At 55.1% G+C, this 97,241-nt stretch carries 101 protein-coding genes, 1 tRNA gene and 1 other RNA gene (1 of these 103 cut by a window edge); 73 read left to right on the top strand and 30 right to left on the bottom strand.

Annotated elements, in window-relative coordinates; genetic code table 11:
• The first annotated feature begins 51 nt into the window (after positions 1 to 51).
• The 7 genes from CDO73_RS23950 (at position 52) to CDO73_RS23920 (ending at position 4,547) form a co-directional block, all read left to right on the top strand.
• Positions 52 to 690 (top strand): LPXTG cell wall anchor domain-containing protein, encoded by a 639-nt coding sequence (locus CDO73_RS23950; protein ID WP_088491030.1) that lies wholly within the window; start codon positions 52 to 54, stop codon positions 688 to 690.
• Between the two features lie 230 nt (positions 691 to 920).
• Positions 921 to 1,208, top strand: coding sequence for a Dabb family protein (locus CDO73_RS23945; RefSeq protein WP_088491029.1), 288 nt, complete (start codon positions 921 to 923; stop codon positions 1,206 to 1,208).
• 137 nt (positions 1,209 to 1,345) lie between these two features.
• Complete coding sequence (locus CDO73_RS23940) at positions 1,346 to 1,783, top strand: DUF86 domain-containing protein (protein WP_088491028.1); 438 nt, start codon at positions 1,346 to 1,348, stop codon at positions 1,781 to 1,783.
• A gap of 36 nt (positions 1,784 to 1,819) precedes the next feature.
• Positions 1,820 to 2,944, top strand: a complete 1,125-nt coding sequence (locus CDO73_RS23935; RefSeq protein ID WP_088491027.1) for a DUF4261 domain-containing protein — start codon at positions 1,820 to 1,822, stop codon at positions 2,942 to 2,944.
• Positions 2,945 to 3,094: 150 nt separating this feature from the next.
• Entirely contained in the window at positions 3,095 to 3,901 is an 807-nt protein-coding gene (racE, locus tag CDO73_RS23930; RefSeq protein ID WP_088491026.1) for a glutamate racemase, read from the top strand.
• Positions 3,902 to 3,985: 84 nt separating this feature from the next.
• Entirely contained in the window at positions 3,986 to 4,291 is a 306-nt protein-coding gene (locus CDO73_RS23925; RefSeq protein WP_088491025.1) for a HesB/IscA family protein, read from the top strand.
• 28 nt (positions 4,292 to 4,319) lie between these two features.
• Entirely contained in the window at positions 4,320 to 4,547 is a 228-nt protein-coding gene (locus CDO73_RS23920; RefSeq protein ID WP_088491024.1) for a YuzB family protein, read from the top strand.
• A gap of 632 nt (positions 4,548 to 5,179) precedes the next feature.
• Here the strand turns inward: CDO73_RS23920 and CDO73_RS23915 are convergent.
• Together CDO73_RS23915 and CDO73_RS23910 are read right to left on the bottom strand one after the other, a co-directional pair.
• Positions 5,180 to 7,180, bottom strand: a complete 2,001-nt coding sequence (locus CDO73_RS23915; protein WP_256972832.1) for an LTA synthase family protein — start codon at positions 7,178 to 7,180, stop codon at positions 5,180 to 5,182.
• 6 nt (positions 7,181 to 7,186) lie between these two features.
• On the bottom strand, positions 7,187 to 8,338 hold the full coding sequence (locus CDO73_RS23910; RefSeq protein ID WP_088491023.1) for a THUMP domain-containing class I SAM-dependent RNA methyltransferase: 1,152 nt from the start codon (positions 8,336 to 8,338) through the stop codon (positions 7,187 to 7,189).
• A 357-nt stretch (positions 8,339 to 8,695) separates the two neighbouring features.
• Between CDO73_RS23910 and CDO73_RS23905 the strand changes: the two genes are divergently transcribed.
• The 14 genes from CDO73_RS23905 (at position 8,696) to CDO73_RS23840 (ending at position 23,849) form a co-directional block, all read left to right on the top strand.
• Positions 8,696 to 9,310: an O-methyltransferase gene (locus CDO73_RS23905; protein ID WP_088491047.1), complete on the top strand. Its 615-nt coding sequence runs from the start codon at positions 8,696 to 8,698 to the stop codon at positions 9,308 to 9,310.
• Positions 9,311 to 9,493: 183 nt separating this feature from the next.
• Positions 9,494 to 10,564: a uroporphyrinogen decarboxylase gene (gene hemE / locus CDO73_RS23900; RefSeq protein WP_088491022.1), complete on the top strand. Its 1,071-nt coding sequence runs from the start codon at positions 9,494 to 9,496 to the stop codon at positions 10,562 to 10,564.
• Positions 10,565 to 10,653: 89 nt separating this feature from the next.
• On the top strand, positions 10,654 to 11,607 hold the full coding sequence (gene hemH / locus CDO73_RS23895) for a ferrochelatase (RefSeq protein WP_088491021.1): 954 nt from the start codon (positions 10,654 to 10,656) through the stop codon (positions 11,605 to 11,607).
• Positions 11,600 to 13,033, top strand: coding sequence for a protoporphyrinogen oxidase (gene hemG, locus CDO73_RS23890; protein WP_088491020.1), 1,434 nt, complete (start codon positions 11,600 to 11,602; stop codon positions 13,031 to 13,033). Before hemH ends, hemG begins: the two co-directional genes overlap by 8 nt.
• 247 nt (positions 13,034 to 13,280) lie before the next feature.
• Complete coding sequence (locus CDO73_RS23885) at positions 13,281 to 14,849, top strand: CapA family protein (protein ID WP_256972831.1); 1,569 nt, start codon at positions 13,281 to 13,283, stop codon at positions 14,847 to 14,849.
• 46 nt (positions 14,850 to 14,895) lie between these two features.
• Entirely contained in the window at positions 14,896 to 15,672 is a 777-nt protein-coding gene (locus CDO73_RS23880) for a glycerophosphodiester phosphodiesterase (RefSeq protein WP_088491019.1), read from the top strand.
• A 67-nt stretch (positions 15,673 to 15,739) separates the two neighbouring features.
• Positions 15,740 to 16,360 carry a fumarylacetoacetate hydrolase family protein gene (locus CDO73_RS23875; protein ID WP_088491018.1) on the top strand — a complete coding sequence of 207 codons (621 nt, stop codon included), beginning with the start codon at positions 15,740 to 15,742 and terminating at the stop codon, positions 16,358 to 16,360.
• Positions 16,361 to 16,397: 37 nt separating this feature from the next.
• Positions 16,398 to 17,219, top strand: coding sequence for a DUF92 domain-containing protein (locus CDO73_RS23870; protein WP_088491017.1), 822 nt, complete (start codon positions 16,398 to 16,400; stop codon positions 17,217 to 17,219).
• On the top strand, positions 17,216 to 17,791 hold the full coding sequence (locus CDO73_RS23865; RefSeq protein ID WP_088491016.1) for a TetR/AcrR family transcriptional regulator: 576 nt from the start codon (positions 17,216 to 17,218) through the stop codon (positions 17,789 to 17,791). The genes CDO73_RS23870 and CDO73_RS23865 overlap by 4 nt, the downstream gene beginning before the upstream one ends.
• Positions 17,792 to 17,889: 98 nt before the next feature.
• Positions 17,890 to 19,848 (top strand): ABC-F family ATP-binding cassette domain-containing protein, encoded by a 1,959-nt coding sequence (locus tag CDO73_RS23860; RefSeq protein WP_088491015.1) that lies wholly within the window; start codon positions 17,890 to 17,892, stop codon positions 19,846 to 19,848.
• Positions 19,849 to 20,049: 201 nt separating this feature from the next.
• On the top strand, positions 20,050 to 20,673 hold the full coding sequence (locus tag CDO73_RS23855) for a GyrI-like domain-containing protein (RefSeq protein WP_088491014.1): 624 nt from the start codon (positions 20,050 to 20,052) through the stop codon (positions 20,671 to 20,673).
• Positions 20,674 to 20,976: 303 nt separating this feature from the next.
• Complete coding sequence (locus tag CDO73_RS26905; RefSeq protein ID WP_179218823.1) at positions 20,977 to 21,795, top strand: HNH endonuclease signature motif containing protein; 819 nt, start codon at positions 20,977 to 20,979, stop codon at positions 21,793 to 21,795.
• 196 nt (positions 21,796 to 21,991) lie between these two features.
• Positions 21,992 to 22,627: a hypothetical protein gene (locus CDO73_RS23845; protein ID WP_088491012.1), complete on the top strand. Its 636-nt coding sequence runs from the start codon at positions 21,992 to 21,994 to the stop codon at positions 22,625 to 22,627.
• A 10-nt stretch (positions 22,628 to 22,637) separates the two neighbouring features.
• Positions 22,638 to 23,849: a DUF6932 family protein gene (locus CDO73_RS23840; RefSeq protein ID WP_088491011.1), complete on the top strand. Its 1,212-nt coding sequence runs from the start codon at positions 22,638 to 22,640 to the stop codon at positions 23,847 to 23,849.
• 495 nt (positions 23,850 to 24,344) lie between these two features.
• Here CDO73_RS23840 and CDO73_RS23835 read toward each other — a convergent pair whose 3' ends face one another.
• Positions 24,345 to 25,349 carry a type II TA system antitoxin MqsA family protein gene (locus CDO73_RS23835; protein WP_088491010.1) on the bottom strand — a complete coding sequence of 335 codons (1,005 nt, stop codon included), beginning with the start codon at positions 25,347 to 25,349 and terminating at the stop codon, positions 24,345 to 24,347.
• A gap of 78 nt (positions 25,350 to 25,427) precedes the next feature.
• On the bottom strand, positions 25,428 to 25,757 hold the full coding sequence (locus tag CDO73_RS23830) for a type II toxin-antitoxin system MqsR family toxin (protein WP_088491009.1): 330 nt from the start codon (positions 25,755 to 25,757) through the stop codon (positions 25,428 to 25,430).
• 391 nt (positions 25,758 to 26,148) lie between these two features.
• On the opposite strand from CDO73_RS23830, the gene CDO73_RS23825 reads away from it, so the two are divergent.
• The 8 genes from CDO73_RS23825 (at position 26,149) to CDO73_RS23785 (ending at position 32,515) form a co-directional block, all read left to right on the top strand.
• Positions 26,149 to 26,565, top strand: a complete 417-nt coding sequence (locus CDO73_RS23825) for an HIT family protein (protein WP_088491008.1) — start codon at positions 26,149 to 26,151, stop codon at positions 26,563 to 26,565.
• A gap of 645 nt (positions 26,566 to 27,210) precedes the next feature.
• Positions 27,211 to 27,879, top strand: a complete 669-nt coding sequence (locus tag CDO73_RS23820; RefSeq protein ID WP_088491007.1) for a DUF4145 domain-containing protein — start codon at positions 27,211 to 27,213, stop codon at positions 27,877 to 27,879.
• Between the two features lie 765 nt (positions 27,880 to 28,644).
• A complete protein-coding gene (locus CDO73_RS23815) occupies positions 28,645 to 29,250 on the top strand; it encodes a hypothetical protein (protein WP_088491006.1) in 606 nt (201 codons plus the stop codon).
• A 115-nt stretch (positions 29,251 to 29,365) separates the two neighbouring features.
• The gene (locus CDO73_RS23810) at positions 29,366 to 29,902 is read left to right on the top strand and encodes a GNAT family N-acetyltransferase (protein WP_088491005.1); all 537 of its coding nucleotides are present in this window, start codon (positions 29,366 to 29,368) and stop codon (positions 29,900 to 29,902) included.
• A gap of 549 nt (positions 29,903 to 30,451) precedes the next feature.
• A complete protein-coding gene (locus CDO73_RS23805) occupies positions 30,452 to 30,919 on the top strand; it encodes a DinB family protein (RefSeq protein ID WP_088491004.1) in 468 nt (155 codons plus the stop codon).
• Between the two features lie 300 nt (positions 30,920 to 31,219).
• Complete coding sequence (locus tag CDO73_RS23795) at positions 31,220 to 31,567, top strand: ASCH domain-containing protein (RefSeq protein WP_088491002.1); 348 nt, start codon at positions 31,220 to 31,222, stop codon at positions 31,565 to 31,567.
• Positions 31,568 to 31,613: 46 nt separating this feature from the next.
• Positions 31,614 to 32,042: a metallothiol transferase FosB gene (gene fosB / locus CDO73_RS23790; protein ID WP_088491001.1), complete on the top strand. Its 429-nt coding sequence runs from the start codon at positions 31,614 to 31,616 to the stop codon at positions 32,040 to 32,042.
• Positions 32,043 to 32,089: 47 nt separating this feature from the next.
• Positions 32,090 to 32,515, top strand: a complete 426-nt coding sequence (locus tag CDO73_RS23785; RefSeq protein ID WP_088491000.1) for an SRPBCC family protein — start codon at positions 32,090 to 32,092, stop codon at positions 32,513 to 32,515.
• Positions 32,516 to 32,589: 74 nt separating this feature from the next.
• Here the strand turns inward: CDO73_RS23785 and CDO73_RS23780 are convergent, their stop codons facing one another.
• Positions 32,590 to 33,009, bottom strand: a complete 420-nt coding sequence (locus tag CDO73_RS23780; protein ID WP_088490999.1) for a VOC family protein — start codon at positions 33,007 to 33,009, stop codon at positions 32,590 to 32,592.
• Between the two features lie 131 nt (positions 33,010 to 33,140).
• On the opposite strand from CDO73_RS23780, the gene CDO73_RS23775 reads away from it, so the two are divergent.
• The gene (locus tag CDO73_RS23775) at positions 33,141 to 33,575 is read left to right on the top strand and encodes a GNAT family N-acetyltransferase (RefSeq protein ID WP_088490998.1); all 435 of its coding nucleotides are present in this window, start codon (positions 33,141 to 33,143) and stop codon (positions 33,573 to 33,575) included.
• Positions 33,576 to 33,642: 67 nt separating this feature from the next.
• On the opposite strand, the gene CDO73_RS23770 is transcribed toward CDO73_RS23775, so the two are convergent.
• Complete coding sequence (locus CDO73_RS23770) at positions 33,643 to 35,166, bottom strand: alpha/beta hydrolase family protein (RefSeq protein WP_088490997.1); 1,524 nt, start codon at positions 35,164 to 35,166, stop codon at positions 33,643 to 33,645.
• Positions 35,167 to 35,309: 143 nt separating this feature from the next.
• On the opposite strand from CDO73_RS23770, the gene CDO73_RS23765 reads away from it, so the two are divergent.
• Positions 35,310 to 35,753: a GNAT family N-acetyltransferase gene (locus CDO73_RS23765; protein WP_088490996.1), complete on the top strand. Its 444-nt coding sequence runs from the start codon at positions 35,310 to 35,312 to the stop codon at positions 35,751 to 35,753.
• An 89-nt stretch (positions 35,754 to 35,842) separates the two neighbouring features.
• Entirely contained in the window at positions 35,843 to 36,355 is a 513-nt protein-coding gene (locus CDO73_RS23760) for a helicase (protein ID WP_088490995.1), read from the top strand.
• A 58-nt stretch (positions 36,356 to 36,413) separates the two neighbouring features.
• Here the strand turns inward: CDO73_RS23760 and CDO73_RS23755 are convergent, their stop codons facing one another.
• The 6 genes from CDO73_RS23755 to CDO73_RS23730 form a co-directional block, all read right to left on the bottom strand.
• The gene (locus CDO73_RS23755; protein ID WP_256972830.1) at positions 36,414 to 37,298 is read right to left on the bottom strand and encodes a hypothetical protein; all 885 of its coding nucleotides are present in this window, start codon (positions 37,296 to 37,298) and stop codon (positions 36,414 to 36,416) included.
• On the bottom strand, positions 37,285 to 38,322 hold the full coding sequence (locus CDO73_RS23750; protein WP_088490994.1) for a M42 family metallopeptidase: 1,038 nt from the start codon (positions 38,320 to 38,322) through the stop codon (positions 37,285 to 37,287). The genes CDO73_RS23755 and CDO73_RS23750 overlap by 14 nt, the downstream gene beginning before the upstream one ends.
• Positions 38,323 to 38,491: 169 nt before the next feature.
• On the bottom strand, positions 38,492 to 38,896 hold the full coding sequence (locus CDO73_RS23745) for a LapA family protein (RefSeq protein WP_088490993.1): 405 nt from the start codon (positions 38,894 to 38,896) through the stop codon (positions 38,492 to 38,494).
• Positions 38,897 to 38,978: 82 nt separating this feature from the next.
• Positions 38,979 to 40,781, bottom strand: coding sequence for an oligoendopeptidase F (pepF, locus tag CDO73_RS23740; protein ID WP_088490992.1), 1,803 nt, complete (start codon positions 40,779 to 40,781; stop codon positions 38,979 to 38,981).
• Positions 40,782 to 40,842: 61 nt separating this feature from the next.
• Positions 40,843 to 41,022 carry a hypothetical protein gene (locus CDO73_RS23735; RefSeq protein WP_088490991.1) on the bottom strand — a complete coding sequence of 60 codons (180 nt, stop codon included), beginning with the start codon at positions 41,020 to 41,022 and terminating at the stop codon, positions 40,843 to 40,845.
• A 6-nt stretch (positions 41,023 to 41,028) separates the two neighbouring features.
• Positions 41,029 to 41,262 (bottom strand): hypothetical protein, encoded by a 234-nt coding sequence (locus CDO73_RS23730; protein WP_088490990.1) that lies wholly within the window; start codon positions 41,260 to 41,262, stop codon positions 41,029 to 41,031.
• A gap of 169 nt (positions 41,263 to 41,431) precedes the next feature.
• On the opposite strand from CDO73_RS23730, the gene CDO73_RS23725 reads away from it, so the two are divergent.
• Positions 41,432 to 41,629, top strand: a complete 198-nt coding sequence (locus CDO73_RS23725; protein WP_018975236.1) for a cold shock domain-containing protein — start codon at positions 41,432 to 41,434, stop codon at positions 41,627 to 41,629.
• A 118-nt stretch (positions 41,630 to 41,747) separates the two neighbouring features.
• Here the strand turns inward: CDO73_RS23725 and CDO73_RS23720 are convergent, their stop codons facing one another.
• The gene (locus tag CDO73_RS23720) at positions 41,748 to 43,061 is read right to left on the bottom strand and encodes a multi antimicrobial extrusion protein MatE (RefSeq protein ID WP_088490989.1); all 1,314 of its coding nucleotides are present in this window, start codon (positions 43,059 to 43,061) and stop codon (positions 41,748 to 41,750) included.
• A 291-nt stretch (positions 43,062 to 43,352) separates the two neighbouring features.
• On the opposite strand from CDO73_RS23720, the gene CDO73_RS23715 reads away from it, so the two are divergent.
• The 3 genes from CDO73_RS23715 to CDO73_RS23705 all read left to right on the top strand — a co-directional run bounded on the left by CDO73_RS23715 (position 43,353) and on the right by CDO73_RS23705 (position 46,433).
• Positions 43,353 to 44,435 carry a tetraprenyl-beta-curcumene synthase family protein gene (locus tag CDO73_RS23715; RefSeq protein ID WP_373447013.1) on the top strand — a complete coding sequence of 361 codons (1,083 nt, stop codon included), beginning with the start codon at positions 43,353 to 43,355 and terminating at the stop codon, positions 44,433 to 44,435.
• 15 nt (positions 44,436 to 44,450) lie between these two features.
• Complete coding sequence (gene pfkA / locus CDO73_RS23710) at positions 44,451 to 45,422, top strand: 6-phosphofructokinase (RefSeq protein ID WP_087800685.1); 972 nt, start codon at positions 44,451 to 44,453, stop codon at positions 45,420 to 45,422.
• Between the two features lie 147 nt (positions 45,423 to 45,569).
• Positions 45,570 to 46,433 (top strand): DUF72 domain-containing protein, encoded by an 864-nt coding sequence (locus CDO73_RS23705; protein ID WP_088490988.1) that lies wholly within the window; start codon positions 45,570 to 45,572, stop codon positions 46,431 to 46,433.
• Positions 46,434 to 46,572: 139 nt separating this feature from the next.
• On the opposite strand, the gene CDO73_RS23700 is transcribed toward CDO73_RS23705, so the two are convergent.
• The 4 genes from CDO73_RS23700 to CDO73_RS23685 form a co-directional block, all read right to left on the bottom strand.
• Positions 46,573 to 47,949: an MATE family efflux transporter gene (locus tag CDO73_RS23700; RefSeq protein ID WP_088491043.1), complete on the bottom strand. Its 1,377-nt coding sequence runs from the start codon at positions 47,947 to 47,949 to the stop codon at positions 46,573 to 46,575.
• 147 nt (positions 47,950 to 48,096) lie between these two features.
• Positions 48,097 to 49,302: a putative glycoside hydrolase gene (locus CDO73_RS23695; protein WP_088490987.1), complete on the bottom strand. Its 1,206-nt coding sequence runs from the start codon at positions 49,300 to 49,302 to the stop codon at positions 48,097 to 48,099.
• A gap of 260 nt (positions 49,303 to 49,562) precedes the next feature.
• Positions 49,563 to 49,757 (bottom strand): hypothetical protein, encoded by a 195-nt coding sequence (locus CDO73_RS23690; RefSeq protein WP_087800689.1) that lies wholly within the window; start codon positions 49,755 to 49,757, stop codon positions 49,563 to 49,565.
• 198 nt (positions 49,758 to 49,955) lie between these two features.
• The gene (locus CDO73_RS23685; protein WP_088490986.1) at positions 49,956 to 50,783 is read right to left on the bottom strand and encodes a YitT family protein; all 828 of its coding nucleotides are present in this window, start codon (positions 50,781 to 50,783) and stop codon (positions 49,956 to 49,958) included.
• 394 nt (positions 50,784 to 51,177) lie between these two features.
• Between CDO73_RS23685 and cshA the strand changes: the two genes are divergently transcribed.
• The 4 genes from cshA (at position 51,178) to CDO73_RS23665 (ending at position 54,631) form a co-directional block, all read left to right on the top strand.
• The gene (gene cshA / locus CDO73_RS23680; RefSeq protein ID WP_256972829.1) at positions 51,178 to 52,773 is read left to right on the top strand and encodes a degradosome RNA helicase CshA; all 1,596 of its coding nucleotides are present in this window, start codon (positions 51,178 to 51,180) and stop codon (positions 52,771 to 52,773) included.
• Between the two features lie 216 nt (positions 52,774 to 52,989).
• The gene (locus CDO73_RS23675) at positions 52,990 to 53,763 is read left to right on the top strand and encodes a YesL family protein (RefSeq protein ID WP_088490984.1); all 774 of its coding nucleotides are present in this window, start codon (positions 52,990 to 52,992) and stop codon (positions 53,761 to 53,763) included.
• Positions 53,764 to 53,840: 77 nt separating this feature from the next.
• A non-coding RNA gene (gene ssrS / locus CDO73_RS23670) (6S RNA) lies at positions 53,841 to 54,030 on the top strand.
• Positions 54,031 to 54,238: 208 nt separating this feature from the next.
• Positions 54,239 to 54,631, top strand: coding sequence for a DUF1499 domain-containing protein (locus CDO73_RS23665; protein ID WP_088490983.1), 393 nt, complete (start codon positions 54,239 to 54,241; stop codon positions 54,629 to 54,631).
• Positions 54,632 to 54,888: 257 nt separating this feature from the next.
• On the opposite strand, the gene tpx is transcribed toward CDO73_RS23665, so the two are convergent.
• Positions 54,889 to 55,407 carry a thiol peroxidase gene (gene tpx / locus CDO73_RS23660; RefSeq protein WP_088490982.1) on the bottom strand — a complete coding sequence of 173 codons (519 nt, stop codon included), beginning with the start codon at positions 55,405 to 55,407 and terminating at the stop codon, positions 54,889 to 54,891.
• A 124-nt stretch (positions 55,408 to 55,531) separates the two neighbouring features.
• Between tpx and CDO73_RS23655 the strand changes: the two genes are divergently transcribed.
• Positions 55,532 to 56,179, top strand: a complete 648-nt coding sequence (locus tag CDO73_RS23655) for a rhomboid family intramembrane serine protease (RefSeq protein WP_088490981.1) — start codon at positions 55,532 to 55,534, stop codon at positions 56,177 to 56,179.
• 116 nt (positions 56,180 to 56,295) lie between these two features.
• Here CDO73_RS23655 and CDO73_RS23650 read toward each other — a convergent pair whose 3' ends face one another.
• The 3 genes from CDO73_RS23650 to CDO73_RS23640 form a co-directional block, all read right to left on the bottom strand.
• Complete coding sequence (locus CDO73_RS23650) at positions 56,296 to 58,008, bottom strand: histidine kinase N-terminal 7TM domain-containing diguanylate cyclase (RefSeq protein ID WP_256972828.1); 1,713 nt, start codon at positions 58,006 to 58,008, stop codon at positions 56,296 to 56,298.
• A gap of 201 nt (positions 58,009 to 58,209) precedes the next feature.
• The gene (locus CDO73_RS23645; protein WP_088490979.1) at positions 58,210 to 58,890 is read right to left on the bottom strand and encodes a zinc metallopeptidase; all 681 of its coding nucleotides are present in this window, start codon (positions 58,888 to 58,890) and stop codon (positions 58,210 to 58,212) included.
• A 99-nt stretch (positions 58,891 to 58,989) separates the two neighbouring features.
• A complete protein-coding gene (locus tag CDO73_RS23640) occupies positions 58,990 to 59,418 on the bottom strand; it encodes a MerR family transcriptional regulator (protein ID WP_088490978.1) in 429 nt (142 codons plus the stop codon).
• 297 nt (positions 59,419 to 59,715) lie between these two features.
• Between CDO73_RS23640 and CDO73_RS23635 the strand changes: the two genes are divergently transcribed.
• From CDO73_RS23635 to CDO73_RS23625, 3 genes are read left to right on the top strand one after another with little or no spacing between them, the layout of a single operon-like run.
• Complete coding sequence (locus CDO73_RS23635) at positions 59,716 to 61,143, top strand: ammonium transporter (RefSeq protein ID WP_088490977.1); 1,428 nt, start codon at positions 59,716 to 59,718, stop codon at positions 61,141 to 61,143.
• A gap of 29 nt (positions 61,144 to 61,172) precedes the next feature.
• Positions 61,173 to 62,261, top strand: coding sequence for a DUF294 nucleotidyltransferase-like domain-containing protein (locus CDO73_RS23630; protein WP_256972827.1), 1,089 nt, complete (start codon positions 61,173 to 61,175; stop codon positions 62,259 to 62,261).
• The gene (locus tag CDO73_RS23625; protein ID WP_088490975.1) at positions 62,258 to 62,995 is read left to right on the top strand and encodes an exonuclease domain-containing protein; all 738 of its coding nucleotides are present in this window, start codon (positions 62,258 to 62,260) and stop codon (positions 62,993 to 62,995) included. The genes CDO73_RS23630 and CDO73_RS23625 overlap by 4 nt, the downstream gene beginning before the upstream one ends.
• 325 nt (positions 62,996 to 63,320) lie before the next feature.
• Here the strand turns inward: CDO73_RS23625 and cimA are convergent, their stop codons facing one another.
• Both cimA and CDO73_RS23615 read right to left on the bottom strand, forming a co-directional pair.
• Positions 63,321 to 64,946 carry a citramalate synthase gene (gene cimA / locus CDO73_RS23620; RefSeq protein WP_088490974.1) on the bottom strand — a complete coding sequence of 542 codons (1,626 nt, stop codon included), beginning with the start codon at positions 64,944 to 64,946 and terminating at the stop codon, positions 63,321 to 63,323.
• Between the two features lie 142 nt (positions 64,947 to 65,088).
• Positions 65,089 to 66,081, bottom strand: a complete 993-nt coding sequence (locus tag CDO73_RS23615) for a zinc-binding dehydrogenase (protein ID WP_088490973.1) — start codon at positions 66,079 to 66,081, stop codon at positions 65,089 to 65,091.
• A gap of 161 nt (positions 66,082 to 66,242) precedes the next feature.
• Between CDO73_RS23615 and CDO73_RS23610 the strand changes: the two genes are divergently transcribed.
• From CDO73_RS23610 to CDO73_RS23595, 4 genes are all read left to right on the top strand, one after another.
• A complete protein-coding gene (locus tag CDO73_RS23610) occupies positions 66,243 to 66,599 on the top strand; it encodes a winged helix-turn-helix transcriptional regulator (RefSeq protein ID WP_088490972.1) in 357 nt (118 codons plus the stop codon).
• Positions 66,600 to 66,645: 46 nt separating this feature from the next.
• The gene (locus CDO73_RS23605; RefSeq protein WP_088490971.1) at positions 66,646 to 67,929 is read left to right on the top strand and encodes a DNA polymerase IV; all 1,284 of its coding nucleotides are present in this window, start codon (positions 66,646 to 66,648) and stop codon (positions 67,927 to 67,929) included.
• 111 nt (positions 67,930 to 68,040) lie between these two features.
• Positions 68,041 to 68,283, top strand: coding sequence for a ferredoxin (locus CDO73_RS23600; protein ID WP_088490970.1), 243 nt, complete (start codon positions 68,041 to 68,043; stop codon positions 68,281 to 68,283).
• 129 nt (positions 68,284 to 68,412) lie between these two features.
• Entirely contained in the window at positions 68,413 to 69,759 is a 1,347-nt protein-coding gene (locus CDO73_RS23595; RefSeq protein WP_256972826.1) for a L,D-transpeptidase, read from the top strand.
• Positions 69,760 to 69,861: 102 nt separating this feature from the next.
• Here the strand turns inward: CDO73_RS23595 and CDO73_RS26900 are convergent, their stop codons facing one another.
• Positions 69,862 to 69,999: a hypothetical protein gene (locus CDO73_RS26900; RefSeq protein WP_179218822.1), complete on the bottom strand. Its 138-nt coding sequence runs from the start codon at positions 69,997 to 69,999 to the stop codon at positions 69,862 to 69,864.
• Between the two features lie 184 nt (positions 70,000 to 70,183).
• Between CDO73_RS26900 and CDO73_RS23590 the strand changes: the two genes are divergently transcribed.
• The 9 genes from CDO73_RS23590 to CDO73_RS23550 all read left to right on the top strand — a co-directional run bounded on the left by CDO73_RS23590 (position 70,184) and on the right by CDO73_RS23550 (position 78,090).
• Positions 70,184 to 71,275: a quinone-dependent dihydroorotate dehydrogenase gene (locus CDO73_RS23590; protein WP_088490969.1), complete on the top strand. Its 1,092-nt coding sequence runs from the start codon at positions 70,184 to 70,186 to the stop codon at positions 71,273 to 71,275.
• A 31-nt stretch (positions 71,276 to 71,306) separates the two neighbouring features.
• Positions 71,307 to 72,119, top strand: coding sequence for a GTP diphosphokinase (gene yjbM, locus CDO73_RS23585; RefSeq protein ID WP_088490968.1), 813 nt, complete (start codon positions 71,307 to 71,309; stop codon positions 72,117 to 72,119).
• The gene (locus CDO73_RS23580) at positions 72,109 to 72,597 is read left to right on the top strand and encodes a DUF309 domain-containing protein (RefSeq protein WP_088490967.1); all 489 of its coding nucleotides are present in this window, start codon (positions 72,109 to 72,111) and stop codon (positions 72,595 to 72,597) included. Before yjbM ends, CDO73_RS23580 begins: the two co-directional genes overlap by 11 nt.
• A 152-nt stretch (positions 72,598 to 72,749) precedes the next feature.
• On the top strand, positions 72,750 to 74,417 hold the full coding sequence (locus CDO73_RS23575; protein WP_088490966.1) for an RsmB/NOP family class I SAM-dependent RNA methyltransferase: 1,668 nt from the start codon (positions 72,750 to 72,752) through the stop codon (positions 74,415 to 74,417).
• Positions 74,414 to 75,175 (top strand): pseudouridine synthase, encoded by a 762-nt coding sequence (locus CDO73_RS23570; protein ID WP_088490965.1) that lies wholly within the window; start codon positions 74,414 to 74,416, stop codon positions 75,173 to 75,175. Before CDO73_RS23575 ends, CDO73_RS23570 begins: the two co-directional genes overlap by 4 nt.
• Positions 75,176 to 75,449: 274 nt before the next feature.
• Positions 75,450 to 76,592, top strand: a complete 1,143-nt coding sequence (locus CDO73_RS23565; RefSeq protein ID WP_088490964.1) for a glycosyltransferase family 4 protein — start codon at positions 75,450 to 75,452, stop codon at positions 76,590 to 76,592.
• 116 nt (positions 76,593 to 76,708) lie between these two features.
• Complete coding sequence (locus CDO73_RS23560; RefSeq protein ID WP_088490963.1) at positions 76,709 to 77,281, top strand: xanthine phosphoribosyltransferase; 573 nt, start codon at positions 76,709 to 76,711, stop codon at positions 77,279 to 77,281.
• Positions 77,282 to 77,405: 124 nt separating this feature from the next.
• A complete protein-coding gene (locus tag CDO73_RS23555; protein WP_088490962.1) occupies positions 77,406 to 77,735 on the top strand; it encodes a hypothetical protein in 330 nt (109 codons plus the stop codon).
• 136 nt (positions 77,736 to 77,871) lie between these two features.
• A complete protein-coding gene (locus CDO73_RS23550; RefSeq protein ID WP_088490961.1) occupies positions 77,872 to 78,090 on the top strand; it encodes a hypothetical protein in 219 nt (72 codons plus the stop codon).
• 172 nt (positions 78,091 to 78,262) lie between these two features.
• Here CDO73_RS23550 and CDO73_RS23545 read toward each other — a convergent pair whose 3' ends face one another.
• Entirely contained in the window at positions 78,263 to 78,739 is a 477-nt protein-coding gene (locus CDO73_RS23545) for a YhjD family protein (protein WP_088490960.1), read from the bottom strand.
• A gap of 162 nt (positions 78,740 to 78,901) precedes the next feature.
• Between CDO73_RS23545 and CDO73_RS23540 the strand changes: the two genes are divergently transcribed.
• From CDO73_RS23540 to msrA, 6 genes are all read left to right on the top strand, one after another.
• A tRNA-Leu gene (locus CDO73_RS23540) sits at positions 78,902 to 78,985 on the top strand.
• A gap of 117 nt (positions 78,986 to 79,102) precedes the next feature.
• The gene (locus tag CDO73_RS23535) at positions 79,103 to 79,855 is read left to right on the top strand and encodes a hypothetical protein (RefSeq protein WP_088490959.1); all 753 of its coding nucleotides are present in this window, start codon (positions 79,103 to 79,105) and stop codon (positions 79,853 to 79,855) included.
• Between the two features lie 175 nt (positions 79,856 to 80,030).
• Positions 80,031 to 82,604, top strand: a complete 2,574-nt coding sequence (locus CDO73_RS23530) for an ATP-binding protein (RefSeq protein ID WP_179218820.1) — start codon at positions 80,031 to 80,033, stop codon at positions 82,602 to 82,604.
• A 77-nt stretch (positions 82,605 to 82,681) separates the two neighbouring features.
• Positions 82,682 to 84,088 carry a dipeptidase PepV gene (gene pepV, locus CDO73_RS23525; protein WP_088490957.1) on the top strand — a complete coding sequence of 469 codons (1,407 nt, stop codon included), beginning with the start codon at positions 82,682 to 82,684 and terminating at the stop codon, positions 84,086 to 84,088.
• 32 nt (positions 84,089 to 84,120) lie between these two features.
• Positions 84,121 to 85,134 carry an asparaginase gene (locus tag CDO73_RS23520; RefSeq protein ID WP_088490956.1) on the top strand — a complete coding sequence of 338 codons (1,014 nt, stop codon included), beginning with the start codon at positions 84,121 to 84,123 and terminating at the stop codon, positions 85,132 to 85,134.
• Between the two features lie 81 nt (positions 85,135 to 85,215).
• Positions 85,216 to 85,728, top strand: a complete 513-nt coding sequence (gene msrA, locus CDO73_RS23515; RefSeq protein WP_088491041.1) for a peptide-methionine (S)-S-oxide reductase MsrA — start codon at positions 85,216 to 85,218, stop codon at positions 85,726 to 85,728.
• Between the two features lie 71 nt (positions 85,729 to 85,799).
• Here msrA and CDO73_RS23510 read toward each other — a convergent pair whose 3' ends face one another.
• On the bottom strand, positions 85,800 to 87,293 hold the full coding sequence (locus CDO73_RS23510) for a PTS transporter subunit EIIC (RefSeq protein ID WP_088490955.1): 1,494 nt from the start codon (positions 87,291 to 87,293) through the stop codon (positions 85,800 to 85,802).
• A gap of 34 nt (positions 87,294 to 87,327) precedes the next feature.
• A complete protein-coding gene (locus tag CDO73_RS23505; protein WP_088490954.1) occupies positions 87,328 to 88,185 on the bottom strand; it encodes a PRD domain-containing protein in 858 nt (285 codons plus the stop codon).
• Positions 88,186 to 88,572: 387 nt separating this feature from the next.
• Between CDO73_RS23505 and CDO73_RS23500 the strand changes: the two genes are divergently transcribed.
• A complete protein-coding gene (locus CDO73_RS23500; RefSeq protein ID WP_088490953.1) occupies positions 88,573 to 89,262 on the top strand; it encodes a hypothetical protein in 690 nt (229 codons plus the stop codon).
• Positions 89,263 to 89,352: 90 nt separating this feature from the next.
• Here CDO73_RS23500 and CDO73_RS23495 read toward each other — a convergent pair whose 3' ends face one another.
• Positions 89,353 to 89,955: a hypothetical protein gene (locus CDO73_RS23495; protein ID WP_088490952.1), complete on the bottom strand. Its 603-nt coding sequence runs from the start codon at positions 89,953 to 89,955 to the stop codon at positions 89,353 to 89,355.
• 163 nt (positions 89,956 to 90,118) lie between these two features.
• Between CDO73_RS23495 and CDO73_RS23490 the strand changes: the two genes are divergently transcribed.
• The 3 genes from CDO73_RS23490 to CDO73_RS23480 are packed head-to-tail and all read left to right on the top strand — an operon-like array spanning position 90,119 to position 91,653.
• On the top strand, positions 90,119 to 90,514 hold the full coding sequence (locus tag CDO73_RS23490; RefSeq protein ID WP_088490951.1) for a GNAT family N-acetyltransferase: 396 nt from the start codon (positions 90,119 to 90,121) through the stop codon (positions 90,512 to 90,514).
• Positions 90,515 to 90,567: 53 nt separating this feature from the next.
• Positions 90,568 to 90,819, top strand: coding sequence for a DUF2164 domain-containing protein (locus CDO73_RS23485; protein WP_088490950.1), 252 nt, complete (start codon positions 90,568 to 90,570; stop codon positions 90,817 to 90,819).
• 30 nt (positions 90,820 to 90,849) lie between these two features.
• On the top strand, positions 90,850 to 91,653 hold the full coding sequence (locus CDO73_RS23480) for a phosphotransferase (protein WP_088490949.1): 804 nt from the start codon (positions 90,850 to 90,852) through the stop codon (positions 91,651 to 91,653).
• 87 nt (positions 91,654 to 91,740) lie between these two features.
• Here CDO73_RS23480 and CDO73_RS23475 read toward each other — a convergent pair whose 3' ends face one another.
• Positions 91,741 to 92,928: an MFS transporter gene (locus CDO73_RS23475; protein WP_088490948.1), complete on the bottom strand. Its 1,188-nt coding sequence runs from the start codon at positions 92,926 to 92,928 to the stop codon at positions 91,741 to 91,743.
• A 176-nt stretch (positions 92,929 to 93,104) separates the two neighbouring features.
• On the opposite strand from CDO73_RS23475, the gene CDO73_RS23470 reads away from it, so the two are divergent.
• From CDO73_RS23470 to CDO73_RS23460, 3 genes are all read left to right on the top strand, one after another.
• A complete protein-coding gene (locus CDO73_RS23470; protein ID WP_256972825.1) occupies positions 93,105 to 93,695 on the top strand; it encodes a TetR/AcrR family transcriptional regulator in 591 nt (196 codons plus the stop codon).
• Entirely contained in the window at positions 93,692 to 94,600 is a 909-nt protein-coding gene (locus CDO73_RS23465; protein ID WP_088490946.1) for a PhzF family phenazine biosynthesis protein, read from the top strand. Before CDO73_RS23470 ends, CDO73_RS23465 begins: the two co-directional genes overlap by 4 nt.
• Positions 94,601 to 94,673: 73 nt before the next feature.
• Positions 94,674 to 95,156, top strand: a complete 483-nt coding sequence (locus CDO73_RS23460) for a hypothetical protein (protein ID WP_088490945.1) — start codon at positions 94,674 to 94,676, stop codon at positions 95,154 to 95,156.
• 40 nt (positions 95,157 to 95,196) lie between these two features.
• Here the strand turns inward: CDO73_RS23460 and CDO73_RS23455 are convergent, their stop codons facing one another.
• Positions 95,197 to 95,463 carry an excalibur calcium-binding domain-containing protein gene (locus CDO73_RS23455; protein WP_088490944.1) on the bottom strand — a complete coding sequence of 89 codons (267 nt, stop codon included), beginning with the start codon at positions 95,461 to 95,463 and terminating at the stop codon, positions 95,197 to 95,199.
• Positions 95,464 to 95,548: 85 nt separating this feature from the next.
• Here CDO73_RS23455 and CDO73_RS23450 point away from each other — a divergent pair, with 85 nt between their 5' ends.
• From CDO73_RS23450 to CDO73_RS23440, 3 genes are all read left to right on the top strand, one after another.
• Positions 95,549 to 96,229 carry a DUF2625 family protein gene (locus tag CDO73_RS23450; RefSeq protein ID WP_179218819.1) on the top strand — a complete coding sequence of 227 codons (681 nt, stop codon included), beginning with the start codon at positions 95,549 to 95,551 and terminating at the stop codon, positions 96,227 to 96,229.
• Between the two features lie 71 nt (positions 96,230 to 96,300).
• The gene (locus CDO73_RS23445) at positions 96,301 to 96,909 is read left to right on the top strand and encodes a short chain dehydrogenase (protein WP_088490942.1); all 609 of its coding nucleotides are present in this window, start codon (positions 96,301 to 96,303) and stop codon (positions 96,907 to 96,909) included.
• A gap of 79 nt (positions 96,910 to 96,988) precedes the next feature.
• A protein-coding gene (locus CDO73_RS23440) for an SRPBCC family protein (protein ID WP_256972824.1) crosses the window boundary here: on the top strand, positions 96,989 to 97,241 show its 5' end (the start). The gene runs 257 nt beyond the window's last position; only the first 253 of its 510 coding nucleotides appear in the window; the start codon lies at positions 96,989 to 96,991; its stop codon lies beyond the right edge, outside the window.

Raw genomic sequence — 97,241 nt, 5'->3', positions numbered from 1 at the left:
TGTTGACAAGGCGTATTCGATAAGTGCGTGCCATCGAACAGGATTGGAGTTGTGTTTATTTTTCAAGCAGAAGACAGCATACGAAGTAATCTTGGCGGCAACAACGGGGGAACGACGCCGGGAACCGACAACGGCGGCAACAACGGGGGAACGACGCCGGGAACGGACAACGGCGGCAATAACGTAGGAACGACGCCGGGAACCGGCAACGGTGGCAACAACGGCGGAACGACGCCGGGAACGGTGATCTCGTCTTCCGGCGAAGTGACGATCGAAGTTCCGGCCGTCGACGCTCAAGGTACGGATAACTCCGTCACGCCGGCGACCGTTGTCGAAAGCGACGAATTCGACGCGACGGCTCCGGCGGACGACGACTTCCGCGGCATTACCGACGGCGCGATCGCGATGGCCGGCGCTTCGGGCATTACGGGAGTTCCGGCAGTCACGACCGAAGCGTCGGGAGCCGGCGATTCGATGACCGAAGCTTCGAGCGCCGATACCGCGGTTCCTGCTGCCGCAGGAAATGCTTCCAATGAAGCAGGCATGACAGAGACCGCTTATGCCGCGAACTGGAACGGCGGTTCGATGCTGCCTCAGACGGGCGAGACGGGAAGTGAAGCCGGATTCCTGTTCGCGGGACTGCTGCTGATCGCTTCCGGCGCTTTGATCGGCATGCGCCGTTCGCGTTAAACCTCTCTTCGGTCTTGTCTGCCGAAAACCTTTTTCGCAAGGCCGCTTGCCGCAATCCGGCAGCGGTCTTTTTTTATGTTCCCGCCGACTTTCTTCGAAGCGGGCCGCGCGTTTTCGGCAAATTGCCGTCCGCAATTTTGGCTGTAACCGCTCTCCTTATGATATAGTTTCTTTGTGAGCTTTTTTGCAAAGCGTCAAGACTTCTATCTTGCATCGGGAGATGAGCCAATATGATCAAACATATCGTCTTTTTCAAATTGAAGAACCGTTCGGCGGAAAGCGTAGCCGAAGCGGCCGAAGTACTGCGCAGCATGGACGGCAAGATCGAGCAGTTGAGATCGCTGGAAGTCGGCACGGACATTCTGCGTTCGGAGCGCTCGTACGATATCGCTCTGACGGCGACCGTCGATACGCTCGACGATCTGCAAAGCTACCAGACGCATCCGGTGCACCAGAAGATCATCGAATACATCAACGGCGTCAAAGAAATCTCGCTTGCCGTAGACTACGAGATCTAAGCAGCGCCCGAAGCATGAACGAATCGTTCGAAACGTCCTGCCGCTTCCGGGCGGCGGGGCGAAAACGAACGCGACCATTGACGACGCGGATGCGCGGCCGAGCGGCGCGCGTCCTTCGAATACGGGAGGAACCGACATTGTATTACGTGAACCGGGAACAGATCGAGAAGCGGCTGCTGTCGCTGCCGCAGACGATCGAAGCGATGCGTCTGGTCGCGGCGGAGTGGGAAAGCACGCTGCTGCAAGGACTGGCGCAGGAACGCGCGCTGCATCTGGCGCTCGAGGCGGTTACCGACATCGGGAGCTACCTGATCGACGGTTTTATTATGCGCGACGCGGGAAGTTACGAAGACATCGTCGACATCATTCACGGAGAATCCGTGATCGACGACGAGCTGCACGGCACGCTGCTGCGTTTGGTCAGACTGCGCCGCCCTCTGGTGCAGGATTATTACGAGTGGGACCGGAAGACGCTGCATCCGTTGACGATGGAGCTGCCCGCGGCGCTCGAACGTTTTGCGGACCGGGTGAACCGGTATCTGCTCAGCGAACTAGGGGAAAGTCGGCCGCAGTAGCGGGCCGAAGCAGGACAAGAAGGAGGAAGCAGAGCAATGACCGATTCGGCAGGGCAGCAACCCAGAGACGGCAAAAGACTCAAACCGGGATTTCTCCCGGTCTACGCGGTGGAACTGTTGTTCCGGGAGGAACCGAAACTCGACCCGTCGCAGATCTTGCAGGGGATTCACCAGCGGATTCGCAAGACCGCGATCAATACCGGACCGTTCCGGGAAACGGAGCAAGTCGAGAACGAAGCGCTGCGCCGCAAAGAGACGACGGGCAGCGATCAGTTCGAGCTGGCGGCCGTCTTTTACCATGGCGATTATACGGTAACCTTTACGGATGCGGAAGTGCCGGCGCAGACCCGCCTGTTCGATCCGAGACCGATTCGCGAAGCATTGAATTGGGAAGGCGTGCTCCAGCAGAGCTGGAAATGGGAAGGCGGAGCGGAACGTCTGGAAGAATATCGGTATACCGTGACCTTGTGCGATTGGTATGCGGCGATGCTGCCGTTCGAACGGCGCATGGAGATGTTCCAATCGGTGCTGGCGAGCGTCGTCGAGACGACCGGCTGCGATGCCGTATATTGGCAGCCTAGCGGACAGTTGATCGATGCCCGCAGCTTCCTTGCCGCGCATGCGAACGAGCCGCTGTACGGCGCGCTGAACGTGCGCGTCTATCAGATGCAGCGGCAGGACGAGGTGTTAGTCGATACGCTGGGCTTGACGGCGCTGGGCATACCGGACATTCAATGCCGCGTGTCGGGCTTGACGCCGGACCGGGTCATTCCGATGATCTACGGAGCGGCCTATTATCTCTACGGGAACGGCGGCAGGGTCGAGGACGGTCAACTGCTCGGCGGAGCCGGCCTGAGATGGCGCTGCGAAGAACAGCCTTCCGTATTGGCCCCGGAGCGCGCGGTCATCGACCTGAATCCGGGCCATCCTTATTATTCCGGCACGCAGACGGAAGATCCGGTGGGTCTGGAGAAAGAAGAGTCGTTCGGCGACGAATGGCCGGAAGAATCCGAGTCCGGTTATCGCCTGCGCGAAGAAGACGGCACGGAATTCCGTTCCGAACGCGAATACCGGATACAGGAACGGCAGCGGGCAGCGGCGGCCGAAGCGGAAGCCTCCCGTTCTTCGCGCGCCGAAAGCGACGGCGACCGGGAACGATAACGAAGAATTCGTCCAAAATCGGCTTGCGGCGAAGAAGCCGCTTCGTTATGATAGGGGATGGACTTAAAATCAGCACCGGTCCGCGCCGGACGGCTTCATGTCCGTTCGATGCGGATATTCGGGAAAACGATATGAAGGAAGCGTGTACTCGTGCAGCAAGCTATTGCCATTATGGATTCGGGAGTCGGCGGTCTGACCGTAGCGAGAGAAGTGATGCGTCAACTGCCGAGAGAGCAGATCATTTATTTCGGGGATACGGCGCGCACGCCTTACGGGCCGCGCGATCTGATGGAAGTTCGTGCGTTTACGGAGCAGATCGTCGAGCATCTGATGACGTTCAATCCGAAGATGATCGTGATCGCCTGCAATACGGCGACCGCCGCGGCGCTCGACGTGATCGCCGCCAAAGTCGACGTGCCGGTCGTCGGCGTTATTCATCCGGGAGCGCGGGCGGCGATCAGCCGGGCGAATAACGGAATCATCGGCGTGATCGGTACCAAAGGAACGGTGGACAGCGAAGCTTACGCCAACGCGCTCAAGCAGTTGTCGCCTTACGTCAACGTGGTCAGCCGGGCTTGTCCGTCGTTCGTGCCGCTGGTCGAACAAGGGCATTTCAGCGGCCGGGCGACTTACGAGATCGTCAAGAACGAACTGCTGCCGCTGCGCGCGCTGCCGCTCGACTGCCTGATTCTGGGCTGCACGCATTATCCGTTTCTGGCGGACACGATTCAGCGGGTCATGGGACCGTCCGTCAGCTTGATCAGTTCGGCGGAAGAAACGGCCCGCGAAGTGAGCACCATCTTGTACGAACGCGGACAGCTCGAGACCGGAGACGCCGTGCCCGAGCATCGGTTCCTGCACAGCGGCGAATCGGACATGTTCGAGAAGATCGCGCAGAAGTGGCTGGCCGAGTATATCGCCAGAACCAAAGCAATCTGGCAGGTTGCGTCGATGTAACCTCGACCGCTTTCCGATTTTTTCGCGATGTTATCATTCTACGGAGAGTCCCGGCCCGAAGCCGGGAACGAAAGGAGCCTATTCATGAAAGTCAAAATCACGCGCAACGCCGCTAAGAAACTGTTGGAAGAACTGAACAAGGAAGAAAATCAAGACCGCAAACTCCGCGTGTTCGTCACGCATTCCCACGGCGACCACGCCCATTACGGCATGGACGTCGATGCTCAGAAAGACGGCGACGAAGTCGTATCCACGGACAAAGGAATCGACGTTCTGGTGGACGCAAGCGAGCCGATGCTCGACGGCATCAAGATCGATTACCTGTACAGCGCCCAAGAAGAAGGTTTCGTGATTACGAACCCGACCAAGGGCAACCACGGCGACCACTAAGAGCGGCCGACAGAAGAAGGGAAGAAACATGCCTAACGATATTCGCGTCTGCGATAAATGTCAGCACGTGCGCATGAAGACCATCGTGCCGAAGCTGCAAAAAATGGCCCCCGACGCCGAGATCAAGATCGGCTGCAAGTCGTACTGCGGCCCTTGCGGCAAACGGGCTTTCGTGTTCATCAACGGCCGTTACGTCAGCGCTCCGACGGAAGCCGAAGTGCTGGAGAAGGTCGCGCCTTTTATCAAAAAGTCTTAATCGGCCCTCGAAGCCGCTTCGAGCGGTTCGCCGATTCGTTTCATTTAGGCCCGTTTTTGGAAGGCCGTATACCTGAAAAGCCCCGAATTCCGTTTGAGCGGAACTCGGGGCTTTTTTGGATGCGAGCCGATTCGCTGCCGAAGCGGACTGGTGCCGCCGACAACGAGAGGTTAACGAGACTTGGTAGAGCGCTTCGTTGACTTAAAAGGCGAATGTTGACTTTTTGTCAGCATTTTAGCGACAAAACAGGCATAAAATCGAAAATGTTGACGTTTGGTTAGCATTTTCTTAGGAAAACGGCGATTTCGGCAATTTTCGAGCGAAAATGTGAGCATTTAGTCAACAATCGCCGTTTGATCGCATTTTTTTCGCCAGAATGTTGACGTTTCGTCAACACTCGATCTACCTATAACGATCAGCGGCATCGATGAAAGGCATCGTTCCTCGCCCGATTCGACTCGCGCAATCCAGCCCTGCGACTCGCCTTCGTAATCGTCTGCTGCAATACGCTCCGATTCGATCCTTGATTCGTTCGGGGCCGCTCGTCAGCTCCGTTCGGAAGCCGATGCCGGAGTTTCGTTTCGCGCAGAGTCCGTCTTTCCGTCTGTTCTGTTTCCGACCTCCGCACGCCGTCAAGGCTTCGCTTCGAGCTTCGGGATCAGATCGCGCGCGATGACGTCGTCGGAGATCGCCAGACGTTTGACCGCTTCTTCGTAGCCGGTTCTGGCCCGCTCGACGTCGGTTTTCTGTCGCGTCTTCAGATCGTAGCAGATCCCGTTCTCGAATACGCCGTCCGCGGAAGGTTCGTAGTAGATCTCGCCGTCGGTAAAAGCGCCGCTTCGCAGCACGACGAGCGGCTTGCCGGACGAATCGCCGCCCAGCAGGTTGCGTCCCATCAGCTTGTAATCGCCGGCGTCCGCGCCGAGCAGATCCAGCAGCGTCGGCATAATGTCGAGCTGTCCGGCCGGTTCTTCGCGCGTACCGGCCAATGCGCCGTCCGGCAGATGGATCAGCAGAGGGACTTGAGCCATGAGCTGGTCGTAATCGAAGTCGGACAGTTCGCGTCCCATGATTTTGCCGGCCGCTTCGCGTTCGTCGAGCGAATAGTCATGATCTCCGTAGAACACGAAGATCGTATTTTCCCACAGTCCGTCCTTCTTCATCCGTGCGACCATGTCGCCGAGCGCGGAATCGACATAATGCACGGCCTGCAAATAATCGCCGAAAGTCGTGCCGCCGAACTCTCCGACATCCAGCTTCTGATCGTCCGTCAGCGCCAGATTGTACGGATGATGACTCGACAGCGTGATCAGGAACGAATAGAACGGCTGCCGCGTTTTTTCCATAAACCCGAGCGACTGGTCGAGGAACGAACGATCGCCGATCGACCAGCCGAGCGGTTCGTCGATCTCGTAATCTTTTTCCGTGTAAAAACGGTCGTAACCCATCTGCTTGTACATCCGCGTCCGGTTCCAGAAACTGCCGTCGTAAGCATGATAGACGTTCGTCGCGTAACCCAGCTCTTTGAGCACGGAAGGCAGCGTGTCGAACGCATTGTCCGCATAACGGATAAACACGGAACCGGAAGGAAGCGGATGCAGCGAGACGTTGGCGCCAAGATCCGCGTCCGACGTCCGGCCTTGACCCGTCTGATGATAGAAGTTGCTGAAATACAAACTGTCTGCTCGAAGCGCGTCCAGATTCGGCGTGATCGGCTGACCGTTGACCTTCTTGCCGACGAAAAAGTTCATGAACGCTTCGCCTTGGATCATGACCACGTTGCTGCCTTTGTAACGTCCGAGAAGCTGCGCCGTGCCGGAACGGGAAGCGCGGGTCTCGTCGAACCAAGCGCGAATTTCGTCCAGCCGCTCGGGCGGCAGTTCTTGTCCTTTGCCGATCGCGGTCCGCGCATATTGATAAGCGTCGATCGCGTGGAACGCGAACAATCCGGTTACGTTGTACATCGACATATTCCACCAATTGTTCTCGAGCAGATTCTTGGCCCAAGTCTGGGAAGCGTGGCGAATCGGGAAAAAGGCGGCCGAGAACCCGATCGCGAGCGCCAGCAGACCGGCGGCGAAACGTACGATCAGACGTCGTCCGCGTCCGCTGTCCGAGAGCGCTCCCGTTCCCGCTTGCGAGTAACCCGCATTGGCCGCTTGCCGTCCGCGCCGCCGCGTTCGCAGCCAGAGCGCGAATCCGAGCAGCAGCAGCCAATCGGCGAACAACCACAGATCTTTCAGGCGCAGCAGTTCCGCGATGCTTCCGCCGAGCGATTCGACCTGACCGGCTTGCAGCAGCACGGGCACGGTCAGAAAATCGCCGAAGTAGCGGAAATAGACCAGATCCGCGAAGATCAAAACGGTCAGCAGCACGTCGAGCGCGGCCAACGCGGGAAAGCGCCCGCGAGGAGGCAGCCAGAACACCCAGAACGACAGCGCGAGCAGACTGCCCGCGGCGATCAAGGTATCCGTCGCGTCCATGTCGATATAAGGCAGCTGCAGATTGTCGTGCAGCAGCTTGAGCTTGATCAGCATCGACAGCGCGAACAGAATCAGAAGTCCCGAAGTAACAAGAAGACCCGGCCTAAAGCCGGGTCGGGTCGTATCGCGATGAAATTGAAATCTTCGCAAGCACGATCACCCCCTCGGGCGAGGCGGCAGAGGTCCCAAGAACTGAAGGAACTGGCACTCGATCCGTCCGTTAAACAGTTTGCGGCGTTTATCGGCTTTCTTGCCGAAGTTCTGTTCGAAATTCTCCGTCGGCGTGATCGCGAAGAACGACCAGTCCGGAAGATCCAGCGCGGCGCGCCCGAGCTGTCGGATCATTTTTTCGACTTCTTCTTCTTCGCTGAGACGCTCGCCGTAAGGCGGGTTGGTGATCACGCAGCCGAATTTGCCTTCCGCTTTGAAACGGGCGACCGGCTGCACCGCGAAGTTGATCTCGCCGCCGAGTCCCGCGCGCTTGGCGGAGGCTTTGGCGATCTCGATCGCTTCCGGGTCGATATCGCTGCCGCCGATGTTCAGCGGGATGTCGTCGCGCACGGCGTCGAACGCTTCTTCGCGCGCTTGGCTCCACAGTTCTTCCGGCACGAAGTCCCAACGTTCGGAAGGGAAGCTGCGGCGCAGTCCCGGCGCGATGTTCCAGGCGATCAGAGCCGCTTCGATCGGCAGCGTGCCGGAGCCGCAGAACGGATCGTAGAACGGACGGTGCGGGCCCCAGCGGCTGAGCAGGATCAGCGCGGCGGCCATCGTTTCTTTGAGCGGCGCTTCGACGGTCGTTTTGCGGTAACCGCGTTTATGCAGCGAAGGCCCGGTCGTGTCGAGCGTGATCGTGGCGATATCGTTCAGAAGAGCGACTTCCAGCGTATACAGCGGACCGTCTTCGTCGAACCATTCGGTGCCGTACGATTCTTTCATCTTCTCGACGACGGCTTTCTTGACGATCGATTGGCAGGCCGGCACGCTGGACAACTGCGATTTGTGCGAACGTCCGTTGACCGGGAATTCGCCGTATTCGGGAATGAAGCCCGCCCAATCGACGGCTTTGACGCCTTGGAACAATTCTTCGAAGGTGACGGCCGGGAATTCGGCCATCTTGATCAGCACCCGGTCGGCGGTCCGCAGCCACAGATTGGTGCGGCAGATATCGGCCGGCGTTCCGGTAAAGGTGACGCGTCCGTTCTCGGTGCGCGCGTCGGCGTAGCCGAGTTCTTTCAATTCGCGAGCGACGACCGCTTCGATGCCCATCGGGCAGGTCGCGATCAAGGTCAATTTTTCGGGGATTCTCATACATTCAGCTCCATTAATAAGGTCGATGACCGCATCGGCGATCAGGTCGGCAAGAAGACGTTCGGAAAACACGGGCGAATAAGTAGAAAAAAGCGCGCGAAGCGTCCGGCAAGCCGCGATACGATCGGCTTGTCCGCTTGTGAAGCCCGCGCGAAAATCGTACAATCGTTAGATGGGAATCCGGAGAACATCCGCCGGGTGCGCGCGCGAAGCTAAGCGCTTCGGCGGCTTAAACGCATCCAATGCACACTCTAGTATAGGTGAACGGTGTTCCGGTGACAATATCAGAGCTAACGAAAACGGAGAGTGAATAACGTGAAAGACCCACATACGGACGTCTCGGCGGCCGAAGCTTATATGGAAAGTCTGGCGGGAGAAGACGCGCTGCTGCTCGGAATCCGGGAAACGATCCGCGAAGCGGGCATGCCGGAAGTCTCGGTAGCGGCCGGTTACGGCAAGCTCCTGACGCTTCTGGCTTCGCTGTCCGGCGCTCGGCGGATCCTCGAGATCGGGGCGCTCGGCGGATACAGCGGCGTCTGCATGGCGCGCGGGATGGCCGAAGGCGGCCTGCTGACCTCGCTCGAGCTTCAGCCGGAATACGCGGAACTGGCGCAGCGGCATGTGGCGCAGGCGGGATTCGGCGGGCAGACGCGTTACTTGATCGGTCCGGCGCTGGATTCGCTGAACAAGCTCAAAGAAGACGGCGAACGGTTCGATTTCTTTTTTATCGATGCGGACAAAGGCAATTACCTCAATTATCTGGAACTCGCGCTGGAATTGGCGGAACCGGGAGCGGTGATCGCGGCCGACAACCTGCTGCTGCGCGGACGCACGCTCAATCCGGACAAGAACGGGCCTTCGGTGCTGGCGCTGCGCGAGTTCAACCGCCGATTGGCGGAAGATCCGCGGTTGATCAGTTCGCTGCTGCCCGCCTATGACGGATTGGCCGTCGCGATGGTGAAGAAAGCGTGAACGTTAAATGATAAAACGCCCGAAGCGGTTCTCAAACCGCCGCTCGGGGTGGATAATGGTATAGGCGGAAATCGTCAAGGAATAGACGCAATCTGACCTTGTGACGAACAATTTAAAAGCACATAATTAAAATTGAATGTATTGAAGGGATTACCACAACCAGGTATGGGAGGACCCTATCGAATGAGTGTTAACGATCGTTTTATCCGGGCCTGTTACGGTCGGGAAGTGGATCGGCTGCCTGTATGGTACATGCGTCAGGCCGGCAGATACGATCCGGAATACCGCAAGATCAAAGAAAAATATTCGCTGCTCGAAATTTGCCGCCGTCCCGAGCTTGCCGCGGAAGTGACGCTGATGCCGGTACGCAAGCTCGGCGTGGACGCGGCCATTTTGTATTCGGATATCATGAACCCGGTCGCTTCGATCGGCATCGACTTCGATATCGTCAAAGACGTCGGACCGGTGATCGACAATCCGATCCGCAGTCTCGCCGACGTGGAACGTCTTCGTCCGATCGACGTGGAAGGCGATCTGGGACACGTGCTGGAGACGATCCGCATTCTGGACCGCGAACTCGACGTCCCGTTGATCACGTTCGCGGGAGCGCCGTTTACCATCGCCAGCTACTTGATCGAAGGTCGGCCGTCGAAAAACTATATCCGCACCAAAACGATGATGTACAGCGAGCCGAAGACGTGGTTCGCGCTGATGGACAAGCTCGGCGACATGGTGATCGCTTACCTGCGCGCGCACGTGCAAAACGGCGGCAAAGCTTTCCAAGTGTTCGACAGTTGGGTCGGCGCGCTGTCGCCGGACGACTTCGCGTATTACGTGCTGCCGACGATCACCCGCATCTTCGACGAACTGTCGGCGCTGCCGGAAATGGCGAACGTGCCGAAGATCTACTTCCCGGGCGTAAGTTCCGGCGAACTGCTGCCGACGCTGCGCGGGCTCAAAGCCGACGTGATCGGCCTCGACTGGCGCGTCTCGATCGCCGAAGGCCGCAGACGTCTCGGATCGGGTTACGCCGTGCAGGGCAATCTCGATCCGTTCGTGCTGACCGCGCCGCAGGAGCTGATCCACGAACGCGCGGCCAAGATCATCGACGAAGGCGTGCGCGAACCGGGCTTTATTTTCAATCTGGGCCACGGCCTGTTCCCGGAAGCTTCGCTGGACAAACTGCGCGAGCTGACCGGTTACATCCACGAATATTCGGCGCAGGCGCTGTCGCGCGCGGCGAGCCGAGGTTAAGCGGGCCGAAGCCCGAAGCGTAATCAAGCTGGGGAAGCCGCCGCGCGGAAACGGCTGCCTCCCACTATCCGAGAGAGGGGACCACGAAGTTGAAGAAGAAAATCGGAGTACTCGTCATGTCCTACGGCACGCCGAAAAGTCTGGACGACGTCGAAGCCTATTACACGCATATCCGCAGAGGCAATCCTCCTGCGCCCGAACAACTGAAAGAACTGAAAGACCGTTACAAAGCGATTGTCGGCGGCGTGTTCCCGCTGCGCGAGAATACCGACCGTCAAGTCGAAGACCTGCAGGCGGAACTGAACCGGCAACAACCGGCGGATGCGGAGTTCGTCTGCTATCAAGGCTTGAAACACGCGTATCCGTTTATCGAAGACGGCGTGAAGCAGATGGCGGAAGACGGCATTACCGAAGCGGTCGGCATCGTGCTGGCGCCGCATTATTCGACCATGAGCGTCGGCAGCTACATCAAGCGCGCCAAAGAGACGGCGGAAGAAGCCGGTCTCCGCATCAGCTTTATCGAGAGCTACCATCTGCACCCGCTGCTGATCGAAGCGTTCGCCAAGCGCGTCTCGGACAAGCTGGACGCGTTCGTCGAGACCGGAGCGAAACGCGAAGAAGTCAAAGTCCTGTTCAGCGCCCACAGCCTGCCGGAACGGATTCTGTCGATCGGCGATCCGTACCGCGACCAACTGCTGGAAACGTCCGAAGCGGTCGCCGAGAAAGCGGGCGTAAGCAATTGGCAGTTCACGTGGCAGAGCGCGGGCCGCACGGCGGAGCCGTGGTTGGGACCGGACGTGCTGGACACGATGAAAGAATTGTCCGAACAGGACGTGCGCTACATGCTCGTGTCGCCGCTCGGTTTCGTATCGGACCATCTGGAAGTGCTGTACGATCTGGATATCGAAGCGCAGCAGGTCGCCGAAGAACTCGATGTCCGTCTGATGCGGATCGACTCGCTGAACACCGATCCGCTCTATATGCGGACGCTGGCCGACTGCGTGCTGGCCGAATGTCGCAAGGAGGCGCTCGTCCATGAGTGAGCCGCGCAGAGTCGTCATTATCGGCGGAGGCCTGACCGGGCTCAGCGCCGCTCATTATGCCCGCAACTTCCTGCGCGAAGCCGGTTACGATCCGATCGTGACCGTCGTGGAGAAAAGTTCGGTCTGGGGCGGCAAGATCGAAACGCTGCATAAAGACGGCTTCGTGATCGAAAAAGGCCCGGACTCGTTCTTGGCCCGCAAAACGGCGATGGTCGATCTGGCGAAAGAACTGGAGATCGATCACGATCTGGTGACGACCAATCCGGAAGCCAAAAAGACGTATCTGCTGCATAAAGGCAAGCTGCATGCGATGCCGTCGGGTCTCGTGCTCGGCGTGCCGACGCAGCTCAAGCCTTTTCTCGCCAGCAAACTCGTGTCTCCGGCAGGCAAAGTACGGGCGCTGATGGACTACGTGCTGCCTGCGCGCAAGAGCGCGGAAGACGAGTCGCTCGGCGATTTCATCGAACGGCGATTGGGCCACGAAGTATTGGAAAACGTGACCGAACCGCTGCTTGCCGGCATCTACGCGGGGGATACCCGGAACCTGAGCCTGAATTCGACGTTCCCGCAGTTCGGCGCGGTCGAACGCGAATACGGCAGCCTGATCCGCGGCATGATGACCGGACGCAAACCGACCGAGACGCATACCGGGACGAAGAAAAGCATGTTCTTGACGTTCCGCCAAGGCCTGCAAAGCTTGGTTCACGCGCTGATCAACGACTTGACCGGTTCGGTCGAACTGCGTTCGGAGACGGGGGCTTCCGCGATCCGCAAACAGCCTGAAGGCGGTTATGCCGTCGAATTGGACGACGGAAGCGTATTGGCCGCCGACTCGGTGATCGTGACGGTGCAGACGTTCGCGGCGTCGAAGCTGCTGTCGCCGCACGTCGACACGAAGCCGCTCGACGAGATCGGCTACGTGTCGGTAGCGAACGTCGTACTGGCTTTCGACAAAAAAGATATCCGAACGACCTTCGACGGCTCGGGCTTCCTCGTGCCGCGCAAAGAAGGACGGACGATCACGGCCTGCACCTGGACGTCGACGAAATGGCTGCATACCAGCACGGAAGACAAAGTGCTGATGCGCTGTTACGTCGGCCGCGCGGGCGAGCAGGAAGCGCTCAAGCGCGACGATGCCGGACTGGTCGAGCTGGTCCGCAAAGACATTCTCGATCTGATGGGCATCGACGCGAAGCCGCTGTTCACGGAAGTGACGCGCTTGAACGATTCGATGCCGCAGTATCCGGTCGGCCATCTGGCGCAGATCGCGCAATTGCGTCAAGAAATGGCGCAGAAGCTTCCGGGCGTCTATATCGCCGGAGCGGGCTACGACGGCGTCGGACTGCCGGACTGCATCCGTCAAGCCAAAGAGATCTCGACCCAGTTGGCGTCCGCCGCGCCGGCGCTCGCGAGCTCGGCGGTCTGAAGCCGTCGGCCGAGCCGAACGTCCCGCCGCGAAGAAGGGCGACCGATCGGCGATCGATAACAGAAGAGCAGGCGAAGGCCGCTTCCGTCATCCGAAGATGACGCGGAGCGGCTTTTGTCGATTTTGCGCAGCGCGCCTTCTACTTCCGCCGGATAACCTGCTATAATGAAGAATAGTTTTCCAATAAGGGAACGAAATCGACACGAATCGTCACCGCTTATTCGACGAAACGAAGGAGATTCAGACTTTGAGTTATTCATCCCGTTCGAGCCGAACTCGAACACGCACGGCCCGCAAGCGCAAGCGCCGGGTACTGCTGCTTGTAAACCTGTCGCTGCTGCTGCTGGTCTTGGCCGGCGGCGGCCTGCTCTACGCGCGCGAGCACGCCGCGAGCGAAGCGCGCACCGCGCAGGCTCTGCGCGAGTCCGCCGCGCGCGGCGAGGCAGCGCTGAGCGCCCTCGCCGAACAGCCGTCCGCCTCCGAAGCGGCGGACGAAGAAGTGCCTGCCGGCGGCCTCGCGGCCGGCGGAGAAGAGCCGTCCGGCGCGAATGCCTCGCCGGACGAGAGCCTTTCGGCCGCCGCACCGGCCGAAGCCGCGCCGCAGGCCGGCGCGGTCGGCGATTCCCGCGAAGCGGAATCGCCCGAGGCGCCCGCAGCCGAAGAGCCGCCCGCTTCCGAGGCGGCTCCTGCGGCGGGCACCGCCGACGCGCCTTCCGCCGCAGATGCGGAAGGCAATCCGCCGGAGGACGAAGTCTCCGGCGAAGGCACCGCTTCGGCCGAAGCGAAGCCGGCCGAAGAACCGACCGTCAGCGAACAGACGCTGACGGCTCCCAAAGCGGCCGCCGGAGGATCGGCGACCGCGGGCAACAACAAGGTCGTCAACCTGACTTTTGCCGGAGACGTGATCTTCTCCGGCAAAGTGCAATCGCTATTGGAGAAAGAAGGATACGATTATCCTTACGCTTATGTGAGAGACCGGTTTAAGAACGACGATCTCACGGTTATTAACCTTGAAACGCCCGTTACGGCGCTGAGCACGACCGGAGCGGACAAATCGTTCGTGTTCAAGTCGCCGCCCAAGGCGTTGACGCCGCTTAAGAACGCGGGCGTCGACGTGGTCAATCTGGCGAACAACCATACGTTGGATCAAGGCGCCAAAGGCCTGCTCGACACGATCGCCAATCTGGATCAGGCCGGACTCGCCCATGTCGGCGCGGGCAAAGACGCCGACGCGGCTTACGCGCCCGTCTATGTCGAACGCAAAGGCATCAAGATCGCCGTGGTCGGCGTGACCCGCGTGCTGCCCGAGACGTCTTGGGCGGCGGGGAAAAATCATCCCGGCGCGGCGAGCGCTTACGACACGGCAGCGGCGGCGCGCGCGGTCGGCGAAGCGAAGAAGAACGCCGATCTGGTCGTCGCGATCGTGCATTGGGGCAAAGAACGGGTCGATACGCCGGACGCCAACCAGCAGACGTTGGCTCGCGCGCTGGTCGATGCCGGAGCTGATCTGACCATCGGCGGCCATGCGCACGTGCTGCAAGGATTCGAGCAGTACAAAGGCAAATGGATCGCTTACGGGACCGGCAATTTCATTTTTACCCATTCGGCTGCGCAGAAGACCTGGGAGACCGGCGTGTTCCAAGCCGAATGCACGAAGAACGGCAAATGTTCGCTGAAGCTGGTTCCGTATTGGGCCGAATTGGCTCGGCCGGTGCCGATGCAGCCGGTCGACGCGCAGAAGCTGCTCAAGCGCGTCGAAGGATTGTCGCCGGGCGTGAAGATCGGCGAAGACGGAAGCATCCGCGTCAAGAACTGATCCGCATCGATCAGGCCGTCCGGCATACCCTGCGGGAGATGACATCATGCTGAATAACAAATGCGTGGCGCACCGGGGATTTTCCGGCGTCGCGCCCGAGAACACGCTGGCCGCGATTCGCTTGGCCGCGAAGATGAAAGACGTCGAATGGATGGAGATCGACGTTCAATTGTCGAGCGACGGCGTTCCCGTCGTGATTCACGATTTTACGCTTAACCGCACGACGAACGGTTCGGGAGCCGTGCGCGACCATACGCTGGACCGATTGCGGCGTCTGGATGCCGGAAGCTGGAAATCGCGCTTGTTCGCGGGCGAACGCATTCCGACGCTGGAAGAAGTGCTGCGCGAAGTTCAAGGACGGCTCAAGCTCAATATCGAGCTGAAAACGAACGCCCAGCTGTACCCTGGACTTGCGGCGGCGGCGGTCGACGTCGTCGAAGGCTGCGGGATGAAGAGCGACGTGATCTTCACGTCTTTCGAACCGAAAGCGCTTCTTGAAGCGCGCGAAGCCGCGCCCGGGATCCGGCGCGGGCTGATTATCGATTCCCGGCCCGCCGATCTGAACCGGCGGTTGGAAGAGTGCGGATGCAGCCTGCTGTCGATCGGGCACGGCCGGGTCGATACGGCTTTCGTCCGTTCGACGATCGGACAGGGGATCAATATCATGGTCTGGACGGTGGATCAGATCCGCCGCATGCGCGAACTCGGTTCGATGCATCCCGATCTGATGATCTGTACCAACAGGCCCGACCGCTGGCTGCTGGCGAAGAAACTGCCGGAAGTGCGCGAACGTCCCGTTTGGCGCCGCTGGCTGCATTTTTGACCGGAATAACCGAAAGCCGTACGGCAGTACCTATACCCTTACTACGACGACAAAGGTGGTTTTTTCCATGATAGCTGTAAGCAATGTGTACTGCGTAGGACGCAATTACAAGAAACACGCCGAAGAACTGGGCAACGACGTGCCGTCGGAGCCGATGATCTTCTTGAAGCCTTCCCATGCGGTATGCGCGCTGGACGGCGGAACGGTCGAACTGCCGCAGAACCTCGGCGAGGTGCATTACGAGACGGAATTGGTACTGCGGATCGGACGCGCTTACGAGCCGGGGCTCAAGGTCGAAGACCTCGTCGCGGCGGTCTCGCTCGGTATCGATTTCACGCTGCGCGACGTGCAGTCGAAGATCAAAGCCAAAGGCCATCCGTGGACGGCCGCCAAAGGCTTCCGCAATTCCGCTCCGCTGACCCGCGAGATCGAATTCCCGGGTCTGGACGCGCTGCGCGCAGGCGAGTTCTCGCTCCGCAAGAACGGCGAAACCGTGCAGCTCGGCAGCATCGCGAACATGATCTTCGATCTGCAGACGCTGCTCGATTACATCGGCGAACATTACGGTCTCGGCGAAGGAGACTTGATCTATACGGGCACCCCGGAAGGCGTCGGACCGACGACGGCCGGCGACGTGCTCGAACTGTATTGGAACGAAGAAAAATGGGGCGGCTGCACCGTCGGATAGACGGCTGCACGTTTCCGCCCGGGAGGCGTATCATCAAGTGGATTGGATCATCGGAGCGGTCGGCGCTTGCCTTGTGGCGGGAGCGGCCTACGCGAAGCGGTCGCTGTCGGCTTCCGGCGCGATCGCGGCTGTCCTTATGGGCACGATCTATTACGGAGCCGGAGATTTGTTCTGGTTCGGGCTGCTGCTGCTTTTCTTCGTGACTTCCAGCGTATTGTCGAAGGTCAAGCAGGCGGAGAAGCGTCAGGCCGAGCAGATGTATGAGAAAACGGGCCGACGCGACGCGATGCAGGTGCTCGCCAACGGCGGCATCGGCATGGTGCTGTGTCTGGGCAATTATTTCTGGCCGTGTCCGATCTGGTTCGGCGCGTTCGTCGGCGTCATGGCGACGGTCACGGCCGATACGTGGGCGACCGAATGGGGCAGCCTCAGCCGCAAGCCTCCGCGTTCGATCGTGACGTGGAAACCGCTCCCGGCCGGAACGTCGGGCGGGGTCTCGCTGCGCGGCAGCGCGGCGGCCGTCGTGGGCGCGGGCATGATCGGCACGGCCGGAGCCGTCCTGCTCTATTGGACGGGCACCGGGCCGGATTGGCCGCTCTGGGCTTGGATTCCGGCGGGCGCGTTGGGCGGAACGGTCGGCGCGTTCGTCGATTCGTATCTCGGGGCGACGGTGCAGGTCATGTACCGCTGCCAAGTCTGCGGCAAAAGCGTCGAGAGCCGCACGCACTGCGGTCAACCGACGGTACGTTACCGCGGGTGGCCTTTTATGAATAACGATTGGGTCAATTTATTGTCTTCGGCGGCAGGCGGAGGTCTGGCGTTGGTCATCATGATTCTGGCGGGGAGGTGGTTCGGATGAGCGGAGCGCAGAAAGAAAAGCATGAGGCGATTCTGGACTCGGCGTTCGAGATTTTCGGCAAAAAAGGCTTCTACGACACGAAAATTTCGGATATCACCGAACATGCGGGGATCGCGAAAGGCACGATGTATTTATATTTCAAAAGCAAAGAAGAACTGTTCTCGGCCGTGACCAAACGCGACTGGGAGAAGTTCCTGCGCGATCTGAATTTCCAATTGAAATCGGCCGACGGCCTGATGGACAAGCTTCAGCGCGTCGCGGTGCATCATCTGGAATACTATTACGAACGCAAAGCGCATACCAAGCTGTTCTTCCACGCGCCCAACAACGACCCCGAATTGATGCGGTTGATGCACGGGTTCTTGACCCGCTACATGGCGCTGGTCAAGGAAGCGTTGGAAGACGCCGGCATGCCCGATCCGGACTTCTACGCCAAAGCGTATATCGGGATGCTGGATCGCCTCAAGATGGACATTTTGTTCGAAGGCGAGTTCACGCGCGAAGATCTGGAGAAACGGGTGCTGCAAACGGTACGCTTGTTCCTGCAAGGCAGCGAGAAAGAACTGCATTGATTGCGAAAACATCGCGAACGTAAACGTCCGGACTTCCAGAAGCAGGCGGGGGTCCGGTTTTTGGCGAGTAAGGAACGACGAAGGGGGAACTGACGGCAATGAATATCATGACCGTTGAACATCTATCCAAAAGCTACGGGGAAAAGGTGCTGTTCGACGACGCGTCGTTCGGCATGGAAGATCAAGACAAGATCGGCGTGGTCGGCGTCAACGGGACGGGCAAATCGACGTTCTTGAAAGTCATAGCGGGCTTGGAACAGGCCGATTCCGGTCAGGTCGTCAAAGGAAGCGGCATTCGCATACGTTATCTGGCGCAGAATCCCGATTTCGATCCGGAACTGACCGTGCTTCAGCAGCTCCTGCACGGCGAAGGCGACGAGCTGGCGGCGGTGCGTTTCTACAGCGAGACGATGCGGCAGTTCGAACTTCAGCCCGATTCGGAAGAACTTCAACAGCGCCTGATCAAAGCCGGGCAGGAGCTGGACCGCCTCAACGCGTGGAGCATCGAAAGCGAAGCGAAAAGCGTGCTGTCGAAGCTGGGCTTGGATCTGTTCGACGCCAAAATGGGTTCGCTCTCCGGCGGACAGCGCAAACGCGTCGCTCTGGCGGCCGCGCTGGTACAGCCGTCCGAGCTGCTGATTCTGGACGAACCGACCAACCATATCGATTCCGAGTCGGTCGCATGGTTGGAGACGTATCTGAAGAAACGCCGCGGCGCGCTGCTCATGGTCACCCACGATCGCTACTTCTTGGATCGGGTGGCGGACGTCATGCTCGAACTGGATTACGGCAAATTGTATCGGTATACGGCGAACTATTCGCGGTTCCTCGAACTCAAAGCGGAACGCGAAGAACGCGAAGCGGCGTCCGAAGACAAACGGCAGAACCTGCTGCGCAAAGAATTGGCTTGGATTCGCCGCGGCGCCAAAGCCCGTTCGACCAAGCAGAAAGCGCGGATCGAGCGGTTCGAACAGCTTCAAGACGACAAGCCGCAGCAGAAAGCGAGCGATCTGGAGATGGCGACGCTCTCGTCCCGTCTGGGCCGCAAGATCATGGAGATCGACCATATGAGCAAATCGATGGCCGGCCGTCTGCTGATCGACGATTTGACCTATATGGCCGTGCCGGGCGACCGGATCGGCATCGTCGGACCTAACGGACGCGGCAAGTCCACGCTGCTCAACCTGATCGCGGGCGATCTTCAGCCGGACGGCGGCAGCATCGACTCCGGTTCGACGGTCCGTATCGGCTATTTCCGTCAAGAACCGGCGGAGATGGATCCGAACATGCGGGCGATCGATTACATCAAAGAAGCCGCGGAGACGGTCAAAACGGAAGAAGGCACCGTGACCGCGTCGCAGATGCTGGAACGTTTCCTGTTTACCCCGACCGCGCAATGGACCCCGATCGGCAAGCTGTCCGGCGGCGAACGCCGCAGACTGTACCTGCTGCGCATCCTGATCGCCGCGCCGAACGTGCTGCTGCTGGACGAACCGACGAACGATCTGGATATCCAGACGCTGACCGTGCTCGAAGATTATCTGGACGACTTCCCGGGCGTGATGATCACCGTATCCCACGATCGCTATTTCCTCGACCGGGTATGCGACAAGCTGTTCGCGTTCGAAGGCAGCGGCAAAGTGGCGATCCATGCGGGCAACTACAGCGAATATATGGAACGGACAGGCGGCGAAGCGCTCAAAGACGGATTCTCGACGGGCGGCAGCGGCGGCAAAGAAGCCAAAGAAACCTCTTCGGCGGCTTCGGCTTCTGCGGCATCCTCCGCGCCTGCCGGCGGTGCTTCCTCGCCGGCAAAGAAGCTCAAGTTCACGTACAAAGAACAGCGGGAATACGAGACGATCGACTCCGATATCGAAGCGGCGGAGCAGCGCATCTCCGAGATCGCTGCCGAGATGGAGCGTTCGGGCAGCGATTCCGCGAAGCTTCAAGAGCTGATGGAGAAGCAGACCGCGGCGGAAGCGAAGTTGGAAGAACTCATGGAACGTTGGACGTATCTGAACGAACTGGCCGAGCAGATCGAACAGGCGAAGAACTGATCGACTTTATAGAGGAATAAGAAGGCTTTTAGATCGTTGCGGGTCTAAAAGCCTTTTTTGCGCGGAAATTTAGGTTAGGGTTCGCTGGATCGTTCCGAATAAACGCTGACCGTCGCGCTCAACCTGTACATGCTGTTGTCCGGGATCGGAAGCTACACTACACTCAAGAAGCGAAACATTCAAACGATGGGAGAAAAGCCTATGCCTGCAAAAGTCGAATATCGCAAAGACTACAAACATCTGTACATGCCGAAAACGACGCCGGAGATCGTGGACGTTCCGAGTATCCCGTTTATCATGCTGGACGGCTCCGGCGACCCGAACGGCGCGGAATACGGTCTGGCGATCGAAGCGCTGTACAGCTTGAGCTACGCCGTCAAAATGTCTTACAAAAGCGAGCAGGTGCCCGAAGGGTATTACGACTATACCGTGTTCCCTCTCGAAGGCATCTGGGATCTAGTCGATCACGGCAAACCGTCCACGGACAAAAGCAACCTGAAATACACGATCATGATCCGCCAGCCCGACTTTTTGACCGAAGAAGGTTATGAGCGTTTCCTTGAGCAGGTGAAGAAGAAAAAAGACAATCCGTTTCTGGAGAAACTCCGTTTCCAATCGCTGACTGACGGTTTAAGCTGCCAGATGATGCACGTCGGTCCTTTCGAAGACGAACCCGCAAGCTTTGCCCGAATGGAAGCGTTCTGCGCGGAGCAGGGTTACGAGCGGCTGAGCAAGCTGCACCGGGAGATTTATTTGACCGATCCCAGAAAGACCGAGAGGGCGAAGATGAAGACCGTGCTGCGGTTTGGGGTGGGGGAGAAGTAAGCAGCGGCTCGTAGGCTCGTAGATGGCAGGACGTATGCAGAGCAAGGCCTTCGGTGGAGACCGCCGCGAAGGCCTTTTCCGTATGAGAATTCATATTCAAATTCCTTTAGTGCTGATAAAATGGAAAAGAAAGCGATTGAGCATGGGGGAGGAATAGAAGAGTACGCCGTAGGGGTTCGGAAATGATGCTGTGAATGAGGGATTGACGAAGTTCGTGAATATACCGGGAGATTAGGGTTAGCGAAGTTCGTGAAAAAGACGTTATCCGAAACTACTGTAATCGAAAATTTAGGAGTTGCTAAAATGAATGGCAGAATTCCGCCAGTAGAAGTGCGAAGAGATTTGAGAAGAGAAGTTGGTTTTGGTTGTCCTATTGAAGGATGTAGATCACCTTTTCTTGAATACCATCATTTTAATCCGCCTTGGCATGAAGGAAATGTACATAATATCGAAGGGATGATTGCCCTTTGTCCTAGTCATCATAGCATGGCAGATCGAGGAACATGGACTAAAGAAGAATTAAGAACCCTAAAAACAGAAGGTGAGAAAAGTCCCATCAAAGGGAAATTGCATTGGAACTTAAAGAATAGCGTTTTAAATGCCGGTAAGAATTTGATAATAGCTAAAAACCAAATATCATTAAGAGTTTTAGGAAATGAAATATTTGCATTGAAAGAAAATGCTAAAGGTCAATTGACTTTAAATGCACAGCTATGGAACAGTTCTGGAGAATTAATAATTAGGATTATTGATAATGACATCTTACTCGCTCCCAATAAGGAAGTTAATGATTTTATTTGTAATGTGTCAGGAAATAAAATCAGAATTGAATCAAGAAAAAATGAGACTTATCTTGAATTTATGATAAAGAGAGAAAAGACAAAAAAACTAGAAGGGATTTCATTTAAAGAATATGGTTTTCTAGAGAATGAAGTTCCTTGCATAAACTTAAAAGCTAAAGTCATTAATAATGCTTTTGATTTAGTAATTCAGGAGAAGCAAATAGTACTAGATTTTCGTAGAGTGGGATACGATAAAACAAATATTTCAAAGTTTGTTGTAGGACCTTCAGGTTCTTTAAATATTATGTTTGAAAACCAAGAGTTCTTTCACATGGGCTGATCGTAATTCAAAGAAGACAGTAGCATCGGATAACATAATATTCACGCTGCGGGCATACGCCCTGGGTCCGGCATACGCCGGACACTCGACATGCGTCGAGTCGTGAATACAGGAACGTTATACGACAGAATCCAAATACAGTGAGAAGATGAACTTATATTTTATATAAGTTTCTTTACCGCAGATGGAGAGAGAAATGAAAGTTAATAAACATGTAGTTATCGTAATGTTTCTTTTTTGTATAATTTTTTTTAGTACAGCTTTATTATTAGAATTTTCAAATGTTTTACCTAAGGAAAGCCATAAAGATTTTTATTTAAATTTTAGTATAGGTCTCTTTGCAAGCAGTCTTTTAGTATTGGTTCCATCTATAGTCCAATATACAAATGAGAAACGAAAATATTATGTAGCAATGTATAGAATACTCAACTACTTGTTATACGACACTTTAAAGATTATTAGTATTATGAATGAATATTCTAAGAATGAAGATATATCAAAGTATTTTGAAAGTATAAAATTGCAATATAACGATTTAATTTCAGAGTATTCTTTATTCACTAAATTTTTTCGATTATCCTCAAGAGATAAACTAATAGAGAGTGTAATTTCAGAAACTTACAAGTTTATGAAATTACAATCCCACTTAGCTTCATATAGAATTAGCTTAATGAACGAAAGTATAAGTATGCTTGAATATAAAGAAGCGTTTGATTCAATAACAGAAGTTTTGATCAAAGAGTACAAACCTGACTTTGAGAATTATAGAAAAATGATAGATGAAGATATGAAAAATATAATAAAAGATAAAGAATTTAAAAAATACTACTAAGGAGAAAAAAATGACAATTCCAAATTTTAATCAAAGAGGAGTCCTTGAAAAAGGAATTCACCAGTGTAATTCACAACAATTCATGAATAGATTCTGTTATGAAACTAGTGCTGTTAGAAGCAAGTACAAAAAAGTTCTAGAAGAAATTTTTGCTTTCGCATTGAGTCGAGAGGGGAGTAGCATTATTTTAGCGGGATCATTTGTGACCGAGAAAGAGGAGCCCAATGATTTAGATTGCATGATTATATTGCCTAATAAAGAATGCTGTTGGGTACAGTCTAATGAACTTATGGTAGTTGAAGATTGTCAATTAGACGTTATCATAATAGAAGAATCCAGCAAAGAATCCATATATAGTTTTTTGAATTTGTTTTCAAAAGATAAATTAAATTTAGATGTTGGTATGGTAGAAGTTATTCTGGACAAAAAAGCAGATAGCTCCACTTGGAATGATTATGAAGAGTACTTCAGTGTAGAAAGTTTATTAAGAGCTCGAGAAGCATATATTCATAGACACGTAATAAGAGGAATAAGAGAGAAAAAAATATTAGTTACAATAACTAATGTAATGGAACATATGAATTTTAATAATAAAATATCTCCTATAGTAAGCTCTGCGGATTGGATTTTTGCACCTTATTGGTATTATTCTGGAGATAAAGATTTCTCACTTCTAGAAGAAGTGAAAAGAATAAGTGAATGGTTAAGTGACATTTATAGAATATACGAAGCGAATATTAGTATTTTTGCAGATGGATTAGGAACTTTAATTTTAGGAAAGTATATGAAAGATTCTCAATATAGAGAATTTGAGATTGATAGGATTATTTTATCAAGATCAGTATTAAACAGAGATTATGAATGGAGTACTGTTATTGGGGATTGGGCTGTAAATATGGTCTGTAATCTTCGAAGCAAAGATAGAGATTTTATTATTTCAGAGCCCATATCTAAGCAAACCAAAAATGAACTTTTATATGGTAATGCATACAAAGAAGGTTTTAGAATCAAACATAGTTCGTTAATAGAACATACCTTTCAATATTTTGGACCAATCAACTGGCAACAATTTAATAATATTATTTTTCCTATGTATCAGACGGCGTATCTACTAAAGAAAAATACGGATTCAATGATTAGAAATAATATTCATGAAATTGCAGAGTTAATGCGAAATGAAACACCCTCTAACTATGACATTTTTCGGGGGAAGTTTGATTGAATAAATCATGTTTTTTAAAATTTAATAAATTTAAAAGAGATCCATGAGTGGCATCAGAGAAGGGATTCCGTCGTATAACATAATATTCACGCTGCGGACATTCGTCCTTGGTCCGGCATACGCCAGACACCCGACATACGTCGGGTCGTGAATACAGGAACGTTAAGTGAAATTACTAGGGTCTCTGTGCGAAAGTATTTTGGATATCTGAGAATTAATCTAAATGAAATTTTTAGGGTTGTCCTGATACAAGATAGAACCATAACAAGAGAAAAGGAAAAAATGAATACATCATTAGATTAAGATTTTTTTATGAAATGAAGAAATGAAGAAATGAAGAAATGAAAAAGCGAAAAAGTAATAAAAAAGCCGCTCAAGATTGAACGGCTATGAAGATTTAATTAGCTAAACTTCTGCACTTCTATATGGTGGGAATTGAAATTATCTCCTTTTTAACATGTTTGGAAACAGAAAGTATCTTTTTGTAGCGAATTTTTAAAATTCACGTAATTCTTCGGCATGGATATAACTAATCGGCTGTTTTACTTCTGTCTCTATCCAACCTCTTTCATTATGTGCATACTCGCTAATTTTTCGAGAGCCATACTCTCGGAAGAATACTTCAATTTCTGACATAGTTTTTAATTCTTCCTCTAAAAAAATTGTAGAATCAAAAGGTTCAGAGGCCTTAATCTTCATCATAGTCCAGCCCTCATCATTTGTAAGCTCATCTATTTCAATTATATTCATATGCTGCAAGTGAGCTAAAGCTATGTCATGATCTTTTGGTACTGGACCATACGGATATTTTACGTAAGTTGCTCCCGTTATAGATACGGTTTGCCGCTTGAAAAATAAGAAATCACTATACCACATTAACTTCATAAGCTTTGTTTTAAGAACTCCATTAGATGTGAAGTATAAAACCATATTAATGAATTTATCTAAGGAAAATTCATTATAACCAGTCAATTCTGTTAGTTCATTTGTTTTATAAATTGATTCTACAATTTGCTCATCTGTTTGAAATGATTGTTCAGAAACTGACCAGGCCTGAAGTGATGCTTCCACCATTTGAAGTTCTCTATCAGTTAAAAGATCTTTATTAGTATTAAAAAATTCTAATATGGCATGTGGATGATGTTGCAACCTTTTATAAATATCCAAATGGGTTGCTTGCGGTAGGCTTCCTGATTCATATCTCGAAACACTAGCTGAACCAATTCTCAATAACTTAGCAAAAGGTCTGATTCCTAAATTAAATTGTTTTCTAACATTTTTAATTTCAAGTGATGTCATACCGTATTTTTCGGAATATGTTTGTGCTACTTTAGCCATCGTTTCATTTTCCAACTCTTCTACGTCGATTAAAGAATTGCATTTATTACAATATGCTACTCTTCTTTCAATCTCAATGTTTTCGCCTCTAAATTTAAATGAATGAATTTCGTTTTTGATAGTATAAGTATGTTCTTCAAAGCAAGATTCACAATAATTCATTAGTCCGCGCCCCCCACGGTAAGTCTTAAATTATATAAAAGTAGGAGACGAGGTGGAAAACCTCGTCTTCCTATGTACTTAATTAGTAGTGTAACCTTCAGGATGAAAGGAAATACACATACACAAGTTTTGGTCAATGGTTAACTTGATGTATGCCGATTCGCCATTAATGGTTTTTTTAAAAAACCATACCAGATTATCGGAGCCGTTACGATCAGGTTCCGGTGGCTTATATTGGTCACTAGGTTTTAATTGCATAATTTCTCGCCAAGCAGTCGCTCTATCTTCAATTCCTAGATCGAAAAGAGCTTGAACTGTGTCATAATCAGTTCTTTTGCAAAAGTAAGTTCGCCTATTAGATATAAGATTTTTAGCTTGACGTAGAAATTCTGCCGTCGTCATTTGCATGATCACCTCTCACATTTATAATACAGTACACATGCGTAAAGTGCAATCAATTGATAACATTTTATGATTAAGATGTTTGAACAAATCGAACTTTCTTTTGCAATACTCTTACATTAATAGCAGAAACGCTTTAACTTGAAACAGAAATAAAGTATATAAAGAATGCTGAAAATTCAACACGAGGATTCTTAAAAAATTAAAATACAAAGCATTAAAGAAATTAGAGCAGTAACTTCACTTAACATAATATTCACGCTGCGGACATTCGTCCTTGGCCCGGCATTCGCCGGACACCCGACATGCGTCGGGTCGTGAATACAGGAACGTTATCTGAAACCATCTAAACTCAATTAATGATGAGAAATACTTTTCAGAATAGAGTGTGATAAGCATGGAATGCTTAGGATGTAGAATCGCTAACGGTATTGAACCCAACTTAAACATTATTTATGAGAACGAATTCATTATGTGTGTGCTAGACATTGATCCTTTTAATGAAGGACACACTCTAATTCTGCCTAAACAACATTATCTTGATGTAGACGAGATTGATCCAAAAACGGCATACGCAATCATGGATGCTTCACAAAAACTTTCAGTTGCATTAAAGAGCATATTTAAACCTGATGGAATAAGAATTTGTCAAGATGGAGGAATATTTAACGATCTAAACCATTATCATATGCATCTTATTCCAAGATATCAAGGTGATGAATTCCCTTGGGGTGAACCTCTGAACCAGAATGGAGCAGAAAAGAGGCTGAGACAAACTAAGGAAAGAATTTTAAAGACATTAGAAGAGGAATAAAAGCTGAATTGAAAGAAGATTGAAGTAGGTGTAAGCCAATCGAAGAAGATAGATGGCATCAGATAACATAATATTTACGCTGCGGACATACGTCCTTGGTCTGGCATTCGCCAGACACCCGACATGCGTCGGGTCGTGAATACAGGAACGTTATAGGTAATTCCCCTGCAAAGAATAAAACGAATAAAAGATTGAAGAGCGATACAGATCAAGGGCTATACGGTTCAAGGGTATACAGATCAAAATCTATACAGGTCAAGAGCTATACGGGCTAATGGCTATAAAGATCAAAAGCTGTACAGGTCAAAAGCATAGGGGCTAAGTGCGATACAGACCAAGAGCGAACAAGATCAACGGCGATACAAGTCAAGGACGATATAAATTACGAACGATATAAATAAAAAGCTATACAGGACAAAGGCGATACAAAGCAAGGGCGGTACATGTCAACGGCGATATAAATCGAAGACGATCGTAACGGGGAAGAAGAGCGGATTGAAACGATCCGAGCAGGGGAACACCCTATAACATAATATTTACGCTGCGGGCATACGCCCTGGGTCCGGCGTTCGCCGGCCACCCGACATGCGTCGGGTCGTAAATACAGGAACGTTAGATGAAATATGACATAACGAGGTGAAAGAAGTGAAGCAAGCATCTTTTTTTCAAGATTTACAAAATAGAAAAATAGATCGAATTCCTGATCAATGTCCAATGTGTCATGTATCAGTTAATCCAAATTTTGTGATCGGGTATAGCTTTTTTAAAGATCGTGAAGAACGTTATAGAATCGTATTTACCTGTACTAATGCAAAATGTTCAGAAATATTCTTCGGAGTTTATCTCAAAGATCAGTTTAATTTTAGAGACGATGTGTTTTACTTAAGAGGATGTTCCCCATTCCAACCGTTTCCAGAATCCTTCGAAGAATGTATTGAAGAGTTATCTCCTTCTTTTGTAGAAATATATAATCAAGCAAAACATGCAGAAGAAAGAAGATTAGATCAAATTTGTGGTGTGGGATATAGAAAAGCTTTAGAATTTTTGATTAAAGACTATGCAATAACTTTGCAACCAGAGAAAGTAGAGAATATAAAAAAAGAACCTCTAGCAGCTGTAATTAGTAATTATATTCTGAATCAAAGAATTAAAGAAATTTCTAAACGTGCAGTTTGGTTAGGTAATGATGAGACTCATTATGTAAGACGTTGGGAAAACAAAGATATAGATGACTTAAAGCTATTAATAAAACTTACAATTAATTGGATTTCTTTAGAATTATTATCAAGCAAGTACGAAGAAGATATGAATTAGTAGATTCGAAGAAGTGTCATACATCATCTAACATAATATTCACGCTGCGGGCTTACGCCTTGGATCTGGCATACGTCAGACACCCGACATACTCCGGGTAGTGAATACAGTAACGTTATAAGAAAAAACTAAAAAATAAAGGCTAAGGTGATTGTATGGGATGTATAGTTTTTTTTATAACCGCAATATTATCTGGATTTATTTACGCTATTCTCGGAGGATTTATTGGTCAATATATTATTGATAGTAAAGGAATTACTGGAACTGATACTAATTATGTTTTTATGCCGCTCTTCTTTGTATATGTCCCCATATTAAGTTTTGTAACTTCTATCATAGTATCAGTTATTGTAACAAGAAAAAGTAAGAAAAATGAATAAGGTTGGAGTTTGATACGGGATCCGGTGTAATCTGAATTTCAAAAGAAGGAGTTAACATATTAATGATTAACAAGAACTTCAATAGATTCAGATGACAGAGTTGGCTCCTCGTAATGAAGAGTGAGTTTCGTAAATGCTTATATAACAATAGTAGGATAATTAGAAGAAGAGGTACCTTCGTATAACAATGTGTTCATGCATCGGCGCATAAGACGCCTTAGTCCCGAAAGATAATTCGGTAAAATAGTTGCCGGGAAACATCTGCATCGACTAACTGCGCAAGCGCAGCCGCCCTAATCGCCCTAACGGGCTTAAGTCGGCAGGACGTCGTAAACATAGAAACGTTACAAGAAATCGAACGAAACCATGTTTTGGAGGCAGCTCAATGGGGATGGATTTCACAGCATACATAGGTCATTCGTTGACCAAATATGAAATAGACAAAATGTGTTTTGACTTAAATAATAATCAGCTGAGTCATGTTGACAAGTTTATTAAGGAATTACGTAAGGTCAATTCAAATGATAAACAAGAAACTTGGAGTATTAGGGTTGATGAGTTTGGAGGCACCTTAGAGCTAAGCGGTCCTTATCATCTCGAATTCACCTTTTCAGAGAAGGTTTGTATGGTGTCGCATTATACCAGATGGATTACGTTTTTAATAAATGATTTAGAGATTGATTTTCAAACACACTTAAGGAATATATCTATTGAGCTTATGGAGTATTTTGACGCACCATACGCTATTTATTGTCCGGATAGTGCTGCAAGAGAGTCGGGAATTATGGATTTCTTGTGGGAAGACGAGAATAGAGACATAGATTATATTAAGGAATGGCTGCTTAGGAATTGTGGTGAACCAAAGAATACTATCAAAGAGATCTATAAAGAACTAGACGATTGCTGGAAATCCGATGGTTACTATATTGAGTTGAGGAAGAGCTATATAGAACTTACTCGTTCTTTTAACGAAGCTTCCGACATCCTATAACAACATGTTCATGCGCCGGGCGTACGCCTTTGACCCGGTATTCGCCAAATATTCAGTGTGAATAGAAGAACGTTATTCGAATAATCTAAAAAGCAAAAGAAGAAGGAGCAAAACCATGAAACTCATCTCAGACAAATGGAATTCCCAAAGGCTTACGATGACCGATTTGAAAGAAGACGAAATTCCGGAGGTACAAGACCTTTATGAAACAAGTCGATATATGAACCAGTGGGATGGCGAAATCTACAACCCCGAGCATATTAAAGATTGTTTCTTCAAAGGAAACCTGCCTCCGAACGGTAAATTGGAAAACTACAAAATTCAAACGATTCGAAATCAAGAAGATCAACAGATCATCGGAATATTGAGCGTCTATCATGGTTTCCCGTCTACAGATGCTGTATATCTTGAATTTTTGTATATCGATAAAACGATTCAGAAGCAAGGTTTCGGACAAGAAGTCGTCAATCGATTTGCGGAGGTAACCGCAGCTTTGGGATATACAGAAATTCGGATCAACGTAGCTTTGAAAAATTGGCCGGCTTTAAAGTTTTGGATTAAATCGGGATTTAATCAGGCAAGCGGGGTCTATGGGGATCGTGAATGTTCGGAAACGACTTATGCGAATTTAGAGCTAATCAAGGCGTTGTAGTCATTCAGGGTGATCGATTCCTTGAGAAGACATCCTACTCATGCTTGATCTACAAGAGACTTTATGGGAATCATATTCAGTAGATAACCCTATCGAAGAAGCGATTTAGACAAAAAATTCTGTGGACCGAAGCGTGTCGCAGCTGGAACCTTATAGCGGAAACGTCACTGATCAAATAGGATCTGTGCAATCAAAGGAGAATCATAATGGAAAACGATAAATATCCCAAAGGTTACTTCGAGCACTATATCGCTAGTTTTGCGGGCATCGGTCATAAGCCGAACGAAGCGGGATTTGAACAGTTAGCGAATTGTATATCGATCTAGAAGGGCGCGACGAATTTTCTAATCTGATCCAAGAAATACGGGCCGTAAAAGAAATAACGATTGGGCGTACTTCGAAAGTATAGCCAAAGATTTTGGAGTAAAAGGCTTAGATAAGGCTAAGTTAAAAGAAATGGCCGAGGTCGCTATAAGTACACATGACCGTATCTCTGAAAGCCATTGATCGACAGGCTGGACGAGAACCAAACAGAAAAGCGAGGAAATCATGAATACATATCTAACTCCGGTTTTTCACCAAATTAAAATCGCGATCGATTCCGTTGACGAAATGCTCGATCAGTTGTCTGACGCCGACTTGGAATCCACGCCGATCAACGGCAAGAGATCCTACGCCGAACTGCTGTCTCATATCGCTCTGATCTGCCAAGCGGATCTGTTGATTTCGAATGAAGCGACGTCGACCGAGATGGACCTATATTACGCAAGTAACGCTCCGACCACGATCGCAGAGATCAAGAAGAGCCTGCTCGCGAATTACAACGAACTCGTCGAAACGTTCTCTCGTTATTCGGAAGAAGAATTGTTCGAACAGAAAAAGTCTTACTGGGGAGTCGAGTACACAAGGTTCGAATGGCTGTTGGAAATCTTAGGTCATGTCTACCATCACAGAGGCCAATTGCATACCTATATTTCGATGGATCGCAAAGACGTCAAGGTGCAGTTATTCGAATAGAAATGAAGATCGTTAACTCGACGCTGCCGCGTGATAAGACAGATCTCAGAGGACGAAACCATGATAAAAGGAATCTTATTTGATCTGGATGAGACTTTGCTCGATCGCAAGCAGTCTTTAATTTCTTTCCTTCGGAGCCAATATCAGCGGTATCCGGTGCTGCAGACGATCGAACGGGAGCTTTTTATACACCGATTCACTCAGCTCGATCGGAGAGGTATGGCGAACGTATCTGATCAAATTGAAAACTAAAAAAATACAGCAAGCTTTTCTAAAATATTCGGACCCGGAGCATATCCCATGAACCATATCATGACTTTATACCCCGAGTATTTCGATTCGACCTGCTCGGGACGCAAATCTGTCGAAGTTCGTCTGAACGACGAGAAGCGAAGAATGATCAGCGTAGGCGATACGATTCAGTTCGAATGTCTGCCGGATCGGCAGCGTAAAGTGACTGTGATCGTAGAAGCGTTGTACCCACACGGAACATTCGAAGACTTATATCGTGCCGTCCCTTTCGAAGAGATGGACTGCGAAGGATGGTCGACGGCCGAGATGATCGAAGGCACCTATGAGATCTATACGCCTGAACAAGAACGTAAGTGGGGCGCGCTCGGTATCCGAATAAGATTGGCAGACGCATAAGCCCCCAACGCAATAATCCCAAATCCTCCAAGCAAGGAGCAACCCTATGCAGATCCAAGGACTGAATCATATGTGTTTTTCGGTCTCGGATTTGAATACGTCGATCGAGTTCTATCGGAACGTATTCGGTGCCGAGATATTGGTCAAAGGAAGAAAACTGGCTTATTTCGATCTGGCCGGCACGTGGATCGCGCTGAACGAAGAAGAGGATATTCCTCGAAACGAGATCCATCAATCTTATACGCATATCGCGTTTACGATTAAGCCAGAAGAATTCGACCAAGCTTACGAGCGATTGGTTCGACTGAACGTCAACATCTTGGAAGGCCGGGCAAGAGCCGAAGAGGATCGACAGTCTATTTATTTCACCGATCCCAACGGACATAAATTCGAATTTCATACCGGAACCTTGGCAGATCGTTTAGAATATTATCGAGCGGACAAGAAGCATATGACCTTTTTCGATCCGTTTTGAACCATCGATCCTCCAATCCCAATCATCAAGCGAGGTGTCCAATCGAAATGGAAATCAGCGAACCGACGAAAGTCACCGTGCAGGCCGTTATCGAAGCTCCCATCGAGAAAGTATGGCGTTATTGGACCGAACCGGAACATATCACGAAGTGGAATCAAGCGTCCGAAGATTGGCATGCGCCGAGAGCCGAGAACGATCTGCGCGTCGGCGGCACTTTTCTGACCCGCATGGAAGCGAAAGACGGCAGCATGGGGTTTGATTTCGGCGGCGTTTACGATGTCGTGAAGGAGCATGAGCAGATCGGTTATACGATCGGAGACGGAAGAAGAGTCGATATCGCGTTCGCGGATCAAGGAGGTACGACGAAGGTCGTTCAGACGTTCGATGCGGAGACCGCAAATCCTGTCGAGATGCAGCAGGCGGGCTGGCAGGCCATCTTGAACCATTTCAAAGCGTATACCGAACAGAACTGAACGTCGACAAAAAGACGCCGCGGAACATTCCGGGCGTCTTCTTTTTCGAATTCAGATACGATCCGTCGTTGATCTTAAGCTTGCGTCGTATTCTTCATGTCCATACAGTTGATCGCCCACAGATGCCCGTCGAGATCCACGAATCCCCAATGATACATCGACTCGTGTTCTTCGGGTTCCGCATGCAATTTTCCGCCGAGCGATACCGCCGTATTCACGATGTGATCCACTTGTTCGCGGCTGTCGAAAGCCAGCGCGATCGTCATCTGGGCATACTTGCTCGTATCGACGGTGTCTTTGTCCGTCAGCGTATTGAAGAACGTTCGATCGATCAGCATCGCTTGCAGATGATCGCCGAGCATGACGGCTGCCGAAGTATCGTTGTCGGGGAACTGCGGGTTAAGCGCGAATCCGAGTCCGGTGAAAAAAACTTTCGATTGCGCGACGTTTGCGACGGGCAGATTGAGGCTCGTGAATACGGAGGTTAACGCCATTGGCCCAACACCTCTTCCTATAGGTTTGTGTTTGCATGTTAATGTCGAAAATAGTTTAACCCCATTCATTCGGGAACGGTTAGGGTTTATAATAAAAAAGTACAAGTTCAATACCCGAAAGGAGGAATCGGATGTTCGTTCGTGAAGCCACTACAGCCGATTACCCGCAGTTGAGAAAAATTTATCTGGATTCGCGTCGTCACAGTTTTCATTGGGAGGACGGGAGTCTGATGACTCTTGACGATTTCGACCGGCATACGGCCGAGGAGCGGATTCTGATAGCGGAGGAAGATTCCCGGATTCTGGGCTTCGCTTCGCTCTACGTACCGGATCGGTTCATCCATAATCTTTTCGTGCATCCGGACGCGGCAGGCAAAGGCGCGGGCGATCGCTTGCTCAAGCAATCGGTCGAAGAATTGGGCGCGCCGGTAACGTTGAAATGCGTGTCGGAGAATCATAAAGCATTAGCTTTTTATCAAAAAAGAGGTTGGAAACCCGTCGTCGAGCAGGGCGAACCGGGAGCGGAATATTGGGTAATGCGCTACGATCCCGATCAGCCGGAGTAAACATCTTTCTCGGACGGGTCACGGCGGCAAAAAAGGACCGGATACGGTTCTTCTTCGCTGCTCCCTGTTAGTCGGTCGTCTCTCGTGAATCCGGCGCCTCGAACAAGAATCTAACTTCCGGAAAACGGGAGTCCGTGCCACGCAGCAGCTCGCCTTTTTGACCTTTCAAATAGGTATCGAAAAAGTCGAGCATATACGCGTCGATCACGGCGTCGGCTCGCTTCGGCGAGATCGATCCGGTTGCGCCGAGCAGCTTGAATACGGGAGAAACGAACTGCGCGTCTGTAAAATTCAAATGTTCCGTGCCGTCGATATACAGCGCTTGTCCGCCGTGATCGACGGCTTCGCGCATGCGCTCGAGTTCGGCTTTTTTGCCTGCCGCGACTTGTTCTTCCCATTCCCGGGTCGAACCCATCTCTGTAAGCTCCGTATCGGTGTAAGGCCGATCTTCCAAGATCCTTTGCAGTCTCCGGGCTTCGCTCGCCGAGTTCAAGAACAGAAACGGTTTCTGCAGAGCGCCTCGTTCATGCACTCGATACAGCCCGCCGTCGAGGTCGATGCCGGCATCGATCCGTTCGTCGTAAGCCGTATCGTAAGCGGTTGCGCCGCCGATCGAATGGCCGAATATGCCGATATGCGCCAGATCGATTTTGCCCTGCAGCAGACTCGGAATCTGTCCGGATTGAATCTGCTCGAAGCGGTCCAACACGAACTCCGCATCTTCGGTAAGCACTCGTCCCAATCGGTCACGAGCAGCGCTCGACTCCGCATAGCTCTGATCCGGTGAGAACAGCGCAGAGGTCGCGTCGGTCGTGATCCGTCCGTCGGGGAATTCGGTGGCAAAGGTGTTGTACGTATGATCGATCACGGCGACGATATATCCGCGGCTCGCCAACTCTTCCGCCTGCGACGTGTGGAGAAAACGGGAAGAACCGAAACCGGGATTCGCCAGAATCAGAGGGTAAGCCGGCTGTTCCGCCGCGGCGGGAGCTTGGGTCCGAGAATGGCTCGTTACATACCGCAGATATTCGAACGTAAACCCGGGAAGACCGTAATTGGCCGCCATAGGCCGTAGAATTCGGGTAGTGGGAATAAAGGGAGCATGTTTGCGGGAATCGGCTTGCGCGGGATACCAGACTTGGACCATGAGTTCCCGTTTGCTTTTTGGCGTCCGGGCGAACGATTCTTCCCGGTCTTCGTCGATCCAATGGAAAGCCTGCGTGCCGACTTGGAATCGGCCGCTCGGCTCGGGAAGCCGGAACACCGGAAAGACATACAGCATAACCGCCGTCGCGAGCAGCATCAGCGTCATAGCGGTATAAGCGGAGCCGGCTGCGAAGCGCGGAAACTTCCGGCGGCTTTCTGATCGGACGCGAAGATAGAGCGAAACGGCCGACGCTCCGATCGTCGTCGCGTAGAGCGGCAAGAGCTGAATGCGATAACCTTCCAGAGTCAGATGCAACACGAGCAGCAGCGCGGCGATTCCGCCGACCGAGAGTGCGGGGATGCTGCGCCGCCCTTTTTTGCTTATCAGCATCACGACCAGCCAACCGATATTCGAAGCCAACAGCAGCAGTTCAAACACTCTCATACAGATTCTCCTTTGCGAAAAAAAGCGTTTGTCGAGGGATCTTGATCTCAGTCTCGATCTTATCCGGCAAGCCGGCCGCGTACCATCGATTTGTCTTACATTTGCCTTACAAGGCTGTTATTCAATCGAAAGAAGGCTGGATCATGATTCATTTGAAAAAGATCGGTGCGGAAAACATCAAAGAATGTCTGGCGCTGCAAGTTGGAGAAGATCAACAGCGGTGGGTCCGCTCGGCGGCCGAATCGTTGGCATTAGCGTATGTCCATCAAGAAACGGCGGTTCCGTTCGCGATCTACGCAGACGAGCAGATGGTAGGTTTCGTCATGCTGCGGCGTAACAAGGAATTTCGTAATGTGCTGCTGTGGCAGTTCTTGATCGATCGGCGGTATCAGGCTCGGGGGTACGGCAAAGCCGCGATCCGAAGCGTAATCGAGTGGGTACGGCAAAACACGGATTACCGCGAGATCGTCGTATCGTGTTACGAAGACAATACGAACGCGATTAAACTGTATCGAGGACTGGGATTCCGGGATCTGGGCGAGCCCGATCCCGTGCACCGGGAGATCGACTTTATTTTGCAATGGTGAACCCGTACTGCCGAATCGATCGCATACAGAGGAACGCGATACGGAAGAGACAAAGAAGAGATGAGAAAGAAACGGAGGCGAAGAACAACATGAATATCGATGAAGCCGCGACCCGTATCGTACAGATCGGCGGCCTGACCAAATCGGAGCTTCTGGAGAAGCTTCAAGCCGACTCGATCGAGCTGAACCGATACGCCGACCTGCTGTTCGCCGACGATCGGTTTACGACTGACGAAACGGCAAGCCGTCTGACGACCGTCGAGTTGTGCCCGGCCGATCTGGGATTCCCGGAAGGAGCGACGATGCCTCAGATTCAAGCTGCGGCGTTCGAACGCGACCTTCGGCTCTGTCCTCTGGAACTCGGGCCGCATATGCGTCTGCAAATGCAGGACCAACCGGAAGGACGTTCAAGCAGCGCGAACAAAACGCATCAAGCGCCGGACGGTTCGATCACGATCGTTTCCGCGCCGCTGACGGAAGATCACGAAATTCCGAAAGGATTTTATCTTCGGAACATCGACGGCGTTTTATGGCTGAGAGGGTATGTAGCCGACGATACGCACGTGTGGAACGCTTATGACCGCTTTATTTTTTGCCGATGAAAAAAGAACCTTCGTCGCTGCTTCCCGCAGGATGAAGGTTCTTTGGTTTGGATAAAGATCATTCGCGCGAATCGCCCGCTACCGAGATCATCTGCACGACCATGCGCTCGTCGCCGGTGAGCACCCGTTCTTCGGCATTCATCTGCGACGATCCGTCTCCGTCGAGGAAGATGCCTTCGCGTCCCGAACCGGGAACGGATTCCAGCAGCGCGGCACGGAAGTCGGCGGCGGTGACCAACGTCGGCGATACGATCAGCCAGAGCCTGCCTTCGTCGTTGTAGACGAGCGCGGAACGCATCCGCAGCTCGTCGGCGAACGGAAGATGCTGCTCGACGATCGACGTTCTCCAGGCCGCTTCGTCCGACAAGTTTAGACTGACGCCGCCTTGCGCCCAGTAACGGCCGCGATCTTCGACCCGAATCTCGTCGGCGGACGAGACGACCTGCACCGAGAATTTGCGGTCAGTACCGTCCCAGACCAGCGTGCCGCGCGCGTATTTGGCGTTGAACCACCCGGAGCCGTAAGCGCCGCGCTCGCCGTTGACCGGCTTGTCGTTCATGACCGCGATCGACAGCAGGTCGTTCCCGTAGAAAAATCCGCCGTTGATCCCGTAAGCCGGAATCTGCCGCAGCGGAAGGCGATCGGCCCGCAGGCGGATGTCTTCCGGAGACGCGACCAACATATACAGTTCCGGCTGCTGCGGCTGCTTGACCTCCAGATATTCATAACGTTTTGGCAGTCTGTCGAAGACTTCGGTCTGCTTGGGCGGGGAGAGGAGCAGCCAGACGGCGGCGATGCAGGCCGCGACGAGCAGCACGGCCAGTCCGATCGTCAGCCGTAGGCGCGTTCTTCGACGTCTCGTTTGATCCGGATCAACGCCGGACTTCCGGGATTCGCCGAGATCCGGCCGTTCGCTGCCGCTGTCGTTTTTAGGCTCGGACATAAGCGCACAACAGGCGGGCCGTACCGATCACGGCGCGGGTATGCGTGCGTTCCATCGAGTGCGAAGCATGCACGCCGGGACCGATCAGAGCGGCGCGGATATTGCTGCCGCCGCGCAGCGCGGCCGAGGCGTCGGAGCCGTAGAACGGATAGATATCCACGACATGTTCGATCTTTTCCGCTTCGCACAGCTCGATCAGTTTGCCGGTCATCTGGTAATCGTAAGGGCCGGAAGAGTCTTTGGCGCAGATCGAGACGTCGGTCTCTTTGCAGTTCAGATCGTCGCCCATGCAGCCCATGTCCACCGCGATCAGTTCGGCGATATCGCCCGGAATATAAGCGGTGCCGTGGCCGACTTCTTCATAGTTGGAGATCAGGATCTTGACGTTCTGTTTCGGTTTCCATCCTTCGCGTTTGGCCGATTCCAGCAGGCCGAACAGCGCCGCTACGCTGGCTTTGTCGTCGAGGTGGCGCGACTTGATATAACCGCTCTCGGTGACTACGGCGCGGGCGTCGAACGAGATATAATCGCCGGTGCGGATACCCAGCGCTTCGACTTCTTCGCGGGAAGAGACCAGCTCGTCGATCCGCACTTCCATATGTTCTTCCGAACGTTTGAAATCGCGCGCGTCGGCGTAGACATGGACGGAAGGGTGCTGGGTCAAGATCGTGCCGGTATACGTTTTGCCGCCGCGGGTATGAATGATGCAGTATTCGTTTTCGATGCTGGACATGGCGAAGCCGCCGAGCGACGTGAGTTTGAGCGTGCCGTGCGGGGTGATCGAACGGACCATCGCGCCCAGCGTGTCCACGTGGCCGCTCAGGCCGACCGTATAGGAATCGTTTTCGCCTTCCATGCTGATGATCGCGCCGCCTTTTTCGTTAAACGTCACGGGGAATCCGAGCTTCTCCGCTTCTTCGCGGATCATGTCGATAATGTGATGCGTATAGCCGGTCGGGCTCGGGGTGTCGAGCAGTTTTTTGAGCAGGGTCACTACGTAATCTTCGTCGATATGTACGGTCATGATCAGAAACCTCCATGAATATAGAATAAAAGGGACGCTCAAGAAGAAAACCGCTTGCTTCGAGCGCATCGCGGCCGGTGAGCTGCGCATGCGCCCGAAACAAGGCGGCTGTTTCTTCGCGAACGTATGAAACTCGGCAAAACGCTAATTCGATAAAAAGGAAATCCGATTACTTATCGATCCGGAACGAACGCGAATCGCGCGCGCGGTCCAGATCGTCCGAGATCGGCTCCAGCGGCGTCGGATCGGCCGATACCGTCGGCTCGTCGTAAGCCGGAGGCGTCATCGTCGAGGAGACGGAAGGCGTTGCCGCTACCGTCGATTGGCCGCGCAGCTTCTCGTGCTCCAGACGCAGCTTCTTCAGCTCGCGCTGCGTACGGAAAAGGCGATAGATGCCGAACATGCCGACCGCGAGCCCGCCGAACAAAGCGCTGCCGAGAATGAGCAGGATCAACGGAACGTCCGCGTAACCGAACAGGAAATTGACTTCCACCGGATTCACGTTGATGACCGCGAAGATCGCGATAATCACCGCGAAGAGTAACATGAGAATCAGAGACCATTGTGCTTTCATGAATAAGGACAACCCCTTTCGCCTTGTTGCTTCTGAGCATCATTAGCCGCTAGGGGGAGTTTTGACGCAGGAAGCTTCGCCCTTATTCGGAGAGCTGTTCCATTTGCTCGATCAAAGCTTCGAATACGCTCATCGCTTCGCGTACCGGTTCCGGGGAAGACATGTCGACGCCGGCTTTTTGCAGAATGTTGATCGAATAGTCGCTGCCGCCGCTCTTCAGGAAGCCGAGATAGCGTTCGACCGCCGGCGCGCCTTCGTCGAGGATCTGCTTGGAGAAGCTCGTCGCGGCGGAGAAGCCGGTCGCGTATTTGTAGACGTAGAAGCTGTTATAGAAGTGCGGGATGCGCGCCCATTCCATCTCGATGTCTTGATCGACCACCATGTCCGGACCGTGGTATTTCACGTTCAGGTCGTAATAGATGCTCGACAGATCTTGAGGCGTAAGCGATTCGCCGGCTTCCGTGCGCGCGTGAATGATCTTCTCGAATTCCGCGAACATCGTCTGACGGAAGACCGTCGTCCGGAATTGATCCGCGTAATACGTGAGCAGATACATTTTTTCTTTCGGATCGGTCGCTTTCTTGAGCAGATAATCCATCAGCAGCGCTTCGTTGGTCGTCGAAGCCACTTCGGCCAAGAAGATCGTGTATTGGGCGCTGCGGTAGCTCTGATTGGTATCGGAATAATACGAATGCAGCGCGTGGCCCATCTCGTGCGCCAACGTGAACATGCTGTTCAGGTTGTCTTTGTGGTTGAGCAGGACGTACGGGTGAACGCCGTAAGCGCCGGAAGAATAAGCTCCGGTCCGCTTGCCTTCGTTTTCGTAAATGTCGATCCAGCCTTCTTCGAAGCTGTTCTTCAGCACGGTCAGGTAATCTTCGCCGAGCGGCTGCAGACCGTCGATCACCGTTTGCTTCGCTTCGTCGTACGTGATGTCCATCTTGAACTCTTCCACCAGCGGAGCGAACAGGTCGTACATATGCAGTTCGTCCACGCCCATCAGCTTCTTGCGCAGGCGCATGTAGCGGTGGAGAATCGGCAGGCTCTCGTGGATCGCGTCGACGAGGTTGTCGTAGACGGATACCGGAACGTTATCGCCGTAGAGTTTCATTTCCAGCACGGACGGATATTTCCGCACGCGGGAGTAGAAAATGTTTTTGTTCACGTTGGCCGTCAGCGACGCGCCGATCGTGTTCTTGAGCTTGGCGTACGTGCCGTATACGGCTTGGAACGCTTGGCGGCGGACTTCCGCATTCGGGCTCTCCAAGAATTGAATATAGCTGCCGTGCGTCAGTTCGACCTCGACACCGTTTTCGTCTTTGATGTTCGGGAATTTCAGATCCGCATTGTTGAGCATGCCGAAAATGTTCTGCGGCGCCTGCGACAGATTGCCGACTTGAGCCAGCAGCGCTTCTTCCGCCTGCGTCAACACATGCGCTTTCTCCCGTTTCATCTCTTGAAGGGTGAAGCGGTATTCCTTAAGCGATTCGTCTCCGATCAGTTCGTCCAGCTTCGCGTCGTCGAGCGACAGAATCTCCGGCGTGATAAAGGAGAGCGCTTCGCCGGCGTCGACCAGCAGCTTGCGGCCTTTTTGCGTCAACGCTTGGTAGGTCGGGTTCGCCGTGTCTTGGTCGTGATACAGATGCGTATAGACGTAGAGCTGTTCGAGCTTCAGCGAGACTTCGTCTTCGAAGCGGAAGCACTCGCCGATCGTTTGCGCGTCGCTCAGCTTGCCGCGGAAGTCCTCGAATTTCTTGAGTTGTTCTTTGGTTTCGGCGTAGGTCGCGTCCCAGGATGCTTGATCGGCGAACAGGTCGCTCAGCTTCCATTGATGTTCGGCGGCCACTTCGCTTCGTTTAGGCAGGGTTGTAGGCAATGTACTCATGTTCGGAAACCTCCTCAGGGTTATTCGGCTTGGCCGTCAACGGATGATCGCCGAAGAAGGTTCAGGACCCGATGGTGAACAGCGTATAGACCAACAGGACAAACGTGAGCAGAAGCATGACGGCGGCGGCGGTAGCCAGAATCCGTCTCAGCTTGGGCGTAAGGCTCTCCCGATAAAAAATGAGGACGCCGCCCAGCAGCAGCGTCGATACGACCAGAACGGCCAGATTGGTGGTATTCATCGCCGGTCACACTTCCTTGAGCGCGGCCATGATGGTTTGCCATTCCTCGTCGGTGCCGTCGAATTTCTCTTTGTCGAAACGGTTCTTCGCCCATTCCATCATTTCCGGACGGCTGATGAAATGGTGCGTTTCTTCGCCCCATTGGTCGGAAATTTCGCGCAGCACGAGCTGCCGGCCTTGAACCTCGACCGTCATCATGTTCCAATTATCCCGTTTGTAGATCTGGTGCTTTTTCATCATGATCAACCATTCCTCGTTTCACATCGTTTCTTATCTAAAATCATACCCTAGAGCTGCCGGCAAAAGCAATGTCCGCACGGCTTTGAAGTTTTCAATTGCCAAAGGATTTTTCTTGCAGTATAATAACGTTATTCACCATAGATGGTGATATTTTTAGGAGGTTGTTCATTTGAAAGGTACAGTTAAATGGTTTAACGCAGAAAAAGGTTATGGTTTCTTGTCCGTAGAAGGCGGAGAAGACGTCTTCGTTCACTTCTCGGCAATCCAAGGCGACGGATTCAAAACTCTTGACGAAGGTCAAGAAGTAGAATTCGAAATCACTGACGGAAACCGTGGACCACAAGCAGCTAACGTAATCAAACTGTAAGAATTTATTTCTTACCACATTTGATGACATAGCAAACCCCAGGCACAGTTCCTTTACGGGAGCTGTGCCTTTTTGCATGTTTTTCGCGGACCGGGCAGAGGAGGGAGGCCAAGCCTCCTCACGCGGCCGGACGGTTCAGCTTCGGTTCGCGGCCCATGCGGCGTACGACGAGGAAGATGATCGTCGCTTCGGCGAGCAGGCCCAGCGACTGCGCCAGCGCGCCTACCATGCCGTTCCAATGCGGAACGAGCGCGATCAGCAGGAGCAGGCAGCCGATCGTGCAGATCGCGTTGGCCAGCTGGGAGCGCAGCATGACCTTCGTTTGCCCGCCGAGCAGAATCAGTCCGTTGCCGTAATCGAGCCACGGCATCACGAGCGGATAGAGGATGAAGGCGCGCAGCGTGCGAAGGCTTTCTTCCAGCAGTTGGCCTTCGACGTTCATCACATGGCCGAATACCCAGTAGCCGAGCGGCGTATACGCGATGACGGCGACGAGCGCGGCCGGGATGAAGCCGATCGCCAGCGCGAAACGCCGAACGAGCAGCGGATCGACCTTGTAATAGTTGAGCACGATCTGGTGAATATAGATGAAGAAACTCAGCGTAAGCTGCATCAGGCTGCCCGCCACGGCGAACGAAGAGATCGCCAGCGCCACGCCGTCCGTTTTGCCCAGCATGATATTGAGCGCGGGACCGATGAACATGGCGACGAACGACGAATACAGCAGCGGTTTGTAGAATCGGAATACGTCGCCGCGCGTTTCCACGGGATGCCCTTCTTTTTTGGCCGGCATCTTCCTTGCGATATTCCGTCCTTCGAGAAAACTCACGCCGGCTTCGATCACCATGCCGGCCACGAAGATCACCGCGCCGACGATGCCGCTCTTCACGCCGTAGACATGCACGAAGTAGAGCGACAACAGATACATGCCGGCCAGACGGATGATCATGCCGATCGTCAGCCATTTGGTCCGGTTGTTCGTGATGATGATGCCTTGATAAATATTGCGAATGACGGAGAATACGCTGACGAACATCAGCACGCCGTAGACGGCGAGCACGCTCGGCAGAAGCGCCCGATCCACGCCGAACAGCGTGCCGAAGATCCCGCGGCCGATCGGGGTGTAGACGATCAAGCCGCCGATCAGCAGCACGCAGACGAGGAAGACGTAAGTGACGAAGGTCAGCGCCCGGAACGAGAGCTTGTCGCGGACGAGCGCCGAACAGGTCTGCCGCAGCAGCGTGGACGGCCGTTCGGTCACGGCGAGCAGGCTGCTGGCGAGCGCGTAGCTGGCGATGACCGTCTCCGGCGAAGCGGAGGTCGCGAGCGTTCGGCTGATGATGACGTGAGACAAGGTGACGAGCGAAGCGGATAAGCCCAGCGGCACGAAGAACGTCAGCAGCCGCCTCCAAGTAAGGGGAACGTCGGACATGATCATACTCCTTCGGATCTTTTGCCTTCCAGTATACCATGACGAAAAACGGTTGCGGCGGACGTACCGAAAGTTTGCCCGATTTGAAAGATTTTCGGCTGCCGCGGCGAAGACTGTGACGAAATTGCGGAATGCCAAGCGCTTTTTGCAGAAAAAACGATGAAAAAAAGCAAGAATATGACGAAGGTTATTTGTGCAAAACGAACCCTCATATTATAATGGAGAAGAATTTGGGTAGACCTGATACCTTGTCGACGACAAGGTACTAAGACTGGCACTTGGAGGTACGCTTTGAACCGACTCAGAACCGCTCACACCGTTCCCGAAGACCCTATCAGCCTGATGAGGGGAGTATACAAGATCGTCCTGCCGGGCGTTCGGGAAGAACTGGGGAAGTGGCGGAGCCGTGCCGAGACCATTCCCGACCCCGAGCTGCGGACCCAAGCATTGGCGAGCATCGCCTCGAAGGAATTCCACTGTCAGGGTGGATCGGTATACGCCGCAATCAATTTCGACCGAAAAGACGTGCTTATTCCGCTGATCGTGGCGCTTCAGACCATCAGCGATTATCTCGACAATCTGTGCGATCGAAGCACTTCTTTGGACCCGGAAGATTTTCGTCTCTTACATAAGTCGATGCTGGACGCGATCGATCCGTCGGCGCAGCCGGACAACTATTACCGGTTCCGCGACGAGCAGGAAGACGGAGGATATTTGAACGCGCTGGTCGCGACCTGCCAGCAGAATATCCGCAAACTGCCCGGTTACGCCTATGCTCAGCCTTATGTGCGTCTCCTTGTCGGCCTGTACGGCGATCTTCAGGTGTATAAGCATATCTCGCACGAACTGCGGGAACCTTCGCTGACGTCTTGGAGAGCGCGGCATGCCGATCTTGCGCCCGATTTGTATTGGAACGAATTTGCCGCCGCGACCGGATCGACGCTCGGCATGTTCATGCTGTTCGCCGGCGCGAGCCGGGAGGATTTCGATGCCGACGCGGCGAAGTCCGTTTACGAAAGCTATTTCCCTTACGTCTGCGGACTCCATATCATGCTCGATTATCTGATCGATCAAGAAGAGGACCGCATCGGCGGCGACCTGAATTTCTGCAATTATTACGAAAGCAGCGAAGCCATGTTGGCCCGCGTCGAAGAGATCGTGAACGGCGCGCGCCGCGACGTGGCGAGGCTTCCGCATGCCGCTTTCCACCGTATGGTAATCGAAGGTTTGCTCGCGCTGTACTTGTCCGATCCGAAGGTCAGCGAGCAGAAAGACGTGCGTATCGTGTCTAAACGGTTGATGAAAAGAAGTCCTCTGACGCGATTGTTCTTTTTCGTCAACAGTATATGGATCCGCAAACATAAGCAGCACTAACAAGGAGGATGCAACATGTCAGCAGTAAAAAAAATCGCAGTATTGACCAGCGGAGGAGACTCCCAAGGGATGAACGCCGCGCTTCGCGCCGTCGTCCGCAGCGCCATCTATCACGGGATCGAGATCTTCGGCATTCAACGCGGCTATCAGGGCCTGCTTAATAACGATATCTTCTCGATGGATCTCCGCAGCGTCGGCGATATCATCCAACGCGGCGGAACGGTGCTGCAATCGGCACGTTCCAAAGAGTTCTATACCGAAGAAGGACAGCGCAAAGGCGCGGAAATCCTTCGCAATTACGGCATCGACGGCTTGGTCGTCATCGGCGGCGACGGTTCGTACCACGGCGCGAACAAGCTGAGCAAGCTCGGCATCAATACGATGGGCCTGCCGGGCACCATCGATAACGATATCTCGTTCACGGACTACACGATCGGCTTCGATACGGCCGTAGGCGTGGTCGTCGACGCGATCAACAAACTGCGCGATACGATGTCTTCGCACGAACGCGCTTCGGTCGTGGAAGTCATGGGCCGTCACTGCGGCGATATCGCGCTGCACGCGGGTCTGGCATCGGGCGCGGAAACGATTCTTGTTCCGGAAGTTCCTTACGATCTGGACGAAGTCGCGCAGCGCATGACGCACAATTTCGCGATGGGCAAACGCCACAGTATCATCGTGGTCGCCGAAGGCGCGGGCAAAGGCGAAGACATCGCCCGCGAATTGTCGCAGCGCTCCAAGCAGATCGACGCGCGCGTGACCGTTCTGGGTCATATCCAGCGCGGCGGCACGCCGACTCCGTTCGACCGCAATCTCGCCAGCCGTCTGGGCGACTTCGCCGTACGCTCGCTGATTCAAGGCGAGAGCGACAAAGCCTGCGGCATCATCAAAGGCGAATTGACGCTGACGGACATCGACAAAGTCGTCAACACCAGAACGGCGTTCGACCACGAAATGTACGAGCTGGCGCTGCGTTTGTCGCAGTAATCGCCGTTTTGCTTTTACCGGCAGCCTTCGCGTTCGGAGCGGCAGATTCTTCTGCGGCTTTCGGCCCGAAGGCTTTTTGGCGTTTGCGTAAGCGGCCGAGGTGGTAAGGGTAATGAAGGTAAGAAAAAAAGAAAGGAGGCGCGGCCAATGATTACGATCGGATTGAGCGGCTGGGGCGATCATGATTATATCTACCCGACCAAAGAAGCGGCCAAGCAGAAATTGGTGACGTACGGAAAAATGTTCGGAACCGTCGAAGTGGACAGCATGTTTTACGCGATCCAATCCAGGCGAAACATGGAGAAATGGGTCGAAGAGACGCCGGCCGGTTTTTCGTTTATCGTCAAAGCGTATCAAGGGATGACCGGACATTCGCGCGGCAAAATTCCTTTCGACAGCGAAGACGAAATGTTCGAAGCGTTCCGTTTGTCGATCGGCAATATGCAGCAGGCGGGCAAACTCAAAGCCGCGCTGTTCCAATTCCCGCCTTGGTTCGACTGCACGCGCGAGAACGTGGCGAAGCTGCGCGAGATTCGCGCCCGCATGGAAGGATATCCGTGCGCGCTGGAATTTCGCAATCAGAGCTGGTTCCAGCCGGTGATGCGCGAACGCACGCTCAAATTCATGCGCGAAGAACGCTGGATTCACAGCGTCTGCGACGAACCGCAGGCCGGTATAGGTTCCGTGCCGATCGTCGAGGAAGCGACCGACGAGTCGCTGACGATCGTGCGGATGCACGGTCGCAACGAGTCCGGTTGGCAGTCCGCCAACCAGCCGAATTGGCGGGAAGTGCGTTATCTCTATCGCTATAACACGCAGGAGTTGGAAGAATGGGCGGAGCGGCTGCGGCGGTTGGAGAAGCAGTCGCAAGACGTGTTCGTCGTGTTCAACAACAACTCCGGCGGGGACGCCGCGGAGAACGCGCGCGAACTGATGGCGATTCTGGGTCAGAACGTGCCGAAGCTTCCCGGCGAAGACGAACCGCAGCAGTTGGATTTGTTCGAGTTCTGACCGGCCGGGCGTGGCGACCCGAGACCGAGACCCGAAAGGGTCATGAAAAAACCGTTCTTATCCCCGCCTGCGCGGAGAAAAGGAACGGTTTTTGTCGTAGGCTGTACGGGCTGCGCAAACGGACTTAAGCGGCATGGGATCAGACGGGTTCCGTGTCCCGGTCGGGAAGCGACAATTTCGGCATCCGCTGTACCTTGAACAAGCGCAGAAGCAGCAGCGCCGCGCCGACGGCGAGTCCGGCGATCAAGCCCAGCCAGTAGCCGAACGGACCTATCGACGTATACACGGCCAACACGAAGCCGAGCGGCAGTCCGATGCCCCAATAAGCGATCAGCGTGATAAAGAAAGCCGGCGTTACGTCTTTGTATCCGCGCAGCGCGCCTTGAATCGGCGTCGCGAGCGCGTCCGACAGTTGGAAGAAGATCGCGTAGCCGAGGAATTGGACGATCAGCGCCGTGACGGCCGGATCGGTCGAATAGATCCGCGCGACTTGGTCCGAGAACAGAAGCAGGACTACCGCGGTAGCCAGCGCCATGATCACGGCGGAAGAGATACCGATCAGCGCGTACTGCCTGGCGTCTTTGCGCCGGCCGGCGCCGACTTCGTAGCCGACGAGGATGGTCAGCGCCATGCAGATGGCGAGCGGGATCATGTACAGCGTCGACGCGAAGTTGATCGCGGCCGAATGGGCGGCGACGGCGTTCGTGCCGAAACGGTTCATCAGCAGCGTGACCGCGGCGAAGATCGACGTCTCGAAGAACGTCGCGAAGCCGATCGGGATGCCGAGCTTCAGCAGTTCGCCCTGTTTGGCCCACGAGATTCGGTGCCAACGGCGGAAAAAGCCGAAACTTGCGAACGGTTCGCTGCGGTGCATGATCAAAGCGGCGATCAGGAAGATGACCCAATACGTGACGGCCGTGGCGATGCCGGCTCCGACGCCGCCCAGTTTCGGGAAGCCGAACTTGCCGAAGATCAGCAGGTAGTTCAGCAGCAGCTGCACCGGCATGGAGCAGAGCGTGATCGCCATCGAGACCCGCGTCTGTCCGAGCGCGTCGATGCAGCCGCGCAGCACCGTATACCCGAACAGCGGAACGACGCCGAAGGCGAGGCATAGCAAGAACTTGTACGCGGTATCGGCGACTTCCGCTTCCGCGTTCATGAAGCCGAGGGCCGGCCGAAGCAGCAGGCCTCCGAGAATCAGCACGGCGGCCGAGAACAGGAGCGACAGCAGCAGCGCTTGGAACACGTTATAACGGATATCGCGTTCCTTGCCGCCGCCGACCAGATGCGAGACGATCGGCATGATGCCGTTCAGCACGCCGTTAAGGCCGGTCTGGATCGGAATCCACAGGCTGACGCCGATCGACACCCCGGCTTGAGCAGCGGGACTGACGTGGCCCGTCATGCTCGTGTCGAAGAAAGCCATAGCCGACAAAGCGATCTGCGTGACGAAAATCGGCACGAACACGACGAAAAATTGAGACCATTTTTGCTTGAGAGTAGAAGTGGGATGCATATCTTGAACGTATCCTTTCATCGGGCCTTCGTCGAGCGGAACGCGGGCGCAGGCAAAAACCCGGCCGAGAAGGCCGGGCTGCCGCCGAATATGTGCCGCCGCGCCGGAAGACGCCGCATCATAGTGCGATCGAACGGTCCGCGGAGATCAGTCTTTCGGTCCGTAGTTGCCGTTCGAGGTATAACGGTTGGACGCGTTCCACAGCAGGTATTCGTCCACGCCCATATCGGCCATCGCTTTGATCTGCGCGTCGACTTCGGCTTTGCCGTATTTGGCGTAATGGCCGCTGCCGAGCCAGCTTGCCGTAAAGTCCTGAATCCACGGGCGAACGATCGGCCGCTGCGATTCGTCTTTGATCTCGTCCAATTTCTTGAACGTGTCGACCATCGAGCCTTTGATCGTTTTGTACGGTTCTTTGTCCGGATCTTTGGCGCCGAACCAACCGGTCGAGTAATGGCTCGGATAGACCATCGGCGCGATAACGTCGACGTTTTCCGAGATCTTGGTAAAGTCCTGCCCGATGCCTTCCGCCGCCGGCACGGATGCGGCATAACCGAAGATGTCGACGGAGACCCGAACGCCGAGCGGAGCCAGTTCTTTGCGCGCGTACTGCACGAATTCGGAGACGGCTTCGGTCCGCGTTTTGTCGCCTTGTTTTTCGTATTTCAACGTATCGGCGCGTTTCTCGAATCCTTCGGCGAAACGGACATAGTCGAACTGGATTTCTTTAAAGCCCATCGCGGCCGCTTCTTTGGCGATCGCGACGTTATAATCCCATACTTTTTTGCTGTACGGATTGACGAACGCGTCGCCGCCGCCGTTTTTCCAGACGCTGCCGTCGGCATTGGTGAACGACAGTTCCGGGTGTTTTTCGGCCAGCACCGTGTCTTTGAACACGACGATGCGCGCGATCGGGTAGACGTTATGCTTTTGGAGTTTGCCCATCAGGTCTTTGATGTCCGGGATGAACTTTTGGGCAGTGCCCATCTTGAGCAGATCCTGATTCTCGGTCTTGTACGTTATGTACCCCAGGTCGTCTTTGATGTCGATTACCATCGAGTTCAGACCGGTATTGTCGAGCAGATCCAGCAGTTGGTTCATTCGCGAACCGCCCGCGCTGTATGCCGTGACGTAGACCCCTTTGACTTTCGGGGCGTCCGGCTGCGGGTCGATCTTGACCGGCGGGTTGTCCGCGTCGATGACCACGTTGTTCTTCTGGGCGGTGAGGGCGCTCATGTTCCACGCCGATTCGACCGCTACCGTGATCGGATTGGGGTTCGTTTGGGCAGGCTGCACGCTTTCCGGGTTGGATGCGCCTACCGTCAGAGCCAACAGGCTCCATAAGATGTCCATTTCATTCTCTCCCTTGTGTATGCGTGATTCTGGGCCGGAAGGGCCGTTACCAGTATAGCGTTTTTTTGCCTCGGCGAAGCAACAAATTTGTCACGAATCCCTGATTATTCCGGCGCGCGGCACATCTTGAATATTTAACCTCTTGCATCACGGACGAATCGCGGAGATCGGGACAAATATGTAGGGCCGCTCTTCCGTCTAAGGAAGAAGCGGCCTTATGGGTCGAACTTATGAAGAAGATCAAGCGCGAATCTTGCGGGTCATTGCAGAACTTCCGGCGTCTGATGCTCCAGGATGCTGTGATGGATAATGTCGAGCGCGTCTTCGGCTTCGAGAATACCCAGGCCGTCGCGAAGGACGATCACGGAATCAAGCTCCTGCTGCTTCAAGAACGAAAGCATGTCGGGGTACCATTTCATCACGATTTGCTCAAGTTTTACGGCTTCCATTTCCATAGTCGTCACCCTTTCTTTTCCGGAATCGTACGTCATTGTCTGACTCGAATACCTGAGAAAAGCTAACCATGCGCTGCCTATGAAGCTGAAGCGTGAAGCTTGTCAACCGGGACTCCGGGGAGATCCCGGAAGCGGTACGGATTCATTATAACACAGGATTTTACGAAATTCGATTTCGCGCCTTTTTCTTCGGAAGCGTTACATCGAGCGTTTGCGGAACGAGCCCATGACCCCTACCGTTTCCACGATATTGACGAAAGCGCGCGGATCGGCTTCTTTGATGATGCGCCGCAGCTCGGCCAACTCGTAGCGGGTGGTGACGGTCATCAGCATGTCTTTTTTTGCGTGGGAAAAAGCGCCTTCGGCCGGAATCCGCGTCACGCCGCGTTCGATCTGCAGCAGGCGTTCGAGCATCTTCTCCGTATCGTCCGTGATGATGAACAGCGTGACTTTGGTATGGCTGACGTGGATCATGTCGACGACTTTGCCCGTGATATAGATCGAGACCATCGAGAGCAGGGCCAGATTCCAATCCTCCTGCAGATAGCCCATCGCCAAAATGACCAACCCGTTCAACGCCACGAGCACGTTGCCGACGGGAAAATCGCGATAACGCGTGACGATCGAGCCGAGAATATCGAAACCGCCGCTCGAACCGCCGACGCGGAACGAGATGCCGGCGCCTACGCCGACCAGCACGCCGCCGAAGACGGAGGAGAGGATAGGGTCGTTGGCGACCATGCGTTCCGGAACGAGCGTGACCAATACCGTGACGGCCGCGACGGAAACGATGCTCAGCAGGATAAAGCGCCGTCCGAGCAGAAACCAACCCGCGATCAGCATCGGCACGTTGTAGACGAAATACAGCACCCCGATCGAGAGCGGGGTGAAGTAGCCGGTAAGCATGGAAAGGCCCGATACGCCGCCGCTGAGCAGTTGATGGGGAATCAAGAACAGGTTGAAACCGGCCGCGATCAGCAGAGCGCCGACGACCGTCGTGACGATATGACCCAAGCGAATAAACAAGACAACCACTCCTGAAAACAAAATGAGTTTCAAAAAAAATATGAAAAACGTGAAAAAATGTGACAAACCCTTGAAAGGTTTACTGGCTTTTTGATAGTCGCTTATGGTATAATGATTTAGATGTTCTTGAGTAGATCTTTCTCGTTTCCGTAACCGTCAACGGCTGAGCGGAAGAATCACGAGTAAAAGGTTAAACGGTATATAATAAGGCTTTGGCTTTTCGGTTTGAAAAGCTCCTCCCCTTTGTCCAAGCCAAGTGTTGAGGTACGGAGAACTTGGCGCAGCAGCAGTATGAGGAACCCTTCGGTTATCGATCGGTTGCGGCTACTTAAGAATACAGAATCCGAAAGCGGCTTGTCCACAGAAAGTGGCGGTCGCTCACAATAAAAGGAGCATGAATCTATTGGCAAATTTTGTAGACTTCGATTTGGAACCAAAAGTATTGCAGGCAATCACGGAAATGGGCTTTGAAGAAGCGACTCCGATCCAGGCGCAGGCGATTCCGATCGCGCTGACCGGAAGCGACATGATCGGACAAGCGCAGACCGGTACGGGCAAAACGGCCGCGTTCGGCATTCCGATGATCAGCAAGATCGCTCGCGAAGAAGAAAAAATCTCGGCACTCATCATGGCGCCTACCCGCGAACTCGCGATTCAGGTTGCCGACGAGATCGAGAAACTGGCCCGTTTCAAAGGCCTGCGTTCGCTGGCGATCTACGGCGGTCAAGACATCGTGCGTCAGATCCGCGCCCTGAAAAGAAAACCGCAGATCATCATCGGTACGCCGGGACGTCTGCTTGACCACATCAACCGCAAAACGATCAAGCTCGACGATGTTCACACCGTCGTACTGGACGAAGCGGACGAAATGCTGGACATGGGCTTCATGGACGACATCCAGTCGATCCTGAAACTCGTTCCGGAAGAGCGTCAAACGCTGCTGTTCTCGGCAACGATGCCGGCCAACATCAAACGTCTGGCCGAGCAGTTCCTGAAGAACCCGCAGCACGTATCCGTCATTCCGAAGCAAATCAGCGCTCCGCTGATCGATCAGGCTTACATCGAAGTGCCTGAGCGTCAGAAGTTCGAAGCCCTGACCCGCCTGATCGACATGGAATCGCCGGAACTGGCAATCCTGTTCGGACGCACGAAGCGCCGGGTCGACGAACTGTCCGAAGCGCTGCAAAAACGCGGTTACTCGGCGGACGGCCTGCACGGCGACCTGTCGCAGAACCAACGCGACGCGGTTATGCGCAAGTTCCGCGACGGCAGCATCGAAGTTCTCGTAGCGACGGACGTTGCGGCGCGCGGTCTCGACGTATCGGGCGTCTCGCACGTAATCAACTTCGACCTTCCGCAGGATCCGGAGAGCTACGTTCACCGGATCGGCCGTACGGGCCGCGCGGGCAAAGAAGGCAAAGCGTGGTCGTTCGTAACGCCGCGCGAGCTGGATCACCTGAACTTCATCGAACGCGTAACGCGTCATAAGATCGCCCGCAAACCGCTTCCTACGATGAGCGAAGCAATCGAAGGCAAACAACGCATCCTCGCCGAGCGTCTGCTCGAAGTGGTGCAGGACGGCGAACTGAACGAATACAAAGCGATCGCGATCCAAATGCTGGAACAATACGATTCCGTCAACTTGCTGTCGGCGGCGATGAAGCTGATGACCGGCGAGAAAAAAGACGCGAAGATCGAATTGACTCCGGAAGATCCGGTTCGCGTGAAACGTCGCAAACCGTCGGGCAGCTACGGCGGCGGACGTTCGGGCGGCGGTTACAAAGGCGGAAGTGGCAGCGGTTATAAAGGCGGCTACAAAGGCGGAAGCAGCAGCGGACGCAGCGGCGGCTACCAAGGCGGCAGCCGTTCGGGCGGAACCGGCGGCTACAAAGGCTCCAAAGAAGGCGGCTACCAAGGTCGCGGCAAGTCCTCTTACCAAGGACAAGGCGGAGACCGTCCGGCTCCTAAACGCGACAACTACGAAGGCTAAGAACGAATCGAGCAATCCCCGAGCGGCGCATCCTTGCGCCGCTCTTTTTGTTTCTTTCTTTGCTTTTTCGCCCGGAAGACGTGCAAACGTTTCGAAACCCTTTTTGCAAAGGGTGGTTTTTGCGGAAGGGAACCGTTATAATGAAATATCATACGGCATAAAGTGCGTTTTCGCGTATTACGCGGCGATTATGCGATTTTTGAGGAGGAATACCTGTTGGAATTTAGGGGGCTTACAGGGGGCATCTATCGCCTGACCGAGTGGATCATGCGTCTCTCGGGTACGAATCTGCTCTGGGTGATCTGTTCGGTGCCGTTCTTGTTCATCTTGTACATGCGGCTGGCGATCGACCCGCAGTACGTGAACGAAGCGGTTACGCTGAATTGGGCGCTGGGGATTCTGGCACCGGTTACATTGTTCCCGGCCACGTCCGCCATGTTTACGGTGACGCGGAAATGGGTCATGGGAGAGCCGGACGTCAAGATCATTCGTACGTTTTTCAAAGGCTACAAAGAAAATTATAAACAGAGCCTCGTAGGCGGACTCTTCTATACGCTGCTGTTCGTGGTCATGTACGTGGACATCACGGTCTACATGGTGCAGTTCCGCAACATGCAGCTGTTCGGCATCCTGATGCTGATCTTGATGATTCTCCTGTTCGTCTCGCTGTTCAATTTCTTCTCGATGGTCACGCACTATCATATGAAGATCGGCGGCATTCTCAAAAACGCGATCCTGCTGACGCTGCTGCGTCCGTTCCGCGTATTCTCGACTCTGCTCGGCGCGATCGCCGTCATCTATATCTGCTTCACCTACATGCCGGTGCTGATCGTGATCTTTGCCGGAAGCGTGATCGCTTGGTTCGCGTTCTTCAACTTCTACGCGACCTTTACCAAGATGCAGGAACAGGCCAAGAAACGCGAAGAAGCGCAGAACGCGGATCAAGAATCGGAGATCATCGAACTGGGCAAAGAGAAGAAAGAAAAGTAAAAAAGAAATAGTGAAGGTTCTTTAACAAAAGTCGTCTTCGGCGTTTACATTACGGTGCGTAAGCGCTATAATGACGTTACATCCTGCGATGTACGTTTCGGTCTTTCGTTGTTTTGAACCAATGGATAAGTCTCGGGAGATCTACATTAGGCGCCGCGATGAAAAGCCCTGTCTATATGACATGGGGACTTCAAAGCCCGTCTTGCGGTCACCCACCTGCGATAGCAGGTTCGAGACAATGTCACCGGACGGCAGAGCGGGATCTCTTTTTGCCTAGCGGGGAATGTCCCTGCCGGGCGTACATAACAAGACAGCGTTGAATCCCGAACGGGATAAAGCGTCCTTGCACCGGGTGTAGGCCACTCTCGGGCAGGGACGTTTTTGTTGTGTTTTTCTTTTGTTCTGAATCGAACAATGATACACTAGGAAGTAAGGAACGCAGAGTACGAGGGGTAACGTTAAAGGAGGAAAGATCTTGTCGTTTAAACGTACACTGGTCGGGATCATTCGCAGTCAGGAAGGAACAAGCGACCGCGCAGCCGACCCTAAGATGAAAACGAGATACTACAGCCTTTCCAGAGACAGAGCGTGGGAGGAAGTCAGCGCGACGCTGAAAAAAATTCCCGGTTATACCGTGCTGCACGAAGTGGCGGGCGTCGGAGAGATCACGCTGGAGAAACGCACGAAGTTCGGACGGACGATGGATATTACCGTATCGGTATTGGCCGTCGGACCGGTGAAGAGCGCCGTGGACATTTATTCGGCTTCCCGCGGATCGCTGGGCGATCTGGGCGCCAATTATCGGACGATTCTAAGCTTGTTCGCGATTCTGGACAAAAAGCTGGCATCGTACAAAACGACAAGTTAAGTCGGAGGGACGAGAGGCAGAGACCGATCGGTCTTCGTCGAACTTTCGAGTTGATGTAAGCGCACCCGCTCTGTAGAAGTCTTAAGCAGAGCGGGTGCGTTTTTTCGTCGATTCGGGGAAAAGGATCAGTGCCTTGTCAACGCTAAAGGTACTAGTACCTTGTCAACACTAAAGGTAGGAATACGCTCCCCTGAATCGCACCTAAAGCGTGTGCGTTTCAGTGAAACATAATCCTGTGATTAAGAGTTGAAAGGGTACTACAGCAGCGCTTTAACGGCCGCGATCGCTTGCTCGTAGTTCGGATGATTGCCCATTTCCTGCAAATATTCGACATAAGCGATCCGGTCGTTTTCGTCCAACACGAAGATCGCGCGCATATCGAGCTGGAATTCTTCGATCAGAACGCCGTAGGCTTCGCCGAACGAACGTCCTTTGTAGTCGGACAAAGTCACGACTTGGTCGACGCCTGCCGCGCCGCACCAACGGGCCTGCGCGAACGGAAGATCGACGCTGACGGTCAAGATGACGACTTTGTCGCCCAGATCGGCGGCTTCGGTATTGAAACGCCGCGTCTGCGCGTCGCAGGTTCCGGTATCGAGAGAAGGGACCACGCTGATCAATTTGATCTTGCCCGCGAAGTCTTTCAGCGAAGCTTCCTCCAGCAGATTGCGGTTCAGTTTGAAGTCCGGCGCCGAGTCGCCGACTTTGAGTTCGGGACCGATCAGGGTGATCGGGTTGCCTTTGAATGTGGCGACGCCCGTACGTTGTTGAGTCATCACGAATAACCTCCTTGAATATGCCGATATGAAGCCGGGACGTTTGGATTTTCCCGCACCTTTTTATTATAATATTGGTTAAGGATCGTTTGCAAAAAATAGAATAGCGGAAAAGAGGAAAATCATGATTTTTGTAAGGTACGAAAAATGGAACCAGTACCTGAAGTTCTATCCGGTCACCACTTTGTTCATCGTGATCAACGTGGCGATGTTTATCATTATGGCGCTGGACGGTACTTATCGCGCGGAAGCTTCGGGAGCGGCGCTGCTCAAATACGGTGCATTATCCAACGCGGTCGGTCTTCCCGGCATTGGAGACGTGGAATCCCCGTGGCGTTACCTGACTTCGATCTTCCTGCACGGAAGTTTCGAACATTTGCTGTTTAACTGTTTCGCGATTCTCGTGTTTCTTCCTCCGCTGGAACGGCTGTTGGGTCATATTCGTTATGGCGTGCTCTATCTGCTCAGCGGGATCATCGCCAATCTAATCAGTATGGGAGCGTACGAGCGGGCAGGTCAGATCTTTATCTCGGTAGGCGCTTCCGGCGCGATCTACGGGGGATACGGCGCGTTCTTATATCTGGCTCTGTTCCAGCGGCAGAAGATGGATAAGGCTTCGAGACAGACGATCTATATCCTGCTGGCGATGGGATTAATCTTTACGTTTGCGTCTCCGGAAGTCAACGTCTGGGCGCATCTGGGCGGAATGATCGCGGGCTTCTTCTTGTACGGCCTGATGATTCGTCTGCCGCTGGGCCGGAAGATCGGTTAAGCCGCTTTTGCCGATTTCGATATTCATGACGTTAATGCTCATCAAAAAGCCGACCTCTTCTCGAGGTCGGCTTTTGGCGTGAAATCGGAACGGCCGGCAGGATCGCTTGGCGCGGACTAACCGAGCTCCGCGTTCCGCCAAAACGAAACTTGGTCGACGTCCGCCACTTCGATCCGGTTGCGGCCGTTGTTTTTGGCTTCATACAGCGACTTGTCCGCTTCGGCGAACACATGCAGCAAATATTCGTCCAGATCGTCGAAAGCCGGCTGACGTACGAAACGTTCGATCGCCAGCACGCCGATGCTGACCGTGACGCTTACGGCCTGCGCGGATTGTTCCAAACGAATCTCGTTGGATTCGACCGTCGAACGAACTTTTTCCGCGAGCCGTCTCGCGGTTTCCCGGTCGGTATTCGGCAGATACAAGATAAATTCTTCGCCGCCGTATCTCGCCAGAATATCGTTTTGGCGAATGCACTGACGGACGGCTTCGGCCGTCCGATACAGCACTTCGTCTCCGACGACGTGTCCGTAGCGGTCGTTGACCGTTTTGAAGAAGTCGATATCGAACAGTATGAACGAGAAAGGCGTATGCGGCTTGACGTTCAGCATCATGTCTTTGGCAAGGCGCTGCGTCAGATAACGACGATTGTAGCATTGCGTCAAGCTGTCCGTCAGCGCCATCTCTTCGAGTTTGCGGTTGGCCTGCGACAATTCCATGCGCGCGCGGTCCAATGAACGGTTCCGCTCGTGCAGGACATCGTTCTGGCGGTTCAATTCTTGAACCAGACGCCGCTCTTGAGAAACGTCTTGGAAAGCGAGGATATGTCCGATCGGTTGGCGGGAAGCATCGAAGATCGGAGACGTTTGCAGGATGAAGTGCAGGCCGTTTCCGCGTTCCGCGAACAGTTCGATATGGAACAGGTCTTCGTCTTTGCGCTTGTAATGTTCCAGAAACTGCTTGCTGTCTCCCGTGACCCGAACCGAAGCGAAGAAAGTCTCGATATCGAAAAGGCTGCCTTCCCTGATGTCCAGAAACTTTCTTAACGCGCGATTGGCTTCGACCACCGAATCATGTTCGTCCAGTACCAGAATGCCGTGCGGAATCGTATTGATAATGTCTTCATGCGCGATCGAGACCAGGTCGAATACCTTGTAGCGGGTAATGACGAACGCAAAAAATAAAGCGGTAATGAAAATGCCCAGCGAAGTCAGTCCGGGAATGATCGGCAAATAGTCGGCGAGGATGACGTTGAACAGAACATCGGCACCGACGAAAAAGACCAATACGCAAATGCCCCACAAGACGAGGCGGATCTGATTTTTGAGGCTGGCCGAAGCCGCGGGCGATCTTAGCGCGCGAACCAGCACGATCAGCGAAGCCAAGAAATAGCAAGCAAGCACCGCCATCGTCAACCAAAAGATAGGGCCGTAGGAACGATCGACGTAGCCGTCCCGGATCGGGCTGGTGAACAAATGGAACGGATTGGCGATAATGCCGATCGAGACGATCGCGGCAGGCAGGAACAGCGGAGCGATCGAGCGGAATTCAAGTTTCTCCGCGTCGCCCGCGAGGAAGAGCGTAAACAGCAGCCACCCGCTGGCAAGCATCAGGCAAGCGGCGAAAGATAACGAGACATAGACGAATTGGATTTCGGGGTCCTGTACGATATGCGTGGCGAATTGGCACAGCGGCCAGAGCATCATGAAGAAGTGGAACACGAAATAGACTTTATGTAGATTGGTGACTCGAACAGCGAAAAAGATATAAGCGAACAAAACGAACAATAGGACGAACAGGAAGAGATCAAACCACACTGATAAGCTCACGAACCTTCTCCTTTTTGTGCGAAAACCGCGATCGAGTTCAACTCTTCAAAGTAGCTGTATAGTACCATAAAACCCGGCAACTTAGCTAATATTTCTTGATTGAAGCCTCGGCTCGAGGCTCGAACGGCACGGATAGGCGGCTGCGTCCGCAGAGAATACGGAAAAACCGGCGGAGGACGGATGCCTTCGCCGGTTCAGGGGTTAATCGCGGTTATTGAAAATGCCGATCAGACGAATCAATTCGAGCAGCGAAACCAAAGCCGCGGCTACGTAAGTCAGAGCGGCGGCGTTCAAGACTTTGCCGACTCCGCGTTCTTCTTCGTTGGTGATAAAGCCTTCGGAGACCATGATCTCCCGCGCGCGGTTGCTGGCATTGAATTCGACCGGCAGCGTGATCAGTTGGAATACGACGGTGACGGCGAAGAACAAAATGCCGACGCCGATCAAGCCGGTGGCGCTGAACAGGAAGCCCGCCAAGATCAAGAACGGGGCGATACCGGAAGCGAAGTTGACGACCGGGAAGATCTTGTGGCGCAGAGACAGCATCGGATAAGCTTCTTTGTGCTGAATGGCGTGGCCGATCTCGTGGCAGGCGACCGAGACGGACGAGATGCTGTTGCCGTAGTAGACGTCTTCGGATAAAGCGACCGTCCGGTTGACCGGATTGTAATGGTCGGACAGCGTGCCCGGAACCGTCACGATCTGCACGTCCTGCAGGCCGTTCGTATCCAGCATATGGCGAGCGGCTTGATAACCGGTGATGCCGCTGTTCACCGGAATTTCGCGCCATTTGTTATAAGTGCCTTTGACCCGGAACTGAGCCCAGATCGTCAGAATGAACGCCGGGATGATCAGAATGTACATAAAAGTGTTAAAGCTCATACTCGTTTCCCTCCAATTTTTGTCGAGAACCTTACTTGTACCTTGTCGACGATAGACGATAAAGGTAAGAACCTTTGATTAAGAGTCGACAAGGTACTCTTACATGAGATTCTGCCCGAGCAGCAGCTTGATCGCTTCGATGCAGGCGATACCTTGCGGGACAAGCTGCGAGAACGTCTTGCGGGCCTGCGCCGGATCGAGATCTTGGAGCATCGGCTGCAATTCTTTCAACTCTTTCTCGATTTGCGCGAGATGGCTTTCAAGCAATGTCAGCTTTTCCGAAACCCGTTCGTCGCCGCTGGCCGCGTTCCATCGGTCCAGCCGTTCCCGAATCTCTTCTAATGTAAATTTCTCTTCTTTCAACTCATGAATACGCTGCAGACGGAGCAAAGTTTCAGGTCCGTATAATCGGTAATTGGTCATCGACCGGTCGCGCGGCTGGATCAAACCCAGCTTGGTGTAATAGTCGATGGTCCGTTCGCTGGTGCCCGCCGCCTTTGCCAGCTCGCCGATCCGGAACAGTTTCATATCCCCATCGCCGTCTCACCCTTTCCTTAACAGTAGTAAAAGTAAGCAGATATCAAAAGATGACCTTGACAAATTCAATTATAGCCAACTAAAAGCATACAGTCAAACGTTATGGTTTCGACCTGAAAGCGCTCTCTGTCGCATTAACGCGAGTAGATCTTTTCGTTCGAAAAAAATTCTGAAATAAATCGGATTTTTTTATGAAAATACACTTGTCAGCTTTCTTGCCGCGGTTTATAATGACACCAAGAGTTTCACATAATGTTAGATAAAATTACATGAAGAGGGTGTGGGGAAATGAAGAAGAAATGGTGGGCAGGAATCGGAGCATTAGCGGCGGTATCGGCGTTCCCGGTCAGCGCGTACGCGGCGGAAGCCGTTGACGGCACGACGCTTACGAACGGCGTGAACATGGCATTCGTGTTTATCGCGGCGGTACTGGTTATCTTCATGCAAGCCGGATTCGCATTGCTCGAAGCCGGTTCGGTCCGGATGAAGAACGCCGGGCACGTAGCGGGCAAAACGATCCTTTCCTTCGGCGTCGCGAGCGTCGCGTTCTGGGCTTTCGGTTTCGCGTTCGGCTTCGGCAACGGTAACGGATTCTTCGGCTTCGAAGGTTTCTTCTTCGGAGGAGAAGGCCAAGCGGCATCGTTCGATTCGGTGAACGGTTACGGCCTGCCGGTCTCGCTGATGTTCCTTTTCCACCTCGCTTTCGCGGGCGTATCGCTGGCGATCGCCGGAGGCGGTCTGGCGGAACGCGCCAAACTTAGCGTATACATCGTATTCGGCGCCCTCTTCACGATCGTGATCTATCCGGTTATCGCGCACTGGGTATGGGGCGGCGGCTGGCTCGGATCGATGGGCATGCAAGACTTCGCCGGTTCGACGGTCGTTCACTTGACGGGTGCCACGGCGGCGCTGGTCGCGACGGTTATGCTCAAGCCTCGTCTGGGTAAATACGGAAAAGACGGTAAACCGAACAGCATTCTGGGTCACAACCAAGTATTGTCCGTGCTGGGCGTCATCATTCTCTGGGTAGGCTGGTTCGGCTTCAACCCGGGCAGCGCTTTGACGGTCATGGACGGATTCTTCGCTTATGTAGCCCTGACGACGAATATTGCCGCAGCGGCAGGCGGCGTAGCGGCTCTGTTGATCTCCTGGGTCGTGTTCGGCAAAGCCGACATTCCGAGCATGCTGAACGGCGTGCTGGCGGCACTGGTCGCCATTACCGGTTCCTGCGCGTTCGTCGCGCCTTGGGCGGCGGTCGTGATCGGTCTGGTCGCGGGCGTTCTGACATTCTTCACGGCGCAATGGTTCGAAAGAGCGGGCGTCGACGATCCGGTCTACGCGTTCTCCGTACACGGGATCGCAGGGATCTGGGGCGCGCTTTCCACGGGATTCTTCGCAATGCCTTCCTTGTCCACGGATAAAGGTCTGGGTCAAGCGGGTCTGTTCTACGGCGGCGGGCTGCACCAATTGGGCGTGCAAGCGCTGGGCGTTATCGGCACTCTGGCTTTCGTGGGCGTCGTAACCTTCGTGATCTTCGCGATCATGAAAGCAACGATGGGCATTCGCGTAACGGAAGAAGAAGAAATGATGGGTCTGGACATCAGCGAACACGGCAACTACGGTTACCCTGAACAAATGAAAATGGCGGGCGAAACGACTTTCCACGGTCCGACCAACCCGGAAGCAAGCACGACGCGCACTCCGGCTAACGCCTGAATTTCGAGAAGATGGAAAGGGGGAATCCGGTGAAGCCAACCGATTCGTACGCGGACTATTTGTCGACATCCTATGAGGATTTTTCGCAGATCCGTTCCCCCGAGGAGCTTCGCGAGAGGCGGGTCGCCATGCAGGGCCAATTAAGGGAAGCCTACGACAGCCGAGACGTTCTCGGCTGGAACGCTTCTGTCAATGACATGCACGATCGGCTGATGAGGCATGCGGTCGAATTATGCGAGCATGAGATGGAGGAGGCAGGCTTCGGTCGGCCTCCTGTCTCTTATGCTTTTGTCGTTTTCGGCAGCGCGGGCAGACGGGAACAGACGCTGTGGAGCGATCAAGATAACGGATTGATTTTGTCGGATGCGGAGCATGCGGACAAAGACGGGTACTTTGACGAGTTCGGCCGCCGGCTGACGGACATTCTGGAAACGGCGGGGTACGAGAAATGCGAAGGAAAAGTGATGTGTTCGGAGCCGAGGTGGCGGCGCACGTCTTCGGAATGGGCGGCGCAGCTCGAAGAGTGGAGAAGCGACCTCAGTTGGGAGCCGGTCCGCTATCTGATCATCGCTTCCGATTTCCGTCTGATCGCGGGCGACGCCGCGCTGGCGGAAAGCTGGAAACGGAGCTTTTACGAAGGGCTGCGCGGCAATGCCGATCTTCACGCGGCGATTCTGCGCAATACGGTCCGGCACAAAAAGACATTGAACGTACTGGGTCAGGTGATGACCGAGCGTTTCGGCGACAATGCGGGAGATTTCGACGTCAAATACGGGATGTATATCCCGCTCGTCAACGCCGCGCGATTCATGGCGCTTCAGCACGGCGTCGAGGAGTCGTCCACGCTGCGCCGGATGCAGCGGTTGATCCAACTCGAAGCGGCATCGCTTCCGCTGATCGAGCCGGCTTACGAAGCGTTCCTGACGGCGCTTCGGCTTCGCGGGATGACGGAAATCACGGAGCGCGCGGGTCTGCTTCAGAGCAGCGGTTATCTGCCGAACGCCGAGTTGAAAAAAAAGGAGCAGTTCTACGAGCTCCGCGACAGCTTGGTTCTGGTACGCAAACTGCATCGCGTGCTTCAGCGTCAGCTTAGGTTCGCGGAAAGGAGACGCGCATGAAAGATCCGGCCGGGTCGGGAAGCGGATTTTGGAATATGCTGCGCAGCGGAGGCGTGCCTTCCGCGGTGGCTTCGGTATTCAGAGGGCAGAGCGCCCAGCAGATGGCGTTTATCCGCTCGCTCAGCCGGGAGCAGCGCAGACCCGAAGCGTTGATCACGCCGCTTTCCGAGCTGGAGACCATCGTATTCGATCTGGAGACGACAGGCTTCAACTGCCAGAAAGGCGACGAGATCTTGTCTTTCGGAGCGGTAAAGATGAAAGGCAGCCAAGTGCTGGAAAGCGAGACGTTCTATACGCTCGTCAATCCGCGGATCGAGATTCCTCCTCACATCACCGATTTGACCGGCATTACTCCGGAGATGGTAGAGGAGGCGCCTCCGCTGATCGAAGCGCTGCACGATTTTATGGCGTTTATCGGACATTCGGTATTGGTAGCCCATGCCAGCGCGCACGACAAAGCGTTTCTCAATACGGCGCTCTGGAAAACGTCCAAATCGCATCTTAACCATCGGGTCATCGACACGATGATGATCGCCAAATTGCTGAGTCCTTTCCGAAGCCATTACGGACTGGACGAATTATTGGCGGAAGAAGGCATCGAAATCAAGCAGCGTCATCACGCGCTCGGCGATTCCCTGATGACGGCGAAGCTTTGGGGCGGTTATCTCGATCGGGTCAAAGACAATCAGATCTCCACGCTCGGCGATCTCTATGCCAGACTGGGCAACACGTAGAACCGAAAAAGCGCCGCTTCCGCGTAGAACGGAAGTCGGCGCCTGGATTCGGGACGAAGCGTGCGGCCTGCGGCGGGTACGGCGTTACGGTGCGGACCGAAGCGCGATTTCGGTCCGCATGCCGCCCGCCGCGCGATTATCTGTTTTACCCCGCAGGCTCGCAGCGAAACGGGCTTCGTCCGAGCAGACCGTATTTCTCGCGGAAACCGGTACTGCCGAACGGGCGAAACGCCGCTTTCTCAGAGCTTGCTACCCATGTTTACCCCTCTCAACTGGGCTTTCCGCTGCGGCGGGAAGCCGTTTTTTTGTTGCGCCGGCCCAAAGATCAATGATTGAGAAGGCCGGGTCTCGGTTCGGCCGTATACGTCCCCGGTCCCGATCCTTGCGGTTCTTGGCCGAGCAGCGCGTAGCGCATGCTGTCGACCAGCGCTTCCCAACTGGCTTCGATCACGTTGCCGGACACGCCGACGGTACTCCAAGCATTCTTCGCGTCGCGGGATTCGATCAAGACGCGAACTTTGGAAGCGGTCGCTTCTTTGTCGTCCAGCACGCGGACTTTGTAGTCGCTCAGATGCATATCGGTGAGCTTCGGATAATATTGCAGCAGCGCTTTGCGGAGCGCGTTATCGAGCGCGTTGACCGGACCGTTGCCTTCGCCGGCCGTGTAGAGGCTTTCGCCGCCGATCCGCAGTTTGACGAACGCTTCCGATACGACGGGTTTGCCGGCCGATTTCTCCACCAGCATCTTGAACGACTCGAACGTGAACAGCTCTCGCACTTCGCCGTCCGCTTCGCGCAGCAGCAGTTCGAGCGAAGCATCGGCGCCTTCGAACTGATAGCCGCGATGTTCCAGATCTTTGATCCGGTTGATCGTCTCGGAAGCCTGAGGGCTTTTGGGATCGAGCTCGATGCCGAGTTCCTGCGCTTTCGAGATCAAATTGCTCTGGCCGGCAAGTTCGGAGACGAGCACGCGCTGTTTGTTTCCGACACGTTCGGGAGAGATATGCTCGTACGTGCGGGAATCGCGCAGGATCGCGGAGACATGGATGCCGCCTTTATGCGCGAACGCCGCGCTGCCGACATACGGCTGCCCGTTCGGCATATGCACGTTGGCGATCTCGCTGACGTAACGGGCCGTCGGAACGAGCAGCGCCAGCTTTTCTTCGGGCAGGCAGTTCAGGCCAAACTTCAATTGAAGGTTCGGAATGACCGAACACAGATTGGCGTTGCCGCAGCGCTCGCCGTAACCGTTGATCGTGCCCTGCACTTGAAGAGCGCCCGCGGCTACCGCGCTCAACGCGTTGGCGACGGCAAGTTCGCAATCGTTGTGCGTGTGGATGCCCAGCCGAGCGTCCGGCATCTCCGCCGACAGCGCTTCTACCGCGCTTCGGATCTCGCCCGGCATCGTGCCGCCGTTCGTGTCGCAGAGCACCAGCCAGTCGGCTCCGGCGTCCGAAGCGGCGCGCAGCACGGACTTGGCGTAGTCGGGATTATGTTTGTATCCATCGAAGAAATGTTCGGCGTCGAAAATGACTTCCAATCCGCGCTTTTTGAGATAACGGATCGAGTCTTCGATCATCGCGAGATTTTCTTCGAGCGTGGTCTGAAGCGCCGTATGGACATGGAAGTCCCAAGACTTGCCCACCAGCGTTGCCGCTTGCGCGCCCGATTCGGCGATGCGTTTCAGGTTTTCGTCGTCTTCGGCCGAAGCGCCTTTGCGGCGCGTGCTGCCGAACGCGGTAATCTTCGCTTTGAGACCCAGCTCCTGCACGCGACGGAAAAATTCCACGTCTTTGCCGTTGCTGCCCGGGTTGCCTCCTTCGATATAATGAACGCCGAGTTCGTCGAGCTTGGCGGCGATCTTCAGTTTATCGTCGGCCGACAGGCTGATGCCTTCCCCCTGCGTGCCGTCTCTTAATGTCGTATCGAAAATGGTGATGGACCGTGTCATGGAACTGCTCCCTTCCGTCCGTATTAATTGTCGATTATAACATGAACGCTTTAAACCGGTATAGTAGTCGGGTTAACAATTTTTGCGGACGAAAAAGGAGCGTTGAAGCGCTGTCCGCGCATGAAGGACGCGGCCGCCAAGGTCAGTCGGAGATCCGAATCGCGAGATTGCCGAACTGGCTCCCGGATACCAACCGATCGAATGCCGAAGCCGCGTCGGACAGCGGGCGAACGGAGTCCACGACAGGACGGATACGATGAGTCTCGACGAAATGCAGCATCTCGATAAATTCTTCCCGGCTGCCCATCGAAGTGCCTATCAAACCGAACTGCGAGAAAAATAATTCGCGCAAAGACAGCTCGATCCGCGCGTCGCTGCTGGCTCCGAGGCTGACGATTCGGCCTCCCGGATTCAGCAGCGCGAAAAAACGGGGGAACAACGCGCCGCCGACGCTGTCGAGAATCAAATCGGCTTTGCGCATGCCGGGAACGCTTGCCCAGTCCGCGGCGTTGTCCAGCGCGAGATCGGCGCCGAGCGCGAGAGCTTTGCGCAGCTTGTCCGCGCTTCGGGACGTGACGGCGACCGAAGCGCCTGCCGCTTTGGCCATCATCAGCGCGTAAGTGGCGACGCCGCCGCCGATGCCGGTGACGAGCAGAGACTCTTCGGGCTTCAGTCGGCCCCGGCCGAACAAAGCGCGATAAGCGGTGAGCGCGGACAGCGGCAGCACGCCCGCTTCTTCCCAAGTCAGGAAATCGGGCTTGGCGAAGACGTTCGCGGCGGGAACGGCGACGAGTTCGGCGAACGTGCCCGCGGAAGGGCCGCCCAGAATGGCGGGCACTTCCGGGATTTCGTCGGCGCGCTCCCAACCGAGCGTCGGATGAATGACGACGCGATCGCCGGGGCGAACGTTTTCGACGCCCGCTCCGACCGCTTCGACGATTCCGGCTCCGTCCGAGCCGGGAATCCATTCGCGTTCGGGATGCGCGCGGTCTTTCATCACGAATAAGTCGCGATGGTTCAATCCGGCGGTTTTCAAATGGACGACAACTTCTCCGGGATCGGGCACCGGATCGGGAACGTTCCGATACGCGAGAAGCTCCTGTCCGCCCAATCCTCGGTGTACGACGGCTTTCATGGATCGATCATCCTTTCTTCGCTTTTTGCGGTTTCGCGCTCCGGGCCCGGTTCGCTATGTGCTAGTATAGAAAGAAGGCGCCGACTTGAGAAGTACGCAGATTTTTCAAACCGGGTTCTAAAAATAGTACCTGAACCGTACCGCCGAAGGGAGGGAATCCGATGCATCGAACCAAACTCGCGCCTACGCTCGAAGGATGTCCGGTCGGCACGACGCTGACCGCGATCAGCGGGAAATGGAAAGGAATCCTGCTGTACCATCTGCTGGAAAGTCCTCGAAGATTCAACGAATTCCGCAAACTGTATCCGAATATCACGCCGTTCATGCTGACCTTGCAGCTCCGCGAATTGGAACGCGACGGGCTGGTGCACCGCGAAGCGTACAACGAAGTCCCGCCCCGCGTCGAATATTCGTTGACGGCGTTCGGCCGCACGCTCGAACCGATGATCCTGTTCATGAAAGAATGGGGAGAAACTTACGGAGAGCGGCTCGAAGAAGCGCGGAATCGTGTAAAATAGAATCAGGATCCGTACCGGAAAACAAAGCGGAGAAAGGAGGAGCGTCATGACGGACGTGGACCGTTATTACCCGTCGAAAGGACGGGTTATTTTGCACGTCGATATGAACGCGTTCTATTGCTCGGTGCACGAAGCGGAACATCCGGAGCTGTATCGCGGCAAGATGACGGCGGTCGCCGGCGACAGCGAGAAGCGGCGCGGGATCGTCGTCACCAGTTCTTATCCGGCCCGACGAAAAGGAGTCCGTACCGGCATGACGGCCAACCAGGCGCTTCGTCTGTGTCCTTCGCTCATCCTGATCAAGCCGGATTTTCGATTGTATCGGGCTTACTCGAAAGCTTTTCGCGAAATTCTCTACAGCTACACGCCGATGATCGAAGCGACGTCGATCGACGAGTGTTATATGGACATTACCGGTTCGAAGCAGTTCGGCACGCCGCTCCAGATCGCCGAAGAGATTCAGCGCCGCATCCAAAACGAACTGTCGCTGCCGTGTTCGATCGGGGTAGCGCCGAACAAACTGCTGGCGAAGATGGCTTCCGACATGAAAAAGCCGAACGGCATCTCGGTGCTGCGTATCCGCGATCTGCCGCAGACCTTATGGGATAAACCGTGCGGCGAACTGTTCGGCGTGGGCGCGAAAACGGCGGAAAAGCTGAGCCGGATGGGGATTCGCACGATCGGCGAGCTGGCGCGGACGGAAGAGAAGCGGCTGCAAACGACTTTCGGCGTATTCGGGGCTTGGATGAAGCGCGCGGCTAACGGGCAGGACCGTTCGGAAGTGCAGTCCGTGCCCGAACCGAGCAAATCGGTCGGCCATACGACCACGCTTCCGTACGACGTGACCGAATCGGCCGAAGCGCTGCGGGTGCTGCTCAATCTGAGCGATCAGGTCGCGAGGCGCATGCGTAAACAGCATCTGCTGGCCGGCGCCGTGCAGATCACGATCCGCACGCCGGAGATGAAGACCATCACCCGTTCGCGGACGCTGGAGACGCCGACGGAAGCGGCCGACGATATTTACCGCGAAGCGAAAGCTTTGTACCTGCGGCATTGGAACGACGGCAAAGCGGTGCGTCTGCTGGGCGTGGCGGCCCAGAACCTGACCGACAAGAGCAGCGCGGCCATCCAGCTCGATTTGTTCGATTACGAGCGGCAGCCGAAAAAAGAGAAATTGACGGAGATCATGGACAAGCTGCGCGACAAATTCGGCGAAGACGCGCTGATGACGGCCGGGATGTTGGAAGACGACGGAAGCAAGCGGATGAAAGCCGGACGCACCCCGGGAATTTCTTTTCACGGAGAGCGGGAAGGCCTTAGGAACGATTGAAATCAAAAAGGGTTTATATTATAGTTAGAGGGATGAAGGCTCTCGCAGAAAGCAGCTTCTCGACAAAAAGAATCGGCACTGTCGATAGAGAGTATACAGGAGGGAACATACATGGCTAAATACACATGGGTAGATAAAGACACCTGCATCGCGTGCGGCGCATGCGGCGCGACGGCTCCGGATATTTACGATTACGACGACGAAGGTCTGGCGGAAGTCATCTTCGGCGGCGACAGCAACCACGGGGTTACGGCGATTCCGGAAGACATGCACGAAGACATGATCGACGCATGCGACGGATGCCCGACCGATTCGATCATCGTCGCGGACGAACCGTTTAACAAAGAAGGCTGATTCGACTCGCAAGCGCCGAATACAGGGCAGATCCGGGATAAAGCGTCTCTCTCCTGAACGTACAGGCGGGAGGCGCTTTTTTGCGAAAACGGAATTGGACGCATTTTTCGGGCAAAGGAGTGAAGGGCCGTGAGTCGTTTTCCTCATTTGAAGACTTATGTGCGCGAACACCCGGACAACAAAATGGCTTGGTATCTGCTCGGCAAAGAATACGAAGCCGACGGCCAGCCGGGGAAAGCGAACTACTGCTTCAACCGGGCGCAGGAAGTCTACGAAGCCTACGAACACATCCAAGTTCCGGAAGACATTCTGGCCGAATACGAGCATAAGCTGCGCGAAGCCGCCGACAGGCGGGCCAAACGCGCGGCCAAGCGCCGAAACTGGCTCTTGCTTGCCGTGTTGCTGCTGCTGGCCGGATTCCGCTATGCGGAAGCGCCGGGGATCGGCGGTCCGCGAAGCGCCGCCGAGCAAGCGCCGCCCGCAAGCGGTCTTCCGCCCGAGCTGTTCACGGCCGCCGAAGCCGGCCGGCCCGATGCGGTCGGTGCCGCCGCCGCGGGCTACCTGCAGGACGGGAGGGCGGTTCCGGCTTCCGTTCTGGGCATGAAGCGCGACGGCAAATGGCTGCTCTGGCAGAAAGACCTTCCGGTGATCGCGAAGATCGAACCCGGCTTGAAGCGCGGAGAAACCCTGCTGCGCAGCTACGACCGGAAGACCTGCGATTGCGAGGCGGACACCTCTTCGCAAGAACGCAAAGCCGCGCAGGCATGGATGAACGAACAAGAAAGCCTTGCGGTATTGGCTTCCGCGATCCGGACTTACCGGGAAACCCGAGGCGGACTGCCGCAGAGCTTGGACGATCTGAATCGAACGTTTCCGAACAACGTGTTGTCCGGATCGACCCCGACGATGAAACGCTCGTTCTCGGCCATGACGACGCTGGCGAAACGCCAAGCTTACGGGCAGGCTTCGAAGCCGTTGGCGGAAGGAGGCCGCGCCGTCGCCGTTTCCACGCTCGGCGGCAAGCCGTATCTGGAGCAGCCGCTCGAGATTATCGTCGATCGGTCCCGCCATCGTCTGGCTCTGGTGAGCGGGAACGTGCTGCTGCGCAATTACGAAGTAGGCTTGGGCGGCAGCAAGACGCCGACGGGAACGTATGCGATCAGCGACAAAGTGGTCAATCCCAACGGCAAACCAAACGGAGAATTCGGCAGCCGGGGCATGCAATTGTCGGATACGGATTACGCGATCCACGGGACGAACGAGCCGGACAGCATCGGCGGCGACGAATCGCACGGCTGCGTACGGATGAACAAAGACGACGTCGAAGAACTGTTCGATATGGCGCCGGCCGGCACCAAAGTCACGCTGACCGACAACGTGCTGCCGGAAAAGACGCTGACTGCGAAGCAGCCGTTCAAGTCGCAGGATCGGCAGGATCAGACCAACGACAAAAAAGTGTACCATTGGTTGAACTGACGGCTTCTTACGTACGGATGCATTCAAAAACCCGGCTCGGGCGGTTGCCGAAGCCGGGTTTTGTCCGAAAGCGCGTTCCGTGATGCCGGAACGATAGAAGGATCAGAGCTGTGCCCAGACGATCAGGGCGCTTACCGCAAGAACAAACAGCGCGATGCTTCCGCCGATCCATAAGGCGGCTTTGCGGTTGACTTCTTCTTTTTTCTGCTGCAAAGCAGGCGGTTTGCGTTTGACGGTCATCGTCATCGACTCCTTTGATATCGGTATACGATTATTGTAATCGCTTTTCGCCGGATTGTAAGCAGGCTTTTTACGATCTTCGATGCAGGGTTCGGCGGCAAAAACGAGCTTCGGAATACTTTCCTTTTAATCGGGTTCCGGGTAAACTTAAATGAGCGAGAAGAGAAGAATAGGAGTGAGCCTTTTGCTGTATGAACGCCTTGCCAAACCGTTTTTTTTCCGGATGGACCCCGAAAAAGCGCATCATCTCGTCATTGACGGCATGCGCCGGGCGGCATCCGTGCCGGGAGGACTGACGCTGCTGCGCGGGATGTACGGCGTCGGACGCGACGAAGCGCTGGCGACGGAAGTGGCCGGGCTGTCGTTCCCGTCGCCGGTCGGACTGGCCGCAGGACTGGACAAAAACGCCGAGGCGGTCTCCGGCTTTTCTTCGATCGGCTTCGGGTTTCTCGAAGTCGGCACGGTTACCCCGGTCGGTCAGCCCGGGAACGAACAACCGCGGTTGTTCCGTCTTCCGCCCGACGGAGCTCTGGTCAACCGCATGGGCTTCAACAACAAAGGAGCGGAAGACATGGCGCAGCGTCTGGCCGCGCTCAAAGAGCGCCCCGTTCCGATCGGCGTCAATATCGGCAAGAACAAGACGACGCCCAACGAGGAGGCTTATCTCGATTACGAACGCTGCATTCGGATCTTGTATCCGTACGCGGATTTCTTCATCGTGAACATCAGTTCGCCGAATACGCCGGACCTGCGGCGTTTGCAGCACGGGGACGAACTGCGCACGCTGCTTACGGCCGTAACGGCCGAACTGTCCCGCCAAGCCGGCGAAGCGTCGCCGAAACCGGTGTTCGTCAAGATCGCGCCCGATCTGAGCGACGCAGACTTGGAGCAGACAGTGGATGCCATCTCGGCCAGCGGCGTGTCCGGATTGATCGCGACCAATACGACGCTGTCGCGCGACGGGCTGGCGCATGCCAACCGAAGCGAGACGGGCGGTCTCAGCGGCCGTCCGCTGACCGGCCGCTCGACCGAGATCGTGCGGCGGGCATACGCGCAGACGGAAGGCCGCCTGCCGATCGTCGGCAGCGGAGGCATCTTCACGCCGGAGGACGCTTATGCGAAGATTCGCGCCGGAGCCAGTCTGGTCGAGATTTATACGGCGCTGATCTACAAAGGGCCGGAGATCAACCGGCAGATTCATGCCGGATTGTCGCGTTTGATGCACACAGACGGGTTCACCCATATTTCCCAAGCGGTCGGTGCCGACCACCGTTAAAAGGGTGAAGGAAGACGAGGAGGCATATAGCATGGACGGTAGAAACTGGGAAACTTTTTTGCTTCCATATGAACAGACGGTCGAAGAATTGAAGGTCAAGTTCAAAACGATGCGCTCCGAACTGAAAAAGCGCGAGGAATACGCGCCGATCGAGTTCGTTACCGGACGGGTCAAACGGATCTCCAGCATTCTGGAGAAAGCCGAGCGGCTCGACGTCCCGATGGACAAGCTCGAAGAAGGAATCGAAGACATCGCCGGCATCCGGATCATGTGCCAGTTCGTCGAAGATATCCGCCGGGTAGCCGAATACATTCGTGCCCGCAAAGACCTGACCGTGCTGTACGAGAAGGACTATATCACCAATTACAAAGACAGCGGTTATCGCAGCTTCCATATGATCATCCGTTATCCGATCCAGACGGCGTTGGAACAGAAGATCGTGCTCGCCGAGATTCAGATCCGCACGCTGGCGATGAACTTCTGGGCGACGATCGAACACTCGCTGAACTACAAGTACCGCGGCGGCCTGCCGGGCGATATGCGGCTGAGGCTTCAGAAATCGGCGCAGGCCGCTTCGGTGCTCGACAGCGAGATGTCGAGCATCCGCGAAGAGATTCTGGCCGCTCAGAAGACGTTCGAAGACGACGCGAACATCGTCTCGACGCTGCTCAAAACGATCAACCGCTTGTATTCCTATCATCTGGTGGCGGAAGCGATCTCGTATCAGGAGAAATTCAGCGAAGCGTTCTTGGAACGCGATTTCGACGGCATGAAAGAGATGCTGGCGGAAGTCAAAGCATTGATGGCCGCCAAACATCAGGAAGAATCGGAAAATGAAGATTGAACCGAAGTTCGTGGCTTTCCTGGTGTATTTCAACCGGGATCGCGACTACTTCGAGTGCCACGAAGTGCTCGAAGAGTTATGGCTGGAGCGCGGACGCGACCCGCTGTACTCGGGACTGCTGCAGATCGCCGTGGCGCTGTATCATTTTCGTAACGGCGGCATCGCGCGACGTTACAACAAGATCGCGGGCGCGCGCAAGATGATGCACAGCGCGCTGGGCAAACTGGCGGCTTATCCCGCGGACAGTCTGGGCATACGTCTGGATCTGTTGACGGCCGAAGCCCGGGATTATGCCGCGAAGCTGGATCGGTACGAAGAAGAACCGTTCGCGTTCTATCCGCTCGATATCGAGATCTCCGATCCCGAGCTGCGCGAACAGGTACGGGCGGCCGAGGAGCGGATCGCGCCGCATCTTCCGATGCGCACCGATTACAGCCGGGGACCCAAAGCCAAGCCGAAAGAACCGGAAGATCGCTGATCCTTTATTCAAGACGACTGGCCCGCTCCGCCGGGCGGCGGCGAACGCCGCGAGGCGGGGCGGGCCGTTTTGCGCGTTCGCGAGCCGCCGCGCGTCGTCAAGCAAAGAAGCCGGCCCGCTTCGCGGCCGGCCCTATTCAGGAGGAATGTTTCATGAGCATCCAGCTTCCGCCGCTGTTTCAGTCGCGCATGCAGCACTGGCTCGGCGGCGAATACGAGGATTTTATCGCCAGCTACGAACGGCCCCGCCATGCGGGAATCCGCGTCAATACGTTGAAGATCGGCACGGAAGATTTCGCAGCGATCAGCCCGTTCGCGCTTAAGCCGATTCCGTGGTGCGAAACGGGGTTCTACGTCGACGAGAACGACCGGCCCGGCAAACATCCGTATTACCATGCGGGATTGTATTATATTCAGGAACCGAGCGCGATGGAGCCGGCCGAAGCGCTTCGGCCCGAACCGGGCGACCGGGTACTGGATCTGTGCGCCGCTCCCGGCGGCAAATCGACGCAGATCGCGGCCAAGCTTCAAGGACGGGGCGTACTGGTGACGAACGATATCAGCGCCGAACGGACCAAAGCGCTGGCCAAAAACATCGAAATGAGCGGCGCGCGCAACGTCGTCGTGCTGAACGAAACGCCGGAGCGGATCGCCGAGAAATTTCCGGCGTACTTCGACAAGATCTTGGTCGACGCGCCGTGTTCCGGCGAAGGCATGTTCCGCAAAGACCCGGATGCGGTTCGCCAATGGGAGAAGCATTCGGTCGAAGTCTGCACCGTGATGCAGCGGGACATTCTGGATACGGTGGCGTCGATGCTGGCGCCGGGAGGACGCATCGTGTATTCGACCTGCACGTTCTCGCCGGAAGAGAACGAAGCGATGATCGCGCTGTTCCTCGCGCGCCATCCGGAATTCGTCGTAGGCGAATTGCCGCATTCGCCGCTGTTCGCTCCGGGTCGGCCGGAATGGGCGGCCGAATTGGTCGAGAGCGGCGGCGGGCTGTCGCCGCTGCTGCACGAAGCGGCTCAAGGCGGAGAGCCGCTGCTCGCGCGGCCGGGAGCGCTCGCGCCGACGGCGCGGGCGGCGCGCATCTGGCCGCATCTCGCCGAAGGCGAAGGGCATTTCGTGTGCGTGCTGGAGCACACGGGCGAGCGGGCGGCGCGGCCGGACAGCGCCGCCGGAAGTGCTCCCGGCCCGATCATCGGGGCCGGGGAAGACCTGCCCGCCGCCGAAGCCGGCGGGCGCGCGGGCGGCCCCAAAGGAAAGGGCCGCCCTCAAGGGCGCGGCGCCGGATCGCCGCGCCGCGAAGACAAGTCCGCGCGCCAAGCTCGCGGACAAAGCAAAGCCGCCTACGTCCGCGAAGAAGCGTCCGAAGGCGACGTGCGTCGCGCGTGCCTGGAATTCCTGGCGGCGCAGCTTACCGCGCCGCTCTACGGCACGCTGCTGATCTCCGGCGACTACGCGTACGCCTGCCCGGTGGAGCCGGCGCGGCTGCTCGGCCTGAAGGTTCGCCGCTCCGGCTTCCAACTGGGCATGGTCAAATCCGGCGGCCGCTTTGTTCCGTCGAACGCTCTGGCCGCCGCTTTGAAACCAATCGAATCGGCGCGTACGCTGAATCTCAGCTCCGCGCTGCCGGAAGCCGTCTCGTATCTCAAAGGCGAGACGCTGACGTTCGGCGCAGAACGCGTCGCGCGCGCCGAGGGAACGGATGCCAAAGGCTACGTGCTGGTGTCGATCGACGGCTATTCCGTCGGCTGGGGCAAATGGGCGGCAGGCGTATTGAAAAACGAATATCCGGCAGGATGGAGATGGAACGGATGAACCAAGAACCGAAACCGAAAAGCGGCAAGAAGCTGCGCCTCGATAAAATCTTGTCGCATCTGGGTTTGGCGACGCGCAGCGAAAGCAAAAAGTTGGCGAAACAAGGCAGAATCGCGGTAGACGGCAAAACGGTCAAAGACAGCGGCCTTCAGGTGGACCCGGAACTTTCGTCGATCGAAGTCGACGGACAGCCGGTCCGTTACCGCGAGTTCGTCTATCTGCTGCTCAACAAACCGCAGGGCGTCGTATCAGCGACCGAAGATCGTTACGATCGCACGGTCGTCGATCTGCTGGATACCGAATATCTGGCGTTCGAGCCGTTCCCTGTAGGAAGGCTCGACAAAGACACCGAAGGTCTGCTGCTGCTGACCAACGACGGCAAGCTGGCGCACGAACTGCTGTCGCCGCGCAAGCATGTGCCGAAGACGTACGAAGCCGTCGTGCTCGGCGCGGTCGACGAATCCGACGGTCAAGCGTTCGCGGCCGGCGTCACGCTGGACGACGGCTACAAGACGATGCCGGCCGAACTCGAGATCGTGCGCAATTACGTGCTGGACGACGAAAGCCGTTCGGATATTCGTCTGACGATCATGGAAGGCAAATTTCATCAGGTGAAGCGCATGTTCGAAGCGGTCGGCAAAAAAGTGATCTTCCTCAAGCGCGTCACGATGGGACCGCTGGAACTTGATCCCGCGCTTGCTCCCGGACAGTATCGCGAATTGAGCGAAGACGAATTGCGGGCGCTGCGCGGCGAATAAGTCGGCGTCCGTATAGAAGGAGCGATACAGATTCGCGTTTCGGACAGAAGCCGCACCCGGTTGCGGGAGCAGGCGCGTCCCGGCTCGCGCGCTGTCGTTTTCGCTCGACGCAGGCCGTCGATCCGTCTTTATTCGGCAGCCGTCCGGACCTTGCGCCGGGCGGCTTTTCGAGATGCCGAATCCGTCGATTTTTGTTCCGGCTTGCCCTTTACCTTTGGCTCCGTTGTGGGCTATCATCAATAGAAGAACGCATGAAGCGGAAGGGGGACTGGCTGTGAGATTGCTGCAAGCTTTATTTTTCCCGCCCGAGCAGCCGGGGGGCGTATCATCCATGATCCCGTATCTGCAAGAGAAGTTCTCTTCGGCGCGTTGGGAGATGGAAATCTTCTCTTTGCCCAAACGGATTCGCGGCAAAGGACGCGAAGAAGTAAGGTTCGAGACCTTCGATTGGACGCAGTACGGGGACAGTCCGATCGTGCAAAAATATATGCAGACCTACCGCGACTATCTCTGGTGGACCCGCCTTCGTCTGACCAAGCCTTACGATCTGATCCATGCGCATCATCCGATCGCGGCGCTGGCGATGAAGACGGTATTTCCCGAGACGCCCGTTCTGCAAACGACCCACTCCAGCTACGAACGCGAATTGATCCTGAACGGCAAGATCGAAGAAGGCGGCCCGGAACATCGTTTTCTGACTTCGATCTACAAAGAATTGGAAGCCCGGACCGATCAATTGATTACCGTTTCCGATGCGTTTCGCCGTTATATGGGGCAGTATATCGAACACCCCGAACAGGTCAAGATCATGCCGAACGGTTACGACGAACGCCGGTTCAAGCCGGTGCCGCACGAGAACGAAGTGACGCAGCTCATGGCCGTCTGCCGCCTTGTGCCGGCCAAAGGGCTGGACGTGCTGCTGGAAGCCTGCGCGCTGCTTAAACGGCGAGGCTGTCCGTACGTGCTCCATTTGATCGGCGACGGACCGTCCCGCGAAGAGTTGGAGCATATGGCGCAAGAGCTGGGGGTATACGACGATACGATCTTCTACGGCTATACGCTGCATCCCGAAGAGTTTATGCCGTTCTTCGATATCTTCGTGCTCCCTTCGCGGGCGGAAGCGTTCGGCTCCGTATTCGCGGAAGCCGCGCTCTGCTGTCTGGCGCTCGTCGGCACGAACGTGGGCGGGATTCCCGAGCAGATCGAGCACGGAGTCAACGGGCTGCTCGTGCCGCCGGACGATCCGGCCGCTCTGGCCGACGCGCTCGAGCAGGTGATCGGCGATCCGTCGTACCGTTACGAATTGGCGCGAACCGCTTGCGAGAAAGCCAAATCGCAGTATTCGCTGAATCGGGTGGCGATCGAACTCAAACGATTGTATCTGAGTTACGAAGGACGCGGCCAACAGACGGTATGAAGCCAAGTATTCGGCCGAAATTCCCTAAGAAGCTGCTTTATTGCCTTGAAAAAAATCGAACAAAATGCTATTTTTACGAAAACGCGTGAAAATCCAATCTTTGGAGGACTGAGCCTATGGAAGAATTAAAAGAACGGATCAAACGCGAAGGGGAAATCGTCTCGCAGCAGGTCTTGAAGCTGGATGCGATCTTGAATCACCAGGTCGACCCGGCGCTGACGATGGAGATGGGACGGCAGTTCGCGGCACGCTTCGCAGCGGACGGCGTAACGAAAGTCGTGACCGTCGAGTCCTCCGGAATTCCGGTCGCTTTTGCCGTCGCCCACGAACTCGGCGTGCCGATGATCTTCGCAAGACGCAAAAAAACGCTGCTCGCCGACCCGGATTCGTACGTGGAACGGGTACCTTCTTTTACCAAAGGGATCGTGACCGATTTAATGCTTCCTAAACGGTTTATTAAAAAAGAAGACAGAGTTCTGCTGATCGATGACATTATCGCCAACGGCGATGCGGCGCGCGGACTGGTGAAGATCATTCATGCCGCGGAAGCCGCATTGGTCGGAGTAGGAATCGTGGTCGAAAAATGTTTTCAGCCCGGCGCGCAAGGACTGCGCGATCAGGGAATTCGGTTGGAATCTCTGGTTCGTATCCAAGCATTGGAAGAGGACGGGATCGTGTTCGCGGACTGACGTACGGATTTTTCGTCAGGCTTCGTTCCGAAAGAAATTCGTCGCAAAATCTACATTTCCCGCTTTACCCCTCCGATAATGTTACGTATAATACCTTGTAAGTAGGGAGAGGAGGAAGACTGACATGAGCGAACAAACAGTAAATGCTGAATTTTTCATCAAAAAAGTCAATGACGCTAAAGTCCATTTTGAGCGTGCCCTCGATTGCAAGCATACGGAATTCGATGACCTTTATCCCTATATGATCGAACATCCTCAATTTTTCTGGTATAAACGCTATGTAGCTTGGTCCGAATTGTTGACTCTCGCCGATTTGTGCGAAGAGTTGTCGTTCCCGTGGAGAGACGAATTCACGCCGCAGCAGGTGGAATACGTCGAACAACGCGTGATGTCGGCCAAAGTGCTCGACTTCTGGTTCGAAAATACGGATTCGAAAGAGCATGCCCAGCGTTAAGTAAGGGTCGATCACGTTCGATTTCGGATTCGCGCATGATTTTCCAAAACCGGCCCGTTCGCGCTGTTGGCGCGCACGGGCCTTTTTCGTTAACGAAGCAACGATAATCGAGTTCGCTTAGAAAGAAGGAGAACGCATGATCAGCGACGAACAACTGAACGCTTACCGCATCTCGGGAGAAAAAGTTCGCGTGGTGCGCGACGCGCTCCGGGAAAACGACGTGCGCGGCATCGTGGTCGCCTGGGACGATACCCATGTCCTGATTCGGCGCCCGAATCGCAACGTCGTCAAATTGGATCGCGGCTATCTGATTCAGCCGTCCAAAGAAGAACGGATCGATCCGTTGGCGGAATAATCGAACGCACGCAGAAGCCCGCCTTTTCCGAACTTCGGAAAAGGCGGGCTTCGCCATGTCGAGCGGAGGAATCCTCTCGCCCTATCTATAGAGTTGCAAATCCCATGCGCCGGCCGGACCTGTCGGGGGAGGACTTTCCGGATCGGCTGCATAGGCGGGGGAGCTTAAATGATCAAGCGTAAGAACCCGAAAGCTTCTTCTTGCTCGGAGCGGCCGCGGAAGGGCGCTGCGGATAAGTTCTTGTCGGCGACGCCGATTGGCGGCCGGAATCGGTGACGATCGGTTCGGTTTGCAGGCTCATGTAAGCGCGCATGCGCAAATCGGTCTCCGAACGGAAAGATTCGCTGTCGATATGCATCGTGCCGTGAAGGCCTCTGCACAGGTAGTCGGTATCGACGCCGGCTTCGCCGTGTTTGACTTCGCAGATCCGGATATGCCGTTTTTTGAATTCTCGGCGGATGCCGGACAGAAGCACGGCCGCGCACTGCGAAGCGCTGCGGATCATTTCGATATATAAAGGGGAAGTATGCACCGTAGCTTCGGATTTCAGCCTTTTCGCATCGTTCTCGAAGACTTTGAGAATATGGGTCAACAGCAGGTAGCTCTTGATCAACGAAAGTTCGTCACGTGTCGTTTGTACAGCGGTCATGCTCTTCACCACCTTGTAGGAACTTGTGTTCTGTTCTTATTATAAACGAACACTTGTGCGCATGCAACATCAAACCGGACTTTTTTTGAATAAGATTGACGCAAGCATCACGCTCGTGGTATGATCTATCTTGTCGCTGCGCTAAACGGCGATCGATAATGAGCGGTCGTGGCGGAATTGGCAGACGCGCACGGTTCAGGTCCGTGTGGGCTAACCCCCGTGGAGGTTCGAGTCCTCTCGACCGCATCCTTTATGTAACGAACGAGAGCTTCTCGGCTTGCTCAACGGAGCCGGGGAGCTTTTTTCTTTGCGTTTTTTTGCCGTTATCGACGCAGGCGGCGCCCGAGAGGAGAATTTCAAACGATGATCTATCAATTCGAGACCGAAAAGCGGGATTACAGCGATTATTCGAGCGGCAGAGTGCTGCATCATGCGCCGGGCACCACGGCTTTTCCGGTCAGGCTCGGCAAAGAAATCATGTCCCGGTGCTTGGCCGGGCTGCGAGGCGGCAGCGATTTGAAAATTTACGATCCCTGCTGCGGCGGCGCGTATTGGCTGACGATGATCGGCTTCAACTACGGCGGACGCGTCAGCGAATTATACGGTTCCGATATCGACGAGGCCGCTTTGGATCATGCTCGGCGCAACCTCGGCCTGCTGACCGCGGAAGGCTTGTCGGCGCGAAAAGAAAGCCTGCGGCGCGATCGGGAACGATACGGCAAAGACTCGCATCGGGAAGCCTTGGAAAGCGCCGAACGTCTGGAACGGACGGATCGTTCCGCGATACGTACGACTTCGTGCTTCGCGTTCGATATTGCCGGAGCGGCCGCGCCGCCGATCGCGAACGTCAACATCGTGATTGCCGATCTGCCTTACGGGCAGATGACTTCTTGGGGCAGCGGCGCGGAGAATCCGGTGCGGCGGATGCTCGGGAATCTGCATCCGGTACTGGACCCGGAAGATTCGATCGTGGCGATCGTCTGCGACAAGAAGCAGCGCGCCGAACACGAAGCTTTCGAGAGAAAAGGCACGATGAATCACGGCAAGCGCAAAATTTCTTTTTTGAGACCCCTTTACCGAGACCGGCCGGTGCAGGATGCCTGCATCCGCTTTTAGAATATCGATTGTCGAAGCCGAAGCAAGACCGGACCGCGATTTGTCGTTTAGACGGCATATCCCGGTCTTTTTTTGTTCGCTGCGCGCTCCGGCCCTCGAGATTCGTCATCTTTCTTCTTATTCTTTGTCGTATAATAAAAGAATCTAAAATTTAATCGAAATCATGAGGTGCAAAATGAGCGAGCGCATAATGGAATTGAACCGGACGGTCAGCGTATCGTCGGGCGGACATATTCTTTACCTCTATGACGACGAGAGTCTTTATTTCGACAATGCCGCGGCTTATTTGACTTCGGGCGCGCATGCGGGAGACCTGGCGATTTTTATCGACCGGAGCGATCGAATCGCGCGAATTCAAAAGCGTATCTCTTCCTTGCTTGACGATCGGGAACTTGAACGGATCGTTTACGTGGATGCCGAACGTTTTTACGGAGTGGACGTAAGCTTTGAACATAAAAAAGTCATGGGAGAGTTCGGAAAGTTGGCCGAACTTCATTTTTCGTCCGAATCGGCGGGAATCCGGATCTGGACGCACGTCGCTTGGAAAAAAGAGCACGGCGTCGAAGCGGAATTGGAAAACTTGGAACGTCTCGCTCAGCGCGCGGTTCAGAACTCCCGGATCGTGGCGGTCTGCGCGTATCGAGGCGATTCGATCAGTTCCGCGCTTCAAATCAAGCTGCTCCGGCAGCATGATTACGTGATGACGGACGACGAATTGAGCAGTACCGATTTGTCCGGAAACAGCGGAGGCGCGGTATTTCCTTCGCTTGCCGATCAGCAAGAAAGCGACGAGATTCGCCTTGCCGAGCAGATCAAACTGGAAACGGCCATGCGGCAGTCGGAGAGTCTGATCGCCAATAATCTCGATCCCGTCGCTTTGTTCGACGGCGAAGGGCGCGTCATGAATCTGAACGCCGCTTTCGAACGTACTTTCGGCTGGACGGCGGCGGAAATGGCGGGAGTCGACGAAGCCGTGCTGCGAGAGCGGATCGGATTGAGCGGCGCATTGAACGACGATCGGCATCTTTATCCGGACAAGGCGGCGAGTTCGCGGTTCGTGCCGCTCGAAGGCGAGCGGATCGAAGCGACCGCGCGCACCCGGGAAGGAGCGGCGTTGGACGTCGTGTTGACCGCTTTCGCGCTCGGAGACACGCAGAAGCCTGCCGGTTACGCGATCATTTATCGCGATATTACCGACTTTCGCATTTCGGAGCGAAAGCTTCAGGAATCGGTCGAACGTTACACCTCGCTCAAAAAGCATAATCATGACGCCGTTTTCTCGATCGACCGGGAAGGCCGCGTCATCAATACCAATCCGGCGGCGCAAAAACTGACGGGCTTAAGCACGGAAGAAATGATCGGCCGTCTGTTCGGGGATTGGATGACGGAAGGCACTTTGGGCGATATTCTGGGCGAATCCGGATCGGGCGAAGATTCGTCCGGACCGACGGTTCGCATACGCAGCACGGACGGCCGCGAATCGGAAGTGCTGACTTCGACGGCGCCGATCATCGTCGGAGGCGAGAACGTGGGCTGTTACATTTTGGCCAAAGACATTACCGAACACAAACGTCTCTTGATCGAGAAACAGACGGCGGAGCAAATGAGCCAAGCCAAAAGCGAGTTTCTGGCGATGATGAGCCACGAGATCCGCACGCCCATGAACGGCGTCATCGCGCTGACGCAGCTGCTGCTGGAGACGGAAGGATTGACCGACGAACAGCGCGAGTACATCGAAGTCATTCGGCGAAGCGGAGATTCGCTGCTGAACATCGTGAACGATATTTTGGACTTTTCCAAAATCGAGGCAGGCAAAACGGAACTTCTGACCGAGCCGATCAATCTGCGAGAAGACGTGGCGCGTTCGTTCGATATTCTGTTGGCGGAAGCGCGAAACAAACAATTGGAGCTGGGGCTGTCGGTGAAGCCGAACGTGCCGGAGATCGTCGTGGCGGACTCGAACAAGCTGCGCCAAATCCTGGTCAACTTGATCGGAAACGCCATCAAATATACGGATCGCGGCGGCGTATTCGTGTCGGTGGATACGGAAAAAGGAGCGCCGGCGGGATGGGTTCGTCTCGCTTTTCGTATTCGCGATACCGGACTGGGCATTCCCGAAGCGCAGACGGAGCAGCTGTTCGATCCTTTTTATCAATTGGACAACTTCATGACGCGCAAGTCCGAAGGAACCGGTCTGGGCCTTGCGATCACGAAAAAGCTGATCGAGCTGATGAACGGAGAGATCGGCGTGCGTTCGAAACTCGGCGAAGGCTCGGTGTTTCGTTTTACGATCGAAGCGCAGCTTCCCGATTTCGAAGACGTTCCCGTCGAAACGCCCGCCGCGATCGTACCGGATATGCCGGAAACGGCCAAGTTAAGCATCTTGATCGTCGAAGATAATCGCATCAACCAGCTCGTGATGGGACGGCTGCTGGAACGGCTCGGTTACGATTCCGATCTGGCGGAGGACGGCTTGGAAGCGTTGGAGGCGGCCGAACGCTCTCGTTACGACGTGATCCTGATGGATGTTCGAATGCCCAGACTCGACGGCTTCGGAGCGACCCGGCTGCTTCGGGAAAATCCGGGCTTGTACGGTCGGCCTTACATCATCGCGGTGACGGCCAATGCGATGCCGGGCGACCGCGAGCGCTGCTTGGCGGCCGGAATGGACGAATATATGAATAAACCGGTCGATGCCAAACGGCTTGCCGCGCTGTTGGAACAGGCGGGTAAGCAGATTCGGCATTGAAGCGAAAATAGTGGTAAGATAAAAGTCGAATCGGGCACAAACGTAGACGGAAAGACATATCAAGGAGGCTCGGATGGATGATCGACTGGCAAAAAGAAGCTGAAGCAAGACGCGAAGATCTGTTGAGGGATCTGGACGGATTGCTTCGGATCGCAAGCGTCAAAGATTTGGAAACGGCAACTCCGAAACGGCCGATGGGCCGAGCGATCGGCGAAGCTCTCGATTACATGTTGGAGTTGACCGAGGGCATGGGGTTGACGGTGAAGAACGTCGACGGTTACGCCGGACACGCCCAATACGGCGAATTCGATCCGGAGACGACGATCGGAATTCTTGGTCATTTGGACGTGGTTCCGGCGACCGGAACGTGGACGCATCCGCCGTTCGAACCGCAGATTCGCGACGGCAAATTGTATGCGCGAGGCGCGATCGACGATAAAGGGCCGACGCTTGCGGCTTTGTACGGATTGAAGATCGTCAAAGAGCTGGGCCTGCCGCTCAGCAAAAACGTCCGTCTGATCTTCGGAACGGACGAAGAGAGCGGAATGAGCTGCATGCATTATTACGGGGAACACGAACGGATGCCCGAAACGGGGTTTGCGCCGGACGCGGAGTTCCCGATGATTTATGCGGAAAAAGGGCAGTTCAATCCGATCTTGGTTCCCAAATATCCGTCTCAGACGACCAAATGTCTCGTCCGGTTGGAATCGTTCGAATCCGGCCTGCGCATCAATATGGTGCCGGAACGGGCGCATGCCGTATTAAGCGGAGACATTCGTCCGTTGATCGAAGCGTTCGAAGAGTTCTGCCGCGAGCATCGGGTAAAAGGAGAAGCGGAAGTCAGTGCGGGACAGGCGATGTTTACGCTGACGGGAGTCTCCGCGCACGGCTCCGAACCGGCGGAAGGCGTCAACGCGGGCACGACGCTGGCTCTGTTCCTGCAAGACGCTCCGCTTCAACCGGAAGGCAAAGCGTTCGTCGGACTGCTGAACGTGCTGCACGAAGACTTTCAAGGCGAAGCGCTGGGCGTCGCCTGCCGCGACGAGGCTACCGGACCGCTTACCGTTAATCCGGGCGTCATCCGTTTCGGCCACGAAGAAGGCGAGACGGAGTTCGGATTGACGCTTCGCGTACCCGTAGGCGCCGATTACGGCTGGATTCGGGCGCAGATCGAAGAGCAAGCGGACCGCTTCGGCTATCGGATCGATGCCGTGCGCGAAGTCGGTTCGCATTACGTCGCTCGGGAAGAGGCCGTAATCGGAGCGCTGCAAACGGCTTATGCCGAAGTAACGGGAGACGAGCCGACGCTGCTGACGACGGGAGGAGCGACTTACGCCCGTTTCATGCCGAAAGGCGTCGCTTTCGGAGCCTGTTTCCCCGGCAAGCCGATGACCGCCCATCAAGCGGACGAATTTATCGAAGTGGACGATCTTCTGAAGGCGACGGCCGTTTACGCGCGCGCCATCTACGAGTTAGCCAAATAACCTATTTCATAACAGAAAGAAGAGATTAACCGATGTCGCAGGATGTACAAGTTACCCGGGGCCAATATGTAGAAAGCAATCACGACATTCATGTCGCCGTTACGGACAATGCCGGCCGTCTGCTGTATTTCGTCGGCGACCCGCAGCGCCTGACGTTTCCCCGTTCGTCGATGAAACCGTTCCAAGCCGTTCCGGTCATCGAATCGGGCGCGGCGGACGCTTACGGATACGGCGACGCGGAGATTTCGCTGAGCTGCGCTTCGCACAGCGGCGAGCCGATTCACCGCGATACGGTGCTCGACGTGCTGTCGCGCGCGCATTTGTCCGAAGACGATTTGCAATGCGGCACGCATATTCCGCGCGACGGCGAAAGCTATCGTCAGCTGATTCGCGAAGGACGCGAACTGACGCCGGTATTCAGCAATTGTTCCGGCAAACATTCCGGCATGCTGCTGACGGCCGTACATCTGCACGAAGACACGGAGACCTACCGGGAAATCGACCATCCGCATCAGCGGCGCATTCTGGAAGTCATCTCGAACGTCTGCGAATTTCCGGCCGAAGAGATCGGCATCGGCGTGGACGGCTGCGGCGTGCCGGTGCATCGGCTGCCGCTTCGCAACGTCGCCCTCGGCTTCGCCCGGCTGGCGAAACCGGAAGGCACGGTCTCGCCGCAGCGCGCGGCAGCGCTGGATCGCGTCCGCAAAGGGATGACCAACCGGCCGGAGATGGTCGCCGGCAAACATCGGTTCGACACGGATCTGATGCGCGTCTTCGGCGGCAATCTCGTCGCCAAAGTCGGAGCCGAAGGCGTCGAATGCATCGGCGTGGCCGATCGGGGCATCGGGATCGTCGTCAAAGTGGAAGACGGCAGCGAACGCGCTACTTACGTTGCGGCCATGGAAGTGCTGAAGCAGCTCGGCATCGGCACGCCGGAACAGTTCGAACAATTGGCCGAATACGTGCACGCGCCCGTGCTGAACGCGCGCCAAGAACGGATCGGCGAGATCAGACCGAATTTTACGCTGCAAGCGGCAGCGGAGTGAAGCGTACACGACCTACAGAGGAGCGGAAAAGAAATGACGCAGGAACAATCGAGTTTCGCCGATAACGCGGGAGAGAACCGTATCGAAAAAGCGACCTTCGCCGGAGGCTGCTTCTGGTGCATGGTTACGCCGTTCGAAGAACTGCCGGGGATTCGGGGCATCGTCTCCGGTTACACGGGAGGAACGGTAGAGAACCCGACTTACGAACAGGTCAAGACGGGAACCACCGGCCACTACGAAGTCGTTCAAATTACGTTCGAACCGGATGTTTTCCCGTACGAACGCCTTTTGGAGCTTTACTGGCCGCAGACCGATCCGACGGACGGCGAAGGCCAGTTTCAAGATCGCGGTTCGCAGTACAAACCGGCGATCTTCTTCCACAACGAAGAACAGGAACAGGCGGCGCTGGCTTCGCGGCAGGCGATCGCGGACAGCGGACGTTTCGACAAGCCGATCGTCACGGAGATTCTGCCGGCGCAGGAGTTCTACGAAGCCGAAGAATATCACCAAGATTATCATAAGAAAAGTCCCAAGCACTACAAGGAAGACCGCGAACAATCGGGACGCGACGAATTCATCGAAGCAAACTGGTAAACGGCCGCGCGGCGCATCGCCGCAAAGCAAAAAGGACGTGCATCGCGCACGTCCTTTTCGCGTCGCCGAACTTACAGCATTTTCTCGATCTCGTTCTTGATCCGTTCGGATTGCGGCCCGAACACGACTTGGACCGCTCCTTGGCCGAGCCGCATGACGCCGGAAGCGCCGAGCTTCTTGAGCGCCGCGTCGTCGACGGCTTTGTCGTCGCCGACGACAAGGCGAAGCCGGGTGACGCAGGCATCGATATCGAGGATGTTGGACGGACCGCCGATATGCTCCAAGATGCGCGCGGCCCGGCTGTCGGCCGTACTTCCCGTGCCCGCGGTTCCGATCGCCGCGCCGGCTCCCGGATCGATGCCGATCCCGTCCGCCGCGAGCACTCCTTCGGCGAAGTCGTCTTCGCGGCCCGGCGTTTTCAAGTTGAATTTGACGATGATGAAGCGGAACAGCGCATAGTAGACCGCGAAAAAGATCAGGCCGACCGGCAGCAGGATCCAAGCGTTCTGCGACAGTTTCAAATTGACGAGGTAATCGATCAGGCCCGCCGAGAATCCGAAGCCGAGATGAACGTCCAGCACGTACATAATCAGCCCCGAAAGGCCGGTCAGCACCGCGTGCACGACGTACAGCACCGGGGCGAGGAACATGAACGAAAATTCGAGCGGTTCGGTGATGCCCGTCAGGAACGAAGCGATCGCGGCGCCGACGAAGATCGACGCGACGGCTTTGCGGTTTTGCGGTTTGGCCGTGTGGATAAACGCCAGCGCCGCGCCCGGCAGCGCGAACATCATGATCGGGAAGAACCCGGTCATGAACATGCCCGCCGTCGGATCGCCGGCGAAGAAGCGGGTCAAATCGCCGTGCACGACTTCGCCGGCCGAGTTGGTGTAATCGCCGATCTGGAACCAAGCGATCGAATTCAATACATGATGCAGACCGATCGGGATCAGCAGCCGGTTCGCCGTGCCGAACACGAACGCGCCGAGCCCGCCGAGTCCGACGACCCAAGTGCCGAAAGCGCTGATCGCGTCCTGAATCGGACTCCAGATCATGCCGATCAGCACGGCCAACACGATCGTGGAAGCGGCGGTGACGATCGGCACGAAGCGTTTACCGCCGAAAAATCCCAACCAGTCCGGCATGCGAATATCGTGAAAGCGCTTGTACAAGAACGCGGCCCAAGCGCCGGCGAAGATGCCGCCGAGCACGCCCATGTTCAGCACGACGTCGTCGCCGATAAAAGGCATTTGCAGCGGCACGGTTTCGAGAATCTTGCCGAGAATCAGATACGCGATCAGCGCCGACAAGGCGGCGACGGCATCGCCGGCGAAACCGATCGCGACGCCGATCGCGAAGATCAGAGGCAGGTTGCCGAAGATCGTGCCCGCGCCCGCATTGAGAAACGGAGCCACGTACTGGTTGAGGAAACCGCCGACGACGCTGCCGAGCGGAATATCCTTTTGATAATCCAACAGGCCCAGCCCTTGAAGAATGGCGGCTGCGGGCAGAGTCGCGACCGGCAGCATAAGCGACCGGCCCAGTCTTTGCAGAAACGCTAACATGTTCATCACCCTTTATCTATAAAATGGTTGTAGCCTATTTGTAAGCGCTCTTCAATCGGTGCAGATGGACGGCGAGAAAACCGATCTCCGAGCGGGGAACGTCCGCGTCCAACGATCGGCGGACGACGGCAGCCAATTTCTGCGCGAGCAGAAAAGCGTCGGCGCACTCTTTTTCGATCCAGGGAAGCAGCGGATTGGCCGATTCCGTCCCTTGCAGCAGCCGTTCGATCAGGCAGCGCAGATGAATCATCAGCCTTACCATGCTGAGGCTGCCGCCGTCGAGTTTCAGCTTCGTCTCGAGCCGAACCGCATCGATCAGCTCTCCGATCAGACTCGAAGCTTGAACCACTTGGCCGACGGGCAGACTGCTGACGGCGGAGTAGACATGATAGGTCAGAAAGCCGATCTCGTCTTCCGGAATCTCGACGCCGAATTCGCGGGAGATCTGCTCGGCCGCCCGCGAAGCCAATTCGAATTCCTGCGGAAAAGTCAGCCGGGTCGCTTCCAGAAACGGATTGACGATATCCATTCCGTTTCGCAGCCGGTACAGCGTGAACTGGATATGGCTCGGCAGCGCGAGATAGATTTTGTCGTCGGGCTTTATGCCCGTGCGCTCCGCGATCGTGCGCACGATCTCGTTCGACACCGCGATGACCTGCGGATCGATGTTTTCGAGCAGCATCCGGTAGCGTCCCCATTCCTCGCGATCTTCCAGTCGGAACCTTTTTTCGATCCGGGTATCTTCCGCCTCGAGGCTTCCGCCGGTTTTCAGCGTAAATCCGATTCCTTTGCCGATAATGACGAACTCTTCGTCGCTTCGTTCTCCGCGGGCCATGACGACGTTGCTGCCGATCACGCGCTGTACGCGGAAATTTTCTGTCGTTTTTGTCATGCCGTTCGCTCCTTTTCGAATGTCGGGCCGCCTGAAAGCAAAAAGAGCCAAGAACATTCACTCGGTGAGTGAACGATTCTTGGCTCATGCCCTCGCGGTAACACGCCGGTCGATCTATGCGAATGTGTAAAAATTTAGCTTGAACCTATAATAAGAGGAATAAGCGCGGCCGTCAATCGTTTTGCGGAAAATTATCGGGCGACAAGCGGATCGCGGCACGAATGGGACCAACTTCGCATGCCGGGTTTGCGGCTTTTCGGGCGTAAATAGGAAAGAGCGGGCTTCTCAGCCCGGCCGGTTGACGATAAAATAAAGAACATCAAGGATGCAACGATCCGATCGCTTCCGCGCAAATTCCGTTGACTCTACATACAAAGGGGAATTCACATGCTGATTCCGGATAACGAACAAACGATGGAGCGGCTGAAAGCTTTTATCTGCAAATGGGCAGGACCGGCCAAACCTCAATACGGAGTCCGTCCGGATCTGATCCCGACAGACCTGCCTGCCGTATTGAAAGATTTTTACGCGTTTGCGGGCAACTGGCCTAATCCGACTTTCGATGCCGGCGCCGCGCCGGCAGGCTTCGGTCCCAAGCTGTTCCAAGCGCAGGATATTTGGTTGGAACCGGACGAGTTGGAACGCGAAGAAGGGCGCATCGTTTTTCTGTCGGAAAATCAATGCGCTTGGAATTGTTCCGTCGAAGCCGGCCGCGACGATTCTCCCGTCTATAGCGATGCCGCCCGTCTCTGGGACGATCGTCTGGAAGGCAGCGAGATCGTATGCCCGTCGCTGACGCATTTTCTGACGACGTTCTGTTTGCAGGAGTTGGTCTTCGGCAGCCGTTACTTCGGCAAATTGGAAGGCTCGCTCGATCCGGCCGTATTTCGCGATACGTTGAACCCGATCTGGTTGGACGGCTATTATGTATTCAACGAACCTTCCCATTCGTTCTATCTGTGCGGCGACAATCTGCTGATCATGGATTATTATTCGGACGTGTGGTACGGAAGTCTGGACGAGAGCGCGCTCGCGCTGATCGCGGATCCGGGCATGGTGAAACCGATCGAACCTTGAATCCGGTCCCGACTGCCGAAAAACGGAATCGATTGTCCGCCCGGGACGCAGAGCTGCGCCCGGGCTTTTTGCTGCATTCGGGTTTCGGCGTCACGACCATCCGTCGGACGTGCGGATTCCGATCAAACGTCCGCTCGACGGGAGAACGCGAACGGCTTCGATATCCGAACGCTGCTTGAAAACGTCGGCCAACGGGCTTTTGACGCCGTAACGGCTTCCGTCCGACAAGGTCACCCATAAGGTGCAGCTTTCGTAGGTGTCGTTGATTTCGCAGGTTTGTCCGGTCGACGACACGTGCGCTTGTTTCTCTTCCAGAATGCCCTGCGCGTAATAGCGAGCCAGATCGTAGCTGGTCTGCGGAGTCTGCCATTCGAAAGTCATGAACACCAGCACCACGATCGCGGGGTAAAACAACGCCGAGCGGTAGAGCCAGACCGGATATTTGCGAACGATTCTCGAGCGCTGCCGAATCATGCAAAAGGCAAGAAAACCGACCAGGGCCAGCGCGATCATCCAAGACAGAATATTGCGGAGCGTGATGACGATCAGCTCGCCGGTCTGAAGCGTGGCATGAAACCATTCGATATAGATCACCGGCATGTAGGACAAAGCAAAAAGAACAGTCATGGCGATCAGGCATACATAAAACAGCGATCCTTTCAAGAGTCGTCGGGATCGAGACGCGGATTTCATCGGAATGTCCTCCTTCTGCGACAGGAATAAGCTTGGCGTCCGCCTGTTTATTTTACCGAAAAAACCTCCGAAACCAAAGCAGGGCTCGACTTCGACCGGAATTTGGGGCATATTTTAGACAAACGAACACGATTCGCACGACCGACAAGGAGGCTTCTGACACATGGTGCTCATCAAACCGCACACGGAAAAACCGATCCCCCCGCTGCAATTGATGCGGCTCTATCAAGATGCGGATTGGTGGCCGACGCGGACGAAAGATGGAATTCGCAAGCTGTTGACGCACGGCGTGGCGCTCGGAGCTTGGGAAGACAAGCAGCTCGTCGGGTTCTGCCGCGCGGTATCGGACGGCGTATATCGGGCTTACGTGGAGGACGTTGTCGTGCTCGGCACGCATCGCGGACAAGGCATCGGCCGGCAGTTGATGGACAAGATGATGAAGGAGCTGCACGGCATCGAAGTCGTCAGCCTATTCTGTTCGGCCAAGCTGACGGAGTATTACGAAGACAGCGGGTTCCGGCCGACCCGGCAGGTCGTCATGCATCGCAGCCGTTCTTGAGATCGTTTTCGCCCGGCGAGCAGCGCCGAGACGCATCGAGAGGAGAAGAAAAGATGATCCCTATCCGATTGCCCAGAGAACAAAAAGACGAAATGATCGCCGATCTTCAGCAGTTTTTTTACGAAGAACGCGGCGAAGAGATCGGTACGATCGCGGCGGAGAATCTGCTCGATCATATGCTCAAGCAGTTCGCGCCTTACCTATACAATCAAGCGATCCGGGATGCGAGAGCGGCCGTGAACGAGAAAATGCTTCAGGTCGAAGAAGAACTGTACGCGCTCGAACGCCCGATCGTGCGCAGGTAAAGCCGCGCAAGCGGCGGAAAGCGGTGAGAAATGACGCAGACATGGAGCAAGATCGGCGACGGGGGAACGGCGGAGATTTATCTGAACGAGTCGGGGCAGGTGGTCAAGCTGTTCCGGGAATGGTTCTCCGAAAGCGGCGTCGCAAACGAATACGGCAAAAGCGTATGGGCCTACGAAGCGGGACTGCCTGCGGCGAAACCGCTGGGCGTGGAGCTTCACGGCGGCCGGCATGCGATCCTGCTCGAACGGATCGAAGGCGAATCGCTGCTTGAACGGTTGTATCGCGAACCCGAGACGGCCGAAGAAGCGGCCCGCACGTTCGCGGCTTATCAGGTCTGCCTGAACGAACGATCGGCGGAAGATCTTCAAGACGATCAGCGCGAACGTCTCGTAAGCCGGATCGGCCGCGCCGAGATGCTTCGAGAAGAAGAGAAAGCTTACATATTGGCCGAGCTGAATAAGCTGCCCGAAGGCGATCGGTTATGCCACGGCGATTATCACCCGGGAAATATCATGGAGACGCCGGACGGATGGCGCGTGATCGATTGGATCGACGCGACCTGCGGGCATCCGCTGTACGATCCCGCGCGGACGCTGCTGCTGCTCGGGTTCGGAACGGAAGAAGGCGGCGCGAGAGGCGTGATGGAACAAGCGGCCGAGACGTTCCGCCGCGCTTATCTGGACGAATACGCCAAGCGGTCCGGGTATGCCGCCGAAGAGATCGAACGCTGGATGCTGCCTCTGGCCGCGGCCCGTCTGGTCGAGCCGATTCCGCATACCGAGAAAGCGAAACTGCTCGGATGGGTGCGCGGACGGCTGGCCGAACAGAGCTGAGCGGCTTTTTCGGAATATGGCAAAGCAGCCCGCGAAACGGGCTGCTTTTTGCTGTTCTAAAGCCCGAAATCCGCCCGCGCTCTGCGCTCAAACGTGGCGCGCATCCCGGGAGCAGACAGCGTACGCCAGCGCGATCGCGGCGATTCCCGCGCCCGTCAAGCTTACGCCTTGCCAACCGAAAGCGGCGTAGATCCGCGTCGACAAGAAAGCGCCGAGCGCGCTGCCGATCGAATAGAAAACCATGTAAGCGCCGGTCAGCCGTCCTCGCGCTTCGGGAAACGCGGCGAACAGCAGCGACTGGCTGCTGACATGCACGACCTGTACGGCGAAATCGAGCAGCAGAATGCCGACGACCAGCAGCGCCAACGAGCGGTGCAGCATGCCGATCGGCAGCCAAGCGACCAACAGAACGGCCAGCGCGACGATCGTCATTCGCGGCCCCAGTCCCCGGTCGGCCCAGCGGCCGGCGCGTGCAGCGCCCAACGCGCCGGCCGCGCCCGCCAGACCGAAAGCGCCGATGGCGGCCGGCGACAGACCCAGCGGCGCTTCGCCGAGCGGAATCGCAAGCGGAGTCCACAGCATGCCGAAGTCGGCGAAGATCAGCAGCGCCAGCACGGCCCGGCTTCGCAGCAGAGGACGCGCCGCGAACAGTTCGGGCAGAGAACGCAGCGTCTGCCCGTAAGAGATCTTGGATTTAGCCGAGTCGTCTTCCGGCAGCCATCTGAACAAAGCCAGCGCGACGGCCGCGGTGAGCGCGGCCGACAGCAGATATACGGCGCGCCAACCTCCGAGTTCGCTGACGACGCCGGCGACGGTCCGAGCCAGCAGAATCCCGATCACCACGCCTCCGGTCACCGTGCCGACGGCGCTGCCCCGCCGCGAAGCCGGAGCCAGCGAAGAAGCGAAATTGACGAGAACCTGAGTGACCACGGCCATCGAGCCGACGGCGGCGAGAGCGGCTAACAGCAAGGCGTACCGATCGGCCAATCCGGCGGCGGTCAGAGCGACCGAAGACGACAGCAGTTGAACGAGAATCATGCGTCTTCGGCTTCGCAGATCGCCGAGCGGCACGATCAGCAGCAGGCCTGCGGCATAGAACAATTGAATGACGGAGACGACCGAGCCGACGGCCGCGTAAGAGACGCCGAATTCTTCGGCAAGCTGACCGAGCAGCGGTTGGGCGTAATAAATATTGGCGACGGCCAGGCCGCAGGCGGAAGCGAGCAGCAGCGCCAGCGAAGGCGACCAAGTCGGGGCCTGAGCGGATTTGATCAAAGCGGAAGCTCCTTTCGAGTTTCGGAATTCGTTTTGTACCGATCGGTATGTAAATGCGCTCCCTCACTATACGCCGTTCTTTTTCGCGCTGTCAATCTTTTTGCAAGCGGCGGGAAGCTGTATTATACTGATCGGTATCATACATGCGCTTTCGGGCGCCGCAGAGGAGGATCGCCGTGAGGCCTCGGGCTTTCGACGAAGAACAAGCGCTTGATGCCGCGATGCGGGTGTTCTGGGAAAAAGGATACGAAGCGGCGTCTTTGACCGAGCTGACGCAGCGGATGGATATTCGCAAGCCGAGTTTGTACGCGACGTTCGGAGACAAACGGGAGCTGTTCGAGCGGGCTTTGAAGCGTTATACGGAGCGCCATGCCGCTTATGTCGAACAGGTGCTGGAGAGGGAGGACCAGACGATTCCCGCGTTTGCCGGACTGCTGCGCGATACGGCCGCCGGAGGAAGCGGAGGCGATCCGGCGCTCGGCTGCCTCGCCGTGCTTACGCTCGACGAGCTGGGAGCCGCAGAACCGGACCTTGCCGCGCAAGCGCTGGATCATCAACTGCGTCTGGCCGCTCTGTTTCGCCGCAAGATCGAGAAGGGCATCGGGTCGGGCGAACTGTCGCGGGAACTGGATGCCGAAGCGTCGGCCGGCGCGGTGCTGGTCTCGCTGATCGGGTTGACCGTGATGCTGAAAGCGAAACCGCCGTCGGCGTTTATCGACGCGGCGATCGCTACGACTTTGACCCTGCTGAAGGAGGAAAAAAGATGACCTCGGTGAATGTTTTGCATTACGACGCGTTTTCGCCGATTCCCGGCAAAGGCAATCCGGCCGGAGTCGTGCTGGACGCCGACGGATTGACGGATGAACAGATGCAGCAAATCGCGGCCCGCGTCGGGTTTAACGAGACCACTTTCGTCTGCCGCTCGGAACGAGCGGACGCGAAACTGCGTTATTTTACTCCGGGACACGAGATGGATCTGTGCGGGCATGCCACGATGGCTTCGCTGTACGCTCTCCATACCCGCAATCTGCTGGACAAAGAGGAGGCGTCGATCGAGACGCGGGCCGGGATTCTTCCGGTCGAACTGCTGCGGGAATCCGATCCTTCGGGCGAGCAGGATTACCTCGTGATGCGGATGCGTCAAGGCCGCCCCGAGTTTGTTCCGTTCGAAGGCGACGAAGAAGCGCTGCTCGCTTCGATAGGATTGACGGCGGACGACCGGGACGAACGTTATCCGATCGTCTACGGGAGCACGGGGATCTGGACGCTGCTGCTTCCGATCCGCGATCTGGAAGCTTTCTCGCGCATGAAGCCGCGCAACGCCGAATTTCCGGGCGTGCTGAAGCAGAATCCGCGGGCGTCGCTGCATCCTTTTTGTTCGGACACGTTCGACCCTTCGGCACGCATGCACGCGCGCCACTTCTCTTCGCCGTATTCGGGTACGATCGAAGATCCGGTAACGGGAACGGCGACGGGCGTCATGGGGGCTTATGCGCTGACTTATCTGGAACCGGAATCGCGGCATACGGCGTTCGTCGTCGAGCAGGGATTGGAGATGGGACGAAACGGACGCGCGAAAGTCGAAGCTTGGCGTACGGATAACGGGGAGACGGAGATCAAGGTATCGGGGCGGGCCGTTTACGTAGGCGAATTGGCGATCGAAATCGAATGATCGCGTAACGAATGTGGGGTTGCGAACGTTCTTAAAGTAAAGGATGTTCGACAATCAGACAGGAGGAATCGCGATGGGAAAAGATCGTTGTTTCTACGGGGTTCGAAGCGTGCGTCCGTTCGGACACGCTTTGTCCTACGGACTGCAAGCCGTCTTATGGTCTTTGCTCGTGTATCAACATTACCAGAGTTGGGTTCAAGGCTGGAGCGGGCCCGGTATGTACCGCTTATCGTTAGCCGCAGTCGCGCTGATGCTGATCTTCGCGCTGCTTTCGATCCGTCAGATCTTTAGGCCGGCGTATACGCTGGAACTGAATGAAGATTCGATCAAACTGCGGAAGCGCCGATTGCCGGCCGGGCAAATTAAGCTTATTTACGTCTCTGAAGGCGAAGAACCCGCGATCAGCGTCAAGCCGAGAAGATGGTTATTCGTGCCTAACGATTATTCGTTCAAATTTTCCGAAAATCCGGCGTATTCCGTAAGGGACATCATCCGTTGGGCCGGCGCGAACGACGTATCGATCGTCAAACGCCGCTCGTCGAAGATCTACGATTAAGTGTGAAACAGGCACAAAAAAGGACACCTTTCGGCGTCCTTTATTTTTCGCAGGCGATAAAGTCTTTGTCGCGGTCTTTGGTTTTGTTGGCTTCGTAAAGTTCGGCCGAAACGAACGGTTTATGTTTGGTTTTGCCGCCTTTGTTTTTGATGTCGGCCGATTTGGCGACCCCGCCTTTGTAATCTTTGTTCAGTTCGGTACAGTTTTTGTACTTCTTGGCTTCGGCGTGAGCGGTTTGTTGCGTAACGGGAACCGCTACGGCGAGCAGCAGCGCGAAACTGAGCGAATAAGCCAGACCTTTTTTCATGAAAATGCCTCCCGGGCTTAAAATGGCGTTCAAGCTCTATTATCGGGCGGAATGGGTTAAATTTGAAGCGGAAGGAGAAAAATGGATGAAAAAGCTGGAAGAACTGCTGTCCGACGACAGCGCGTGGCCTTCGCTTCTTGAAGCGGCGCAGCGGGCGGAGAACGAGGTCCGGATCCTCGGGGCGGATCGGCGTCGGGCCGAAGAGACGCTGGTCGGCTTGCAGACGAGCGATCGGACGACGCTGGGCGCGGTCGCGCTGAACAGCGGAGGACTATGGATCGACCGGGGATGGCTGAAAGTGCTCGGCTGCGGGCATGATTCGATCGCGGGCGACCTTCGTTCTTGGAACGGACTCGGGCCGGACCCGCTCGATCTCGAATTCGAACCCGAAGGGTACGTGATCGCGGCTTACGACGTCGCGGGCGGGTTTTTCGCGATCAACAACGGCGCGTTTAACGACCGTACGCCGAACGTGTATTATTTCGCGCCCGATACGCTCGAATGGGAAGATACGGAGAAAGGATACACGGACTTTCTGGCTTGGGCGATGGACGGCGACTTGGAGCAGTATTACGCGACGTTCCGCTGGAAAGGCTGGCAGGACGATATCCGTGCGCTCCAAGGAGGACAAGGCATGTCGATCGTGCCGTTCCCGTGGTCGAAAGAAAGCCGCGACGCGAACAAAGCGGTTCGTACGCCGATCGCGATGACGGAGTTATGGGACAGACAGCAGGAAATGAGTCGGCAGACGACGAAACCTCGGTAAGGAGGCAGGGTCAAATGGGTAAAGATCGAATAACGGCACATTTCTCGCAGTATTGACAGGAGGGAATACGAATGGCAAAAGCATTGGTCATCGGAGGACACGGCACGATCGGACAAGCGGTCGTCGCCAAATTGAGAGAGCAAGGAATCAACGTGATCACGGCCGGACGGACAAGCGGAGACTACAAGTTCGATATGACCGATCCGGCCAGCATCGCCACGCTGTTCGCCGAGATCGGGGAACTGGATCATGTGGTGGTAGCGGCAGGAGCGACCCATTACGCGGCGCTGCCGGAATTGAAGCCGGAAGATAATCTCACGAGCGTCAACGGCAAGCTGCTCGGGCAGGTCAATACGGTTTTGATCGGGCAGCATCGGCTGAACGCCAAAGGCAGCTTCACGCTGGTCAGCGGCATCCTCAAAGATTATCCGATCGCGCGCGGCGCTTCCAGTTCGATGGTGAACGGGGCGATCGACGCTTTCGTGCATGCGGCGGCGTTCGAACTGCCGCGCGGCATCCGGCTGAATTCGGTCAGTCCGACGGTGCTGACGGAATCGGCCGAGAAATACGCGGATTACTTCAAAGGATTCGATCCGGTGCCGGCCGACAAAGTCGCGAACGCGTTCGTGCGCAGCGTGCTCGGCATCGAAACCGGGCGAACCTATTACGTATACGGATAATCGGCGAAGAATACGGGAACTTCCCGTATTCTTTTTTTGTAGAAAGATCAGCGTATGAAAGTCTATAAGGGGAGGACTGTTGTCCATCGCAAGAGTAACGGAAGAAATCTGGGTGCGTGCGCCGATCGACGTTTGTTTCGACGCGGCGCGCGACGTCGGATTGCATCCTCGGACGGTCTGGCCGCAGACCCGAGAGCGAACGCTGCCTGGCGGAAGAATGACGGGACTTATGGAAAAAGGAGAAACGGTCGTGTTCGAAGCGGTGCATTTCGGCGTGCGGCAGCGATTGGTTTCGGTCGTGGAACAGTACGAACGTCCTTCCTTTTTCGTCG

This window comes from Saccharibacillus sp. O23 (assembly GCF_002205895.1).
GTDB lineage: Bacteria > Bacillota > Bacilli > Paenibacillales > Paenibacillaceae > Saccharibacillus.
The sequence above is the reverse complement of the archived record's forward strand: the minus strand, read 5'-3'. Positions and strand labels throughout refer to the sequence as shown.

Coding starts and splice junctions, on each gene's coding strand:
- CDO73_RS23945 (WP_088491029.1), top strand. CDS start 921: ATGATCAAACATATCGTCTTTTTCAAATTGAAGAACCGTTCGGCGGAA.
- CDO73_RS23935 (WP_088491027.1), top strand. CDS start 1,820: ATGACCGATTCGGCAGGGCAGCAACCCAGAGACGGCAAAAGACTCAAA.
- CDO73_RS23925 (WP_088491025.1), top strand. CDS start 3,986: ATGAAAGTCAAAATCACGCGCAACGCCGCTAAGAAACTGTTGGAAGAA.
- CDO73_RS23920 (WP_088491024.1), top strand. CDS start 4,320: ATGCCTAACGATATTCGCGTCTGCGATAAATGTCAGCACGTGCGCATG.
- CDO73_RS23910 (WP_088491023.1), bottom strand. CDS start 8,338: ATGAGAATCCCCGAAAAATTGACCTTGATCGCGACCTGCCCGATGGGC.
- CDO73_RS23905 (WP_088491047.1), top strand. CDS start 8,696: ATGGAAAGTCTGGCGGGAGAAGACGCGCTGCTGCTCGGAATCCGGGAA.
- hemE (WP_088491022.1), top strand. CDS start 9,494: ATGAGTGTTAACGATCGTTTTATCCGGGCCTGTTACGGTCGGGAAGTG.
- hemG (WP_088491020.1), top strand. CDS start 11,600: ATGAGTGAGCCGCGCAGAGTCGTCATTATCGGCGGAGGCCTGACCGGG.
- CDO73_RS23880 (WP_088491019.1), top strand. CDS start 14,896: ATGCTGAATAACAAATGCGTGGCGCACCGGGGATTTTCCGGCGTCGCG.
- CDO73_RS23875 (WP_088491018.1), top strand. CDS start 15,740: ATGATAGCTGTAAGCAATGTGTACTGCGTAGGACGCAATTACAAGAAA.
- CDO73_RS23865 (WP_088491016.1), top strand. CDS start 17,216: ATGAGCGGAGCGCAGAAAGAAAAGCATGAGGCGATTCTGGACTCGGCG.
- CDO73_RS23860 (WP_088491015.1), top strand. CDS start 17,890: ATGAATATCATGACCGTTGAACATCTATCCAAAAGCTACGGGGAAAAG.
- CDO73_RS23855 (WP_088491014.1), top strand. CDS start 20,050: ATGCCTGCAAAAGTCGAATATCGCAAAGACTACAAACATCTGTACATG.
- CDO73_RS26905 (WP_179218823.1), top strand. CDS start 20,977: ATGAATGGCAGAATTCCGCCAGTAGAAGTGCGAAGAGATTTGAGAAGA.
- CDO73_RS23845 (WP_088491012.1), top strand. CDS start 21,992: ATGAAAGTTAATAAACATGTAGTTATCGTAATGTTTCTTTTTTGTATA.
- CDO73_RS23840 (WP_088491011.1), top strand. CDS start 22,638: ATGACAATTCCAAATTTTAATCAAAGAGGAGTCCTTGAAAAAGGAATT.
- CDO73_RS23835 (WP_088491010.1), bottom strand. CDS start 25,349: ATGAATTATTGTGAATCTTGCTTTGAAGAACATACTTATACTATCAAA.
- CDO73_RS23830 (WP_088491009.1), bottom strand. CDS start 25,757: ATGCAAATGACGACGGCAGAATTTCTACGTCAAGCTAAAAATCTTATA.
- CDO73_RS23825 (WP_088491008.1), top strand. CDS start 26,149: ATGGAATGCTTAGGATGTAGAATCGCTAACGGTATTGAACCCAACTTA.
- CDO73_RS23815 (WP_088491006.1), top strand. CDS start 28,645: ATGGGGATGGATTTCACAGCATACATAGGTCATTCGTTGACCAAATAT.
- CDO73_RS23810 (WP_088491005.1), top strand. CDS start 29,366: ATGAAACTCATCTCAGACAAATGGAATTCCCAAAGGCTTACGATGACC.
- CDO73_RS23805 (WP_088491004.1), top strand. CDS start 30,452: ATGAATACATATCTAACTCCGGTTTTTCACCAAATTAAAATCGCGATC.
- CDO73_RS23795 (WP_088491002.1), top strand. CDS start 31,220: ATGAACCATATCATGACTTTATACCCCGAGTATTTCGATTCGACCTGC.
- fosB (WP_088491001.1), top strand. CDS start 31,614: ATGCAGATCCAAGGACTGAATCATATGTGTTTTTCGGTCTCGGATTTG.
- CDO73_RS23785 (WP_088491000.1), top strand. CDS start 32,090: ATGGAAATCAGCGAACCGACGAAAGTCACCGTGCAGGCCGTTATCGAA.
- CDO73_RS23780 (WP_088490999.1), bottom strand. CDS start 33,009: ATGGCGTTAACCTCCGTATTCACGAGCCTCAATCTGCCCGTCGCAAAC.
- CDO73_RS23775 (WP_088490998.1), top strand. CDS start 33,141: ATGTTCGTTCGTGAAGCCACTACAGCCGATTACCCGCAGTTGAGAAAA.
- CDO73_RS23770 (WP_088490997.1), bottom strand. CDS start 35,166: ATGAGAGTGTTTGAACTGCTGCTGTTGGCTTCGAATATCGGTTGGCTG.
- CDO73_RS23765 (WP_088490996.1), top strand. CDS start 35,310: ATGATTCATTTGAAAAAGATCGGTGCGGAAAACATCAAAGAATGTCTG.
- CDO73_RS23760 (WP_088490995.1), top strand. CDS start 35,843: ATGAATATCGATGAAGCCGCGACCCGTATCGTACAGATCGGCGGCCTG.
- CDO73_RS23755 (WP_256972830.1), bottom strand. CDS start 37,298: ATGTCCGAGCCTAAAAACGACAGCGGCAGCGAACGGCCGGATCTCGGC.
- CDO73_RS23750 (WP_088490994.1), bottom strand. CDS start 38,322: ATGACCGTACATATCGACGAAGATTACGTAGTGACCCTGCTCAAAAAA.
- CDO73_RS23745 (WP_088490993.1), bottom strand. CDS start 38,896: ATGAAAGCACAATGGTCTCTGATTCTCATGTTACTCTTCGCGGTGATT.
- pepF (WP_088490992.1), bottom strand. CDS start 40,781: ATGAGTACATTGCCTACAACCCTGCCTAAACGAAGCGAAGTGGCCGCC.
- CDO73_RS23735 (WP_088490991.1), bottom strand. CDS start 41,022: ATGAATACCACCAATCTGGCCGTTCTGGTCGTATCGACGCTGCTGCTG.
- CDO73_RS23730 (WP_088490990.1), bottom strand. CDS start 41,262: ATGATGAAAAAGCACCAGATCTACAAACGGGATAATTGGAACATGATG.
- CDO73_RS23720 (WP_088490989.1), bottom strand. CDS start 43,061: ATGTCCGACGTTCCCCTTACTTGGAGGCGGCTGCTGACGTTCTTCGTG.
- pfkA (WP_087800685.1), top strand. CDS start 44,451: ATGTCAGCAGTAAAAAAAATCGCAGTATTGACCAGCGGAGGAGACTCC.
- CDO73_RS23705 (WP_088490988.1), top strand. CDS start 45,570: ATGATTACGATCGGATTGAGCGGCTGGGGCGATCATGATTATATCTAC.
- CDO73_RS23700 (WP_088491043.1), bottom strand. CDS start 47,949: ATGCATCCCACTTCTACTCTCAAGCAAAAATGGTCTCAATTTTTCGTC.
- CDO73_RS23695 (WP_088490987.1), bottom strand. CDS start 49,302: ATGGACATCTTATGGAGCCTGTTGGCTCTGACGGTAGGCGCATCCAAC.
- CDO73_RS23690 (WP_087800689.1), bottom strand. CDS start 49,757: ATGGAAATGGAAGCCGTAAAACTTGAGCAAATCGTGATGAAATGGTAC.
- cshA (WP_256972829.1), top strand. CDS start 51,178: ATGAATCTATTGGCAAATTTTGTAGACTTCGATTTGGAACCAAAAGTA.
- tpx (WP_088490982.1), bottom strand. CDS start 55,407: ATGACTCAACAACGTACGGGCGTCGCCACATTCAAAGGCAACCCGATC.
- CDO73_RS23655 (WP_088490981.1), top strand. CDS start 55,532: ATGATTTTTGTAAGGTACGAAAAATGGAACCAGTACCTGAAGTTCTAT.
- CDO73_RS23645 (WP_088490979.1), bottom strand. CDS start 58,890: ATGAGCTTTAACACTTTTATGTACATTCTGATCATCCCGGCGTTCATT.
- CDO73_RS23640 (WP_088490978.1), bottom strand. CDS start 59,418: ATGAAACTGTTCCGGATCGGCGAGCTGGCAAAGGCGGCGGGCACCAGC.
- CDO73_RS23635 (WP_088490977.1), top strand. CDS start 59,716: ATGAAGAAGAAATGGTGGGCAGGAATCGGAGCATTAGCGGCGGTATCG.
- CDO73_RS23625 (WP_088490975.1), top strand. CDS start 62,258: ATGAAAGATCCGGCCGGGTCGGGAAGCGGATTTTGGAATATGCTGCGC.
- cimA (WP_088490974.1), bottom strand. CDS start 64,946: ATGACACGGTCCATCACCATTTTCGATACGACATTAAGAGACGGCACG.
- CDO73_RS23615 (WP_088490973.1), bottom strand. CDS start 66,081: ATGAAAGCCGTCGTACACCGAGGATTGGGCGGACAGGAGCTTCTCGCG.
- CDO73_RS23610 (WP_088490972.1), top strand. CDS start 66,243: ATGCATCGAACCAAACTCGCGCCTACGCTCGAAGGATGTCCGGTCGGC.
- CDO73_RS23605 (WP_088490971.1), top strand. CDS start 66,646: ATGACGGACGTGGACCGTTATTACCCGTCGAAAGGACGGGTTATTTTG.
- CDO73_RS23600 (WP_088490970.1), top strand. CDS start 68,041: ATGGCTAAATACACATGGGTAGATAAAGACACCTGCATCGCGTGCGGC.
- CDO73_RS26900 (WP_179218822.1), bottom strand. CDS start 69,999: ATGACCGTCAAACGCAAACCGCCTGCTTTGCAGCAGAAAAAAGAAGAA.
- yjbM (WP_088490968.1), top strand. CDS start 71,307: ATGGACGGTAGAAACTGGGAAACTTTTTTGCTTCCATATGAACAGACG.
- CDO73_RS23580 (WP_088490967.1), top strand. CDS start 72,109: ATGAAGATTGAACCGAAGTTCGTGGCTTTCCTGGTGTATTTCAACCGG.
- CDO73_RS23575 (WP_088490966.1), top strand. CDS start 72,750: ATGAGCATCCAGCTTCCGCCGCTGTTTCAGTCGCGCATGCAGCACTGG.
- CDO73_RS23570 (WP_088490965.1), top strand. CDS start 74,414: ATGAACCAAGAACCGAAACCGAAAAGCGGCAAGAAGCTGCGCCTCGAT.
- CDO73_RS23560 (WP_088490963.1), top strand. CDS start 76,709: ATGGAAGAATTAAAAGAACGGATCAAACGCGAAGGGGAAATCGTCTCG.
- CDO73_RS23555 (WP_088490962.1), top strand. CDS start 77,406: ATGAGCGAACAAACAGTAAATGCTGAATTTTTCATCAAAAAAGTCAAT.
- CDO73_RS23550 (WP_088490961.1), top strand. CDS start 77,872: ATGATCAGCGACGAACAACTGAACGCTTACCGCATCTCGGGAGAAAAA.
- CDO73_RS23545 (WP_088490960.1), bottom strand. CDS start 78,739: ATGACCGCTGTACAAACGACACGTGACGAACTTTCGTTGATCAAGAGC.
- CDO73_RS23535 (WP_088490959.1), top strand. CDS start 79,103: ATGATCTATCAATTCGAGACCGAAAAGCGGGATTACAGCGATTATTCG.
- CDO73_RS23530 (WP_179218820.1), top strand. CDS start 80,031: ATGAGCGAGCGCATAATGGAATTGAACCGGACGGTCAGCGTATCGTCG.
- pepV (WP_088490957.1), top strand. CDS start 82,682: ATGATCGACTGGCAAAAAGAAGCTGAAGCAAGACGCGAAGATCTGTTG.
- CDO73_RS23520 (WP_088490956.1), top strand. CDS start 84,121: ATGTCGCAGGATGTACAAGTTACCCGGGGCCAATATGTAGAAAGCAAT.
- CDO73_RS23510 (WP_088490955.1), bottom strand. CDS start 87,293: ATGTTAGCGTTTCTGCAAAGACTGGGCCGGTCGCTTATGCTGCCGGTC.
- CDO73_RS23505 (WP_088490954.1), bottom strand. CDS start 88,185: ATGACAAAAACGACAGAAAATTTCCGCGTACAGCGCGTGATCGGCAGC.
- CDO73_RS23500 (WP_088490953.1), top strand. CDS start 88,573: ATGCTGATTCCGGATAACGAACAAACGATGGAGCGGCTGAAAGCTTTT.
- CDO73_RS23495 (WP_088490952.1), bottom strand. CDS start 89,955: ATGAAATCCGCGTCTCGATCCCGACGACTCTTGAAAGGATCGCTGTTT.
- CDO73_RS23490 (WP_088490951.1), top strand. CDS start 90,119: ATGGTGCTCATCAAACCGCACACGGAAAAACCGATCCCCCCGCTGCAA.
- CDO73_RS23485 (WP_088490950.1), top strand. CDS start 90,568: ATGATCCCTATCCGATTGCCCAGAGAACAAAAAGACGAAATGATCGCC.
- CDO73_RS23480 (WP_088490949.1), top strand. CDS start 90,850: ATGACGCAGACATGGAGCAAGATCGGCGACGGGGGAACGGCGGAGATT.
- CDO73_RS23465 (WP_088490946.1), top strand. CDS start 93,692: ATGACCTCGGTGAATGTTTTGCATTACGACGCGTTTTCGCCGATTCCC.
- CDO73_RS23460 (WP_088490945.1), top strand. CDS start 94,674: ATGGGAAAAGATCGTTGTTTCTACGGGGTTCGAAGCGTGCGTCCGTTC.
- CDO73_RS23455 (WP_088490944.1), bottom strand. CDS start 95,463: ATGAAAAAAGGTCTGGCTTATTCGCTCAGTTTCGCGCTGCTGCTCGCC.
- CDO73_RS23450 (WP_179218819.1), top strand. CDS start 95,549: ATGAAAAAGCTGGAAGAACTGCTGTCCGACGACAGCGCGTGGCCTTCG.
- CDO73_RS23445 (WP_088490942.1), top strand. CDS start 96,301: ATGGCAAAAGCATTGGTCATCGGAGGACACGGCACGATCGGACAAGCG.